The following is a 111,057-nucleotide window of genomic DNA, read 5'->3' on the forward strand; positions in this document are numbered from 1 at the left end:
GCGTTTGTATTCGTTGCTCGCAAGATACTGATCAGATGCCTTGATGGCATTGAGGACTTTGTCATCGCTGACAGTGACACCTCTGCGTCGTTCAGCATTCTCGTCTGGAACGTAAAGTTTGATTGCCTTGGGTGCACCGGGGAAGGCTGACATGTCAGTCCGAGCGGCATCCCCCCACAAACGCAACGCATCGCCCGCGATCAGGATGCTGCTTCCGCCCGCGTAGGCCATTGCGGGATAGACATCGGTCTGACGCATATTCGGACGACCTTGGCCCGGGTCTTGGGCTTGGTAAGGCCATCCGCCGCTGGGGTCTTGGACACGGATCAGCCATTTGGCACAGGCGGCTACTCGTTTGTAGTCCAGTGGTATTCCCGCATGGTCCAGTGTCCAAATGGCGAGAACTCCATACTGCGTCTGCGAAATGTCACCAGTCTTGTGGCCGATGTAGCTGAAAGCTCCGTTGGGGTATTGCAGCTCGTAAAGAAAGCTTTGGAGCGTTTTGAGTTCCGATTTGTATTTCTCTTTGTCGACCTCCGCCAGCAGCATGACTGCGACGGCTGTGGAATACACTTCAAAGCTAATGCCCGGGGCATTGCGTTTTCCACTTCGAATCACGCCCACCATTGTTCTGGCAGCCGCAATTCCTTGCTGAACCACTGGAGCCGTGGGGTCGTGCTTGACTTTAAAATGGGTGTACGCGACCAGGGCACGCTCTCCCAATCCCCCAGCAAACCCGGCTGTTCCGTAGTGGTACTCTTGGGCGTCAGCGTTTTCGAGGTAGACCAAACCCCTGTCCACCATGCTGACGACCTTCGGGTCAAAGGGCGTGTACGCAGATGCCGATCGAGTTGGCAGGCTGTTAATGGCTGCGAAACTGACGAGTGCCCCAAAAAGGGTTCTGGCTATCATCGGGAGCCTTCGAGCGTATGGTGGTTGGCAGATGATCGGGCGAATTCGTTCTCGCTCATCGTTTGTTCGATCGAGGTTGCTGGAAGATTGCATAGCAGTCCCCCTCGGTGGGGTTGCGACTTCGGTGGGAACAAATCTGGTCGAAACGAAGGGCAATTTGTTTCGCGGCAACGAGACGCCGCGAAACAATTTCTTCAAACCGGTTGGATGAATTGGCAGATGAGGTTGGTGAAGAGACCGAGTGAGTTTCATCGGGTTACCAAGTATAACGTACACACACTGTTTTTCGCAACGAAAAGCGGCTGCTTCTCGTGGTGGACGGGCTCGATCAACCCTTCTGATCGACGTAATTGAAGTGGCTGGACGATTGGCGTCGTCGTTCCCAGTGAGCTCGGGCAATCGTCGCTCCGATCCAATTCGTCGTATTCGACAAGAAAGGAACTCGTGTTGTGCGAGATGAAGAAAGTGACGGTTCGAACCCTTCTTTTCCTTGGATTTCTGCTTCCGTTGCCGGGCTAGCGATTTTTTCTGGCTTGTTATCCTTCGTTCCGGACGAGTGGGCGACGAAGGTGATTGCTATTGGTGACGGGCAGACGGCAAGCTTGTTGGCGGCCAAACTGCAGCCACTGCTCATCCCAATTTGCTTGTTGGGAGGCGGCGTCGCCGTAGTTCTGTGGTCGCTGCGATCGAGTGCTGAGCGGTTCTATTGGCGGCGATTGCATGATTGGCTGAGCCAGACAATCGAGGTTCCGACTTCGGCGAGCCTGTCATCTGCTCGATGGACGTGGTCGGAGCATTTGAATTGGGCGTCGTCGGCTGTTGTCGCGGTGTTGCTTTACGACTGGAGGACTTTGTTCTGGGGATTCTTTGAGAGCGACGACTACACGATGGTTGAAGTGGCCCGGGATGGAGAGTTTCCAATTTCGTTGTTGTCAACTCACAATGACCACGTGCTCCCATTGCTGCGTTTGGAGTACTCCGTTTTCTACGAATCGTTCGCGGGGGAACCGTTCGCATACAACTTGGGGGTCCTCCTTTCGTTTGTGATGATGCTCTACTCAGGTTGCATTCTGCTTCGTGTTTGCGGACTCAATCGAATCTGCACATTCTCGTTCCTGTTCTTGTGCATCAATTGGTCTCTGTGGGGTGAATTCACGGCAGGGTCTTACATCCTGCAAAAATACATGCAGATCACGACCTGTGGCCTACTAGCGTGTTGGGCTTGGGTTCGTTGGGGAATGACAAGGCGGAAACGGTACTTCCTAGGTAGCGTCGGTGCGGTAGCGGTGGCTTGTTTCATGAATCCGAGTGGGTATTGGGTGCCATGCGCTGCGATTGTCTTTGGATTGTCTCGATTGCTTTCTCAGCAAGGTACAGAAGCAGTGAAGGAGGTGGTAAATGAAGGTGCTCCGTACGTATTGTCTGTCGTTGCTGTAGTGACGATTTCGGTGCTCCTCTACACGTACGCCTATTCGCTTCCTGGTAACCAAGAGTTCATGACTTTGACGGATGACCCGCTCACAGCTTCAGGGTTTGTTCTGCAGTTCTGGTTGTTCGTGTCAACTTTGATTGCAACCGTGTTTTTCCCCTTGCCGCATCACTTTGACAAAGTCGGATTGTTGGTGCCCTTCCTCGTTTCGGTTGCAGTTGTCGCTGGCATTACGTTGAACTGTTGTGTTCGTGGATTGTCAAGAGAACTGAAGGCGACAGCTCTGGCCATGGGCATGATTGTCTTAGGAATCTCAGCCATGGTTTGTTTGGGGCGACCCATGCCGGGTATCCACTACATCGTTGCGGCGAAGTATCTCGGCCCCGCCTATGTTTGGTTTTGTTTGGTCGTTGCACTTGGTTTGCAAGGGTTCTGGAACAGAACTGCTGCTCGCGAGCGATCTTATTGGCTAACAACGCAAATGATCGTTTGCATTCTTGCGGTTGCACTGCTTGGACACGGGGTTGTGGAGTTGGGGGCGCGAGCCGATCTGCCGTTTTTGGATCGTGACGTCTGCCGAAACAGCAAGCTCCGTGAGCAGATTCGAGAACGGCTTGCGATCGCAAGATTGCGTACTGACGTTGTTTCTGAGTTGGAAAGGTCGACGGAAGGACATCTTTATCTACCCGATCTAACGGGTGACGCGATCGCTGATGTGCTTCCAGAATTGGCATTTCCTTGGGGAGAGAAGCCATCACTGGGAATGTTGATGCCAATGTTAGAATCCAGTCCAAGAAGCGTCACTTGCCTACCGCTGGAGGCGGAATCTGGCGATGAGGACGCAATTCATTCGGTTGCACTCGCGAGCGAGGTGTCGCCATCATTCTTTGAAAAGCTGGGAACAAACGAATTGTTGCGGCGGATTGCATTCGCACCGGTTGCGCTTCACGCAAACACATTTGATGAGCAGGGCGAACAAAAAATCGAGCGGAAGGTGGGCAACGACGGAAACCGGTTGTATCAACCACTCATGATCGACGACGCGAATGGGGTGACGAAACTCTCGCTGGCGAATGGCTCATGGCAGCCTTCTCGTTACGCACATCTTCGACTCAAGTTGAATCGACCGAGCAATGAAACGCCGATTATGAAGGTGCGGGGTGATTTCGACACAATGGTGTCGCACCCGATCGTGATCCAACAAGATTCTGAATCGGAGATTGCTTTGGATTTGGCTCAATTGTTCGAATATAGCTGCAGTGGCAAGGTTGAGTCTCTTGAATTGTCACTCGAGCAATCAAACGCCCCGTTTGTTGAAGAGGCTTCGCTGAGATGAACGATGACGTTCCTGCGGAGCAACGGTCTTGGCCGCGACGTATTCTGAATCGATTGGAGGTGGACCGCGCGACGTTCTATGCCGTCGCAACACGCTACTGGCAATTCCTTTCCGGGCCTGTGACGCTCTGGTTGGTGGTTCAGTTCTTCTCGCCGGAGATCCAAGGGTTCTATATGACATTTTGGTCTGTGATCGGGCTACAGATGTTCTTTGAACTAGCATTTCCGCAGACGATCGTGACGATGACCAGTCATTTATGGAGCGATTTGGACCTGGATGAACACCGGCGTTTGATTGGTGAGAAGGATGCTGTCTCCCGCTTGACTCATTTGATACGCATTTCGGTGTTGGTTCAGGTGGCTCTCGCCGCGTCATTTGCAATTCTGGCGAGTGCATTTGGGCTATGGTTTTTCTCTGATGATCCGGCTGCCGATGTGATCAATTGGAGGTTGCCTTGGTTAACATTGGTTGGTCTCTCGTCAATCGCGTTCGCACTGATTCCCTTCCTGGCAGTGCTAGAGGGGTGCGGTCAAGTTCGCGAGATTCACAAGCTGAATTTGCTGCGAGGGGTTGCGGGAAGTGCGTTTGTTTGGCTTGCAATTCCTCTTGGAGCTGAGCTCTGGGTCCCAGCGATTGCGACGGCGGTTCGTTTAGTTTGTGAGGTTGGTTGGCTGTTGGGTAAGTTTCCGCGTTTCTTCTATGCGTTTACAAAATCACCAATGCACGCGAAGGTTGCTTGGCGGCAGGAGATATGGCCGTTTCAGTCCAAAATGATGGTGAAAGGATTTTTTCACTATTTCAATGCAGATGTGATGCTTCCGATTCTCTTTCGGTATCAAGATTCGGTTGCTGCTGGGCAGTTCGGGATGACCTGGAACATTGTGCAGTCGATTCGCATGGCCTGTTCATCGTGGGTCCGAACGAGGGTTCCGCATTTTGGGGTTTTGATCGCTAGGAAAGAGTACGCTGAGCTTGACCGGATTTTTTTTCGAGTCGGCAAGATTGCTTTAGCGTTGATGTTCATTCTTGGAGCGATCTTTTTGCTCGGAGTGTTCGGTTTGGGTTACTTCGATTGTCGGTATGCCCATCGGTTTCTGTCTGCAGAACCAACTGCCCTGCTGATCATTGGGTTGTGGATGGCGCTGGTTTTTGAATTTCAGTGGCTCTATCTGCATGCGCACGGAAAATCACCGTATTTGATTCTGAATTTGATCGGCTGTTGTCTTAGCGGTCTTTTGTTTTGGTGGAGCGGGTTTCAATATGGCGTGATGGGCATGAGTGTTGCTTTCTTGTTCATGCAAGGAGTTGTTTACTTGCCCCTCTCAACCGTCGGATGGATCCATCTCCGGAAGCAATGGCACGAGCAGGCAGCCGAACATCCATGATCGACGTGTGCTTGGCAATCTGTACTCCGTTGTGATTCGTGCTGGTGCATTGTTGATGTTCGTGCGATGGTTGCGTCCCGAAAGCTCAGCTCATTTACATCTGGGTTGGCGAAGTTTGCTGTGGGGGCAGTTGCTCGCAATTGCAGTATTGATGACGCTTGGCCGGCAAACCCACGGGTTGTTCTTGGTGCCATTGGGAAACGAAGCGGTGATACACATCGCCGCTTGGCGAGTCATTCAAGCTTCTTCACCGCTGCTGCTCCTATATGTTCTTGGCATTTTGTCGCGAAGCAAGTTCTGGGTGGTGCCGTGTATGACTGCTTGGTGGTACCTGATCTTGTTGGATTTGGTGGTGTATCGGTGGGCGGCGATGCATGTGCTGTCGGGCGATTTCTTCAATTTGGTTCGAGAGCGTACGCTCGGGCTGTTGCCGTATCTGACTTTCGCGATGGTCTTGCGGTTCGTTGTTGCGATCTCTCTGATCGCGTTGGCGACTTGGTTGGGTTTGACGCTGGCGGATCGAACGGCGAAGTGGCTGTGTCGTCGGCAACACCGTTTCAGTTTGATGGGAGCTTCCGTTGCGTGGGCTATGGCGGTGCTGTTGTTGGCTGCGCCAGCGTGTTGGAATTGGCCCAGCACGTTGGCTGCGATGCACGCGGAACCTTCGCGACATCCGTTTTGCGTTTTCGGATGTTTTGATCCGCGGTCGTCCGTCGTTGCGGAGGAATTCGTCGAGGGAGAGTTGCCGTTGGTGCTTCGCGAATCTGCTGTGCAGCGGCGAGCCCAGGCGATGCGTTTCAACGTTGCGTCCGCTGTTGGGACATCGGGAGTGGAGACTTCGTCGGCGGATGTGTTGTTGGTTGTGGTGGAGTCTCTGCGGCCGGAGGTGGTCGATGCGGAAGTGATGCCGAACTTGCACACGGCGGCGGAGCGTGGAGTTTGGTTGAGGAATCACTTTTCTGGCGGGAACGCCAGTTCGCTGGGGCTGTTTTCGTTGGTGAACGGGCTGGATGCGATCTGGTTCTATCGAGCGGATGTCCGGTTCGCTCCTGCGATGAATCGGTTGTTCCATCAAGCCGGCTATGAGTGCGGATTCTTTGGTGCCGCGGAAGATTGGGCGGCCTTTCAAATGGATGCGTTCATTCGCGAGGAGGTTTATGACGCCTTCAACATCAGTCCCTTCGAAGGTTTGCGTTCGGATCAGGAAGCAATCCAGGCCTGTCGATCGTTCTTGGCAAAATCTGAAAATCGCGGGCCGCGGCTGGCTGTGCTCTATCTGTACGCGACTCACGCTCCTTTTGAGGTGGATTTGTCCGTCACACAAGATGAACCGGCCGCATCGCGTCACTACCCGCTCCCGTTTGGACCGAATCATCGACCAGCGGTTTGGAATCGCTATCGCAATGCGGCTCGAAGCGTGGATCGCATTCTGGCTCCGCTGTTGCAACGGCAAGACTGCATCGTTGCCGTCGTTGGGGATCACGGCGAATCGTTTTTGGACGACGGAACGATTGGCCATGGGACTCGATTGTCTGCGGTTCAAACGCAAACGCCAGCGATCATTGTTGGGCCGGATGTGGTACCCAAAACGGTCGCGGCAACGACGAGCCACGCCGATTTGTTACCGACGTTGTTATCGTTGTGCGACGTCTCGGTGAGTGATTCTGGTTGCTTTGATGGGCGCGACCTAACGGACGCGAAAATTCGCCCACGTGTGATCGCGGTTGCCGACTACCTTCGCGAGCAAGCTCTGCTCGTTCCGAGCGAAGAAGCCGCAGATCGGCGGTTCCTCGGTTTGCAAGTGGAGATTTCGTTGGTTGAGCCTCGGTTGCGGATCTTGGGGCCGCGAGGCGAAGTCGGAAACGTAGCCAATCCGGAAGTTACCTCTCCGCTGCGGCTTCCTGGCATGGCTCATGACTATCTGCAGCAATCGTTCCCAGAATAGTCGCGCTTTCAAGATGCCGTGGGGCCACCGATGAACGCGACGGATCACGTCGTCAATCGAACGCGATATCTTTCCTAGCTAGCGTAGGCCGCATATCTTCTCTGTGTGCCGTATTGTTTCGCTTGCTAGTTCGGTCCCCCATCAAAGCACCGAGAATGAAAATCCGTTCTTTCCGAAGGCGTCGAGAACTGAGAACGAGATCGTCTGCTGCCCGAGGATGGCGGCGATTGCTGCTGGAATCGTTGGAAAGTCGGCGGTTGTTGGCGGTCGCGTCGGACTTGGTGACAATTCGGGGCCAAGTGACCGACAGCTTCCTTGGAGGCGATTTCGAAGACGTTGCGTTGGATCTGTATCGAGACGACGGCGATGGAGTTTTCGAGCCCAACGCGGGTGACGTCGAAGTCAACATGGCGGTCACGGATGCCAGCGGCAATTATCAGTTCACGGGAGTGACCGAAGGTTCTTATTTCGTATTGCAGCCTGCACAAATGAATGCGGGACGTTCTCTGCAGCAACAGTTGTCGCCGCTGATCACGGTGACCGCGTCGCAGGTTGCTGGGCAAACGTTTCAAACCATCGATTCGTTTCAAACGACTCAAAGCGTGGAGGACACCGCGACTGATTCGACTCCAGTCACCTCGACTCAGGCGGCTGCGGAGGCGATTGGTGGTTCTCGTGATTTGATCGTCAACAAGACGCAAGGTGGCACCAACGACATCGGCACGATCGCGATTGGTGTCAATCAAGCGGTCTCGCCAAACTTGCTGAGCTTTGATGCCAACGGATTTGCGGACGGCAGTCGCCGTGTGATTTGGGACGGTGGCGGGGACGACGCGGGAACGATCAACGACGATGGATTGGGGGCGATCGATCTGACCAGTGCTGGTTCCGCATCGGGATTTCGATTTGTGATCGGTTCAGTCACGAGCGGTACCGCGGTCATCCGCTTGTACAGCGATGATGGTGATGCGGGAACGCAATCGCGGGTCAGCCAAGCCACATTGACCATTCCTGCGTTGCCGACCCAACCCACCTCCATCGAATACATCCCGTTCACCGATTTCCAGGTGGTCAGTGGCGGCGGTGCGGACCTGACTCAGATCGGTGCGATTGAGCTCGACGTCAGTGGTGGACCTGATTACGACGCGATCGCTGATTTGCTGGGGACCGTCGGTCCCAACATCATCGTTCAGAATTTTGACAACGCCGGTGATGCCGATTTGGAATTGACCAAGACGTTGGTCACGACCAATCCGAACGTGAATCAAAATGTTTCCTTCGATGTTGTGGTGACCAACAATGGTCCGGATCCAGCAACGGGAATTGAGGTCACCGACCGCATCCCTGATGGGATCACGGGTGTGACTGGGACCACATCCAATGGCACGTTCACTCCAGGAACTGGAATTTGGACCATTCCTAATTTGGCGGTTGGGGCATCAGCGACTTTGCGAGTGACCGGCCAATTGACCAGTTTGGATCCGCAAACCAACGTTGCTGAAATCACGGCGTCGGAGCAGCGCGACGATGACAGTCCTCGCAACAACGACGTGTTGGCCGACGATGATCAAGACTCGGCGGTGGTCACGGCGACGCGGGTTGATTTGCAACTCGACAAAGCGGTTTCCAATGTGGCACCCAATGTCGGGGATGAAGTCACGTTCACGTTGACCTTGCAAAACACCTCGTTGGATGCGTCGACCGATGCGACGTTGAGCACGGCGACGGGGATCCTGGTGGAGGATCGTTTGCCAACGGGCATGACGCTGGTCAGCCACAACGCCAGCTCGGGAACGACGTTCAATACCGCGACACGTCGTTGGTCGATCGCATCGTTGGACGTGGGCTCGCAAGCGACATTGCAAATTGTGGCTCGCGTGAATCAAGCGGGCGAGTTCACCAACGTGGCGGAAGTCTTGGCGGCGGCTCAGTTCGACCGCGACAGCACCCCGATGAACGACTTGATCGATGAAGACGATCAAGATCAGGTAACGATCGTCACACCCACGGCAGATTTGTCGTTGACCAAAACGTCGTCGACGGACACACCCACGGTGGGCGAGACAATCACATTCACCATCCGTGTCGACAACGACGGTCCGGACGACGCGACGGGCGTGCAAGTTCGCGACGTATTGCCAGCCGGATTCACTTACGTGACCAACTCGGCCACGTCGGGGAACTACGATCAAACCACGGGAGTCTGGACGGTGGGGGATGTCGATGCGCCGTCCGCGGTCAATCCGATTCCCGTGATGCCGACGTTGCAGATCGTGGCGACGGTTGACAGCTTGGGGGCGAAGACGAACACAGCGACCATCATCGCCTCGGATCAAGCGGATCCGGACAGCACACCCGATGGTGGATTGGCAGACGAGGACGACACGGCTTCGGTTGTGATCACACCCAACGCCATTGACTTGCAACTGACCAAAGCCGTTTCGATATCCAACCCCGCACCGGGCGACAGCATCGTTTACACGGTGACGCTGTCCAACGCGGATTCGACGACGTCCGTTCCGATCACGACCGCCACCAATGTGCAAGTAACCGATGTGTTGCCCGACGGACTAATCCTACAAGACTTCGAAACCAGTTCGGGAACCTACGTCAGCAGCACGGGCATTTGGTCGATCGATTCGTTGGCGGAAGGCGGCAGTGAGACGCTGACTTTGACGGCGGTCTTAGATCCGTCGCGAACCGACTTGTTGGCCACGATCACCAACACCGCGGAAGTCACTCAAGCCGCGCAGTTCGATCCTGATAGCTCCCCGGACAATCAGGATGCGTCGGAAGATGACCAAGCCTCCATCGCGATTCTTCCCGCTCGCGCGGATTTGTCGTTGACCAAAACAGTGGATCGGTTGAACGCGGATGTGGGCGAAAATGTGACCTTCACCATCACAGCGCGGCATGACGGCGGCGATGATTCGGGGCAGTTCGTCGTGTCGGATGTGCTGCCGGCCGGGCTACAATTTGTCGAGGCCACGGAGTCCATTGGAACCTACGACGAGACGACCGGGCGATGGACCATTCCCGGTTTGGATTCCTCGACGGGAACGGCAACACCTTCCTTGGCAACGCTAGAAATCGTTGCCACCACCCTGATTCGCGGAACGATCACCAACGCGGCTGAAATCATTCAAGCGACGTTACCCGATCCGGACAGCACACCCGGCAACGGTCAGCTCGCAGAAGACGACCACGCCGAGGTGAGCTTGCAAGCCGAGCAGATTGATTTGGCTCTGTTCAAAAACGTCGACAACGCGACGCCACGGTTGGGCGAAACGTTGCAGTACGAATTGGTGATCCGCAACGATGGTTTGGATGATGCCACCGGAGTGATTGTCCAGGAGAACCTCCCCGCTGGTTTGACGTTCGTCAACGCGACGGCAAGCGATGGAAGTTTCAGTGGCAGTAGCGGCTTGTGGACGATTGGCAATTTGGCTGCTTCCGAGTCCGCAACGCTCACGATCAATGTTCAGGTCAACAACAACGTTACCGCTGATCTGCCGAACATCATCAATCGAGCCGAAGTCATCGCGGCTGACCAGGTGGATTTGGACAGCACGCCAGACAACAACGAAGCAAGCGAAGACGATCAAGCGAGCGTGACGGCTCGAGTCGAGTTCATCGACTTGTCGTTGTCGAAATCCGTTGACAACCCGGCACCCAATGTGGGTGACCAAGTCGCCTTCACAGTCACCGTGACCAATGATGGCGACACGGCAACTTCTCGCGACACGGCGACCAACGTGGTGGTGCAGGATCTCTTGCCGACCGGATTCACGCTGGTCTCCAGCCTGCTGACCGATGGTCTGTACGATTCGACCTCGGGGGAATGGGCCATTGATGCGTTGGCCGACGACGCCTCCGCGACACTGACGTTGATCGCCACGGTGGATCAACGCGGCACCTTGGTCAATCGAGCTGAGGTGGTGAGCGTCGATCAAGACGACGTGGATTCAACGCCGAACAACAATGCCGCCGCGGAAGACGATCTGGCCACTGCGAGCATCACAACGCCAGTGATCGATCTTTCGTTGACACAGACGGTGGCTCCCGAACATCCGGCGATTGGTGGTGAGGTCACATTCACATTGTCGTTGCAAAACAGCGGCCCTGATGACGCGACGGGCGTCGTCGTTCGAGACACCTTGCCCGACGGATTCACATTCACATCGTCATCTCCCGCGGGTGATTTCAACTCGTCGACCGGTTTGTGGACGGTTGGTGATTTGGCTGCCGGACAGACGGTGACGCTCGATATCATCGGCACCATCGGTGACGTCGAGGAACTCATCAACCGTGCGGAAGTGATTGCGGCGGATCAAGCGGATTCGGACAGCACGCCTGACAGTGGGCTGGACGATGGCGAAGATGACACGGCGTCGGCCATTGCAACTTTGGCCAATGCCGACCTGTCGGTGACAAAAACCGTCGACGATGCGACGCCGAACTTTGGTGATTCGGTCACGTTCACGGTCACGATTGCCAACAGTGGCCCTGATCCGGCGACCGGAATCCAGCTTCGGGACTACCTTCCCGCTGGATTCACTTTGGCAGATCAAAGCGTCAGTGTCGGCACGTTCTCCGCCGCGACTGAGATCTGGATGATCGATGAGTTGGCGGTTGGGCAAAGCGAAACCTTGACGCTCACGGGAACGGTCAATTCCGAGGCGACGTTGTCCAACGTGGCCGAGATCATCGCCAGTGACCAACGTGACCCCGATAGCACGCCCGGCAATGGCGAGACCGATCCAGTCGAGGACGATCGTGCCGCGGTGGATGTGCAGGCTCAATTGATTGATCTGGCATTATCAAAAACCGTCGATGGCGACCGATTTGATCTTGGCGATTCGGTGGAGTTTGAACTGACGGTTTCCAATACGGGGCCATCCACCGCAACCAATGTTCAGGTCGCGGATGCATTGCCCGCGGGTTTGATCTTTGATTCGTCATCGACGGCCAACGGCGGCTACAACCCTCAATCCGGAACATGGACGATTCCAAGCATCCCCAGCAACGAATCCGTGACGTTGACGCTAAATGCCACGGTCAACCGCGATGCGATCACGGACGAAATCTTGCGGGATGGCATTTTGAATTTTGCGGAAGTGACCTCAGCCGATCAGCCGGATCGCAACAGCACCTTCGGCAATGGCGACGTCAACGAAGACGATGCCGATTCCGCACTGTTGATGATTGCCCGTGCCGATCTTTCATTGACGAAAAGCGTGGATACATCAAATCCCGATCGAGGTGACACGATTCAGTACTTGATCACTCTGACCAACGCCAACAATGACGCGGCAACCAACGTGGTCCTCAGAGATCTGTTGCCGAGTTCGGTGCAGTTTGTGGATGCGATCGCTTCGCAAGGAAACTTCGATCCTCAAACCGGACTTTGGACGGTGTCGCAGCTTGATAGCGGCCAGTCCGCAACACTACGAATCAATGCGACGGTTCAAGCATCGGGAACTGTCGACAACGTGGCGGAGATCATCGCGTCGGACCAGATTGATCCGGACAGCACTCCGAACAATGCAAACGCCGATGAAGATGATCTCGCCTCCGTGAGCATCACGCCTCGCGTGGTCGACATCAGCGTCAGTGCATCGGTCGACAACGAAGAACCCGAGTTGGATGAGACGATCACCATCACGTTGACCGCCGCCAATGCCAGTGGCGTTTCGGATGCGACCGGTGTGGTGATCGAATCCAGTTTGCCGGATGGATTGACGTTGATTCCGCCGGCCTCGCCTCAGCAAGGAACCTACGATCCGGCCACTGGTTTGTGGAATGTGGGGGCACTCGGTGCCGGCGAAAGTGTGCAGCTCACCCTGACCGCGCGCGTCGACACACGCGGGCTGAAGACGCTGAACGCGGAGGTGGTCCAAACCGATCAATTCGATTTGGATAGCGTTCCAGACAACGGTGATTTGACCGAGGATGACCAAACGCAGTTGGAAATCCGGGCCCCACGTGTCCTATCGAAGCGATTGTTTCTGTCTCGCTGAGGCAATGCCGCAACCTGAGCAACTGGAACAACCGCCGCCGCAGCCACTGGCCTCGGCGGTGCCGCATCCAGGGCCACAACCGGTTTGCATCAGGTCGCTCAGTTCGATGCTCTTGACTTCCGCTTCGTAGCGGCGAACGATCGCATCGGTCAGTTCGCGTCCCAGTGCATCGGGCTCGCCTAAAAAGTGCAGCACCAACGTTCCACCGTCAAAAAGCTGGTCCACATCCAACAAGACCGCGGTGGATTCGCTCTCGGACAAAATGGATTGGCATTCGCGAACGGCGCGAACCTTGTGCCGTTGCAGTCGCTCGATCAGAAGATCATCGTTGGGCGTGGTGGGCCGCAGGACCTCCAGCGACGTTGGTGGGGTGTCGTCGCAGGTCGAAAGGATCTCGGCGAGTTCCACCCCTCGCGGCGTCCGCACCAGAACACGACGTCCACGCTGAATCGCACGTGAAGACCGTGCCGCGAAGACATCGCCTGCGAAACCGATTCGGACATGGTGCGTTATCATGACGGCCAGTTTAGTCTTCGGGATTGTCAGCGTCCTCCCCAATCGTTCCTCCATCGCAAGGAAGCCCATTGAGTCACCGTCGCATTCTTCACGCCGCCGACATTCACTTGGACAGCCCGCTGCAAAAACTCGACGCTTACGAAGATGCCCCGGTCGACGAAATTCGCGAGGCGTCGCGTCGAGCTCTGCAGAACATGACGCGGGTCGCGATCGAAGAACAAGTCGATTTGGTGGTCATCGCGGGTGACCTCTACGACGGGGATTGGCCCGATCAAAACACCGGATTGTTCTTCGTCGCGCAAGCCACCCGGCTGATTCGCGAAGGGATTCATGTCGCCGTCATTCGTGGCAACCACGATGCCGCGAATAAGATGACGTCGAATTTGCCGTTGCCGAAGAATCCCGATGGCTCGGAAATTCTGCTGAGTGAAAAAAAGGTGGATCAGCGCATTTTGGAGGACCTTGGCATCGCCATTCACGGACGCTCCTACGCCAAGCGAGCCGAAACCGGTGACATGGCGGGAGAGTACCCCCAACCGATTGGCGGTCTGTTCAACTTGGCATTGCTGCATACCGGACTGTCAGGCTTGGAAGGCCACGATCCCTACGCTCCCTGCTCACCTCAGCAGTTGGCGGACAAGGGTTACGACTACTGGGCATTGGGACACATTCACCAGCGAGGCGAGCACCAAATCGATGGGGCGGCTCCCGTGGTCTTCAGCGGCAATGTCCAGGGAAGACACATTCGCGAATCGGGGCCGAAAGGCTGCATCCTGGTCGACATCGATGATCGCAATCAAACGACGCGGCGGTTTGTGCCATTGGATGTGGTTCGATTTGAATCGTTCGAGGCCAACGCGTCTGATTGGAGCCACACCGACGAATTAATGGATGCTTACGAAGACTGGCTCAGCGAGCAACTCACGCAGGTGGATGATCGCTTGTTGGTCACGCGAGTGGTGTTGTCCGGCGATAGCTCGCTGCATCATCAATGGATGCGTGAACAAGCCAACTTAGAAGCTGGTTTACGAGCCGCCTCGGTGACACATGGTCACGGTCAAGTTTGGTTGGAAAGGCTGAAGGTTCGAACCACCGCGGAGCGGTCGAAAGCCTCAGCCGAGCGGTCGCAAGCCTTCGCGGAGCAGCCCCAATCCACGGTGTCGTCGACGGAATCGCCGAGCGATGGGCCGCTTCAGAGCATTTTGGCTGTGGTGGAACAACTCAAAACCGAAGGCGGCGACCTGGAATGGATGAACGATGAGATTTCACCCCTGTTGAAAAAGTTACCGGTGGAATTCAGTGGCGATCAATCGCTGGTTCGGTTGGACGACCAAAATGAACGACACGAATGGATCGACGCGGCCACGGCGGAGTTGATGGCACGATTGCAAGGAGGTGAGCGATGATCATCGAACGTTTGGACTTGATTGCATTTGGGCATCTGACCAATCGCAGTCTGGATCTTTCCGCAGGGCCCCATCGATTTCATTTGGTGGTGGGCGCCAACGAATCGGGCAAGTCGACCAGTTTGCGGGCCATCGCTTCGTGGCTGTTTGGGATGAAGAATCATGCCAGCAGCCATGACTTCTTGCATCCAGGCACCAAGCTTCGTGTCGGAGGCCGATTGGTCAAGCATCCGGGCGAAGCAAACGAGATCGCCTTGGATTGCATTCGACGCAAAGGCGTGAAAGGCAGCTTGCGAGGACCGGATGACAAAGCGGTGATCGAGGAGACCGAACTGCAGAGCATGTTGGGCGGGATCGATGAAGCTGCGTTTCTGTCTCGGTTTGGATTGTCCTATGAAGAGCTTCTTCGCGGTGGCGAGCAAATTCTTCGAGGCGAGGGAGAGCTGGGCGAAATTCTGTTCTCGGCGGGTGCGGGAATTGGTCGGTTTCGTGACATCTTGAATCAGTTGGGAACGGAAGCCAGCGACCGCTTCAAAGCGTCGGGAAAGAACCCGATTATCAACTCGCATCTAAAACAAATCGAAGAGATGCGGCGTGAGCTTCGAGACGCCCAGGTGCCTCCGGCGGAGTTCGCCGATTTGCAACAACGCGTGACCGAGCAAGAAACCGAGATCGAAGCGTGGAGAAAAGCATCGCTTGAATTGGCCAAACGGATCGGACGTTGTGAAGCCGCAAAGCAGGCTCTGCCGTTGATTCCTCGGTGGCGGGCAGCATCTCAGGAAATGGAGCTGGTCGGCGATGCACCTCGGCTCAGCGATGACTTCGAACAGCGACGTCGCGAATGGGAGAACGATCACCAACTGACGGATCGCGATGTGCAACGGTTGCGAAAGACCCAGGAAGAACTGACGCAGCAACTCCAAGAGATTGGGCACGACGAATTGATCGAGTCTTTTGAAAAAGAGATTCTGGATCTGTATCGAGAGTTGCCCGCCCGCGAACAGGCTGAGGTGGAAAAGCAAACGCAGCAGCAAGCGTTGAAAGCGTTGCAACGCGACATGCGATCTCAGCTCAAGGATTTGGCGATTGGCAATGCGGATGTCGAAGCCGGGGAATCGGGACCCGCCAACGGCGAAAGCGAATTGGCGGATCGCGTCGATTCGCTTCAGATCAGCGACTCGCAACGGACCAAGATCCAACGATTGGCCGGTGAATATGAGAAATTGGTTCAGCAGCGTGACGACTCTCTGGATCAGCTCGATCGAGCAAAGCGAGAGTTGCAGTTGGCCGAGGAGGCATTGGAAGCCACAGACGTTTCGGACCAATTCCAATTATTGGATCGAACGTTGGATGAGATCGGGGCTCCCGAACATCTGATTGAACCGGCCAGCCGATTGCAATTGCAGGTTGAAAAGCTGCGACGCGAATGCCAGACGACCCACCGGCGTCTGCGTTTGTCCGGCTCCAACGAAGAAGCGGATTGGAGGGCTGCGGTTGAGTTGCCGCTGCCATCAGCTTCTCAGTTGTCGGATCTGGTGAAGGCTCTGGATCAAGCCGAAGACGAAGTTCGGCTGAACCGAAGTCGCTTGGACGAGTCGCAGCGAAACCTTGACTCGGCCGAAGAAAAACTCGCTTCGTTGAAAGCCGATGCGAAAGACCTGCCCACTCCCGAGGACCTGATCCGTGCCAGAGAGCACCGTGATCAGTTATTGGCTTCTATGAAAGACGGCGCCGAGTCGCTTAGTCCGGAGCAATGGTTGGGCATGATCGCCGAAGTGGAGTTGGCGGTTCACCAAGCGGACTCCATTGCGGACGTTTTCCAATCGGAACACGAAGCAATCTTTCGCAGACAATCCGCCCAGAACCAATGCGACCAAGCTCAGCAATTGCTGACCAAACGGCAAACCACTTTGGATGCGTCGCTGCAGCAACTCAGCGAGGCACAAGAAGCCTGGAGCAGTGTCTGGAAAGCGATTGGCATCGCGGCCGAGTCGCCGGAAACGATGAACGGTTGGTTGACGGATCATCAGAAGTTGATCGCCCAGCACGCGGATCTGCTGGATGCGTGTGACGAGGTCTCGCAAGCTCATTCTCTAATTCGCCAAACGGTCGGGCGGCTGGAACAAGCCCTCGGTGTGGAGCCGTCCGGCGAGGCGGCACTGGAAACACTTGAGCAAACAGCGACAGAGCTACGGCGGTTGCATGATTTGGCTTCGACGACTCGCGAAGATCAATCACAGAAAATTCGTTTGAAAGAGCAGCGTGAACGAAAACACGACGAATTCCGCACCGAGATTCCAGGGTTGGAGTCGGTTCTGAAGCGTCGCCAAAACGCCTTGGATGATTGGAATCAGCAGTGGGACGAACTGACCGCTTCGTTGAATTTGACATCCAAGCCAGGGCCACAGGATGCGCTGTCGCTGATGGACGCGATCGCGGAGCTTGTACGGAAGAAGAAGCGGTGTGATGAAATCCAAATTCGCATCACGGAGATCAGCAACCAAACCAAAACGTTTTCACGTCGTGTCATTCGGCTTCAGGAGGCTTTGCAACCGGACAAGACTTCCGTCGGAGTTTCGGTGGATGGCGTGGGCGATGAATCGGTCGACTGGACGACACTCGCCAACATTATCAACGGCGCCCAGGAACGTTTGTTAAAAGAACGATCGGCTCGAAGTGTTCGGGAAGAGGTTCAGTTGCAGTCGAAGCAACGGAAAGATGAACTGGCAGCAGCCTGTGCTCAGATGGAACGATTGGCGATCACCCAACAACAATTGTGCGACGAGGCTCAGTGTGAATCTCCAGAACAGTTGTTGGATGCGGAAAAGCGTTTTCGACGTCGAAAAGAAGCCGCCGGCAAGTTGGCGGATCTGCAGGCACAACTGGAACACTGGGCCGCCGGCGAAGACTGTCAAACGTTTGTTGACTCGTTGAAAGATCGAGATCCCGTGTTGGTCGATGAAGAGTTGCGATCGCTTTCCAGCGAGAAAGGCGAATTGGACCAGCGGATTGAAGATGCGAGGGAAACCCTGGGCGGTCTACGAACCCAGCTCAAATCCATCGACGGAAGCGGCAAAGCATCCGCGTTGTCGCAGAAACTTCAGTTTCAACTTGGGAAACTGCAACGCGAATCCGAGGAGTACGTGCGGATTCGATTGGCGGCGTCGATCTTGCAACGTGCGATGGATCACTATCGCAATCAGAACCAAGAACCGGTCCTGAAGGAGGCGGGGGATTTCTTTGCAACATTGACCTGCGGTGAGTATCAATCCTTGCAAGTGGACTATGGTGACGGCGGGAAACCATCGTTGTTTGGTGTGAGAGCAGGTGTCGATGTGCCGGCCCAACGAATGAGCACGGGAACCGCGGACGCGTTGTACTTGGCTCTTCGATTGGCTTCTTTGAAACATCAAATGGCCAATGCCAACGCGGTTCCGTTGATCATTGACGACTGTTTGATTCAACTCGACGACCGCCGGGCAACCGCCGCGCTGCAGGTCTTTTCGGAATTGTCCAAAACGACGCAGGTCATCATGTTCACCCACCACGATCACCTGATTGAACTAGCAGAAAGCGCACTCAGTTCCGATCAGTTCCATGTGCATCGTTTAGACGGCAAGCTTCGGGCACGGAAAAAGCCCAGCAAGTCAAAAGCGACTAAAAAGCGAGCGGCTGAAAAGCAAAAGATGGTGAAAGAGGAAGAAGGCGAGTCCAGGCTCACAGACGATCTCTCGTTATCGGGACGAGCTCAGGAAGACACGCTTTTTGATTTTTCGTCGCTGGGAGAAGATTGAGGGGACAGCGCATCGCCTGGTCCTTTAGGGCTATTTGAAAACAGCATTTAGGTGGGTTTAGGATTTTTGTCGTTCCGTGGGTTGTCTAACACTTATGGCAGATTCGTGTTTTGCAGCCCATTTGGTGTGGTTTCACTCGGTCGTCAAGTTTTTAGATAAGGTTCCGCGTCAGTTGACCTGGGGTTAAGATCGAATGAAGAGATGTGTCTATTGAGCATCTGTTTTCATTTCTCTTGACGGTACCGAATTGATGAACCTTTCGTTTATGCGACGGAGAACGCTGGTTGCATTCAGTGTTTGTGCCTTCGCCGTGTTTTCTGCGGTGGGCTGTGAGTCGTCCAACACCTCGGGACCTCCCGCCAACGAGATCGAGCAGTATCTGGAAAACAATCCAGAGCATCTTGCGGATCCAAACGACTCGATGGTGGATGAATCCGCCGAGTTTGAAGCTGGTCGCGTCGACTAGATCGGCTTTCAGTCGGTCGCAAAAGCCGTGAAATGCTTCACGATCGACCTTCTTTCCTACGTCATATTTTGAAAGTCTTATGTTTGCAAAAGAAAAGTTCGCAGAGCCTTCTGCGCTCTCGCGCCGGGATTTGCCATGCCGCTCCAACTCGATTAGCCGTGGTTTCACGCTGGTCGAATTGCTAGTTGTCATCGCCATCATTGGGGTCCTTGTCGGGCTTCTGTTGCCCGCGGTTCAGGCCGCTCGAGAAGCTGCGCGTCGAATGCAGTGCAGCAACAACGTCAAGCAAATTGGTTTGGGAATCCACAACTATCACTCGGCATACAACGAACTGCCGATGAACCGCGGTGGGACATCCCGGGTTTCGGGAAGCACCGGCGACTCGGTTGTGCCTCGTCCGCTCGGAGGTGCCCTGGGCGGGAACAACCGATTCAACCGCAGTGCTTTGGTTCCCATCCTGCCGTTCATTGAGCAGCAGGGGTTGTGGGAGCAGATTGCCAATCAGTTCAAGGTCGTCGAACCGGCAGGATCGGATCTGTACTACAGCGCGTTTGGTCCGAACCCCGAGATGTCACTCTCGCACCACACGACCGCTCGCTACGATCCTTGGATGACCAACGTGGCGACCTACCGGTGTCCCAGCGATCCTGGGAATGGTTTGCCAGGACAAGGTCGGACCAACTTTGGAATGAGCCTGGGAGACGCACTAGGACAACAGAACACCGGTGGAATGCGTGAAGATGCTAACCCGAATCCCACCGAATATCCGCGTGCGAATGCATCAAACCGAGGTATGTTTCGTTCGCGAGTGGCTCTGAAGTTTCGTGACGTGTTGGATGGTTTGTCCAATACGATCATGGTTGGCGAGATGAACACCGATCTCGGTGACCGTCACAAGACGACTCAAGCGGTCAACGATGCCAACTTCGGTGCGACAATTATCAACACCCCTGGGTTGTGCGACACGGTCGAGATTGATCCTGAGCGACCTCAGTTCTGGGCTGCTTCGGCTAACTTTGCAGGCGGTGCTCAGATTCAACGCGGTTTGAAATGGGCCTGTGGTTTCCCGGTTTTCACGGCGATCACCACCATCTCACCACCCAACTCTGCGATCTGCAGCACGGGTGGCAGCACTTGGCAACCTGGACTCTATCCCCCGAGCAGTCGTCACCAAGGCGGTGTGCATGTCTTGCTCGGTGATGGAGCGGTCAAGTTTGTGACGGACTCGATCGAAGCCGGCAATCAATCTGCCGGCAACATTTGGTGGGGAGGATCCGGAGCCCGATCGCCAGGGATGCAAAGTCCGTATGGTTTGTGGGGGGCACTGGGTACGCGAGCCACGAAGGAAACGATCTCAGTCGATTTCTAAGTGATCGATTTGCATCGTTTCAGTTGATACTACGCGATGAGGCAACAGAGTTTGTTTCATCGCGTTTTTTATGATGTCTACCGGCAGGTTGATCGTTGGCGATAAGCCGCCGGGGATTGGCCGACCATGCTGGTGAAACGGCGGTAGAAAGTGGAGATGTCCGCGAATCCTGACTCGAACGCGACCGACGCGATGGGCAGGTCGGTTTCTTGGAGCAAACGTTTGGCATGTTCAATGCCGAGTTCTCGTACTCGCCGTAGCCACGTGGTTCCTGTCTGTTCGCGGAACAGTTGGGTGAAGGTTCGACGGGACAAGTTCAGCTGGTTGGCGGCCGCATCAATAGTGGTCGCTTCCAAGAAAGACGTTTGTAGTTCGCGAATGTAACGTTCAACGATTTCTGCATCACTCAGTTGATCTTCCGCGGTCGTGGATTCAGTGACAACTGCTTGCGACGCGTCGGTGCTGTCATAAGCGGTCACCCCACGAATCAATCGCCAAGCATCGATCATCATGTCGACTCCTCGTGATGAGGCCGCGAGGTCTTGCGTGTAGATCATGCGGCGCAGCGTCGACGCGACGAAGTTGGATTGGCGTGTTCCACCAACCAGTTTACTGGAAGCGATGTTTTCGGCTGTCGTCGGTTCGGCGGACAGAATCGATTGGCAGATGCAGCCCACATAGAGACTGGAGGGAGTGCCATCACCATCGCAGATACGGTTGCGATCATTCGGAGCGACCACGAACACGTCGCCGCCTTGAAAGCTCAGTTCCTGCTTGTTGCAGCAAAACGTTCCGGCACCGCTGAGAAAGTAAACGACCTTCAGAAAGCGATGCGTCCGCCACTGCATTGAAAAATCAGGAGCATGGTGGCTTTCCAGAACCAGCACGCCCCACGGCGGCAGTGCTTCGTTCATCGCCTCGCGAACTTGGCGAGCTCGCGTGGGTGAGTTCGGCTTCGCGGACGGATGCTTTCCTGTCATGGATGAAACTTGACGGAAGGAGCAGCTGAACAGATTCAGTTCGGAAGAGCGGTGAGCTTGGCTCGAAGCGAAGGAATGATTGCACGCGGAACAAACTTCGCCAGGTGATCATCGTCTTCGCTGAGCGCCGCGATTTGCTTCAGCAACGACGAACTGACATGAGCAAAGCGTTCGTCGGCCATCAAGAACACGGTCTCGATGTCCGCGTCCAACTGTCGGTTGGCCATCATCATGGTGAACTCGCCAGCGATGTCCGTCAGCGGACGAATGCCTCGCACCATCACTCCGGCACCCAGTGAGCGAACGAAGTCGACAGCCAACCCATCGAAGGTTTGGACTTGGACGTTGGGAAGGTGAGTGCAGATCCGCTGCACCAATTCGATTCGTTCGTCGGGATTGAATAGTGATTTCTTATCCGCGTTGATTCCGATCCCGATGACGAGCGTGTCAAAGAGTTTCGACGCACGTTCGATGATGTGCAGATGGCCGAGCGTGACGGGGTCAAACGAACCGGTGTAAACCGCGATGTTGTGCGACAGCTCATCCTTGGTGGCGGAGGGTTGCGAAGACAAAGCTGATCAATTCTGGTCTGAAGGAGAAGAAGCGTTGATGTCGGAAGACGAGACAAGTTCAGCCAATCGGTTCAGATCGGCGTCGTCATTATAGACATGGACGCTGGCTCGAACGCCGCCGCCACGGCAGCTGACCACCACACCGGTTTCCAATGCGCGGGCCCGAAAGCGATCCGGTGTTTCGCCAGGAATTTCGAAGGTGGTGATGGCGCTGGCATGCACGGTGTCATCCCAAGGCCCATGGATCAGCCTCGCACCACGCTGCGTCAGCAATTCGCGAAGTTTGCGGGCGCGTTCCAGCACGCGATTGCCGATGGCGTCGTGACCATGGTGGCGAGCAATCTGGCAAAACATTTCCAGGCTGGAAGCGAAGGACATCATGCCGGATTGATTCAGTGAACCGCCTTCGAAACGAGAGGCATCGCCACGAAGTTTGAATTCCGAACCGGAAAACAGATGAGCGTTTTCAACGCTGGCCCATCCCACGGTCGAGCAATGCAGGCGATCCAAATGACGTTTGCGAATGATCGCCACGCCGGCACCCTCGGGGCCCAATAACCATTTGTGCCCGTCGGCGGCAACAAAGTCGACATCGCAGGTTTGCAAATCCAGTGGGTACATCCCCAGTCCCTGGATGGCGTCTAAGAAAACCAGCACGCCTTTCGCATGGGCTTGCTCGACCAGTTCATTCAGGTTGACGCGAAAGCCACTGGCGTAGCCGACCCAGCTGACGGAGATCAAACGGGTCCGGTCGTCCACCCGCTCCATCAAATCGCTGACCTCCACCCGACCGTCGCGTCGAGGGACGATCCGAACTTCGACGCCTTTGCTTTGTTGGTTCAACCATGGGTAGAGGTTGCTGGGGAACTCGCCCTCCGGAACAACCATGTTGTCACCGGCTTTCCAATCCAATCCTTCGGCGACCAAATTGATCCCGGTTGTGGTGTTGGGAACGAGCGTGACTTCCTCACGTTCGCACTGGACCAGTTCGGCGGTCAGGTCACGCAAACGATTGACCGCGTTGGACCAATCCATCCAGTGCACATCGCCATGGGAAGCGGCGACGTCAGCGAACGACTTCAGAGCATCGGCTGCGGGTTGGCTGATCGGTGCAACGGCGGCGTGATCAAAGTAGGCCCATTTCTTCGTCACGGGCATACGGTCCCGCCACCACGACCATGGATCGTTTTTAAGATCGGCGTCACTCATGGTTTGAATCCGGTCATCAAACCGAGGCCCATGCGACTGGCTGCGATGAAGGTGAACTGAATCGATTCCAAACCGGCTTCCTTCATGCGTTCTTCGGCGTCTTTCAATGGCGGGACCGCGCCGCCTTCTGTTTCGATTCCAATGCGAAGTGCTTCGATGGATTCCGCCAACGTGGGGCGATGGGGGCCTTCGAAAGAATCGATGACGATCACGCGACCACCGGATTTGGTGGCCGACACGGCCCGCTGCAACATCGTTTGGATTTGTTCTGGGGCGTAGCTATTCAGCCGCTGAGCCAACAACACATGGTCGAATTGTTTGTCCGGCAGTTCACGCGTCAGTGGGTCGCCTTCAATGGCTTCGAAGCGATTGCCCAATTCGATCGAGTTGGCTGTGGCCACTGCCGATTCGAGTGCACCCAAATGATCGATCAATGTGACGCTGAGTTGTGGATCGCGGTGAGCCATCGCACAGCTCCAGACCGCGGATCCGCATCCCAGATCCAGCATGGTTTGCGGTCCCGAGTCATTGGCGACGAGGACGGTGCCTTCGCCTTCCTCGCTCGGAGTCGGGCCGAAGTCCAAAATCTCAGCAGCTTGCATGGCGGCTGGAGTATGCACCCACTGCGTTGCTGCGATGGAATCAAAACGCGATTGTGGGACCGCAGTGTCGGCGCCCGTTTTTCGATCGTTCTTGAGCGCGGAAGCGGTGGTGTTCCATAACGCGTCGCCAAGGTCCGAGTCGTATTGGCAAAGCAAGCGAGCGACGGACGAGATCGCGAAATCGTCTTCGTACTTTTCGATGATTCCAACCGAAGTCAGCGGACGGAGCAGCAGGTTCAAGCGAGCTTCGGAAACGCCGGTTTTCTCCGACAACACCTCGATCGTTTTTTGTCCTTCGAGCAACGCATCGAACAGCCCGAGTTCTCGCCCGGCTCGCAGCACGTGCGAGGTCGCGTTGATGGTCATCAATTCCTGGTAGTGATCCAGCGTTCGGTCTTGGGCGGACATGCAATCAAATTCAAAGAGAGAGACATTGGGGCGGTGTGGTGCGAAGCCACGTTGCCTTCGGCGAGGAGAATTCCGCCTGTTCAACCAACGGATGAACAGGCGTTGCCAAGAGGCTTGGAGTACGAAAGGCGATGGTGAGTCGATCAAACGCCGGAGAGTCCGCGCGTGTTGATCGGTGTCACCATTCTTCGCCGCGTAGACGAGCGATTTCCATGGAGTCCTTGTCACCTCGACCGGACAAGCAAATCACCAAGTGTTCTTGGTCCGACATCTTGCCGGCCAATTCGATGGCTTTGGCGACGGCGTGTGACGTTTCCAAAGCGGCCAAGATGCCTTCGCTGGACGCCAGCTTTTCAAAAGCCTGCATCGCTTCGTCGTCACGGCAGTCGATGTAGTCCACTCGTTTGGTGTCTTTCCAGTAACTGTGTTCTGGACCCACACCGGGATAGTCCAAACCAGCGCTCATCGAATGAACATCGCAGGTTTGTCCGTCGTCGTCCTGCATCACGTAGCTGTAACTTCCGTGCAAGACACCCGGGTGACCATACGAAAGCGGTGAGGCGTGATCGCCGGCAGTCGCCGATCGTCCGCCGGCTTCCACTCCGACCATCCGAACGCCTTCGTCTTCCACAAACGGATAGAACATTCCCGCCGCGTTGCTACCACCTCCGACGCAAGCGACGACGCAATCAGGCAAACGCCCAAACGAGTCGCGACACTGTTCGCGGGTTTCGCGGCCGATCACCGATTGAAAATCCCGAACCATCATCGGGAACGGGTGGGGGCCAATCACGCTGCCGATGATGTAATGAGTGTCTTCCACCGAGGCCATCCAATCACGCATGGCTTCGTTGACGGCATCGCGGAGGGTGCGGGATCCCGACTCCACGGCTGAGATGTTTGCACCCAACAATTTCATGCTGAACACGTTAGGCTTTTGTCGACGAATGTCTTCAGCGCCCATGTAGACGGTGCAAGGCAGGCCAAAATGAGCACATGCCGTCGCGGTGGCCACACCGTGTTGTCCCGCACCGGTTTCCGCGATGACTCGCGTTTTTCCCATGCGAAGCGTCAGCAAGGCTTGGCCAATTGTATTGTTGATTTTGTGAGCGCCGGTGTGATTCAAATCCTCTCGCTTCAGCCAGATCTGAGCCCCCCCGACGGAGGCGGACAGTCGTTTGGCGTGATAGAGCGGACTGGGGCGACCGACAAACGTTTTCAGCAACCCATCCAATTCGCGTTGGAATTCCGGATCACGCTTGGCCTTTTCGTATTCTTCGGAAAGTTCGTCGAGCGCACGCGTGAGTGTTTCAGGAACAAATCGACCTCCGAAATCTCCGAAACGTCCTCGCGGATCGGGGACTTGGGCGGAGGCGGGTTGCTGCGACGGGGCGGTGCTCATGAGGGGATTTCAGCGGGAATGACGAAATGGGGTCGAAAGCTTCCTTAACCGAATTGTCACTGGAGAACAAAACTTGGTCAACGTGAAGCCGGACAACGAGAACGGGAATACGGAGTCATCTGCCGAGGAACGCTTGCGACCGCAGAGCGTGTTTGGCGTGGACTTCAGCGGCGCGGCTCAGTCCGGCAAGAATGCGTGGCTGGCCGAACTGGAGTTTTCCGACCGACCATCGCCCGCGAAACATGTTCCCGGGCAAGAGCCACTTCGTTGGGGGCGGAACCAACCGCAGCAACTTCCGCCGCTGACGCTGGTGAACTTGCAGTCGCTCGGCACGCTGGCTGAATCAGACGAACGTGAGCAGGTTTGCGCTTGGCTTTCAGGTCGGATCGTGGAAAGCGAGAAAGCTCTGTGGGGAATGGATTTTCCGTTCGGTTTGCCCGTCGAGCTGGGACTCGGCAATTGGAGAGATCAACTTCGACACGTGGCAGCTCACGAGGGCGACGCGAAATCTTATGGTCGGTCCTTGGTCGAATTGGCGGAGTCGCGATTGGCGGCGGGATCCAGCGGTACCGACGAATCGATTGGAAAGGTGTCGCCAACCAAACACATCCGACGGCAAACCGACCGAGAAACCCAAACGCCGTTTGATTGCTATCACTACCGAATCATCTATCAAACGTTTCATGGCATGCGTGACGTCTTGCAGCCCCTGGCGGCGAATCCGTCGACGGCAGTCATGCCGTTTCAATGTGCCAAAATGCGATTGGATACCAGACGACCGCTGGGCGAGACGGCTTGGGCGGATGGGCCCATTAGCCGGGTGGTGGTGGAAGCGTGTCCGTCATCGACGTTGAAACGGATGGGGTGGCCACATCAGCAGTACAAGCAGCCCGATGCCAAGGAGGTGGACTCCGCGAGGCTGAAGAACCGCCAGAACATCCTGCTCGGGTTGAAAGAGTGGGTTCGGATCTCGCTGCAACACCGCGCTGTCATGCTTCAAAATCCCGGCGGCGACGCTTTGGATGCGGTGCTCGCGGGGTTGGGGGCGTGGCTGGGATGGCAGCGAGCCGACCACAAAGCGATCTGCGGCCACAAACGATATCCCAGCGAGGGATTCGTTTACTGTTGAAGCGATTGCGTGAAGTTTAACGGCGGTGCCCGCCGATACTCCGAATAAGCGCCTGCGCGCACCTAGCTTCGGTTTCACCAATTCGCGAGACGATCATGGGGCTGTTCGGCACCATCCAACAATCCAAAGGGGCATTGGACGTCGCCCAAATCGGTTTGCAGGTGGTTGGCAACAACATCGCCAACGCCAATACCGATGGCTACATCCGCCAACGATTGGAACAGACTCCCGCGGTGGCTTACCGACGCGGCAGTTTGATCCAAGGCCACGGTGTTCGCGCGACCGGCGTGAAACAGGTCATCGATCAGCAGTTGGCCGAGCGGATGTTCAATGCGAAAACCGGTGCGGCCGGTGCCGATGCGCTCAGCGAAGCCTACACGCAATTGGAAACGTTGATTTCGGATTTGGATGGCGGTGGTTTGAACGAACAGTTCAGCTTGTTCAACAACGCCCTGCACGATTTGTCGACTCAACCGAACGATTCCGCGACGCGCGAATTTGTGATCATTCAGGGCCAAGCCCTGGCCAATCACATGCAGCAGATTCGAACGCGTGCCGGGCAGATGCAAGACAACTGGAACGCCGAGATGGATGACGCGGCGACCCAGATCAACCGACTGACGGAACGCATCGCTCAGTTGAACGTGGAAATCGCGACCATCGAAGGTGGCGGAACACTCGGAAGCGATGCCACCGGATTGCGAGACCAACGCTACCGTGACTTGGAAGAGCTAGCCAGCTACGTCGATATCAATTTCCAAGAGCAAGCGTCCGGCAACGTCAGCGTGTTTGTGGGCGGTGACTACTTGGTCGCAGATGGAAACCGACGCGAGGTCTACGCTGCGTTCGATGAAGACGCCGGCGGTCTGGAAGTGCGGATTCTGGAAACCGATGCACCGCTTCAGGTATCAGGTGGATCGCTCGGCGCCGCGATCGAAGCTCGCAACGGCATCTTTGGCGAGTACGTCAAAGACCTGGATCAGATGGCTTCCTCGTTGATTGAAGGTGTCAACCGAGTTCATTCGCAGGGACAGGGACGCACCGGTTTCTCGTCCGTCGTGTCCAGCAATCCCAGTGAAGCCGGTGTGCCTCTCGGCGATGCTGGGTTGCCCTTCGAACCCAACAATGGCAGCTTCGATTTCAACATTGTTGATGCGGACGGTGAGCTGATCAGCACGACCCGAATCGATGTCGGCAACCTGGGCACTGTGAACGATTCAACGATCTCATCCATCGTCGCGGACATCAACGCGGTCGATGGTGTGACGGCCTCGATTTCCGGTGACGGACGCATCCGAATCGATAGCGATTCACCAACCGCGAATTTTACCTTTGGTGAAGACACCAGCGGCTTCTTGGCAGCCGTCGGGTTGAACACGTTCTTCACCGGATCGTCCGCGGTCGATATCGAAGTCAATCCTGTGGTGCGAGAGAACATCGACTTGTTGGCAATTTCCAGCGGCGGAATCAACCAAGACACCAACACGCTTTACGAGATGTTGGATCTCGTCGACAAACCGTTGGAGTCGCTGGACAATCGGTCGATCCGTGGGCTACATGAGCAAACCCTGGCGGCGCTGGGACGTGAAATCAGCGTTCAAAAAAGTGCGACCGAAGGGCTGAATGATTTGTACGCCTCGCTGCAGAGTCAGCACCTCGCAATCACCGGGGTCAACATCGACGAAGAGTCGATTAAGATGATCTCGTACCAACGCGCGTTCCAAGCTTCCTCGCGTGTGATTTCGACCGCAGCGGAAATGCTGGACATCCTGTTGGCAATCTAAATTTGAGTGGCTACCTACAAGAACTGACGCTGCGATTGGCTGTCGGTGCCAGTCGTCTGGACGCCGATTTTCGAAATCGCCATGCAGCTTGGTTGAAGCGGTGCCAACAAGACGACGGCGGATTCGCCGGTCGCGAAGGCGAAAGCGATCCGTACTACACGTCGTTCGCGTTGCGAGCTTTGTGGGTGCTGGGGGAACTCGATTCGGAAATCGCGGAACCGGCCGGCGTGTTCCTGCGACGAAGGATGCGGCAACGCGATTCGATCGTGGATTTGATGTCGTTGATCTTTGCCGCGGCGATCTTGGAGATGGCTGCGGGAGTCGTGGTGATCTCGGATGAAGACGACCAGTGGCGGGCCAACGTGGCGGAGTTGCTCGGAACACTTCGGACCGCGGATGGTGGTTTCGCGAAAACGCCCGAAGGCCGCGCGGGCAGCACCTACCAAACGTTTCTGTCAACACTGTGCTACGAGCTGATGGAGACACCGGTCCCGCGGGAAGACGACGTCTTGCGATTTATCAGCGGCCAGCAGCAATCCGATGGTGGCTATCGAGAAATTCGCGTCGCCAAGCGAGCGGGCGTGAACCCGACGGCTGCGGCGATTGGAACGTTGAAAACACTGGGGAAGCTGGATCCCGCGAAGGAAGCCGACACCATTGAGTTCCTGCTCGAGATGCAGGGCGAAGAAGGAGGCTTGGCCGCCAACACCCGTATCCCCTTTGCGGACTTGCTGAGTTCTTGCACCGGTCTGATCACCTTGGTCGATCTCGGCGCGGGAAAGCGAGTGAACGCCGGACGGTTGCAAGCTTACGCTGAATCAATGCAACGCGAAGGCGGCTTCGTCGGGTTTGCCTTGGACCAAACCCCCGATGTCGAATACACCTTCTACGGCATCGCAACCATGTCCTTGTTGCAGACGTTGGATTTGTGAAGAAGCACTCGGTCCGCGTTGTGGTCACGTGTTCGGTACCTGCAAACGGCCGTGACTGGGGCCGAACGGAGCATATGGAGATGGGGATGCTCAAGTCTCGCCGGGACTAAAGCTTCTATCCGACACAATTCGATTTGCATCGTTTCATTCGACGAACTTGACGCGAATCCACAGGCTTGGTCGTCAAAGACGTCTCATAATCGTCTGACTGATCAACGAGCCTTCGAGGCGGAATCGCTCGTTCGATCACCGACGAAACCGATTCTTCTATGCCCCTAGAAAAGTTGAAAGATGACCGCCTCGGAATCTGCCGCCTCGGTGTTGTGTCCCGCGAGAGAGAAGACTTTGTTGACGAACGTTGCCGACGATTCTCAATCCAACAGCAACGAAAAATTGACGACATTGATTCAAGACCTCGCCCGTGCCGTTGGAGTTGCGATCGATGAAATTGACACGATCAATGCTCGTACAAAGTTGCTGTCGCTGAACGCCCGAATTGAAGCGTCACGCGCCGGGGCACACGGCGATGCGTTTGGCGTTGTTGCGCAGGAAATCCAAACACTGTCTCAAAAAACCGGAGCAGTGGCGGAGGAAATGGCCAGCATCACCAAGTCGCGAGTTGATCAGTTGATGCAGATCATTCAAACCAGCATTCGCGGCGTGCGTCTCTCTGATCTGGCTTTGACATGCGTCGACCTTATCGACCGCAACTTGTACGAGCGGACCTGCGATGTGCGTTGGTGGGCAACCGACAATAGCGTGGTTGATGCATTGTCTGAACCAAACAAGGAGAGCCTCGACTACGCCTCGCAACGGCTCGGCGTCATCTTGGATGCGTACACGGTCTACTACGATCTTGTGATCTGCAATCGTGAAGGAGTGGTCGTTTCCAATGGACGAAAAAAACAGTTCGATTCAATTGGCTGCAACGTTTCGAAGTCGGATTGGTTTTCGCAAGCGATCGGCCATTCCACCGGAAACGAATTCGGCTTTGAATCAGCGCATGCATCCAAGTTGGCGGCTCAGCAGCAATCATTGGTCTATTCCTGTTCGGTAAGAGAGCAGGGAGTTGCAACGAAGCCGACAGTGGGAGTGCTCGGTGCGGTGTTCAATTGGGATGGTCTGGCGAAGCCAGTGCTCGATGATTTGCCGATCGCCGACAATGAGCAAAGCAAGACGCTCGCGTACATCCTCGATACGGAAGGCAATGTTCTGGCGTCCCGATCCGGCATGGAACCGTTGTCAGGAGCACTGCCCCGCTGGGAAACCATCCGATCCGGGAGCAAAGGGTTCTTCATCGATCAGCATCGCGGGAGAAACTACTGCATCGGATACGCACGGGCACCTGGTTTCGAAACCTATTCAACCGACTGGATCGCAGTTGTCATGCAAGAAATGTGATCCGCTTTCATCGAAGTAGCGGTGCATGCTGACAAATAAAAAACGCCTTGCTCGTGAGCGTCACGCGCAAGGCGTTTTGAAAATTCGATTGATCTGGAAGGATCAGTTGACGGCGACGCGTTTGAAGGCGACCACTTCTGCTTCGGGGTGGAATTCTTTGATCGCGGCTTCCACGGTCTTGCTGTCGTCCAAAGCGTAGAACTGGCTCAATAAGCAACGCTCTTGATCGAGCAGGGTGTTGTCAGCGATGAAACGCTCGAGCTTCCCAGGAAGGATCTTGTCCCAGATCTTTTCAGGTTTGCCTTCGGCCTTCAGTTCTTCTTTGATGGCGTCTTCGGTTGCAGCCAAGACTTCTGGCGTCAGTTGGCGACGGCTCGCGTACTGAGGCACGTTCTTCATCGGCTTGCCGAGGTTTTCCTTTTCGTTCAGATCGTTTTCAGCTTTGATCTGAGCTTGCAGGGCTTCGGTCTCTTTCTGCACGAAGTCTTCGTCGAATTCGCTTGGATCAAGAATCTGTGGTTTCATGGCGGCGATGTGCATCGAGACGCCACGGAAGAATTGATCCGAGCCGTCTTTGCCACCGTCTTTGTACGAAACCAACACGCCGATCTTGGCACCGGCGTGGATGTACGACGCCAAGTTTTCGCCTTCGACCACTTCCAGGCTGGAAACTTCGATCTTCTCACCGACCTTGCCGGTTTCGTCGACCAAGCGTTCCTTGACCGGACGGCCTTCGATTTCCAGAGCGTTGACTTCGTCAATCGTGCTGCAGTTGTTCTCGAACGCCAGCTTGGCGATGGTGTTCGCCAAGTCGATGAAGTCTTGGTTCTTGGCCACGAAGTCAGTTTCGCAGCTCAGTCCCAACAACAAGCCTTTGTTGCCTTCGACCAACGAAACCACGACACCTTCGGATGCCTCGCGATCCGCACGTTTGGCGGCGACCTTTTGGCCCTTTTTGCGGAGGTAATCCAAAGCGCCTTCCAAGTCGCCACCGGATTCTTCCAGGGCTTTCTTGCAGTCCATCATGCCGGCGCCGGTGGACTTACGAAGTTCGCTCACCGCTTTCGCGGAAATCGTCGTCATTGTTCTGTTTCCTAATCGTTGATTGATTGAATCAGTGAATGTGGGGAGCTGGATCAGCCTTCGCTGGGTGCGGCGGCGGCTTCTTCAGCGGGTTGCTCAGCCGGTGCTGCGGGAGCAGCTTCCGCGGCGGGGGCCGCTTCGGTTTGGGCTTGGCCCTTGCCGGCGATCACGGCGTCCGCCAGTTCACGCATGATCATTTCGACACTGCGGATCCCGTCGTCGTTACCTGGGATCGGCAAGTCAATCTGGGTTGGGTCGCTATCGGTATCGATCAACGCAACGGTCGTGATGCCCAAGCGTTTGGCTTCGCGAACCGCGTTGCGTTCTTTGCCGGGGTCGACAATGAACATGACCTCAGGAAGGCGGTTCATGGTTCGCAGACCGTTCAGGTTGCGATACATCTTGCGGTACTCGCGGTTCAGCGACGACTGCATTTTCTTGCTGTAGTCGTTGATGCCTTCGCCCGAACGCAGTTCTTCCAGCTCTTCCAAACGGCCCAGTCGGCTGCGAATGGTGCGGAAGTTGGTCAGCGTTCCACCGAGCCAACGCTCGCTGACGAATGGCATGCCGCAGCGAAGCGATTGTTGTTCGACGGCTTCGCCCGCTTGACGCTTGGTACCCACGAAGAGAATCAGGCTACCGCCAGCGGCAACTTGCGAGAGGTACTTCTTGGCACGCAACAGGCCACGAAGGGTTTCGCGAATGTCGAGGATGTGGATTTGGTTTTTCTTGCCGAAGATGTAGGGAGCCATCTTCGGGTTCCAGAGACTGGTGCGGTGTCCGAAGTGAACACCCGCTTCAATCATCTCTTTGACAATTTCATTCGCCATCAGATTTTTGCTGCGCAGAACGGCAGCATCTCCTGGATTTCGTTCACCACGGGTTCGGAGAACAGACCTTCCGCGATCGGAAAGTGGACTGTCCCAGAGCGTTGAAAACCGCAAAAACAGCGTGTTTTCGGTGCCCTTCGCCCCAAAATGCAGCGAACTGGGTAAGTGAGTCGCCCGGCCAAAACACAGGCTGGGCGGGAAAGGAAGGCAAAAAGTACGGCTCAGGCCGAAAATTTGCAACCCCGACGGTCATCTTCCCATCGCGTCTTCCCACGGAATTCACGGGGTTCCGCGAATTTCGTGGGGGTGGAATCGATCCTGGAAGATGCCCCTCGAACCTTTTGCCTTCTTGTCTGCCCCCAAAGGGCGTGATCGAGCCAAGCGGAATTCGCCACCGCAAAGGCGGCGATCCAGTGCTCAACTCACCAGTCATCGGCCAGAGGCGGCCCAGAATCGACCTCGAAACGACAAAATCGCTTGGATCGAATCTGTAGGCGCATTCAGGTTGATACCGACGGCGATTCCCTTGGGTCTTGCTCGGTCGATTGGCGGGAGTGTGCTTGGCCAGCATGACAAAGCAGCCCGACTGCGATCAGCGGTGTCGTCACAAAACCACACAGACCCGCGTAAACACACTTGATTGCAATCAACGTGAGTTGGTCCACGGAGTCGACGCCGAGTGTGGGCAATGCGAGGAATGCCGGGATGGTGAGCAGCGGGAACATGGTCAGTGCAAACAACACGCAGCCAGCGAAGGAGGCGTTCTGTAAGAGCTGGCCAACCAAGACTCGGCCAACCCAGTCCACCAATCGTGATGCGATCCTGCTGCTGGCCGCCGTCTGGTGGATCGGCTGCACGATTCCGGAGCGAAGATGCCCCAGCAAGACTCGGGAGCTGATCATGGCGGTGATCAACGGCAACAGAAAGCCAGTGCCAGCAATCTCCATTGCAACACTCTGCGGCAAGCCCCAAACCGGAAGCGAATCCCGATCAAGAAATAGCAACCATCCGATCAGGGCATTGATTGCGACGTTGATACCCAACGGGATCGAGACGTATCCGACCAGCACGTAGCGGAACGTTGCCGCCGACCAGTTGCTCATTGCGACAGTTCTTCTACTGAAGTCGCTGCCGCACGATCGGGCTCGATGGACAGTCCGCACTTCTGCGAAACATGGTGTTGGAAAGCGTGGACCAGTTCTTCGCGGGTGCTGACGCAACCTTTGAACGGACTGTGTTCCATTCCTGTTTGGATTCCCGGATAGAGCGACGCGTCTTCCGCCAGGATCTTCTTGACGGCAGATGTCTTGATGCGACCCCAAAATCGGGTCAGCAATCGAGACCAGGGCGTTTCGTATTCCCGGCGAAGTGTGAAGACTGACACGGTGGCACGGCAACTGGTTGCAGAGGTCGGCATCAACGTCATTGCCTGCAGCATCGCATCGGTTCGCATCAAGAACAAATGCGGGAAGAGGTGGTGCATGCGGTACTGCGGCGAGCATCCAGGGTGAAGTTGTGATGTCACCCATCGAGCGAATTGCCGGGCTCGGGGCGTAGCATGAATCGTCGCACGCATGATGGTTCCGCCCTCGTGGATCTCGTGTTCGATTTCGTCTTCCGGTTCGAATCGAAAACTGTCGGTGTGCACGGATTCCAGGTGATACGACTCCACAGTGTTCTCCGCCACGACTTTCCAATTGGCCGGAAAGTCATAGTGCCAAGTCTCGGCGTGAGCCCAGCGGTCGCCTGGAAACTCGCTGCTCACCTCGTCAAACGGTTGGAACTGATCGGGCAGTGACGGGCAACTCGGTTCGAGCGACACAAAGATCAGCGGACCGTGAACCGCGACCGAGAACTTCTTCAGGCATTCCGGGCCGCCGCTCATCGGACGAAAGTGTTTCGCGTCCGGGATCCGACCGCTCGAACCGTCAACATCGAACTCCCAGCCGTGATATTGGCATTTCAGGGTGGGGCAGTTGCCGCTGCGTTCGCTCGAAAGGGTGCTGTGCCGGTGCGGGCATACATTCAGATAGCAGTGGTAAGCCCCTTGGTGGTTTCGCACCAGAATGGGGACGCCCAGTAGTTCGCGAGTGAAGAAGTCCCCGTCTTCGCGGGCGTCATGGAGTGAACCGACCCAGTGCCATTGCGGACGGAACAATCCTTCCAGCTCGAGTTCATGCTGCGTCGGACTGCTGTAATGCTCTGGCAGCAGAACATGTGGCAACTTGGTCTTGTTGACGAACATCAGCGACGCGGGTTGAGGGTGAATGCTGGCGATGGCCAGCCCCAAGATAGTCAGCGGCGGTGCTCGGCGGAAATCGCCGGGCATGGCGACATCGAAAAACCCCTCGCTGAAAGATCAGCGAGGGGTTGAATGCGTCTCAAGTGTTGAAGCAAGCGGATCGTTTCAATCCGCCGTGGATCAATACATGTCGTGGTCGCCGCCGTGTCCGGCTTTGCCCTTCTCTGGCTTCTCAGCAACCAACGCGTCGCTGGTCAGCAACAAGGTTGCGACGCTGGCCGCGTTGCCCAGTGCGGTGCGAGTCACCTTGGTTGGGTCGATGACGCCCGACTTGACCAAGTCTTCGTAGGTGTCGGTCAACGCGTTGTAGCCTTCGTTGCCCTTCATCGCCAAAACCTTTTCGCAAACGATGCCGCCGTCTTGGCCAGCGTTTTCGCTGATCATGGTCAACGGAGCACGGCAAGCACGCAGGACGATGTTGTAGCCGACCAGTTGGTCGTCGCTGAGCGAGTCGGCTGGTTTGACTTTGCCGCTGGCACGCAGCAAGGCAACGCCACCACCGGGAAGGATGCCTTCTTCGACGGCAGCACGGGTTGCGTGCAGGGCGTCTTCAACACGAGCCTTCTTCTCTTTCATTTCGCTTTCGGTGGCCGCACCCACGTTCACCTTGGCGACACCGCCGGCCAGCTTGGCCAAACGCTCTTCCAGCTTTTCGCGATCGTAGTCGCTGGTGCTGAGTTCGATTTCGCGACGGATTTGGTCGATGCGAGCCTTGATGTCGGCGCTCTTGCCGCCACCTTCGATGATCGTCGTGTTGTCTTTGTCGACGATGACCTTCTTAGCGCGACCCAGTTGTGGCAGGTCGACGCTTTCCAACTTGACGCCGAGAGCTTCGAAGATGGCTTGGCCACCGGTCAAGATCGCGATGTCTTCCATCATGGCTTTGCGGCGATCGCCGTAGCCAGGAGCCTTCACGGCACAGACGGTGAAGGTGCCACGCAGGCGGTTGATAACGAGGGTCGCGAGTGCTTCGCCGTCGACGTCTTCGGCGATGATCAACAAAGGCTTGCCTTGCTGAACCACTTTTTCCAGCAACGGCACCATGTCTTTGATGTTGCTGATCTTCTTTTCGAAGACCAAGACGTAGGCGTCTTCGAGAACGACTTCCATGCTGGTCGAGTCGGTCACGAAGTAAGGCGACAGGTAACCGCGATCGAACTGCATGCCTTCGACCCATTCTTGTTCGGTCTGCAGGCTCTTGCCTTCGTCGACGGTGATGACGCCGTCTTTGCCAACCTTGCTCATCGCGTCGGCGAGCAGCGTTCCGATTTCACGGTCGTTGTTGCTGGCGATGGTCGCGACGTTGGCCATGGCTTCTTGGTCTTTGACTTTGACCGCCATGCTGTGAAGTTGCTCGGTGATGTCCGAGACGGCGGTTTCGATGCCGCTCTTCATTTGGATTGGGTTGACGCCAGCGACGACGGCTTTCAGGCCTTCGTTGAAGATCGCTTCGGCCATCACGGTTGCGGTCGTGGTACCGTCGCCGGCCACGTCGCTGGTCTTGCTAGCGACTTCGCGAACCATCGATGCACCCATGTTTTCATAGGGATCTTCCAGTTCGACTTCCTTGGCAACGGTCACGCCGTCTTTGGTCACGGTGGGGCTGCCGAAGCTCTTTTGCAAAATCACGTTGCGACCCTTGGGGCCCAAGGTGACTTTGACGGTGCGAGCGAGCTTGGTCACGCCGCGGCGAATCGCTTCGCGTGCTTCTTGGTCAAAGGCAATGATTTTTGGCATGGTTGTCTATCAAAATTAGAGGTTTGCAGAGATGGGTTTCAGATCGACGTGTTCGCCGAGCCGTCGAGATCACTCGATGACGGCCAGGACGTCGTCTTCTCGCATGAGCAGGTATTCGGTGTCGTCGACTTCGACGGTCTCGCCGGCGTAGCTGCTGAACAGCACGCGGTCGCCGGTTGCCAATTGGAAGTCAGCACGGCTGCCGTCGTCGAGCAATTTGCCGGTGCCCAAGGCCACCACGGTGCCGCGAGCTGGCTTTTCCTTGGCCGAATCAGGCAACACGATGCCGCCGGCGGTCGTGGTTTCACTTTCCTCACGTTGAACAACGATGCGTTCGCCGAGGGGTTGCAAACGGATTTTGGTTGCACTCTTCGTGGCTGCTGCCATGTCCGTGACACCTTTCGTGGTATTGAGTCGAGATGTGGGGGAAATGTCTGGTTGGGGCTGCCCGGTCTGGATCCGTTCACAAATGGAATCAGTTCACAAACTGGAATGGTCGACAAGCGTTCCGCGAATCAGGCGATGCGGAACCCGGCAACCAAAATGGCAGCTTTGTTCGTTGGAGCCGCCCAATAAGCAATCGCTGTGCCGCGATGAGTAATTCGCGTCGCAAGCGTTTGTCGCGTAACGGTTTGCGGCAAATTGTGGGTCGTCTGCCGGGCTCGCTGAAAGCGTCTTTGACAGCCCGCCACGGTGGCATTCTGGTCGAGACTGCCATCGCGGATCGCGCAGGGGTGGCGAGTCTTTGCGCTGGTTTTCTCTTGGCACCGGTTGTCGCATTGCGAGCGTAGCGGGTGGGCCAAGCGGGGCGTAGCTTGAGTGAGACACGGCGGGGGACCGCCGTGCCACAGGTTTTTTCGCCGTGGGAGCGGCAACTACTTCGACATGGCTTCGACGATGGCTTCACCCATTTTGGCGGGTGAGGGAGCCACGACGATGCCAGCGTCTTCCAAAGCGGCGACTTTCTCTTCCGCGGTTCCTTTGCCGCCGCTAATGATGGCGCCGGCGTGGCCCATGCGTTTGCCGGGAGGTGCCGTGCGACCCGCGATGAAGGCTGCGACCGGTTTGGTCACATGCTCTTTGACGAATGCCGCGGCTTCTTCTTCCGCACTGCCGCCGATTTCACCGATCATCAGGATCGCTTCGGTTTGGTCGTCTTCCTGGTACATCTTGAACAGGTCGATGTAGTTGGTGCCGACGATCGGGTCACCGCCCAAACCGACGCAGGTGCTCTGGCCTAACTTCAGCGAGCTGGTTTGCCAAACGGCTTCGTAGGTCAATGTTCCGCTGCGGCTCATCACGCCGATCTTGCCGGGCGTGTGAATGTAACCGGGCATGATGCCGATCTTGCACTCGCCGGGAGTGATCAAACCGGGGCAGTTGGGTCCAATCAAGATCGAATCGCTCGCCTTGACCTTTTCGTAGACGCGGACCATGTCGATGACGGGGACGCCTTCGGTGATCGCGGCGATCGTTTTGATGCCCGCGTCGACGGCTTCCAGGATCGCGTCGGCGGTGAACGGGGGTGGCACGAAAATCATCGTGGCGTCGGCACCGGTTTTGGAAACCGCTTCTTCGACGGTGTCAAAAACGGGGATGCCTTCGACGTCTTGTCCGCCTTTGCCCGGCGTCACGCCGCCGACCATTTGGGTGCCATAGTCGCGGCAACCCAATGCGTGAAAGGTCCCGGCGTTCCCGGTGATCCCTTGGCAGATGACCTTGGTGTTTTTATCGACCAGAATACTCATGTGAATTGCTTTTATCGTTTGGCTGCAAGCGACCGGCCGGCAGCCGAAGGGTGATGTGTTGGAAGGTAGTGATCAGGCGTTGCCTGGATCTTGTTGACAACTCAAGCGATTCGCGAGGGCGAATTGCTCAAACCAAAAGCTCACTTTGTCGCGGCGACAATCTTTTCGGCCGCGTCGGTCAAATCCATTGCGTTGATGATGTCGACGTCGCTTTCAGCCAACATTTTGCGGCCTTCTTCGACCTCGGTGCCTTCCAATCGCACCACCAATGGCACGTTGAATCCGACTTCTTTGCTGGCGGTGATCAACGCGTCCGCAATCGTTGTGCAGCGAGCGATCCCGCCGAAGATGTTGACCAAGACGCCTTTGCAGTTCGGGTCGGACAACAGAATGCGGAACGCTTCGGTGACCTGAGCCGCATTGGCTCCACCACCCACGTCCAAGAAGTTGGCTGGTTCGCCGCCGTGGTACTTGATGATGTCCATCGTCGACATCGCCAAACCAGCACCGTTGACCAAGCAAGCGATGTTGCCGTCGAGTTTGACGTAACTCAGGCCAGCTTTCTTAGCTCGCAGTTCGGACTCTTCCTCTTCGCTGAGGTCACGAAGTTCTTCCAGATCCTTGTGACGGAACATGGCGTTCTCGTCGAAGGAGATCTTGGCGTCCAGAGCCACCATTTGGCCGTCGCCGGTGATCACAAGCGGGTTGATCTCGGCCATTTCGCAGTCGTAATCGACAAAGAAGCGGCACATCGAAGTCATGAACTTGAAGGCGCTTTTAGCGGCGGCTCCTTCGATTCCCAGTTTCTTGCAGAGCTTGCGAACTTGATAGCCATCCAGTCCCACGGCGGGATCGAAGTGCTCCTTGAAGATCAGTTCAGGAGTTTCTTCCGCGACAGTTTCGATCTCAACACCACCCTCGGTGCTGACCATCAAAACGGGCTTGCTGGCCCCGCGGTCAACAACGATCCCCAAATACAATTCGCGAGCGATGTCGCAGCCGGCTTCGACGAAGACTTTCGAAACCGTTTGGCCTTCGGGACCGGTTTGAATCGTGACCAGCTTGTTACCCAGCAAGCCTTCCGCGGCGGCTTTGGCTTCGTCGGCCGATTTGACCAGCACCACACCCTTTTGATCGGGGTTATCAATGATGTTGCCTTTGCCGCGACCGCCCGCGTGGATTTGGGCTTTGACGACGGCGATTTTGCCACCCAACTTTTCGTAGGCGGCGGCCGCTTCGTCAGGCGTCGTCACCATGTGCCCTTCCAAAACCGGAACACCGGCGGAGCGGAAAAGCTGTTTGCCTTGATACTCGTGAATTTTCATCGGGGGTTCAGCCCAGTTGGCAAGCGGAAGGAATGCAAAGGTCATCTCCTCGCCATGATGGCGAGCGAGCCCGGGGTCTGTCAGACTGCCCGGAAGTGAAAATGGTAGCAGCTCGGAAAATTCCAACCACCACCGCTCTATTGATGACTGGCCCCGAAGGCAAAGCGAATCCAAATCCTGCTGTTGATTCGATCGTGGACAATGCCGGTGTGGCAAAATCCCACGTGGTTCGGCTGCATGAGCTGGACAATGTTTGGATGACCGCCGGTCCCCTGCAGCCGCATCAAAACGTCGGCGAGTTCACCGTCGGTGAAGCATCCATCCCAGCCGGTCACAAAGTCGCTTGCCGTCCCATCGCCGCCGGTGAAATGGTGACGAAATTTGGCCAGCCAATCGGCAAGGCGTCCCGAAAGATCGACGTCGGCGAACACGTCCACTCGGCGAACCTTGTCGATGCTCACGAGGTCGACTCGGATTGGCGAACCTTGGTCGGCACCGCGTTTCCCGGTGGTGTCCCCGAACTGCCGCCAGTGCCGAAACCGAACAAGACGTGGATAGGCTTCGTTCGCCCAGATGGTCAGGTCGGCACGCGAAACTTTGTGCAGATCCTGGCTCGCGTGAATTGCAGTGCGACGGTTTGCCATCATGTCGCTGCCCGGTTTCCTCCGGAACGATTGGCTGAGTTTCCTAATGTCGATGGCATCGCGATCGGGACGCACACCACCGGCTGTGCCCTGCGATACGCGGGATTGAAGCAGCGGATGCTGGGCCGAGTTTTGAAAGGCTACGCCGGCCACGCGAATGTGGGCGCCTGTTTGACCATTGGATTGGGCTGCGAACAAACGACGCCGGAGTACCTGAGAGAACATCATCAACTGGTTGAAATCACGGACCCGCGAAAATTGCCGGTGGCGGCAAGCGATTCCGGCTTCACCTCGACCACGATGTTGACCATGCAGGCCGAAGGCGGAACGCGAGCCACGATCGACCGAGCGGAAAAGCATCTGGAAACGATGCTCGACATCGCCAACCAAAATTCACGAACGGAAGTCCCCGCTCACCATCTTCGTTTGGCACTCGAATGCGGCGGCAGCGATGGGCATTCCGGATGGACGGCCAATCCTTTGGTCGGGGCACTGGCCGATCGGATGGTCGCTCATGGTGGTGCCGCGGTGCTCAGCGAAACCACTGAGCTGATCGGTGCCGAACATTTATTGGTGGCCCGTTCTCGCGATGAATCCGTCGCGGGACGTTTAATGGACAAGGTCGATTGGTGGAAGCAACACGTCGCGATGTATGGCGGTGAGATCGACAACAATCCGTCAATCGGCAACAAGGCCGGGGGGCTGACGACCATCACTGAAAAATCATTGGGAGCGGTCAGTAAGTCTGGTTCGGGCGTGTTGGACGGGGTGCTCGACTACGCGGCACCCGTTCCCGCACGCGGTTTGTATGTGATGGATTCGCCCGGGTTCGATCCATCGAGCGTGACCGGAAAAGTCGCTGGAGGATGCAACTTGGTCTTGTTCACGACGGGCCGCGGCAGCTGCTTTGGTCACAAACCGGTCCCCGTGGTCAAAATCGCCAGCAACTCGATGCTCTTCCACGCACTGCGTGACGACATGGACTGGAACGCCGGGCAGTTGCTCGAGGGTGTCTCGATGGACGAACTCGCGGATCAATTGTTCGACGAGTTGTTGCGGGTTGCCAGCGGCAAACAAACCGCCAGCGAACGACTCGGTCTTGGTGATCACGAGTTTGTTCCTTGGACCGTTGGGCCAGTCCTCTAAACCGACTGGTCATCAATCACATGAAGATCGATTTGATCATCACCGAGATGAACTTTGGCGGGGCCGAACGAGCGCTGACCCAGCTCGCCATTGGTTTGCGCGATCGCGGGGATGAGGTTCGGCTTTTCAGTTTTGGGACCCTGCCGACACCCGACAGCAAACCCGAAGGCAACGATCGGTTGGTCCAGCGACTTCGCGAAGAACGAATCGAGGTCGCCAGCGGTGGTGCGCCAACCTCGCGAGGTTTCCCGTACGCAGCGATGAACCTGCGTCGATGGTTGGCCAAGCGTCCCGATGCACTGGTGCAAACGTTTCTTTGGCACGCGAATGTGCTGGGGATGATGAACGTTTCGAATCGTCGCCCTCGCGTCGCTGGCATTCGCGTGGCCGAGCCCAACATGCTGCGTTTGATGGTCGAACGCAGAACGCTTCGCAGTGTCGATCATGTGGTTTGTGTCAGCCAAGCGGTCCAGGACTTTGCTCGAGAGCAGCTTCGGCTTCCGCCCGAACGAACTTCCGTCATTCCCAATGCCGTTGATGTGGACGCGTTCGCATCCGCTTTGCCGGTGGATTGGCAAACCTTGGGTTGGCCCAGCGATAGCAACGTCGTGTTGTTCGTGGGACGTTTGCACACGCAGAAAGGGCTCGAGCATTTGCAACGCACGGTGGAGCAATTCGCGCCCGAGAACAGCAATCGCAAATTGGTCTTGATCGGCAACGGTCCGCTGCAGGATGAGCTGACTCGGTGGGCCGAGAGTGTACGCGGTGATCGAGTACGCGTGCTGACATGGCAAAGCAACATCGCAAGCTGGATCGCCGCCAGCCGCGTGGTGGTTTTGCCAAGCCGTTACGAAGGCATGCCTAATGTGATTTTGGAAGCCATGGCAGCAGGCAAACCCGTCGTCTGCAGCCGCGTGGAGGGCAGCCAGGAGTTGATCGGCGACGATCCCAGTCAAGGCTTTGAATTCAACGACGATACTATGTTGGTGAAATCGCTTGATCGGTTTCTGTCGAGCGAACAACTGGCGAAAGAAACCGGATTGGCCAACCAAGCCCGCATGCGATCGCTGTTCACCATCGACGCCATGGTCGACGCCTACCGCGAGGTGTACATGCGAGTGATCGAACAAGAACGCTCCAGCTAGAACGCCGCAGCAGGTCCTCGCCCGTAGCCGGATTCACCGCGGTTCAAACATACCCGCAGCCCGATTCGCCTTCTCGCCCGTAGCCGGATTCGCCAGAATTCGGAGCAAGATTGGCCTGGTGTTTAATAGGCTCTGTATCTGACCATCGCAGTCGCGCCCTTTCAAACTCCTGCGATTGCAATCTCAAAACTGCTGACGATCGGCCAGCCTCTTTTGCAAGCGTTGCTCCAATCGCTGGACCAGCTCGGGATTGGTTTCCGCAATGTTCGTCGTCTCATCGGGATCGGAAACGTGGTCGTACAGTTCGCGATGTCCCTTCGGGTGCACAATCAATCGATGCCTGTCCGTTCGGATCGTGGTGCCTTTGGCGTAAGACACCGCTTCACCATCTGAAGTTTCAGGGCTCTGTAAAACCGGCAGTAGCGATTCGCCATCGATGTCACTCGGTTGAGGAATGTCCGCCAATTCGCACAGCGTCGGGAACAAGTCGACCGTTTCCACGATCGCATCGGTTTGCAAGTTGGCAATCGTTGAAGAATCACAAAGGATCAGCGGTGAATGCAGGGACTCCTCGAACAAAGCATGTTTTCCCCAAATGGCATGTTCGCCCAAGTGCCAACCGTGGTCACCCCACACCACAATGATCGTGGATTCGCGAAGCTTCAGTTCGTTCAAACGCTGGATGACTTTGCCGACGTTTGCATCGGCGTAGGACACACAAGCCGCGTAGTGTCGGCGAACGGCATCCGCGAAGGCGTCGTCTTGATTCGGGTTCTTGCCCCAGCGGTTGTATCGCATGAATTCGCCCGAACCATGCCAAGTGGTTTGGCCGGAGGGTTTTGCTGGGTGCGGGATGCCGGGGAGGACCGTGTTTTCATACGGTTCCATGTGCTCGGCGGGAGCCCCAAAGGGCAGGTGCGGGCGGATGAACCCAACGGCCAAGAAGAATGGTTTTTCGGCTGCGTCCTCAGCCAGCGTGGCAAGCTCATCCAGCGACGTTTTTAGAATTAAATCATCGGGGTACTTCGCTTCGCCGCCTGCGGATTGGAACACATCCATTTGGCTGGCGTCTTTGCGAATCTCACCATCGGCCAATCCGTGCATGGCTCCGCGAGGATGTTGCCACGACCCGGTTGGCATGAGGTGCCGGTCCCAAGCACCTGGCATTTCGATCTCGTCCTCTTTGTTCCAGTCCGCTCCGCCACGACCGCCGGGATGATGCGAGACTTTGCCGACGGAAACGCTGGTGTACCCATGATCGCGGAACCAACGTGGCATCGACGGCGTGATGGAACTTGGGTCCTTCTCCATTCGCTTGGCACGTTGAAACAACGCGTGGTTTCCTGATGGCCCATAGCATCCCGTCAGCAACGCAAAGCGGGACGCTCCGCAGGTGGGCGCCTGAACAAAGTGGCGATTGAACTGCATGCCATGGCTGGCAAGCGAATCAATGTTGGGGGACGAAACGTAGTCCGCACCATAGCAACCCAGTTCCGGTCGCAAGTCATCCACACAGATCAGCAGCACGTTCTTGGCTGGCTTTTGCGTCCAACCAACGGACGCGGAAACCAAGCACATCAAGCTGGCGACAAAACACAGCGTCGCTCGCAACCGAAAGAAACCACTTGCAATGGAAAGCATGGACGACAAAACCTGGGGAAGGGGTGATGGGGCGGGGCCCCTACCATACTTCACCCACGCATCACTTGGTGACGCGATCGCGTTTTCGATGATGAAGGAATCGCCGGTGCAGTGCTTCTCTTTGTGTCGCATTTTTTTCGGCGAGGTCAACGCTCTCCGCCGGATCGGACTGGAGGTTGTACAGCTCCCACTCCTCGGCGGACTTCGGGGCACCTTGGCCGTACTTGACGATTTTCCAGTCGCCATGACGCAGTGCCCAGCGATTGATGCGAGGTTTCCAATTCCAGTAGAGATCTCTCGTTTGGAACGTTTCCGTCACCTGCAACCCGTCGTTCCAAAACGAAGCACCATCCAGCTTCAAATCGTTCATGTTCGCCTCCGCACCTGCGATCGATGCGAGTGTCGGCAACCAATCCACGATGTGTGTCGGCGAATCAAATGATCCGGCATCGAGGCGAGCCGGCCAATTCGCGAATCCGGGGACGCGAATGCCGCCTTCCCACACGTCGACCTTTTTGCCGCGAAACGGGATGGGTTGGTTAAAGTCCGTGAGCTTCAAATCATCCGGGTAGGCGTTGCCATTCCAGCTTCCTTGCGGGCCGTTGTCGGAGGAGAACAAGATCAGCGTGTTGTCACGTTTGCCGGTTGCTTCCAGTGTCTCGACAATCTGCCCAATCGCGTGATCCAGGTGATGCACCGCCGCGAGCAACAAGCGTTTTTCCGGATCGGATTCTCGTTGGATGTTTCCCTGCGGATCGTTGAACCAGGGAATCTCGTCTTCATCCAGCCATCGGGTCGGATCGTCCGGATCCAATTGCGTTGGGCGATCGATGAAACGTCCTCGCTCGTCCAAGGGTGTGTGCACCGCGTGAAAGGGCAGGTACAGAAAGAACGGATTGGCATCGTTCAACTCGATCACTCGAATGGCTTCGGCCGCGACCAAGTCCGTTGCGTGAGTTCCGTTTTCCGCACCAGGAATTAACTCGTGATCGCGATGCCAGGTGTGCTCGAATTCGCCCGTTCGATAACGGTGGTCGTACATGCCAACCGCGCCGGCGAAGGAGCCATAGCTGCTATCAAAACCGAAGTGATTGGGACCATGATCAGGATCCGAACCAAGATGCCATTTTCCAGCTAGGTATGTTCGATAACCGGCTGACCGAAGCAGGCTGGCGATCGTCGGTGTTTCCAGAGGGAAGGCGGGATCGTTGCTGGCTTGCAATGCCGCACCACCAAACCGACTCGGGTACCGGCCGGTCATCAATGCTACTCGCGTTGGTGTGCACTGAGGCATCACGTAATGCTGCTGGAACACGACTCCGGTGGACGCCAGCTCATCGAGATGCGGGCTGTAGACGTTGGGGTTGTTGAATCCGATGTCGCCCCAACCCATGTCATCGGCAAGGATCAACACGATGTTCGGTGGAGCGGAGGTCGTGTCCGTTGCGTTGGCAGCGTTGATGTTCAGCAGACAACACAACAGTAGAGCGATGCATCGCCTACATGCGGTGGCAATCTGGGGTGCTGATTGGCCACGAGTTGAGAGCTTGCGGTCGGTACAAAGAGGTTTCAGCGGCATTTCAGGTCTCCTTGGTCGTCAGCATACACCGACTAGAAACCGGAGACGCACCTTGGTGGCTCTGCTGTCAAAGCAACAAACGCGAGACTCCGTCCAAACGAAGGCTCGCGTTTTGCGTTGCGACAGTTGAGGTAGCGGGATGCTGGTTGAAACGAGTTCAACGTCGGTTCAAGAAGCTTTGCAACAACGTCAGCCCGATCGCTGCTCCTTCAGGCATTGATGGATGCGAAGGAATTGCGGCTCGGTAGTTTCCGGGCGTGGGCAGATCGCGACGAAAGTCGTTTCGTGGACTTCCGCGATAGAAGTCACGAGGGTCGGGGGCACGGGAGGTGCGGTTCAGCGAACCGCGGTACGGGTACGCAACTGGTTTGCTGCTGCGATAAGGCGAGATGCCGTACGCCGCACCGTGGTCCAAGCCGCACGTTCCGGGCCGCCCGACCACATAGGGTTGCACGTAAGCCATTTGCTGCTGGACGAACGCGAATGCGGACAGAACATCATTCCAACATGGTGACAATCGTTCGGCGATGATCGGGCAGCGGCTTCCGAAAACGGCTCGTTCGGTTTGCGATTGCAGGAATTGAGCTTGGTTGTACTCCTGGGCCAATCGATAGGTGCGATCGGGATGACGTGCCGCTGAGCGAAGATCGCTGGTTTGATCTTCGAAGTCGTCGATCAGGCGGAGGACATCACGGTCAATCGTGCGGACACGACGGGCTTCGTCTTCGAAATGGCTGACCGCGTCGCGGTAGCGATCCGTTGCGTCGTACAAAGGCGAGTTGTGCCCGGCTTGTGCGGTCTGCGAACCAGCAACCACGGAAAAGATGGCGGCGAAGAGGGGGGCGACGACGAAAATCCCAATCGAGCGTGTCATTTGAAAATCCAATCTGGTTTAAGGAGAAGCCTTCCGTGATCCATTCCCCGACATCCTCATCGAGTGTCAGCAGGAAAATGCGATCGAGATGCCAATCTGCCCGGTGAAATCCAGCGTTGGTTGGTAAGTCGTTTTATACGAATGGTTTGCGTGAATTCGTTTCGTTCGAAAACCGCTTGAGTGCCCCAGCAGGAGTGTTGTCGCTTTGATGTCAGTGTCATCTTGTTGATAAGCCAGTTTGAGACAGTTGGGCGAAGTCTATGTATTTTGGGGTCGCTGTTTGCATGGTTTCTTTCTGCGGGACTACATTGATGGGCCGCATTTGTATTGCCGCATGAAATTCCCTCTACGAAGAGTTCTCCGCATGTCGTTTCTCTCGAGCGAGCCCAGCTCGTCCCGGTCCATCTCGCTGTCGCGGACGGAGGCTGCTTCTCTTTCCTCGTTGGACTTCGGCTCGCTGCGGGCCTGTTTTGTCTTGATGTTGGCGGTCATCGGATGGATGCTGTTGGCATCGATCGCGTCCGGCGAAGAGTCACGACCCAACGTGGTGTTGATTTTGGTTGATGACTTGGGGCTGCATGACATCGGCATCGAGGGCAGCAAGTTTCATCAAACGCCACACATCGATGCGTTGGCCGAACGCGGCATGCGATTCACCGCTGGCTATGCCAACTGCCGCGTGTGCAGTCCTTCGCGAGCCAGCATTCAACTCGGTCAGTACACGGCTCGTCACGGAATCACCGATTGGATTGGTGCCGCATCGGGAAAGAACTTCAATCGTGGTGATGAACTGTTGCCCGCCGAGTACGTGCGTGAACTCCCTGCCGAGGACGTGACCTTGCCCGAAGCACTTCGCGAGGCGGGCTACACGACGTTCTTCGCTGGTAAATGGCACTTGGGCGGTGATGGATCGTTGCCAACCGATCATGGTTTTGACATCAATATCGGCGGCCATCACCGAGGCAGCCCTCCCGGTGGTTTCTTTGCTCCCTTCAAAAACCCATTGATGGAAGATGGTCCCGATGGCGAATCGCTGACGCGACGTTTGGGCAAAGACACGGCGTCGTTCATCGAGCAGCAAGGCGACAAACCTTACTTTGCCATGCTGTCGTTTTATGCCGTTCACGGACCGATCCAAACCTCGCAAGAGTTGTGGCAGAAGTACCGCGAGTCGGCACCGCCCGCTCCCGCCGATGGTAACCGTTTTCTCGTCGATCGGACGTTGCCGGTTCGTCAGATCCAAGACAATCCGGTCTATGCGGGAATGATGGAAACGTTGGACAACGCGGTCGGCGACGTGATGAAAGCCGTGGAGGCATCCGGAAAAGCCGACAATACGTTGGTCATTTTCACCGGTGACAACGGAGGCGTTTCCTCCGGCGATGCGTACTCGACCAGCAACTTGCCTCACCGTGGTGGCAAAGGCCGGCAATGGGAAGGCGGGCTGCGTGAGCCGTACTACGTCTCGATGCCCGCACGCATTGCCGCCGGTTCCACTTCGGACGTTCCCGTCATGGGATCGGATTTTTACCCAACGATCTTGGACGTTTGTGGTTTGCCGCTTCGTCCGGAACAACACAAGGACGGTGATTCATTGGAAACCGTTTTGGTCAAGGGTGAGGATCCTTCGCTCCATGACCGAGCGTTGGTTTGGCATTACCCACACTACGGCAATCAAGGTGGCGAGCCATCGTCGATCATTCGTGTTGGTGAGTACAAGCTGATTCACTACCACCTGGGTTCCAAAGACGAGCTGTATCATTTGCCCAGTGACATCGGCGAGCAAAACGATTTGGCATCGCAACAGCCCGAACGTGTTGCCAAAATGCGTGAGCAATTGATGGCCTATCTCAAATCGGTTGACGCAAAGTTCCCCGAGCCGGATCCGCGGTTTGATCCAGAGAAGGCCAAGCAGCGATGGGCCAAGATTCAAGGTCCGCAAAAAGAGCGTTTGGAAAAACGCGAAGCCGCCATGTTGCAACCGAACTGGCAGCCCAATCCGACTTGGTGGGGAAGCACCGTCGACTGAGCTGGGGGCCCAACGCGACTCCGTTCAGTGACTGCACTCGCTGAATCAACTTCCGTTTTCAATCGATATCGCGAATGACGACCTGCGACACCGCAACCCGTTCGCGATCGAGGTGGGATCAACTGCCGTGGTTGTTTTCACCGGCGGTGGATCTGGCGACGTTCGGTGGCAGTGCCGCGGTCGCGCTCGCAATGTTGCCGGTCGGAGCGGCGCTGGGATTGTTGCACGGTGACACTCCCGGTTGGACTTGGGTGGCGACGATCCTGCTGATTGATGTCGCTCACGTTTACGCCACCGGTTTTCGCGTTTACTTCGATGGTCAAGAGCTACGCAAACGCCCGTGGCTCTACGGGCTGACTCCGTTGCTCGCGTTTGTGGTGGGCGCCGCGATTTACAGCGAGAGTGTGACGCTGTTCTGGTCCGTGTTGGCGTATCTGGCTGTCTTTCATTTCATTCGCCAGCAATATGGCTGGGTCGCGCTGTATCGATCCAGGGCGAACGATCGCGAACGAGCCGGATGGTGGATCGACGCGTCTGCGATTTATCTGGCGACGCTTTATCCACTGATTCATTGGCACGCGAATCTGCCGAAGCATTTCTGGTGGTTCGCGGAGGGCGATTTCATCCGGTTGCCATCCGCGATGGCGACCATCGCGATGCCGGTCTACTGGATCAGTATGTTGGCGTACGCCGCACGTAGCCTGGTTCGAGGGTTTCGCGACGGTGATTGGAACCCCGGAAAGGATTTGGTGGTGCTGACTACGGCGGTGTGCTGGTACGTGGGGATCATCACGTTCAATTCCGACTACGCCTTCACCGTCACCAACGTGATCATCCACGGCGTGCCGTACATGGTGCTGATTTATTGGTACCGTTGGTGCCGCGAGGTTGCAGAGAACGAAAAATCTCATTCCTTAGCTGGGCGGGGCTCTCGATGGGGAACGACTGCGGGGCGGGTGGCTTTGTTTTTGGGGGTGGTCTGGATCTTGGCGTACGCTGAAGAACTCTTTTGGGACTTCGGTGTCTGGCACGAACGCGGTTGGCTGTTTGGATGGCTGCCCGGCCAGCGGGGACGGTCCGAATGGGGCGAGGAAGCTGGCGTTTGGCTGGCCCCCGCCTTGGCGGTGCCCCAGATCACGCATTACGTTCTGGATGGATTTTTGTGGCGGCGACGACAAAGGGATGCTTGATGAACACGGCCGAACACCAGCGATTGGACGAAGACGAGCGACGCGAGCGGAACTGGAAACGTTGGGGGCCTTATCTGTCCGAACGCCAATGGGGCACCGTTCGGGAGGATTACTCCGAAGGCGGGAATTCTTGGAGTGATTTCCCGCACGATCATGCTCGCAGTCGTGCGTATCGTTGGGGCGAGGACGGTTTGCTGGGGTTCAGCGATCGTCAGTGCCGGATGTGTTTTTCGGTCGCGTTGTGGAACGATAACGACACGATCTTGAAAGAACGACTGTTTGGATTGACCGGTCCCGAAGGCAACCATGGCGAAGACGTCAAGGAACTGTATTACTACTTGGATTCAACGCCGACGCATTCCTATGCCAAGGCGATGTATCGCTATCCACAGCAGCGATATCCCTATCGCGAATTGGTTGCCGAAAATCAAAAGCGAGGTTTGCACGATCGCGAGTACGAATTGCTTGATAGCGGTGTGCTCGATGACAACAGGTTCTTTGACGTCACCGCGACTTACGCGAAGGAATCTGAGAACGACGTACTGATTGAAATTGTGGTCACCAACCATGGGCCGGAAGAACACGAGATCGCGGTTCTGCCAACATTGTGGTTCCGTAACACTTGGGTTTGGGGCTGTGCCCACGAAGGATGCACGGCCAAACCCACCATCCAGGCGATCGATTCACACGTGGTGCAAACTCGCCACGACACGCTCGAGCCTTTTGTTTGTTCGTTTGAGAACCAGCCGGGCAGCGAACTGCTGTTCACCGAGAACGAAACCAACATGGAAGAGTTGTTCGACGGAGAGAACTTTTCGCCGTACACCAAGGACGCCTTTCACCGCTATGTGATCCATGGCGAAAAAGAGTCGGTCAATCCCAAACGCCACGGAACCAAAGTGGCGGGATTGTATCGATGGAAGCTCAAGCCGGGCGAGACCCAGCGGGTTCGTGTTCGGTTGACGATCAAAGACATGGCGGGGGAATTTCATCCGGATGTGGCGGACGAGTTTGACCAAATCTTGCAAACGCGGCGCGAGGAGGCGGATGCGTTCTACCAAACGGTGCTGCCGTCAAAAGCCACCGACGAACAGCGTTTGGTCTCACGCCAAGCTTACGCGGGACTGATGTGGACCAAGCAGTTCTATCACTACATCGTCGCGGATTGGTTGGATGGTGACCGGGATGTGATGACGCCTCCGGAGGCTCGGCATCAAGGGCGAAACAAGGATTGGCGACACCTCTATGCACGGGATGTGCTGTCGATGCCGGACAAATGGGAATACCCTTGGTTCGCCGCGTGGGATTTGGCGTTCCACATGATTCCCGCCGCGCGCATTGACCCCGCGTTTGCGAAGAAGCAACTAATGGTGCTGCTGCGCGAGTGGTACATGCATCCCAACGGTCAGCTTCCGGCGTACGAGTTTTACTTCGATGATGTGAATCCGCCTGTGCATGCTTGGGCGTGTTTGCGAGTCTTCCAAATGGAAGCCGAAACGGGCAAACGTGACTACAAGTTTCTCTCGCAAGCGTTCCAGCGTTTGCTGCTGAACTTCACTTGGTGGGTCAACCGAGTCGATAGCAACGGTGACAATGTTTTCGCGGGCGGATTCCTTGGTCTGGATAACATCGGCGTGTTCGACCGCAGCAAAGGATTGCCCGAAGGTGCGGAGTTGGAACAGGCTGACGGCACCGCGTGGATGGCGTTCTACAGCGGCACGATGATGTCGATGGCACTCGAGCTGGCTCGTCACGATCGCTCGTACTCCGACATGGCCTCGAAGTTCTTGGACCACTTCATTCGCATTGTTGACGCGATGAACGGAGGCGAAAGCGGTGGGTTGTGGGATGAGGAAGACGGTTTCTATTACGACCAACTGAAAATCGATGGTGAGACCTATCCGATGCGAGTCAAATCGCTGGTTGGGTTGCTGCCGTTGATCGCGGTGGAAATTCTGGACGAGGACTTGCTCGACGATTTGCCGGGGTTCCGCAATCGACTCGAATGGTTCTTGAACAACCGCCATGACTTGGTGCAGCACATCACGTTTTGCCAAACGACCAAACGTCATCGCCGGATGTTGATCTCGATCCCGACGAAGGAACGTCTGGAGCGGGTATTGAAAGTGTTGCTGGATGAGTCCGAATTCCTGTCGAACTATGGCATTCGTTCGCTATCGAAAAAGCACGAAACGGAACCGTTCAAGGTCACCGTCCGCGGGCAAGAGCACACGGTGGCGTATGTTCCGGGTGAGTCGGACAGTTGGATGTTCGGTGGCAACAGCAATTGGCGAGGTCCGATTTGGTTTCCAACCAATTACCTGTTGATCGAAGCGATCGAGCGATATCACGAGTTCTACGGTGACGATATCGAGATCGAGTGCCCGGTGGGTTCGGGGCAGAAAATGAATTTGTTGCAGGTTGCCGACGAATTGAACCGTCGTCTGTCGAATATCTTTTTGTCGCCCGAAGAAGGTGGTTCGCGACCCTGTTTGACGGGAAGCGGTATGAAGAGTGACGAATCGCTCTGGCAAGATCAGGTGCTGTTCTACGAGTACTTTCACGGTGACACGGGCGAAGGTTTAGGGGCCAGCCATCAAACGGGGTGGACCGCGCTAATTGCGACATGCATTGAACACTTGCACGGCCGCATTATCGAAGGCGTTGAGTAGCCGAGGCATCGAAACGAGCGATGATGGGGAGTCGAAACCGGTTCCAAACCAGCAATTGATTTTGTGCATGGTCCGGTGCACCTTCCATTGCTGAACGGCCATTGGGAAACGTGTAGATTAGCGAGTCAGCATTGACTCCCCACGCAATGGATGCCCCAATGACCGAAGCTGCCACTCGCTCAAAGCCTGCCGAAAACATTCGTTCCGTTCGCAAACTTTTGGCGGCCAACCGAAGCGAAATCGCAACGCGAGTGTTTCGTTCGGCGCACGAATTGGGTATTCGGACCGTCGCGATTTACTCGCACGAGGACCGCTATGCGCTGCACCGCTTCAAAGCGGACGAGGCCTATCAGATCGGTTCGCCCGGCGAGCCCATTCGGTCTTACCTGAACATCGATGCGATTGTCGCGTTGTGTTTGCAGCACGACATCGATGCGGTTCATCCGGGGTATGGATTTCTATCCGAGAACCCTGAATTTGCGAAAGCGTTGACCGATGCGGGGATTTTGTTTGTTGGCCCCAGCGAGCAAAGCCTGCGTGATTTGGGTGACAAAACGAGTGCCAGGCGGCTGGCGGAGATCGCGGGCGTTCCCGTTTTGGGCGGCACGGCTCAATCGGTCACGTCGGTGGAGGAGGCATCCGAAGCGGCCGACAAACTCGGCTATCCAATCATGTTGAAAGCTGCGAAGGGTGGCGGTGGGCGCGGGATGCGGGTGGTGATGACACCGGATGAGTTGGCGTCGTCATTAGAAGCGGCTCAGCGGGAAGCCAAAACCGCCTTTGGTAGCGACGAGGTGTTCTTGGAGCGATTTGTCCAGCGAGCCCGTCACCTGGAAGTGCAATTGCTTGGCGACCGGCACGGCAACTTGGTGCATCTCTACGAACGTGATTGCAGCGTTCAGCGGCGGCACCAAAAGGTGGTGGAACTGGCGCCCGCACCGAACTTGTCGCCTGAAATGCGCGAGGCAATTTGCCAAGCTGCTTTGAACATCGGCCGAGCGGTCGGTCAAGACAGCGGCGGTTATGAGAACGCGGGGACGGTGGAGTTTCTGCTGGATGTCGACAAGGACGAGTTTTATTTCATCGAGGTCAACCCTCGCATCCAAGTCGAACACACGGTCACCGAAGAAGTGACGGGCATCGACATCGTTCGCAATCAAATTTTGGTTGCTCAAGGCCACCAACTGCACGACGACGAAGTTGGTTTGCCGCCGCAGGAAGACATCCGCACGATGGGATTCGCGATGCAGTGTCGCATCACGACGGAAGATCCCGCGGCGGAGTTTCGGCCGGATTATGGACGCATCAGTCATTACCGCAGTGCGGCTGGCTTGGGCGTCCGGTTGGATGCGGGCACGGCGTTCAGTGGTGCCGTGGTCAATCCCTTCTATGATTCCATGTTGGTGAAAGTCACGGCGCGGGCACCTTCGCTGGCGGCTGCCGCTCGGCGGATGGATCGATGCTTGCACGAGTTTCGAATTCGCGGGGTGAAGACCAACATCCCGTTTTTGACTCGGTTGGTGAATCATCCCACTTTTCTGGCAGGCGAAGCGACCACGCGATTGATCGACACGACGCCCGAATTGTTCCGCTTGCCGAAACGACGCGATCGTGCGACGAAGTTGCTGACTTTTTTGGGGGAAACGATCGTCAATGGAAACTCGTTGGTCACGGGACGTCCCCCAGCGGTTCGTCGTGAACCCGCACCGGTTCCGGAAATTCCAACGTCAACCAAGCCGCCTCGCGGGACGGCTGATATTTTTCGCGAAGAAGGCGTCGATGGGTTGGTTCAATGGATCAAACAGCAAAAGGGATTGTTGCTGACCGACACGACGATGCGAGACGCTCATCAATCGTTGTTGGCCACTCGAGTTCGCACGGATGACATGCTGCGGATCGCTCCCGCTTATGCACACTTGGCGTCTCAATTGTTCTCGTTGGAAATGTGGGGCGGTGCGACGTTTGACACGTCGATGCGGTTTCTAAAGGAGTCGCCTTGGCAACGATTGGCGGATCTGCGAGCCGCGGTGCCCAATGTGCTGACGCAAATGTTGCTGCGTGCAAGCAATGCGGTCGGGTACACCAACTATCCTGACAACGTGGTGCGATTGTTCGTTCGCGAAGCAGTTCAGGCGGGAATGGATGTCTTCCGTGTGTTTGACGCGCTCAACTGGGAAGAGAACATGCGTGTCGCAATGGAAGCCGTGATCGAAGAAGGCGGCATCTGCGAAGCGTCGATCTGCTACACCGGCGATCTGCAAGATCCCGGCCGGACGAAGTATGGCTTGAATTACTACGTCGACTTGGCAAAGAAGTTGCAAGCCGGCGGAGCCCATCTGATTGCGATCAAAGACATGGCGGGTTTGCTGAAGCCCGCCGCTGCGGTCAAGTTGCTGCGTGCCTTGCGAGACGAAGTCGATTTGCCGATTCACTTGCACACCCACGACACGGCCGGCATTCAAGCATCGACGTTGATGGCCGCCGCGGGGGAAGGGTTGCAGATTGCGGATGCGGCACTTGCACCGATGTCAGGCGGTACCAGCCAAGTGAACTTGAACACGTTGGTGGAAGCATTGCGTTTTACCGACCGCGAATCTTCTTTGGAAAGCGAGTCATTGACGAAGCTTGCGACCTACTGGCAGGCCGCTCGTGAATTTTACAAGCCATTCGAAAGCGACGTGCTGCCCGCAACGGGTGACTTGTACGACCACGAGATGCCTGGCGGACAGTACACGAATTTGTTTCAGCAAGCCCGGGCGTTGGGATTGGCGGATCAGTGGGCGGGGGTGTGTCGAGCTTACGCCGACGTGAATCGTTTGTTTGGTGACATCGTGAAGGTGACACCGACCAGCAAAGCGGTTGGCGATATGGCTCTCTTCCTGGTCGCGAACGAAATGTCGGCAGAAGAGGTTTTGACCACGGACAAAGCGTTGGCATTTCCGGCGAGCGTGCTGGACTTGATCGGTGGTCGCATGGGGCAACCGCCGGGAGGTTTCCCCGAACCCGTGATGAACAAGATCCTTGGCGATCAAGCTCCGGTCCTGGAACGTCCCGGTGCATCAATGCCTCCGGCGGATTTGGAGGCGGCGAAAGCTCAGGCGGCGGAGCTGACTCAGGAAGCACCGAGCGATCGCGATGCCGTCACGTACTTGCTGTATCCAAAGGTCTTTGAAGAGTACGCCGAACATCGCAACAAGTACGGCGACGTTGCTGCCTTGCCCACACCCAACTTCTTTTATGGGCAGGAACCCGGCGACGAGATCGCGGTCGACATCGAACCGGGCAAGCGTCTGATCGTGAAGTACTTGGCCACAGGGCAGCCCTATCCCGACGGGACGCGAACGGTGTTCTTTGAATTGAATGGCCAACCGCGCGAAGTCGCGGTGGTCGATCGTTCGTTGGACGTTGATGTGAAGGCGGCGGTGAAAGCCGATCCGTCGGACTCAACTCACGTGGCCGCGTCGATGCCCGGCATGGTGATCACCGTCGCCGCTTCCGAAGGCGAAAAGGTGAAGGCTGGCCAAAAGTTGTTGGTCCTGGAAGCAATGAAAATGGAAACGACGATCAACGCGCCAGCCGACGGGGTTCTCGCGAAAGTCCATACGCCTCCGGGAACCCAGGTTGAAGCGGGCGACTTATTGGCGGTCGTTGAGTGACGACACCGAGTGACGCGGTTGAGTCCGCCGATTGCACTCCAATGCGTCCTCCGGTGCCGTTGTTCTGGTCACGGGGCGACGAAAACGGGAACATCCGATACGCTTTTGGGAAATTCCCGCCTCCTGGAACCCTGAGCAATCGGAACCTTCTACCATGTCGATCCAACGTGTCGGAATTCTTACCGCTGGTGGCTTGGCCCCTTGTTTGTCGTCGGCCATTGGCGCCTTGATCGAAGCCTACACCGAACAGGCTCCAGACGTTGAAATCATCTGCTATCGCTCGGGTTACAAGGGATTGCTGTTGGGCGACAGCTTTGTTGTCGATGACAACTCCCGCCGAAATGCGGGCATCTTGCACGAGCATGGTGGCAGTCCGATCGGCAACAGCCGGGTCAAGCTGACCAACGTGGCCGACTGCGTGAAGCGTGGTTTGGTTAGCGAAGGTCAGGATCCGTTGAAGGTGGCTGCTGAACGGTTGCAGTCGGACGGCGTGGATGTGCTACACACCATTGGTGGCGACGATACAAACACCACGGCGGCCGACCTTGCGGCATACCTCGCCAAGCACGATTACCAACTCACCGTGGTTGGGTTGCCCAAGACGATCGACAACGATGTGATTCCAATCAAGCAAAGCTTGGGCGCTTGGACGGCAGCCGAAGAAGGTGCCAAGTTCTTCGAAAATGTGGTGGGCGAGCACAACGCAAATCCTCGCATGTTGATCGTGCATGAAGTGATGGGACGCAATTGTGGTTGGTTGACCGCCGCCACCGCCGCCAAGTACCGCGAACGTTTGCAGAACCTGAACTTCCTACCCGAAATGGGACTGAGCCAAGAACGACGTGATGTTCATGGTGTCTATGTTCCGGAGATGGGGTTCGACCTGGAAGAAGAGGCCAAACGATTGCGAGCGATCATGGACGAGATCGATTGTGTCAACATCTTCATTTCCGAAGGTGCCGGCGTCGAAACCATTGTGAAAGAGATGGAATCTCGCGGAGAAAGCGTGCCAAAGGATGCCTTCGGACACTACAAGTTGGATGCGGTGAATCCCGGCAAATGGTTTGGCAAGCAATTCGCCGACATGTTGGGTGCCGAGAAAACGTTGGTCCAAAAGAGCGGCTACTTCAGCCGTGCGGCGGCGGCCAATCCAGAGGACATCGCTCTGATCGGTCGTTGTGCCCAGAAAGCGGTTGAATGTGCGATGCAGGGCATCGGCGGCGTCGTCGGTGAAGACGAAGACCAGAACAACGAATTGCGTGCGATTGAGTTTGAACGCATTGCGGGTGGCAAGCCATTCAATATCAATGCGTCGTGGTTCGGAGAGCTGCTTTCACAAATGGGGCAACCCAAAGGTGAGTTGCTCGAAACGTCTCACTGACTGACCAGTTGAGCCGCGACGACATCCGAATCCGAGCCGAGCGTGTTGTCCATGTTCGGCTCTTTTCGATTGCGTTTCCCGTTGAGCATCCAACCGACGGGCGTGTGACGCACAAACACTTGGTAGCTGATCAGCAACGAAACGCAGGCAACCAAACTGACCACTGCGAATTTAGTTAGGAGCGAAACGTTCCAGTCTCGTACCCAGTACTGCAGATACATCACCCAGGGCAGGTGAGCCAAATACAGCCAGTACGACGAGTCCGAGAGGTATCGCATCGTTGGGCTGGGACGGGCAAAGAGCGATCGAAACAATCCCATCATGCCGAAGGAGACGGTCCAGGCATAAGTCGCTTGAATCATCAGCGAACCCAGCAATCCCAACCCGCTCATTTCATTTCGGATGGTCCACCCCAGTCCCAACAGCAGCGTGAGCGAAATCGGCAGTGTCCACTTCCAGCTTCGACCCAGTTCGCCAGCTTGGTCGTTCGCGTCGTAATAGATCGCGCCAAATCCAAAGAACAACGTGTAGTAGATCAACACGGATGGATGCGGGATCAGTCCAACCGAGGTGGCAGGCCCGAATCCCTGGTGCTCCATGAAATAGCTGGGCAGCATGGTTAGCGGAACCAACCACAACAAACAGGATGGCCAGCGAGTCCAGGTCACCGCGTTCCAGCGGACTCGGACGAATGTGGGAATCGCGATGGTGGCAATTGCGAAGCCTGTGACCAGGAAACAAAGAAACCACAAGAACCAAAGGTGGCCGGTCAAAGGGAAATCGAACAACAGGAACATCAGCCCTTTCCAGTCCGCTTCCGACATTTCGCCCGCCGCTCCGTTGGTTGGAAGCGTGAGTGATTTGCCCATCATCGAAGCGATCTCTTGCCGGCCCGTTTCGACTTCTTCCTGAACCAATTCTATTTGCAGCATTCCCGCAACGAACTGCGTGGTGTCCCACGGAGCACGCATCACATCGATGGGACGTTCCCCTTTGTGGTTCGCTTGCTCAGGGTCCGCACCATGATCCAGCAGCGTTTGTGCGATGTCGTCTCGGCCGAGGAACGCCGCAACTAGGAACGGTGTGTCGCCTTGGTCGGACCTTTGATTGACATCGGCATCCGCACCCAAGGCGGCTTCCACCGCGGCCAAATCGTCTTGCAAAATCGGCGTGAACAAATCCTTCTCATCGACGGCTTTGGCCACCGTGGACGGGTGAGCTTGGATGTATCCTGAAACGATCCACATCGCCGGAATGATGGTGCACATGCCAAGGACCAGCGGCAATCCAATGCGAAGCATTCGATGCTCGATCAGCTTGGAAAGGCCACGTCGGCGAAACAACATCATCGTGAAGAAGCCGCTCAGCAAAAAGAAAAGCGGCATTCGGAACCCGTGAATCATCGCGATGAAAACGGAGACCGCTGAACTGCTTTGGGTGTCCTGGACAGGCCAGCCGCGCCCGGCGTCGGGGGCGTAGGCAATTGACGCATGCAAGAAGATTCCCAGCAACATGGCAATGCCGCGAAGGGCGTCCAAATCATGTCGTCGCGACGGAATGGATGGGATGGATTCGGACACGGTTCTCGCTTTGGACGACCATCATGCATGTTATTGAGGCCTCACGCGCGGAGACCTCGTTTTCAAAGGCGCTTTCAAAGATGCAGACGCTTTCGAGGACAACATCTCTCAAGAACAACATTCTGCACGTCAATCCGACGCATCTCATCCTCGGATCAGTATCGCACTGTAACGCTTTGCAGGGGCCTCATGTGACCAAAGTCAAATGAGCCGAGCCCAGGTGAGCAAACGCGGCAAATCAGACCGCGAGCACCTGACCGTCGGCGATGACCCAGATGCGATCGGTGTTTTTGGGCGAGATCTTCATGGTTCCGGTGAATCGCCCACAGGCCGGCAAAACCAAACAACCGTTGGACCACCAAAAACATGGCAATTTGCCCGTGGTCTCGCCGCCGGTGTTCAGCACGTGGGCCGGATGCAGGTGGCCGCTGACCAACAAGTCCGCATCGCACGGCAGGTTGCTTGGTTCATGGGTCATGGCGATCGAATCCAAGTGGAACGTGCCTTCGACCGTATCGATGGGCCAATCTTTGGGCAGCTGACCGACCGCGCGATCGTGGTTGCCTTCGATCAATGTCACGGCAACATTGGAGTGACTTCGCAGAAAGGCTTCGAACACGGTGGTCGCGTCCAACGACAGCGAACTGCGGGCATGGAACAAATCACCAATGATGAACAGTTCCGTCGCACCACTGGCGTCCAACATTTCCGACACGGCTCGCAGCGTGGCACGGCTGGCTCCTGTCGGCACGCCGATCCCGTGACGCCGGAACGTGGCGTCTTTTCCCAGGTGCAGGTCCGAAACCATCAATGCTTGATGCTCGGGCCAATGCAGTCCGCCACCGGCGAAAAGCTCCAGATTATGGCCCGATAGTTCAATGCCCAGCGGCACCGAAACGGGCATCAGTTTGGATTCCAATCCAATCCCATCTGTAATTGGTTCAAGTTGACAGGTCCGTCCGAAGTCACGACCAACATGTCTTCGACTCGGACTCCTCCATCTTGACGCCCATACAGCCCAGGCTCGACCGTGAAAACTTCACCCGCGAGCATTTCACCTCCGCCGTGGTCAAGCAAGATCGGTTCGTGCACCTCCAAACCGATGCCGTGTCCCGTGCCGTGTTGAATGGAGGGAGCGTCGGTCAGCTCCCCACGCGAAATCGGATAGCCTCGATTGACCAGCACCGCTTCCACGGCCAATTGGACTTCTTCACCCGTTCTTCCTGGGAACAACACGGACTCAGCGGCTTCTTTGGAGGCGACGACCGCTGCGTGCATGGCCCGCACGTTTTCCGATGGCGTGCCGTGGACCACGGTTCGTGTGCAGTCGCCGTTGTAGCGGGTCGCTTCGTCTCGCGGAAACAGATCCACGATGATTGGGTGACCGGTGTACAAATCCCCGCTGCCCCGATGATGACAGTCGGCGGAATGAGGCAGCGTCGCGGCGATCGCACCGTGGCTCATCGAAAATTCCAGCTTCATGAACGCTTCCGCGGCCATGGTTCGTACCCGTTCGCTGGTCAACGGTTGACCGTCGAGCATCAAGCGTCCTTCGGAGCCAACGTCCGCCGTCGCGATGGTTTCGCACATCTGCCGCATGACGACTTCGGTGACCGCTTGTGCCTTGCGGAGCGAATCAATTTCTTGATCGGTTTTGACTCGCCGGTCCAGGACGCCCAATTCGTCATCGTACGAAATGGCAATCCCGGCTTCACCGAGATACCACGCGTAGATCAGCGGGAACGCTCGGTCGACCACCACGTGATCAATCGATTGCAATTGCAGGAATCGTGCGACCGATTGAGCGGATGCCGTCTCGCGATCGCCGCTGGCCGTTCCCGTGGCCGGCGGGAAGTCAGCCGGGCAATGAACTTTGTCCAGCCGTCCCGCGGCTCGTGTGCGATCCATTTCCAGATCACGAACGATGCCAATGTTCTGCCCATCCGGCAGACGGATCCAAGCGGCCGGATCTCCCAATGGCAAACCCAAACGACGAAACAAATTCGCGTTTCGATCGGCCAAGCCCGCCATGGCTTGAGGCAGGGAAGCATTGGAAGAAGTGGTTGCGGAACCGCTGGTCGAGTCGCTCGCGGCGACAATCAATTTGGAGTGAATCATGCCTCCACATTACCCGACCAAAGATGGTCTGCCGAGTGACCGGTGGGGCATGCTAGCCGAACGAATTTGGATGCGTGGTCTGGCTCCCAAAATGCGGGACAGCGGGTGTGAAGGGCTCGTTGTGACTTCAATTCACTAGCGTTTTGGAGGGACGCGATGCTGGCGCACGAGGCAAGGCACGAGCCGTCACAGTTTCGCTAACTGGTTCGACCCCATTGAGCGGGAGGAAAAACGCCTGCATGCGTTCTGGGGGATGGAGCGGTCGCGTCGCTCGTGCCGATCGCTAGGACCGATGTTGTTGTGATGCGACTGCGAGACATTCCTCGGGATGTGCACGCAGCCAATGAGCGTTCCAACCCGTTGCCATCATCCGTTCCAAATTCGCGAACCAACTTGCTGGATAGGCTCACGATTGGTTTCCCACCAACGTGATCGTGTCGTGACTCGATTTCAGGAGCCCATCGCGTGACCGCTTCCACCGCCCTCAACGCAAACGGACATGCCGCATCCGCCACTCAAGTGGCTGTCGCGGGACAACGTTTGCGACGACGCCGGTGGATCCTTGCTGTCACGCTCGGGCTGACGATCAGTTCAAGCGTCACGGGCTGGATTCGCGAATCGAACGCGGGGTTTCCCGAGATGGTGGAACGGGTGGGACGCTATTGCGGGTGCAGTTGGGGCGATGGCTATCACACCTGTCACGGCAGCGGGATGCGTCCGTTGGCCAATTTGCCACCGAAGTCTTATCCGGCTCGTACCGGTCATCTTGGCGAAAAAGTGTTCGGTTGCCAGGCCTGCCAATCGAGCCAGTGCAATGGGAGTTGCGACGCGTCGATTGCATCGCGACGGGGGGCCTTTGGCGGATATTCCATGTTGAGGCCGGCCCAGTTGCCGGCGACTCGCCAGTCAACTTTCTACGATCGATTCGACGAATATTCACGCCGTGTGAGTTTCCAGTCCGCCGCACAAGAAGCGGGCGTTTCCGCCGTGGATCCGATCTTGGATCACGAAACCATCGAAGGCCGCTACCGCACCACGCACTCGCCACGGTTTGAATTGAATGCTCAGCATGTGGTCGAACTGCAACGTGACGGCTACTCGGTGTTGGCTGACGAACCGTCGGCAGACGAAGGTGAAATGAGGGTCACACCACCGGTGTCTTCCAGTGTCAACGCCGCGCCCATGCCCACGACCGTCGACCCGGTCGAAGCGGAGGCACATGCCGACGCTGATGCAGTCTTGCCATCGCATCAACTGACGCAGGAAGAGATTCAACGTTTTCGTGACTACCACGAACATCGCCGATTGGAGAAGAAGTATCAGAAGTATTTGATCGATCCCGAACAAATCGATCCTTACCAAACCTTTGGCGGTCCGCCCGTCGGCAGCGAACAACGTCGGCAATTGGACGAACAAAAAGTCGACGCTTTACTGAAAGAGCGAAACGAGTCTTCTTCGTCGGACAAAGAGTCCGGCGGGTCAGAAGACATCCTGCCCAGTCCGAGTGACTTGTTGAAAGACATGTCCAAGTCTCCAACTCAAGGCGCGGTATCCGATTGGAGATCTTCACTGGATCGTTCTTCCCAAGCGACTTCGAATTGGGGAGGGAATTCGGACACGCAGTTTGAGATGGACGACGTTCCGCTGGACGAACTGTTGCCCGCGTATCCCGAAGAAGACGATCCGGATTTGCATTTGTTGCCGGCGGAGCCTGTTCGGGCCATGCGATCGGCCACGGACGCACTCTCGCAGCCTTCGCCGGATGATTTTGGCGTTGCGTCACCACGGCAGTTCATTCGCCAGCCGGCCGATGGATACTCAATCAGTCCCGACTCCGTCAACGACGAACCCGCCTTGGATGGCTCAGTCATCGTTAGGCAACCGGTGAACGGTCCCGCCGAACAGGTCGCGGAAGTTCCCGCTTTCCATTTCATTCGCCAGCCCCGCTAGCGGACGTTCGTCCTGGCGGGTGTCGCAATATCCGTCGCACCCGATGGTTTTCCCGTCGGATGGTTGCTTGCATCTCGAATCGGTTCATAACCGAAGCACGCGGAGTGAAACCTCCTCCGCATTTCGACGCATGCAGTGATCGCCTTGGGAACGGACAAGTGACATCAACCGACTCTTCGAAGCCTCTCCACGTCCAGCAAGTCATCAAGACGTATCAGCAAGGCACCTCCAAGGTGCATGCTCTCGATCGAGTCAGCTTGACTGTTGAGCCGGGTGAGTTCGTGGCCATCATGGGTGCCAGCGGTTCGGGCAAGAGCACGCTGCTTCACGCGATGGCTGGGTTGATCGATGTCGATGGCGGAACGGTGACGATTGCTGGTCAGGATTTGTCTCAGTTGGCCGACGGACCGCTCACCCGATTCCGCCGGGACAACTTGGGGATCGTCTTTCAGGCTTACAACTTGATTCCCAGTTTGACCGCCGAAGCCAACATTCGCTTGCCAGCACCGAGAAAAATGGGCGGCGGGCTTGATGCCAAGGTTGATCGGTTGTTGCAGCGGTTGGGCATGATTGAACGTCGGCATCACAAACCGGGAGCCTTGTCCGGTGGTGAACAGCAACGCATTGCAATCGCACGGGCGCTCATTTGCAATCCTGCGATTTTGCTGGCGGATGAACCGACCGGCAGTTTGGATTCCGTCACGGGAACACAGATTTGTGAATTGTTGCGGACATTGGTGGACGATGAACGACGTTCGATCGTGATGGTGACGCACGAACCACACGTCGCTATGTGGGCCGATCGGATTTGTGTGTTGAAAGACGGCGCAAACTTGGCGGAGATCCAAACCGATGGGAATCGTGATCCGCAAACCGTTGCCCGCCAGTATCAAGAGGCTCTCGGTGGTGAGGTGCTCGTATGAGCAAAAGTCTTTCACTGGCAGTTGCTTTTCTTCGTGAACGCAAGTCGCGGACAATGCTGACCACGATCGCCACCGCGGCGGCGGTGAGCATGGTCATTTGGGTGACGTGCAGCTATGAAGCTCTGCATAAAACCTATGATGAGTACGCCAATCTGGCGCTCGGTCGATACGAACTCGCGATCGCTCCGATCAGCGGCGAGCCAGCGGACTTCGTTTCTGCCGAAGCGATCCAGCCGTTGCGTGAAGATCCCGCGGTCAAAGCCATCGATCCGATGTGGGCGGGCCGCATCGCAGTCTTTGAGCTGCAAGATCAACTGCTGCCCGGCGAGATGCCAAACGGTGGCGGTGGATCGGGTTCCGGTTCCAACAGCCCGCTGTCGTCGCTGATGTTCTTCGGCACCGACGCGCCAGAACCCCCCTTTGAAATGGCTGGTGGTGAGTGGCTGGATCCTTCCGATGAGGCGATCGAAAACGGAACAGCGAAGATTGTCCTGCGAGCCGATGTTGCCGAACGTCGGGGGCTCAAAATCGGCGATACGTTGACGTTGGAATTGCCTCGGGCGAACCAAGCGGGTGAGAATTCGTTGGTGGTCAAGATTGGTGGACTGATGAACGCACCGACTTTGTTTGGTGGCGGTTCGGCGGGCATCCCTGTTCTGACTCCCAGTGTTGGCCAAGCGTTTGTGCCGGCCTCGCTGGTTGAACGAATCACTGGTCAGCCATTTCAAATCAGTTTGTTGGGCGTTTCGGTGGAACCGGAAGCCGATATCAACCGGTTCCGTTTTGCTTGGGCACCTCGATTGAGCGACTACGCGGTGCCGTTGCAGTTTCAACAAGCGTTCGAGATCGAAGAGGCACTCGATCAAGCCTCCGCCGCGCAGAACGTTCGGCTTCAATCGTACGCCGCCACCGGGGTGGCGATGCTGGTCGCCATGTCGGTCATTTTCTGTTCGCTCAGCATGGGTGTGACCGAACGCATTCGCCAGTACGCAATTTTGCGGGCGGTTGTGATGACGCGGGGTGAAGTCGCCTTGTTGATTGTTTTCGAAGGGCTGGTACTCGGGATTGTTGGATGGGTCGCCGGAATCGGGTTGGGCTGGGGGTTGCTGAAGCTGGTTGAAAACCTGTTCAGCGAATTGCTGTACCACGGTGTGGCTTTCGGCCCAAGCAGTCTGACCTTGTCGACCATCGCTGCACTCGGTGGCGCGTTGTTGGCGTCGATCGTTCCGGCGTACCAGGCGACTCGCGTGAAGCCGGTTGATGCGATGGCACCGCGTCAATCCATGACCGAGGCAAACCAGATCGCTGGTCCGAGTCTTGTCATTGGGTTGGCGTTGCTCGCGATTGGGCCTTTGCTGACCTTCGTCTTTCCACCGAGCGAACGTGGCATCTATGTGGCCATGGTGGCGAGTTTCGCTTCCACCGCGATTGGATTTGTGGTCTTGGCACCGTCAATCGTGGTTTTGGTCGACCGCCTGTTTGGCCCCGTGCTGGCTCGGTTGTTTGGCATCGATCGGGAGTTGTTGGCCAGCCAAGTGACCAACAACATTTGGCGGACCGTTGGTGCAGCGGTTTCGATGGCGTTTGGTTTGGGGTTGTTCGTGGGTATCCAGGTTTGGGGATTCACCATGTTGGAAGCCTTCGTGCCGGGCCCTTGGACGCCCGATGCGATCGCAATGATCCAACCCGGTTTGTCGCCCGAGAAAGTGGACGTGATCGCGGAGTTGCCGGAGGTGGACGAAACGCGATGCTTGCCGCTGGTGGTGGAACAGCCCCGTTTGGTGGATGACATCACCGGCAGTGCCGATCGGCCATCGGTCATTCGCCAAGACAACGTGATCATGGTCGGTTTGGATCCGGTGGGGGCTTTTGTGGGCAAGAAGTCATCTGGAAAAAAGCCTCTGCTCGAAATGGAGTGGGTGGCCGGAGACGCCGAGTCGGCCGTGGCAATGATGACGAAAGGACACGCCTGCGTGGTTCCGGATCACTTTTTGGAAGAGACGGGGTTGCGAGTGGGTGACACGTTGTCGGTGGATCCACCCCGGGACGCTGGCAACACGGCGACGTACACCATCGTCGGTGCGGTGAAGCTCAAAGGTTGGCACTGGCAAACGAAGTTGGCGGGGCTGCGACCGAGAACCCACCGCTCGGCCGCGTTGGTTTTCGCGGACTACCAATCCGTGGCATCGGATTTCGATCTGCCGCTGGCATCGCATGTTTGGTTCGCTTATTCGAACAACCATGCCGATGTGGAATCGATCCAGACAGCAGCCACGGAGTTGGTGGAATCGATTCACGGTCCCAGTACGGAGGCCAGCGAGGTCAGTGCCAAAGTGGTCTCGATCCAAAGCATTCGTGACCGGCTGCTCAACGGAGCCCGGCGTTGGTTGTGGATGATCAGCGTGTTGCCATTGGTAACGCTGTTAATCGCGTGCATCGGTGTGTTGAACGTGATTGTGGCTTCGGTGCGCGCACGGCGGTGGGAGTTTGGTGTGCTACGTTCGATCGGCTTCACGAGCGGCGAACTGGCCCGCGCGATTTTGGCCGAAGGTTTGATGATCGCACTGGTTGCTGGCGTGTTGAGTGTGGGCTTTGGGATCTTGAGCGGTTGGTGTGGTGCGGGGTTGGCGCAATACGTGAGCTTCTTTGGTGGACTGCATCCGCCGATGGTGATTCCGTGGATGCCGATTCTTGGCGGTGTGATTTTGGTGGGCGTGCTGGGGATCGTGACCGCCGCGTGGCCCGCGATTTCCGTTCGCCGATCCCGGCCAATGGTGCTGCTGCAATCAGGTCGAGACTTCACCTAATCAACTGGATTTCGTTGGCTTGGCTCGCGGTCGTGCTTGATGCCACGCCCGGCCCTGCAAACGCTGACCATCTCGGTTGGCATGATCTTCGCTGCGTCTGATTCTGGCGGCATGCCGGAACGAGGGGCCTGACGGAGTGGTTGGCCTTTTGTTCATTCCATGGCATCGACAAATGAATGACCAATGAACACTGCTAACCAACAGCGAATGAAGGGGAGTCCGATGGGATTCGATATAAAAGACAAAGTGGTTCTGGTGACCGGTGCGAACCGAGGCATTGGAAAAGCAATTTTGGAGGAGGCTTTGACTCGCGGTGCGAGCAAGGTTTATGCGGCGGTTCGACGGTTGGAATCAGCCGAGGATCTCGTCGCGGAACACGGCGACAAAGTCGTCGCCGTGCACTTGGATTTGGATGATCCGCAGTCCATCGTTGACGCCGCGAAAACCGCAACGGACGTCGATGTCGTGGTGAACAACGCAGGCGTTTTGCGTTTGCAAAAGGCGTTGGAATCTGACGCGATTGAGACGTTGCAGTTCGAGTTGAATGCGAACGTCTATGGTTTGATGCGTGTGGCTCAGGCCTTTGCACCATCGCTGAAAAGCAACGGTGGCGGAGCGTTGGTGCAACTCAATAGCGTGGCATCGGTGAAGGCATTCCCTGATTTTTCGACGTATAGCGCCTCGAAAGCGGCAAGCTACTCAATCACGCAGAGTCTTCGCGAATCGCTCAAAGAACAGAACACGCAAGTGGTCAGTGTGCATCCCGGACCGATCGACACCGACATGGGTTCGGACGCTGGGTTTGACGAGGCTGCTTCGCCGCAATTGGTCGCCACTTCGATCTTCGATGCGATCGCGGAAGAACGCTTTCACGTCTGGCCCGATCCAATGGCCGAACAGATCAACTCGGCCTATCAAAGTTTCGCGGAGCAAGTCGTCGAAACTTCGATGGAAGAGTCGCCAGCCTAGTGCATGTGATGCCGAGTGTGCTTGCTAGTCTGGAGTTCACCATGACGAGGTTGTTGATTGCGATCGCGGTGGTCGTTGGTGCATTGAGTAGTACATCGCTCGCGATTGCTCAGACTCCCGACGCTGCATCCGATCAGCTCACCACATCGGAGGATGCCATGGAGACACCAAAACTACTGATCTTTGACGTCAACGAAACACTGTTGGATCTTGCTCCGTTGAAGACTTCGGTGGGCAAGGCGTTGGGCGGACGTGACGATCTGTTGCCGTTGTGGTTCTCGACCATGCTTCATTATTCGTTGGTTGAAACGCTGAGTGATCAGTACCACGACTTTGGCGAAATCGGAACCGCGGCATTGCTGATGGTTGCCGAATCGCAAGGTGTTGAGCTGACTGAAGAGGAAGCCAAGCAGGCGATCATCCCCGTCATTCGCTCGTTGCCTCCGCATCCTGACGTGGTGGCAGGCATCCAGCGTTTGAAGGAAGCGGGGTACCGGATCGTCAGTTTGACCAATTCATCGTCGGCCGGCGTGGAAGCTCAGTTTCAAAACGCAGGGCTGACCGACTTGTTCGAGAAACGCTACAGCGTGGATGCGGTTGGCAAGTTCAAACCGCACCCAGACACGTACGCTCATGTCCTCGCCGATCTTGGCGTGAAGCCCGGCGACGCAATGATGGTGGCTGCCCACGCATGGGACCTCGCCGGTGCGGAAAACGCCGGCTTGCAAACCGCGTTCGTCAAACGACCGGGTAAGACGCTGTACCCCAACGTCAGCAAACCGGACGTGATCGTCGCTGACTTGAATGAGTTGGCGGGCAGGCTCACATCAAAAGCGAATTAGCAACGGATCAACGGTGTTCCCACTGGTCAGTTAAAATCCAATTGCGGTAGCAACGCGTGCATTCGAGTTTCGGCAATCGTCAGTTCACGGACTGATTCGGCGGGCAGTTTCTTGGAAAGTACTGGCAGCTCGCCCGTCTCGAGTGCTGCGATCAATCCTGGGTGAATGTAGCTCGAACGGCAGACCGCTTTGGTGTTGCCCAGTGATTTCGCGACGCGGCAGATCACTTCGCTAACCGTCTTCTTCAGCGAACGTTTCGCGTCCTCGCCGAGCAGACGCTCACCTTCTTCCAATGCGATCACGCTGCCCCACCAAGTGCGGAAGTCTTTCGCCGTGACGGTTTCCCCGGTCGCCTCGTACAGGTATTCGTTGACGTCGCCGGATGTGATTCCATGAGCGACATCGAGATCGTCGAGATATTGGAACAAGAACTGTCCCTCGATCTCTTCGCATTGCTCGATCACGTGGGCGACTTTGGCGTCGGAAAATTCAACGTGCCGCGTTTGATGGCTTTTGCCGGGGAAGTCCAAGACGATCCGGGTGCGGTCGATCTCAACATGATCGGCTAGCAACGTCGTTGCCCCATGGGCTCCGTTCGTTTTCGCGTAGGCACGATTGCCCACTCGCAATTGCCCTTTGTCCAACAGTCGCACCACCGCGGCCAACACGCGATCACGCGAAAGTAATGGTTCGTTGAGATCACGCCTCAACCTGCGCCGCAATCGCGGCAACCGTTCACCAAAAAGGGACATGCGATCGAACTTGGTCATCGCACTGACCATGAGCCAACGTTCGTGATAGATGTATTGCCGACGCCCCGCATCGTCGACGCCGGAGGCTTGGATGTGACCTCGAGGATCCCGACTGATGAAGACATCATTCCACGCGGGCGGGATCACCAGCGATTCAATCCGTTCGCGAGTTTTTTCGTTGGTGACTGTTTGCCCACTGGCGTCCAGGTAGGTAAATCCTCGTCCGCAACGTCGACGTGTGTAGCCCTGGTCCGCCGCGTTGACATAGACCAATCCCGCTTTCGCGGCCCTGCGACGGCCCGGCCTTTTCGCGGGCTGCAGCGTGCCTGCGGGTTGCAAAACGGTAGTGCTCATTGGCGATGAAAGCGACGATGAGTGAAGACGAACGAGAATGAGACGAAGGAAATTGAACCGACCGGGCAAACGCAAATACCGGGCCGGAAATTCCTCGCCGACGTCTCGGCACGTACGAAAACGGATGTATTCAAATGAATCGCAAAGAAATTTCAGATTCGTTGTCACCTTCGCTCGTACGTGACTATCTCAAGGTGTATGGCAGACTCTCCAGCAATAATCGAAGACGACGAGATGGTGGCGTTGATCGCGAAGCACCAACCGATGCTGCGTGCGGTCATCCGAAGCATGGTTCCGGGATACGTTCCCGGGCACAGCGACGGCGATGACGTTTTGCAAGAAACCAACATGGTTCTGTGGCAAAAACGTGACACGTTCGCACCGGGGTCTAGCTTCCCTGCCTGGGCCGCCACGGTCGCTCGCCTGCAGGTCATGGCGTGGCGGAAACGTAGCGCGACGCATCGAGCGATGACATTGGACGACGACGCTTTGATCGACGAAATCGCGTCCCGAGCCGCGGATTTGGCCGACGACATGGACCAGCGTCGTGAGGCGTTGCAGCATTGCTTGGCGGGTTTGACCGATGAACAACGTGAGTTGGTTCAGCAACGTTATTTCAGCAAGGACTCGCTGGTGGATTTCGCCGCCCAGCGAGGGCTGACTTATCCGACACTCAAGAAAACGCTCGAGCGGGTACGAACACGGTTGCGAAAGTGTGTTCGCTTGCGTCTGACCGCGGAGGCTTCCTCATGACAACACCGAATTGGGAATCGCTGCTCAGCCGTGTTCAAGACGGCGAGTTGTCGTTGGAAGAGAAACGTGAACTCGAACGACTGCTCCGCGAAGACGAGGTTTCGCTGGATCAGTATCTCGACGCGATGACGCTCGATGTGTTGTTACAAGAACACCATGATGAGGAGTCCATCGCGAAACCATTGGCGCATCTGGCTGACCAAGCGACCGAGACAGGCGCCTGGCGGACTGCGGTGTTGGCAATCGCCGCTTCATTGATCTTTGTCGCAGGTTGGTGGACGGTGCAAACCAGCGATTCTCCGTCATCGAGTCGAGCGGGACGCGTTGTGACGGGGCCACGGGTTGTATTGGCAAAGGGACAAAACGCCGAGTTCGAGATGCCCAGCGGTGTGCAGGTTCGGCTGCGTGGACCGGCCGCGTATCAAACGCTAGGGGACAACCAACTTTCGTTGACATCCGGATTGTTAACCGCGAACGTTCCGCCGCAGGCGACCGGGTTTCGAGTCGTCACGCCCAACGGTGACGTCGTCGATCATGGAACCGAGATCGGTGTGATGGTCGATGAACTGCAAACTGAGTTGCACGTGTTCGAAGGACAGGCGGAAGTCGTGCTGCCGCTCGATGGTGTTTCCTCGATGGTCGGTGCCAGCGAAGCGGTTCGCGTGAATCATCCGAATAATGCCGGCTATGAGCCAATCTCGATTCGACCAACCTTGTTTGGCAAACCGATCAAGACCGCTTCCTCGAGAATTCGATTTGATTTCGATTCGCAGGACGACGCTTGGACGCAAACGCAAACCGGTGTTTTTGCAGATCGTGGTGACGATCCCGCGAACGAATTGACTGCTGGACAGAGCCGGTACGAGATGCTGGTCGGTTTTATGAAATTGCCCGCCGCTGAAGACAAGGTCGGATCGTTCCACGACAGCCCGTTGCAGTTTGCTCCGCAATCGGGCGAAGGGCGCGTGTTGCCACTGCCGTTTCACTTTCGCGATTCGATGTCGAGCCTGCGTTTGACGTCGCCTCCGTTTCGGCTGAACTCAACTGACGGACCGATCACCGCGTTCATCACCGGTGGTCGTGGGCAAGCTGAAACGCCGCCCGACTTTGTGCATGAGTTGCCCGAACAAGCGGACGGAAAAGGCTTCCTCGGATTGGCACTCCGCCGCGTTCGCGATGGCCGCTACCTGTGCAGCGTTCGCCGTCGACCAGGAAACTTCTACGAGTGGGCACCGGTCGAGATTTCTGAGTCAACACTCGCCAAGGCAACCGAAGGTGACGCCGCCGATGAAGTCTACGTGTTGGATTTGATCGACACGTATCAAGACCCAAGATGGAGTTGGATCGGTTTGGACACGGTGTCCATTCCTGGTCGTTTATTGCCTAGCCGCACAACCGACGAACAGTAACTCGACGCTCGAGGAACGATGCGAATTCAGGATTTGAAAACGATACCGATGTGCTATGCCCGTATGACCCGGCGGATGGTTTGCTTCCTCGCCGTGGTTGTCTGCTGGCATGGGACTTCCGATGTGGTGGCCGAGACACAAATTGATTTTGGCGTGGATGTTCTGCCAATTCTCTCGGACGCGTGTTTTCATTGTCATGGGCCAGACGAGAACACTCGCGAAGCGGGCCTTCGTTTGGACACGCAGGACGACTTGCTGTCGATGGTGTCGGCTGGTGATCCGGACGATAGCTACTTGATCCAGCGGATCGTTGCGGAGGATCCCGAGGAGCAGATGCCTCCCGCCGATAGCCATCGGCAATTGAAGCCGGCCGAGAAACAAGTGCTGGTTGAATGGGTGAAGCAAGGTGCGAGCTGGTCAGGCCATTGGGCGTTTGAACCAATCGAGAAGCCTAAACTTCCGGGCGTCGATGGCGATTGGGGACGTAACGAGATCGATTCATTCGTCCAGGCAAAGTTGATTGAGAAGTCATTGACGCCTTCGCCCGACGCGGACGGACGAACGTTGCTTCGCCGGGTTGCTTTGGATGTGACCGGATTACCACCGCGCGCCGACGTCGCGGAAGAGTTTTTGAAAGCCGCCGAACACGACCTCGACGCGGCCTACGAAACGTTGGTGGACACACTGCTTGCATCGCCCGACTATGGCGAACGCATGGCATCGGTGTGGATGGAGGTGGCTCGGTTCTCCGAAAGCGACGGGTATCAACTCGATCAAGTCCGTACGCAGTACCCGTGGAGAGATTGGGTGATTCGGGCGTTCAACGACAACATGCCCTACGACCAATTTGTGTTGGAACAAACTGCCGGAGATCTACTGCCCGGCGCGACCGAAGAGCAAATCATCGCGACGGGATTCAACAGGAATCACGTGCTCAATGGCGAAGGCGGCGTGGACCCCAATGAAACTCGGATCGAAGTCGTCGCTGACCGAACCGAAACAACCGCGACGGCGTTTTTGGGACTGACAATCGGTTGTTGTCGCTGTCACGATCACAAGTTTGATCCGTTGAGCCAAGAAGACTACTTCCGGTTTTTCGCGTACTTCAACAACGTCGATGAATCGGGCAAGGCCGGACACAACGCCAACCCGTTCTTGGAACTCGAGGTGTCGCCGGAGGATCGTAAACAAGCCGAACGATACCAAGCCAACACGAAACATCACCACATTCGTTTCCCAGAAGGCAACAAGATCCGAGTCGCGGTTTTGAAGGATCGTTCGGGCGAGCCACGCAAGACATTCATCTTGAATCGAGGTGCCTGGGATCAGCCGACGCGTGAGGTGACGCCCGCACCGCCGGCTTCGTTGCCCTCGCCGGATGGCCTGCCGCCCAATCGACTGGGACTGGCCCGTTGGATGATCGACGACAGCAATCCGTTGACCGCACGCGTGGCCGTGAATCGGTACTGGGAACTGTTCTTCGGCCGCGGCATCGTCACGACCCAAGAGGACTTCGGCGTGCAGAGTGCTCGACCGAGCCATCCGCGATTGTTGGATTGGTTGGCCGCCGACTTTCGTGAAAACGGATGGAATGTCAAACGCCTGATCAAACAGATCGTCACATCCTCCACCTATCGGCAGTCTTCCGTTTGCAACGAGAAAACTCGCACGATCGATCCCGACAATGTTTGGTTGGCTCGCGGTGCTCGGTTTCGTCAACCATCGTGGATGCTGCGGGATCAAGCCCTGGCGGTCTCGGGCTTGCTGAGTCCTGACATGTTTGGACCCTCGGTGCGGCCCTACCAGCCTGAGAACATTTGGTTCACGCCGACGGCGGGCAAAATTCGCTACGAAGCCGATTCGGGTGACGAGCTTTATCGAAAGAGCCTGTACACGTTTTGGCGACGCACGACTGGCCCCGCCAACATGTTTGACGCAAGTCCACGACGGGTTTGTGAAGTCAACGTGAGGCGAACAAACACGCCGCTGCACGCCTTGGTGACGCTCAACGACGTGACGTTTGTCGAAGCCGCCCGGGTGTTGGCTGACTGTATTTTGGACTCACTGGATTGGAACGGCGAAGACCGATCGCATAGTCGGGCGTGGATCGATGCGGCATTGAACGAGGTTTCAGAACGTGTGTTGTTGCGAGACCTCGACGGGGCCGAACGCGAAATGCTGAGTTCGTTTGTCGCGGAAACGATCGAGCACTATCAAACACATCCTGAGCAAGCCGAGGTGTTGCTGAGTTTTGGCGAAGCTCCACGCGGGGGCCACGACGCCGCGATCCACGCTGCTCTGACGAACGCCGTGTTGCTGATCATGAACACCGACGAGTCGCTCAGCCATTTTTGACGACGTCCCCGCGTGTATCTGAAAACGAACTCGATTTTCAATAAAACCATGTCGAATCCATCTCTCACAAATTCCTTCTACCTTTCGCGGCGACACTTTCTCGGTGCCACACAGCTTGGCATCGGCGCAGCGGCGTTGGCTCGGATAGGGCTGGGCGGATCCGTATTCGCCGAGGGCTCGTCCGGCGGCAGCCATTTCCCTGCCAAAGCCAAACGTATCATTCACTTGACGATGTCTGGTGCGCCGTCGCAGATCGAAACGTTTGACCACAAACCGCAACTCGAACGTTTCAACGGCACGGAACTGCCGGATTCGATCCGAATGGGCCAACGCGTCACCGGGATGACCGCGAATCAAAAGCAGATCGTTCACGGCAGTCTGCACAAGTTCCAACCGTACGGGCAATCTGGCGTGATGTTGAGCGAGCATCTGCCGCACACGGGATCGATTATCGATGATCTTTGTTTGGTCAAGTCGATGTCGACCGACCAAATCAATCATGCACCGGCGATGACGTTCATGCTGACCGGTCATCAAATTCCCGGCCGACCGAGCATGGGAGCTTGGTTGACTTATGGACTTGGCAGCATGAATGAGGATCTGCCCGGTTTTGTGGTGCTCGCGTCCAAAGTCGACAATGCGGCGGGCCAACCGCTCTACGATTACTACTGGGGTCCAGGCTTCTTGCCGAGCAAACACCAGGGCGTGATGTTGCGGTCTGAAAAAGACGCCGTGTTGTACTTGAACAATCCGCCAGGGATCCCGCGCGAGGTGCGGCGGGGCATGTTGGATCGGCTAAAGGAGATGAATGCGATCCAGTACGACGCGTTTGGTGATCCGGAGATCCAGACGCGGATCGCTCAGTACGAATTGGCCTATCGGATGCAGCAATCGGTTCCTGAGCTAACGGATTTGTCAGAAGAAACCGACGAAACGTTTGAGCTGTACGGTCCCGATTCGCGAAAGCCGGGCAGCTTTGCGGCGAACTGTCTGCTCGCCCGTCGTTTGGCCGAACGTGGCGTGCGACACATTCAATTGTTCCATCCGGGTTGGGATCACCACAGTTCGATTGATTCCAAGCTGAAGGAATACTGCCGGGCCACCGATCAAGCCAGCGCGGCACTGGTCAAGGATCTGAAACGCCGAGGCATGTTGGACGACACGTTGGTGATTTGGGGTGGTGAGTTCGGACGCAGTCCCGTCATTCAAGGCGAGATCGGGAAGCCGAACGCAGGCCGCGACCATCATCCGCGATGTTTCAGCATGTGGATGGCCGGCGGTGGAGTGAAGCCGGGAGTGTATGGTGAAACGGATGACTTCTCATTCAATGTGGTCTCTGACCGCATTCACATCCATGACTTGCAGGCCACCGTGTTGCACTTGATGGGAATCGATCACGAGCGGCTGACGTTCCGGCATCAGGGCCGCGCGTTCCGGCTGACGGATGTCCACGGTGAAGTGGCGCACAAGATTCTCGCTTGATCGAAACTCAGTTGTTCAAAAACTTTTGGTGCGGCACTCGTTACGAAAGCGACTGGGGGTGGTGCCGGTGACCTCTTTGAAAGCTCGGTTGAAACGGCTGAGCGATTCAAAGCCCGATTCCCAGGCGATATGCACGATTTGTTCGTTGCTGGTGATGAGCAATCGTTGGGCTTCGGCCACGCGGTGACGTGTGATCAGGCTGTTGAGGGTGGTGCCGAAAGTTTTGCGAAACAGGGTGGCCGCATAGTCGGGATGCAGGTCCACACTGTCGGCGATGTCCTTGATTAGCAAACGTGATTTGTAGTGGCGAGCAATGTAGCAAGCCATCAATTCCGCTTTCTTTAGATTCGGAGAATGCTGAACCGCATTTTTCGGTTCGTCACAGGTCGGTTGGTCGCCGTACACACTTGGGTTGCGTCGATGCGAATGAGCCAGACGCATCAAACGAGCCTTCAGTTCCAATCGCACGATGTCTTGCGAGTCCGTGCTTCCATCTTTCAGGTCGCGATGCCACTGAGCGAAAAGCGATTGATCCAGGTCAGCGTCGAACTGTTCGCAGTGATGTGAAATCACGTTGCCTGTGATCAGTTGGGATTGGAAGTTCTCCGGCAATCCCCATTGCAGAAACATGCCGAAAGGAATTGTCACCACGTAGTAGTGCGAGACTTCGTTGAACTGGACGATTTGATGGGGGACCGCTGCCCAAAATACGGACACGTTTTGGGCATCCACGGTCACACGTCGCCCGCCGATCAGATAGGTCAGCGTGCCTCGGTCAACAAAGTTGACTTCGATTTCATCGTGGCGATCGGGACGGGACATTCGCATCGGTTCCCAGATCTCGCAAGTGAAACCGTAGGGAGCGAAGTCCGGTCGATGACTGTCAAAATGCCTCATGGCCTCAGGATAGTGTCAGCGGCAGCCGTAATCGAGGTAGAATGGGCTTTTATCTGCTGTAAACTTGCCTCCCTCGTCCACCAGCCTCGTTCGCGGAGTTGGGCTTATCGCACCGTTTGGAGCCAATCAATGTCTCAAGTACTGGATTCTCAAAACGCCCAACAGCAAGCGGGCGCCCCGCCTCAAACGGTTCGTGCTGTCGCGATGACGGCTCCCGGCCAGACAGAGATGCGGACGTATCCGTATCCGACGATGGACCACGATTCGGCAATTCTGAAGGTGGACATGTCGGGGATCTGCGGTACGGATCGGCACATCTTCAAAGGCGAGGCAACGGAGCTTCGTGGCAAGTCGATCTACCCGTATGTCGGCGGTCATGAAGTCATCGGAACGATTGTCGAAATCGGTGGTAACGCCGCGAAGACGATGGACTATGACAAGCAGGTGCTGAAGGTCGGCGATCGAGTCGCGATCGCGGTGGAGGTGAATTGTGGGCACTGTGTTTATTGCCGGAAGCACTACAACAACACGACATGTTTGAATCAGATTCAAGCTTACGGATTGCACCCCAACGCCGACACGCTTCCCTATCTGCGAGGTGGTTTCGCCGAATACATGTACATCCGGCCTGGGACCCACTTGTTCAAAGTTCCTGAAGAAATGCCAACCGACATCGCCGTGTTCGTCGAGGAGATGGCGGTCGCCTATCACTCGCTGGCTCGTGCGGCGGGGCCTTTTGCACCGGTCAATGAAGGCTTCGGTCCGGGAATGTCCGTGGCGGTGTTGGGCAATGGTCCACTTGGGATTCTTCACGGAATCATGGCCAGCATTCATGGTGCCGGTCTTCGCATCGCAACGGATCTATCTGAGTTGCGGTTGGGCAAAGCCAAGCACCTGTACGCCGACGTCACGCTCAATGCTGCGAAGATTTCAGAAGAAGAGCGGATCGCTCAGGTCAAAGACATGACGGACGGCGTTGGCCCAGATCTAGTCATCGAATCCGCGGGTGAGCCGGAAGCCTTCATCGAGGCGTTGAAAATGGTTCGCAAGGGTGGCACGGTGATCGAAGTGGGGAATTGGGTTGATCTTGGCAAGCCTGTTGACTTGGATGTGATGCAGCACATCAGTTCCAAGAACCTGCACATTCATTCGGTATTTCATTGCGGCACCGATTGGCGTCCGGTTCTGAACATCCTGAACCAACAATCCGATCGCTACGACTTTCCGTCTTTGATCACACACCGTTTTGGCTTGGACGAGTTGGTGGAAAAGTTCGGCACGGTCACCGACTTCGACGAGTGTTGCAAGATTGAAGTGTTGCCCCACAAGAGCTGACTCGACGGATCAGCGAGACCGCGTCGAGTGTGCGGGGCAGGCACTCGATGCGGTTTCTTCGCGTTTGCTCAGCCTACCTGTCATCGATGCAATATCTCGTTTTCTCAATCATTTATGAAACGCAGTCGCCTGCTCAACAGTGAACTTAGCTATGCGATCAGTCGCATTGGCCACACATCGTCGATCACGCTGTGTGATGCGGGGCTGCCCATTCCCAACGGTGTTCCTAGGATCGACTTGGCAATCGAAAATGGATACCCATCGTTCATCCGAACATTGGATGCGATGCTCAGTGAGATGATGGTGGAAGAAATTGCCATTGCCGTTGAGATTCATCGTCACAACCCGAATGTCCACCAGCAGATGATGGAGTGTTTTTCCAAACACAAAATGCAAATTCGCGTCGTCGAGGTTGTTCACGAAGAGTTCAAGCGAATGACACGCGAGAGTGAAACGATTGTGCGAACCGGTGAATGCACACCTTACGCGAACGTTATCTTGAGGTCCGGTGTTGTCTTCTGAACGCCGCGATTGACTTTCGCGACTGACTGCCAAACTCCTGCCCCACCAGGAATCCCCATGAAACTGAAAACCACTTTCCAAGTCGCTCCTCTTTTGTGCGTATGGTTCGGCGTCCTCATCAGCGGTTGCAACCCGTCCAGCACCGACGGTTTGAATGCCGGCAACCCGGAGGTGCAATCGGACAAGATTGCGGTTGTCGTCTCGACGCTGAACAATCCGTGGTTCGTGGTGCTGGCCGAATCGGCAAGAGAGAACGCGGCAAAGTTGGGTTACGAAGCCGTTGTGTTTGATTCGCAAAATGATCCGGCGAAAGAAACGGCCCACTTCGACAATGTGATCGCGTCGGGCTACGCAGCAGTCTTGTTCAATCCCACCGATGCGGATGGTTCGGTGGCGAATGTTCGACGAGCCAAAGAGGCGGGGGTGCCGGTGTTTTGTATGGATCGCGAAATCAATGCGACCGATGCTGCGGTCTCGCAAATTTTGTCGGACAACTATTCCGGGTGTGTCGACATCGGCCAACACTTCGTTCGCGAAGTCGGAGAGTCAGGAAAGTATGTCGAATTGTTGGGGCTGGTTGGCGACAACAACACTCGTAACCGATCCGATGGATTTCACAGTGTGGTCGACCGGTATCCCGAGCTGAAAATGGTGGCTCAGCAGAGTGCCGACTTTGATCGTGCGAAGTCATTGGAGGTCATGGAAACGATCTTGCAAGCGAACCCTGACATCGACGCCGTGTTCTGTGGCAATGATGCGATGGCGATGGGGGCCTACCAAGCGTTGCTGGCCGCGGGCAAAAACGAAAGCGTCAAAGTATTTGGATTCGATGGAGCCGACGACGTGGTGCGGATGATTTCCGAAGGAAAGATCACCGCGACGGGGATGCAGTTTCCAAAGTTGATGGCTCAGACCGCGGCGGAGTATGCGGACCAGTACCTCAAGGGCGTTGCCGAGTTGCAACAGAAAATTCCTGTTGCGGTGGAACTGGTGCACCAAAACAACGCGGACAAGTACTTGTCGCAAGACAATGAGGACGCGAAGTGAATGCGACTCAGCATCGTTGGCTGGTTCGCTTGGCGATGGCGGTTGTGTTTTTGATCGTGATCACGATTTGGCCGTTGTTTCGAATCATTCCGCTGGAGCAAGCTGATCGTGTGTCCGCCGAGCAAACCACTCGGTTTGATGCGAGCGAATTCGTGCAACAATTTTGGACGGATTCACTCCTGCCATCCAAGAAGCATGCGACGGATGCGGAGGAATTGATCCGAGCGATTGAAACGGACCCGGCGACGGCGAAAGCGAAGTATGGGCGAAGTGTGGGGCTGAGCACGGCCTATCATTACTTCGTCTCCGGAGCCGGACGCGTGGTGCGGATTGAACGCAACTCGATTGGAATCGCGATCGATGCGGAGAGTGATGCGGCGCAAATCGTTTTGGAAACCGGGCCAGTGTTCGGCAACGTGATTCGCGACGGAACTGGTTTGCTCGACGTCAACGATTTTGCCAACTCGCGAGATTTCAACGCGGTATCGGGTGTGATCAACCGTCGGGTGGAATCCGAAGTGCTGCCGGAGTTGAAGTCGTACGCGGCGCCGGGAGCGTGGATCCTGTTTGTTGGTTGCGCCCGGATCTCCGACGAGGAAACGGACTTGGCACCCATGCGTGTCATTCCGTTCGACGTGGAGACACGGAAATGACGCCAAACGATTCTGTGTTGGAAGCCTGTTCGATTTCTAAATCGTTTCCCGGTGTCAAAGCCTTGGACGCGGTCGATTTGACTCTGCGGTCGGGGCGTTTGACGGCTTTGTTGGGGGAAAACGGAGCCGGAAAATCAACGCTGATGAAGATCTTGGCCGGGGTTCAGCCACCCGATGACGGTGCCTTGAAGTTGCATGGCGAATCGATCTCGCTGGCGAACCCCAAAGATGCTCTGGATCATGGCATTGCGATGATCCACCAAGAGCTGTGTTTGGTGCCGCATTTAAGTGTGGCGGAAAATCTGTTTCTCGGTCGCGAACCGGTTCGATTCGACACCCTGATCCACTACCGGGACATGAATCAGCGGGCGGCGATTTTACTGGAACGATTGGAACTGAACATCTCTCCGACCACGCCTGTCGGCAAACTGCGTGTGGGTCAACAACAACTAGTCGAAATTGCGCGTGCTTTCGCCGGTGACGTTCGCGTCCTGATCATGGACGAACCCACATCGGCGATCACGGAACACGAAACGCAGGTGCTGTTTCGTTGTATCGCGGATTTGAAAAAGCAGAACGTCGCGATTGTTTACATCACTCATCGTTTGGAAGAGCTGTCGTACATCGCGGACGACGTCGCGGTGATGCGAGATGGTCGAATGATCGGCACAGCGGATCACGGCGTTCACTCGCAAGACGAGTTGGTTCGAATGATGGCGGGACGCGACGTCCAGACTTCCGTTCGGTCAGCATCCGTGATGGATCAGGAAGCATTGCGAGTGGAAAACATCCGTTTGCCGCACCCAACTCGACCGGCCGACAAAGTGGTCGACCAAGTCAGCTTTCACGTCCGTCGCGGTGAGGTTTTCGGCATTTTTGGATTGATGGGGGCGGGCCGAACGGAGTTGCTCGAGTGCATCTTTGGGCTGCATCACGGCAGCAGCGAAGGAAGAGTGGTGGTCGGCGGAAACGAGGTGACGATGAGGTCACCTCAACACGCGATTCGTAGCGGGTTGGCGTTGGTTCCGGAGGATCGCAAGCAAGATGGTTTAGTACTTTCCATGACGGTCCAGGAAAACGCAAGTTTGGCCAGTTTGGATCGGGTCTCGCGTTGGGGATGGCTGAACGCATCCGGGGAAGAAAACCATGTTCGTCGTTTCATCGATCGTTTTCGCGTCAAGACGCCGTCGTTGCGAGAGAAGATCCTGAACCTAAGTGGTGGCAACCAACAGAAGGTGATTTTAGCGAAGTGGTTGGCAACCGATCCGACCGTTTTGATGCTGGACGAGCCGACGCGGGGAATCGACGTGCAGGCCAAGAATGAAATTTACGAATTGATCAACGAACTGACGGCCGAAGGATTGGCGGTGGTGATGGTGTCATCGGAGTTACCCGAGGTGATGGCGGTCTCGGACCGAGTGTTGGTGCTCTCGGAAGGCCGCGCGACCGCAGAATTTGAACGTCAAAGTGTCACCGACGAGGACGTCCTGCACGCTGCACTTCCTCGGAGGGCAGCCTCATGACGTGGAATCGCGAACAACTAGCGAAGTTTCAATCGATCGCTGCGTTGGTGGTGATGCTGATCGCGATGAGCGTACTGTCCGACAGCTTCCTGACTCCTGAAAACGGGTTGAATATCCTGCGGCAAATCTCAGTCAATCTGTGCCTCTCGATTGGTATGACGTTGATCATTCTGACGGCCGGAATTGATCTGTCCGTCGGTGCCATCCTGGCGTTCTCCGGTGCGATCGCGGCCGGGGTTTTGAAAAATGGACTGCGGCTGGACGGCCTGGGCGTTCAATTGGAGTTCACGGTCTTTGGGGCCATCGTTGCCGGTCTGTTGGTGGGATCGGCTTGTGGCATGTTCAACGGTGTGGCGATAACTTGGTTCAAGTTGCCGCCGTTTGTCGCCACTCTGGGTATGTTCAGCATTGCTCGAGGGTTGACCATGTTGTGGACCGGAGGGTTCCCCGTGACTGGTTTGGGGGAAACGTTCGGAGCCATCGGCACAGGAATGGTGCTGGGTGTGCCGGTGCCCGTATGGATCACCGCGGCTCTGGTGTTGGTGTTTGTCGTGCTGACCAAACGCATGCGTTTCGGCCGACATTTGTACGCCGTTGGTGGGAACGAACGAGCCGCGTTGCTGACCGGTTTGCCAGTCGATCGAATCAAGATTGCGGTCTACACCTTGGGTGGTTTGTTGTCGGGCGTGGCGGGTTTGATCGTCACGGCTCGTTTGGACTCGGCCCAGCCCAATGCGGGTTTGGGGTACGAGCTGGACTCGATTGCTGCGGTGGTCATCGGCGGCACATCGTTGTCGGGCGGACGCGGTAGCGTGATGGGAACGGTGGTCGGTTGTTTGATCATCGGCGTTCTCAACAACGGACTATTCTTGTTGAATGTCTCGCCGTTTTGGCAACAAGTTGTCAAAGGGTTTGTCATCCTCGCTGCGGTGGCGATCGATCGCATGAGTCAGCGGGGTCAGTCGGTATGAAAACAGCTCAGCAAACAAATCCTCAATCAAAATTGCCAATCAAAGGACACTTCGCTTGAATCGTAGCCGCATCACCGTCGTGGGATCCGCGAATGTGGATTTGACATTTCGGACGTCACGTTTGCCGTTGCCGGGCGAAACGTTGGCGGGCCAATCGCTGCATCAGGGCATGGGTGGCAAAGGAGCTAACCAAGCCGTCGTGGCGGCAAGGCTTGGTGCGGACGTGTCGTTCATTGCCAAGGTCGGCGACGACGGGTTTGGCCAGCAAGCCTTGGACGCTTACACCGCCGACGGGATCGATGTGTCGTTCGTCCAACGCGAACCCGACTGCCCGACGGGCACGGCGGCAATCATGGTCGATGATGACGCGGAAAATTGCATCATCGTTGTGGCGGGGGCCAATGCGAAATTGACCGCGGACGACGTTCAGTCGGCACGCGCGGCGATCGAGCAATCCGACGCGGTGCTTTGCCAATTGGAAACACCCGTCGAGGCGGCCATCAAAGCGTTTCGGATCGCTCGCGCGGCCGGGGTGCGAACCGTTTTGACGCCGGCACCCGCGAAATTGGTGACGGATGAGCTGTTGTCGCTATGCGATGTGTGTGTGCCCAACCGAACCGAGATCGCGGAGATGGTCGGTCAACCGGTGCGGTCCGATGCAGACGCGTCGTCCGCGGCGGAGTCACTTCGCAAACGCGGCGTCAAACAAGTCGCGTTGACCTTGGGCGGCGACGGAGTGTTGGTATTGGATGACTCGGGGATCCAACACGTTGCTTCCCACAAAGTCGACGCGGTGGACACGACCGGTGCGGGAGACTCGTTCACGGGAGCCTTGGCCGTGTCGCTGAGCGAGGGTTTGAGCTTGGTCGAAGCCGCTCGCAAAGCATCGATCGTGGCCGCGATCTCAGTCACTCGCATGGGAACACAAACCTCTTTTCCGACTCAAAAAGAGATTCAGCAATGGTTCGTCAATTGAATCAGCGAAACTTGTTCACAGCTTTGGTTGCAATCTGGAGCATTAGCAGTGTCGCGATCGTTGCGACCGCTGCGGAGCCGACCGTGCCGGCTTTTCCGGGGGCCGAAGGCTACGGCGCACAAACTCGAGGCGGCCGCGGTGGCAAAGTCATCGCCGTTACCAACTTAAACGAGTCTGGCCCGGGCAGTTTTCGCGAAGCCATTGAGGCGAAGGGGCCACGCACCGTCGTCTTTCGCGTTTCGGGAACCATCGAAGGCAAGTACAAGATCAAGAATGACTTCATCACCATCGCGGGACAGACCGCACCCGGCGATGGCATCTGCATTCGTGGCAGTCTGTCGATCGGTGCCAGTGAAGTGATCATTCGCTACGTACGTGTCCGTCCCGATCCTTCCATTGGCGAAGTCGATGCGATCACCAGTCGTTACAACAAGAACATCATTTTGGATCACGTCTCGGCGAGTTGGAGCAGTGACGAAGTCCTGACGGTTTATTGGAACGAGAACGTCACGATCCAGTGGTGCATGATCACCGAAGCTTGTGCCAAATTTGTCAACGGTAAGAACACGGGACATCGGTTCGGCGGTATCTGGGGGAACGATTTAGGAACATATCACCACAATTTGTTCGCCCACAACGACAGTCGAAACCCGCGGTGGGGATCGGGCGTCAAACGCAACGATTATCGCAACAACGTTGTTTACAACTGGGGATACAACAGTTGCTACGGCGGTGAATACGCTCAACCGGGAGAGCCCGACCGTTCGACAGCGACGTTCAACATGGTCGCGAATGTTTACAAACCTGGGCCAGCGACAAAGCCCAAAGTCCAGCGTCGCATCGCAGAGCCTTCGACACGAGGAAATGGGGTGGCGGATTGGTACGTCGCGGACAATTGGGTGGTCGGTTTTCCTGAGGTCACCAATGACAACTGGCTTGGCGTGGACGGCGATGACTACCGCAAACTGAACACACCGTGGAATGCGATGTCGATCCAACAGCAAACGCCGCAGGAGGCGCTCGATTCGGTCATTGCGGAAGCGGGTTGCTCCTTTCCCGTTCGTGATTCCATTGACCAACGCATCATGAAAGAGTTGCAAAGCGGCACGGCCACGTTTGGTGAGAACGGCATCATCACGCATCCCAAGGATGTGGGTGGGTGGCCCGAGTTGAAGAGCCAACCGGCACCCTCTGATCGTGACAACGACGGCATGCCAGATTCTTGGGAAACCGAACATGGTTTGGATCCTGATGATTCGGCAGATGGTGCAGAAGATGGCAACGGAGACGGATACACCCACCTGGAAGACTACTTGAACTCACTGGTGACAGGTTGATCGCACTGGTCGATCGTACCGGTTGATCGCAACCTGAATCAAATTCCGAAAGTGAACCCACCATGAATCGAATCGCTCGTCTGTTTTTGCTGTTTGGGATCTGCGTGTCCGTTTGCCTGCATGCGTCGGCCGACAATCCGCGACTGTTTGTGTTGACCGACATCGAGAACGAACCGGACGACGCGATGTCGATGGTGCGATTGTTGGTGTACGCCAACCAGATCGACATCGAGGGTTTGGCCGCGACGACTTCGGTGCACCAGCAACGCCGAGTGGCTCCGGATCGCATTCGCAAGATCGTGAAAGCCTATGGTGAGGTTCGCGACAATTTGGAAAAGCACGAAGCCGGGTACCCGACCGCTCAGGCTTTGTTGGATTGCGTGTCCGAAGGGTTGCCGGTCTACGGGATGCAGGGTGTCGGTGAGGGCCAGGATTCAGCCGCCTCGGAAGCCTTGATCCGGGCCGTCGATCGTGAAGACCCGCGACCGATTTGGGTAACCGCTTGGGGCGGGCCGAGCGTGCTGGCTCAGTCGCTTTGGAAGGTTCGCGAAACTCGGTCGAAGGATGACCTCGCCAAGTTCGTTTCCAAAATTCGTGTTTATACGATCTCGGACCAAGACGACTCGGGGCCGTGGATGCGTGAGAACTTTCCAGACTTGTTTTACGTCGCCAGTCCCGGCTTTCATCCCGGCGGGGCTTATCATCAAGCGACTTGGAGCGGGATCAGTGGCGACCACTTCCACGCGAGATGTGATGGTGCCGACTTCTCTTTGGTGACCAATGAATGGCTGGAGAAAAACATTCGTCGCAAGGGACCGTTGGGCGAACAGTACCCGCATTGGGAATACCTGATGGAAGGCGACACCCCATCGTTTTTGAATCTGATCAACAATGGGCTGAGCAATCCCGAGCGTCCGGATTGGGGCGGATGGGGCGGTCGCTACGAACTTTACACACCACGCTATCGCAGGTGGTTTTTTCAAGAGGAAACGCGGCCGTTTTGGACCGATTCGGAAGACGAAGTCATGGGTGTGGACGGACGTTGGCACGACACCAACCACGCGACCATTTGGCGATGGCGGGAGGCGTATCAAAACGACTTTGCTGCGAGAATGGATTGGACGATTCGTTCGGTGGAGGACGCCAATCATCCACCAATCGTGAAGCTAAATCATGCCGATCGCATCACCGCCAAGAAGGGTGAGCTGATCGAGTTGGATGCATCGGCATCAACGGATCCTGATGGCGACGCGTTGTCATTTGAGTGGTTTAATTACGCAGAAGCCGGAACGTTTTTGTGTTCTAGCGGCACCACGGGACAGCCATTGTCAATCAATGCGTTTGATCAAGCCAAAGCTAGCTTTCGTGTGCCGACGCGAACCGTGATGCCGCCCGGCACCGGAACGATGCATGTGATCGTTGCGGTGACGGATCATGGATCACCAAGACTGACGCGTTATCACCGAGTCATCGTGGACGTGGTGAAGTGATGCGTTTGGTTGTTGATCGTTTTTTGGTTCTCTTGGTTTGTGTCTCGTTTGGCTGTGTGGCGATTCAGGCAGAGGAACCGTCGTCCCAGCAGGACCCAAACAGTAATGGTTTGCGTCCGCGTGTGATTGTTTCGACCGACATCGGTGGAACGGACCCAGACGACTTTCAGTCGATGGTGCACTTGTTGGTTTACGCGGATCGGTTGGATCTCGAAGGCTTGATTTCTTCACCGTTTGGTGAGGGGCGAGTGGAAGACCTGTTGGACGTGGTCGACTGCTACGAGAAAGACTTCACGAATTTGCGAAGCCACTCGGATCAGTACCCGACCGCGAATGTTTTGCGAGCGATTTGCAAACAAGGTGAAACGGAAGTTGCACCGCACGCCGGTGTGCGGCGTTCCACCGAAGGTTCGGATTGGATCATCCGGTGCGCCAAACGAGAAGATTCTCGACCGCTGCACGTGTTGGTTTGGGGAGGTTTGGAAGATTTGGCACAGGCCCTTCACGATGATCCTTCGATCTTGCCGCGTTTGCGGGTGTATTGGATCGGCGGTCCCAATAAGAAGTGGTCACCGGATGCTTATCAGTACTTGGTCGATCACCATCCGACGCTTTGGATGATCGAGTCCAATTCGGCGTACCGTGGCTGGTTTACCGGCGGGAATCAAAAGGGCGAGTGGGAAAACGAATCGTTTGTGCGAACTCACGTCAAAGATTTTGGTGAGCTTGGCAGGCTATTCGCCGCTCACAAAATGGATTTGAAAATGGGTGACACACCATCACTTGCCCGGTTGCTGAACGGTGTCGCGGAAGATCCCACCGCACCGAGTTGGGGCGGCCGATACGTGCGAGCTTGGCGGCGACCAAGGTTGGTCCTAGAACGCATGCCGACAGCATCCGATCGAATGGAAGTGTTTGGAATTCTCGAGCTGAATTTGTCGGTGGAGCAAACTCCCGCGAATCCCGAGGCGAAGTTGTTGGTCGAGAACCAAGCCTTGAATGGTCACTTCGCAGGCGATGGAACGGTTCGATTTCGGTTCTGTCCCAAAGCCGCCAAGCAATATGACTTTCGAATCAAAAGCAATGTGAAGTCGCTGGACGGATTGCAAGGCGAGGTGCGTGCGGTTTCGCCGGAACGTGCCGTCACGTCACAGCCGGATGATCGGCTTCCTCAGTGGTGGACGGACGATCCATCGAGCGACGTTGCCGAAGGACCGCACGCGGGAGCCAAAACCGTCAGCCAATGGCGAGAAGCTTACCTGGAAGACTTTGCCGAGCGAATGAAGCGTTGTGTTAAGGAAACACCGTGATGAATGAGTTTTATGAAAAAATGCATTTTTGCGAAAAGGGCTGGGAATGAGTTTGATGTGTCGAAAACATGATCGAATGATCGCGTCTTGGTTTGTCACGCTGGGCGGAATGCTGGTGCTAACCTTTCTGGCAGAAAGCCAATGCGTGATGGCGGACTCGCCGGTCTCTCACAAGCCGCGAATCATCACCACGACCGATTTGGGAGCTGATCCCGATGACGAGCAAAGCTTGGTGCGTCTGTTTGTCTCCGCGAATGAATTCGATCAAGAAGGCTTGATTGTCTCGACCGGTTGTTGGAAGAAATCGCAAAGCAACACGGCGATGTTGGACAAAATTGTTGACGCCTACGCAGAGTGCGAAGCCAATCTGAAGGTGCATGCCGAAGGCTTTCCTACGGCGGATGATTTGCGTTCCATCTCGATCATGGGGCAAACCGGTTACGGCATGGGCGATGTCGGTGACGGCAAAGACAGTCCCGGTTCAGAGTTGATCATCGCATCGGTAGACAAAGACGATCCTCGCCCGGTGTGGGTTGGATGCTGGGGTGGAGCCAACAACGTGGCGCAAGCGATTTGGAAAGTCCGTGCCACACGTTCGCCGGAAGAACTCAAAGCTTTTCTTAGCAAGTTGCGGGTGTTCGACATTCTGGGCCAAGACGACGCGGGAGCTTGGATCGCGAAAAACTTTCCCGACGTGTTCTACATTCGGGCGACGGCGGTATATGGGTGGCAGCCGTCGGATGACTACCTGGATCAACACATTCAAAACCATGGCCCTTTGGGAGCGGTTTATCCAGATCGCAAATGGGCGACCGAAGGTGACACGCCCGCGTTCATGCACGTCTATCCCAATGGGCTGAATGATCCCGAGCAGATTGATCAGGGTGGTTGGGGAGGACGGTTCAGCTTTGAAAAGAAAGCCGGGATCCGTAGCATGAAACCCGTCACCAACGAACATGAATTCGATCCGTACGAGATGTACGGAAACACGTCGGATGGCGCGAAAGCGATCAAACGTTGGAGCGAAGCGTACGACAACGATTTCGCCGCGCGGATGGATTGGAGCGTGACAAACAACTACGAAGATGCCAACCACCATCCAATCGCGGTGCTCAATGGCGATAAAACGCGAAGTGTGCTCACGCTGTCGGTTCGCCCCGGAACGTCGTTGACGCTCAAGGCGGATGGATCTTCTGATCCTGATAGGGATGAACTGGACTACGCTTGGGACATCTATCGCGAACCCAGTTCATTCGCTGGTGAGGTGGTCATTTCGGATGAGACATCCTCGACGGCTACCTTGTCGATCCCAAATGATGCATCGGGCACGAGCATTCACGTGGTGCTGACGTTGCAGGATCACGGCACACCGCGATTGACCGCTTACCGACGGGTTGTGCTGAACGTCGAGTGAATGCCGCTGAGACCAGACGGACTGAATCGAATCCCCACCTTTGAGATTGCTGAATTGATGAACGTTTTGAATCTTGGCTTTCGATCGACTTGCATCGGTGCAATGACAATATTGATACTTGGAGCTGGAGCCGTTGCGGTTCAGGCACAAGAATCCGAAGCACGGTCCCTAAAGAACGCCGTTGCTTCGCGATTCAAAATCGGAGTTGGGGTCAGCCATCAAGTGGTTCAGAATGCTGACGACGTGGCGTTGATTCGGCAGCATTTCCAAATTTTGACGCCAGAGAACTGCATGAAGCCGCAGGGCATCCATCCGGAGGAAGAACGATGGAATTTTGGTCCCACGGATGCTTTTGCGGACTTCGTTCGCGAAAACGATTTGGAGATGGTGGGGCATTGCTTGGTCTGGGCCAAAGACGATCGCACGGATCCGTGGATGATGAAAGAAGATGGCCAACCCGTCTCTCGCGAAAAGTTGCTCCAGAGGATTCAAAACCATGTTGACGTGGTGGTGGAGCGGTACGCTGATGTGTCCACGCATTGGGATGTGGTCAACGAGGCGATTGGTGACAGCGGCGATGGTTTACTTCGAGATTCGGTTTATTCGCGAACCACTGGCATCGATTTTATCGTCACGGCGTTCCAAGCCGCTCGGGCGAAGGATCCGGACGCGTTATTGATCTACAACGACTACAACGGACACAAGCCGGGCAAGCGTGAGAAGCTGATTGAATTTCTCAAGCAAGCCAAAGCCAAAGGGGCTCCCATCGATGCGTATGGCATGCAGGGGCATTTTGAGTTGGGAGACAATTCGTTGGACGAGCTGCGTACGACGTTCGATCAGCTTCGCGAATTGGGTGTCCAAGTGGTGGTGTCCGAACTGGACATCGACATCGTTCGTCGCGGACGTTGGTGGGCCGATGGAAATGCTCATCGCGAGGAACTGAAGAGCTTCGATCCGTACAAAGACGGGATGCCGGCGGAGATCGAGGCCGAGATGGTTCAGCAGTATGTGGCGCTCTTTCAATTGTTCGACGAGTATCAAGACATCATCGCTCGGGTGTCCTTTTGGAACCTGCACGATGGGCAGAGTTGGTTGAACTACTTCCCTTGGAATCGAGTCAACCATCCGCTGCTATTCGATCGCCAACGCCAACCCAAACCCGCGTTTGACGCGGTGATTGAGTTGCTGAATCAATCTGAATGACAGACGCGGCTCCCGCGATCAGTCGGTCGGTAGAAACGGCAATTTGCTGAGCATCAGTTTGTCGAGCAGGGCACCGTCTTCGCGGTAGGCGATGGTCAATGTGTGCGCGCCGGATGAGAGCGTTTGTTTGCCGAGCTTGACCCACTGCCAGCCTCGCGTGGTCAGTCCATTGGCGGCGGTGAACGACGCGTTGTCGAATCGAATCCAGAAGGAATCATCGTCAGCGGTCGGGCAATTCACGCGAGCGTAGAGATACTGGGTGCTTTCTTCGTCGAGTGTGAAGCTTGTTTGCAGGTGATCTTGCGTGTCTTGCGGAGCGGCGTCAGGGCTGTTGAGTTTCGGGGCCGCCGTGACGTATCTGCCTCCCGATGCGTCGGGGGCTGACCGAGTTTGCCAGGAGGTGCCCAACTCGCAGGCTTCCGCTTCCACGACGTGCGTTTGAGCTTCTTTGCCAAGCACCGCGGGAAAGGTTGATTCGCCTCGGCTCCATCCGTCGTACCAAAATTCGTGAGGCGTATCGTCAAAGGGATGTTTGGTGACGTCGGTGTTCACTTCGGTTTTGCCTCGCAGAAACTTATCGACGAAGGCTTCTACTTCGGGGCGTTGGTTGTCGGGGAGTTGGCAGTGTTGGTGGCCAGCGACGATTGAAAATCCAAATCGATCCGCGATGCCGAAGGTCTTCCAGACTTCGTGAGCCGCTCGACATGAAACATAGCCGGATTCGTCCGCCAGCCATTCGTAATCAGGATTGCCGAGGACCAGCAAAGCTCGCGGCGCGACCATCGCCATCAATTCGTGGTGGTCATAGGGTAGTTTCTCAACTGCCCGCGAAAACTGAAACATGTCTTCCAAAAACCACGCTCGGCTGGTCTTGCCGAGTGTTTCCACGTTGCCGAGCGTTTCGGAAACTCGCCACGCGGCCGCGCCGCCTCCGCCGGATTCTTGAGCGATCGTCAACGCGATTCGTTCGTCGAAGGCTCCCGCAAACAACGCCATCTTGCCGGCGAACGAGCATCCGGTCACGGCTAAATGTTCACGGTCGATGGGAAGTGTATCCGCGGTCAACTCCAAACCGTCAATGATGCGGCTGATGCCCCACGACCATGCACTGTAGGCACCGATTTGCGTCAGGTCAGGATAGAGACGATTGATAGGTTCCTCGCCGCGAATTTGTGTGTGCGACATGACTTGCGTGAAGTTGAACGCGATTTGAGCGACGTCTCGATCTGCGAAGATGTCGCTGGGAAGACTCCCGCTACCGCGACCAACTCCAATCACCGCAGGGAAAGGGCCCGAGCTTTCCGGGAGGCGAACCCCAGCGGTCAAGGTCAGCGTTTCTTCGCCAACGGTGACGTTCACGGTCAACGTTTCATCTGCAAAGCTCGCTCGGATGTCTTTTGGGCGAGGTGGTTTTTTTCCGATTCCGTAGTGCTCGATTTCAGCTTTGATTTCAGCGCGACGGCGACCCCAATCATCGAACTCGGTGGATCGGCCGCTGCCATCCGACCAAGCGAATGGATCCGGTAAAGGCTGGATCGATGTCAGGTCATCCAAGGTGGGCAGGGGAGGCAACGGAAACTCAGATCCCGTGTTTTCGTCGTCGTAAACAAGCGGAATGGATTGACCCGAAACCGGAAACGCGGTCGACGCGCAGCAGAACAGCAACAACAGACGGACAATCATCAAACGGTCTCCGCGAACGATGTGGGGTGGACCCATCAGTCTAACTTTGGCGAAGTGCGTCGTGTGAAAAGAGTATGCTGTTTGTAAGATCGAACCTTCCACGCAACGACAAACCAACAAACGGGCAAAAGAATGAATGAAGCGAAGGCTGACTGTGGAAAGACTTCGGCGGCGTTTGTCTTGTTGGGCTTGGGGATGCTTCCGCTCGTTGCTACCTCGGCAGATGAAGTGAGTGATTCATCTTGGTATGGCGATTGGTCCATTGATCTGCAATCCGAGACTCCCGCGTGGTTGCGGATCGAACGCACGCCAAATGGACCCGAGGTTCGTTTTCGACTGAATGTTGGAAGCGATGGTCCTCATTCCAACGTCCAGGTCAAAGACGGTCAGCTGCAGTTCACGTTGAAACAGAACCGCAAGGCGAGGGATCAAAAGATCGTTCGCCTTCGGGTGGATGGTGAGCAGTTGACGGGCGAGCTTCTGACCCAGGGACCTTACAACAAGACGACGGATCCGTTTGTTGGGCATCGGATACCGGCGATGCCGGATTCGGCACCGGATCTCAACCGTGTTCGATTTGAGATGCCACGGGCCATTTTCAACGGAAAGGACTTGAATGGTTGGCGACCGCATGAACCTGAAAAGATCAATGGTTGGAGTGTTCAAGACGGGATGCTGGTCAACACAACACCCAAGACGGACTTCAGTGCCACCGGCGCGTATGCGAACTTGCGAACAGAGGAAGAGTTCGAAGACTTCTGGTTGCACCTGGAGTTTCTGGTGGAAGAGAACCGAAACAGCGGCGTGTATCTGCGCGGAATGTATGAAGCTCAGGTCGTTGACCGAGACAGTCGAATGCAGGGCATCCAGGGAGTGGGGGCGATCTTCGGAGCGATTGAACCAAGAATCAATGCGGGGTTGCCCGGCGGTCAGTGGCAGACCTATGACCTGACTTTGGTGGATCGGCACGTCACCGTGGTGTTGAATGGCGAAAAAGTGATCGACAACCAACCGATTTCGGCACCGACGGCCGGGGCTGTGTGCACGGATCCGTCCAAGCCCGGTCCGCTGCTTTTGCAGGGCGACCATACGAACGTGAAGTACCGCAATTTGTACATCGCACCGGTGGTTTCGAGTAACGAGTGAGTCGGTTGCCCGGAAGATGGAGGCCACTGGCGGTTGCCACGTGCTGGTATGGCGTTGACTACTTGTCGATGCCCAGGGTTTTCATGCGTGAGGCGAGGGTGGTTGGCTTCATGCCCAGCAATTTCGCGGCTCCGGATTCGCCGTAGACCTTTCCGTTGCAAGCCGCCAACGCACGCTGCAGATTGGCTGTCTCAAAGGCTTTCATCTGGGCAAGCGTGAGGACTTCTTCCTCGGAACCATGATCGGACATCGGTGCTGGTCGTGACGATGCGTTGGATGTCAGTTCCAATCGCAGCTTGCCAGGAGGCGATGTGATCAACGCCCGTTCCAGCACGTGTTGCAGCTCACGGATGTTGCCCGGCCAGTCGTATCGCTGCATCTGCTGCACGTTGGACTGAGTGAGTCTTGGAATGGGTTTGCCGAGTCGGCGTGATAGGATCGACAGCAGGTGATGGGCCAGCAGTGGCAGATCATCTTTGCGATGGCGAAGTGGCGGAAGTTCGATCGGAAAAACGCTCAATCGATAGTACAGATCCGAACGGAAGTTGCCCGCCTCCGCTTCGGCTTTAAGATCACGATTGGTAGCGGCGATCACGCGAACGTTGACGTTGCGGGTGCGTTCTTCGCCAACACGTTCCAGTTCGCCTTCTTGCAACACGCGAAGCAGCTTGCTTTGCAGGTCCAGCGGGATCTCACCAATTTCATCCAGGAACAAGGTTCCTCCATCGGCCAATTCAAATCGACCGATGCGATCTCGCAACGCGCCGGTGAAGCTGCCTTTGGTGTGACCGAAGAACTCACTTTCGTACAGTTCACGAGGAATCGCCGCACAGTTGACTTTGATCAGCGGACGTTCGTGACGATCGGAACGGGCGTGGATCTCTCGGGCGACCAGTTCTTTGCCGGTACCACTTTCGCCCATGACCAAGACGGTGGAATCCGTTGGTGCGACCAAACGAATTTGTTGAGCAACTGTTTGCAACGCATCGCTCTGACCCACCATCTCACCAAACGCTTCGCCACGCAGCTCTTCTTGCAGATAGTCATTTTCCTGTTCCAAACGACTGCGAAGCGTTTCAATCTCTTCCCAAGCTTCCGCGTTGGCGATGGCGGAAGCGACGTGGTCCGCGATCATCCGCATCCAGTCCAAGCACGCATCACCAATGGCGGTTCGAGCAAAGACACCCAACACGCCCAACGAACGGCCGCGGTGAATCAAAGGTTGTCCGCCGAAGCCACGAATGTTTTCGGACTTTGCCCAATCCAGTTTGACCAGCCAATCCGGGTCTCCGTCGATGTCTTGAATTTCCATCGGAGTGCCCGTCGCCGCGATGCGACCGACTTTGCGAATGCCCAAAGGAAAGCGGCGAAATTCGCCATCAACTCGCGTCAGATCGGCCTCCGGGTTCACAATGGAATGCCCGGCACTGGCCACCAGATGCAAGCACTGAGTTTGGTCGGGACATTCGTTTCGCATGGGACAGGTCAGGCAACCTTCGCCCGGACGAATGAGCCAGATGCGCGCGAGCGCCACCGCTTCCGACGTTGAAAGGTGGTCAACGACCAGCCGCAGAACATCCGCGACGCTGCGTTGCTGGGCCATCGAGAGCAACAGCGATTTTGGATCACGGATGACGGGGATGTTCGGCGATTTCATGTCCGAAGTGTGCACGGAATTTCGTGGTTTCGCAACGAAAAATCGTGAAAGCACGATATTTCGTTGACTTGGTTTTTTGGTATTGGGTTTTGTAAGTGCATGCGCAGTAGTGTCTTAGGTGCTTTGTCGTTCGTTTGGCACAGATCATGCCTAAGGAGGGAGGCAACGCCGGCGAGCGTCGGCGACCCAAACTTTCTCTCTTCCAATTTTATGGAGCCCTACGATGACCCGTCTGAATGTTGTGAACCCAAACGAAGCAACTGGCAAAGCCCAAGAACTGCTCGCTGGTGTCCAAAGCAAGCTCGGCATGACCCCGAACATGATGCGATTGATGGCCAATTCCCCGGCGGTCTTGGATGCCTATTTGAAGTTCAGTGGTGCCGTCGCTGGTGGAAGCCTGGCAGCCAAGACTCGCGAAAAGATCGCTTTGGCGGTTGGGCAAAACAACTCGTGTGACTACTGCGTCAGCGCTCATTCCGCGATCGGAAAGATGGTTGGTTTGACCGCTGATGAAATCGAATCCGCTCGCCGAGGCCAATCAAGTGATGCCAAAGAGGCCGCTGGGTTGAAGCTTGCCGGTCAGTTGGTCGACAAGCGAGGTTTCGCGACCGATGACGATCTCGCCGCCGCTCGAGACGCCGGGATCGACGACGCCGAGATCGCTGAGATCGTGGCCAACGTCGCACTGAATCTCTTCACCAACTACTTCAACCATGTCGCTCAAACGGAGATCGATTTTCCTGTTGCGGAACCATTGGCGTGTGACTCGGAAGGCAAGTCGTGCAACAACCACGAAGAAGCCTGCAGCGTTTCCTGATTCGATTGCGTTAACCCGTGCGTGCGCCGGATAGCGGCGCCCGGACCAATGTGAGAAACGACATGACATCACCCACCGATATTCGCCCACCTTTCACGCGAGAGACCGCGATTCGAAAGGTGCGTGCTGCGGAAGACGCTTGGAACAGTCGGGATCCGCAACGAGTTGCCTTGGCCTATTCGGTCGACAGCGAATGGCGGAACCGCGATGTGTTCCTACAGGGCCGCTCGCAGATCGAGATGTTCCTTTCCGACAAATGGGAGCGGGAACTCGACTACCGTTTGGCCAAGCAATTGTGGGCGTTCAGCGAGAACCGAATCGCCGTTCGATTTCAGTATGAGTATCGAAACGCCGACGGACGATGGTTCCGCGCTTATGGAAATGAAAATTGGGAGTTCGACGCCGATGGGTTGATGCGTCGACGCGAAGCCAGCATCAACGACGATTCGATTGATGAAGCCGAACGCAAATTTCATTGGCCATTGGGCAAACGCCCCGAAGACGATGCGGGTTTGAAGGAACTCGTGAAGTGAGAAGCGGCAGATAACCGCTGAATTTGCTACTTACTAACCATTGCGTTGGGCCAAGATCCGTCCCGCAGGTTTGCCGCCTGTGGGACGGTCCGGTCCGCGTACACTATCCAACCTTGATCATGAAAAACATTGCAACCATCTCAATCGCGATCGGACTGGCGATCGCGACACTGGCATCTTCTTCCACCGTCGTCGCGGAAACGCCCTTGTCGGTCAATGAAGTGATAAACACTCCAGCCGCTCAAGTGGTCCACCGAACAGTCGAGATTGACGGGCTGTCGTTGTTCTATCGAGAGGCGGGGAACCCCGATCATCCGACTCTTCTACTGCTGCACGGGTTTCCGACATCGTCACATATGTTTCGCGATTTGATTCCGAAACTGTCCGATCGATATCACGTGATCGCTCCGGATTATCCCGGCTTTGGATTCAGTTCGGCTCCTTCGGTCGAGGACTACGACTACACGTTCGACAATCTCGCCAAATTGATCGAACGGTTCACCGAGCGTTTGGATTTGCAAAGCTACTCGCTTTACGTGATGGACTACGGAGCCCCCGTTGGATTCCGCTTGGCGGTGTCACATCCGGAGCGAGTGCAGGCGTTGATCATTCAAAACGGCAACGCGTATGTCGAAGGGATCGACAACGATTTTTGGGTGCCAGTCAAAGCTTATTGGAAGGATCGCTCGGTCGAGAATGGCGACAAGCTTCGCTCTTTTTTGACGCTTGATGCGACCAAGTGGCAATTCACCGACGGAGTTCGCAATGTGGAGGCGATCAGTCCGGACAATTGGGGACATGTGCAGCCGCTGTTGGATCGTCCTGGCAATCAGGAAATACAATTGGCATTGTTTCACAGCTATGGAAGCAACCCGCCACAGTATCCGGTGTGGCAGCGGTATCTGCGGGAGCATCAGCCACCGACTCTGATTGTGTGGGGAAAGAACGACAAGATCTTTCCCGCCGAAGGAGCGTTTCCCTATCAACGCGACCTACCCAAAGCGGAGCTTCATCTGCTGGACACGGGCCACTTCGCGTTGGAAGAGGATGGCGACGTGATCGCCAAGCACATGCGGCGTTTTCTTGATCAGCACGTGCCGCGATCGTTGGCTGAACCGCGTGCGAAGTAGAATTTGCAAGCGGATTGCATCACTCGAATCAGTCTTTGTTTGGAGACTGGTTCGTTGCGTTGTTGTCCAGCGATTGCCAAATTCGAAGCGTTGGTCCCGGCAAGGTTTCGTGGCGTGAGCTGGCGAAGGCATGGACCAATCCGCCGCCCAACGTCTCTTGCGTGTCGCGAACGATCAGCAATTCGATGATTCCGTTTTGGGAACGACGCAGCAATTCAACCAGTTGAGGTGATTCGATCACATGAGCACCCGATTGGACGCCTTTGGGAATGACGAACCGATGCACCAGCGACCAATCGCTGTTGTCAATCGGCGGAGCGATCCAAGGCGTCGCGGTGAGCGGAGCGAGATCGGTGTCTGGATCGAGAGTGCGACCATAGACCGAAAATGTGGAATCGGGGGTACGTGATGCGAACCCGAGTCCGGATGGTGTCGCGGTCAATTGCAATGAGCCGAGTTGGATCGGCTGGTTTTCAAGACCGCGAAGATCAAACCGAAGTCGAATCTGTCGATCAAACTCGTGGAGTTCATCGGACTTTTTGACCAGCAGCAGATCCTCCGGGCCTTTCCGTTCGTTCGGGTCACGCTGGATCCATTGGTCCGCGCCCAGGCCTTGCGCCGTGATGATCTGCGTCATTTGACGGAAGTCCGTGTCGTTGGGAACGTTGTAATCGCTGGGCGGAAGGATCTGTTGCGGCAGGAGCCAAGCCGAGGATCGTTCGGTGAGACGTTGTGTTTGGCCGGTTTCGCGAACTTCGAGATCAACTTTTCCGTCAAAGACTTCGACCATCGCTTCGCCCGCGGGTTTGACCGACACACCGAAGCTGGTTCCTTGGTCCGTTAGGCGACCGTTGGGCGTGTCGACCACAAAGCCGCGCATCCCGTCACGAACGGTGACGACCACTGTGCCACTGGCGAGCCGGCAATGCATCGCGTCGATGATGTGCAGCTCGGCCGGTCCCTCCAAATTGACTTGCGTTTGATTATCAAACCGCAGCGAGGCGAAGCCGCTTGCCAGTTGCAACCTTGCCTCGCCGAGACGTTGGCCTTCGATCAACGGAATGGTAGACGTTTGCCACAAACATTCGACGGTCGTTTCCAAGACTGCGAAGGTATTGTCAGCTGAAGTTCGGACAGGCGAGGTTTTCCAAAGGCCCAATGCCACAAGCAGTGTTGCTGTCAAGCCGACTGCAAGAGCAACCTTCTGTCCAGTGGAAGACGCGTTCGTTGTTTGGTTCTCGGGTTCATTGGACGCGAGGCTGTCACGCCCTTCGATCCCAAGCAAGCAGAGTTCTCCGTGAAGGCCGGCAACCTCCGAAAATTCGCGAACTCGTTTCTCGGAAGCCATGGTGAGCGATTCCAATTCGCTCGCTTCGTCTTCTTTCAATCGCCCATCCAGAAATGCATCGCGAAGATCGCGGAAGCGGGCGTCATCGTCTTGAGGTTTCATACGTCGATCCCCGCTTCCAATTTTCGTGTCACGCAGTCCCGCAAGGTGTCACGAACACGGCTGAGCATGCGATAAATGGCATCGAGTGACCGGCCGGTTCTCGAGGCGATCGATTCGATTTTGTCCCCGTCGGTGTAGCGTTGACGAATCAGGCTCTTGTGCCGGTCCGGTAGCGAGTTCACGCAGGCTTGTAGCAATTCGAGACGCTGGTTGTAGCGTTCGGTTCGCGTGTCCAACTCCGACGCGACGGTCGATAGAAATTCGTCCGAGAAGTGAAGGCGGCTGCGGGCTTGTTTCTGCCGCCAGGCTCGCATCTGGTTGAACGCAACTCGACAGGACCAAGCCGTGAAGTTGGTGCCGAGTTCAAAGTCGTCGAACTTTCGCCACAGGACCAAATCGGTTTCTTGCAAGACCTCTTCCACGTTGTCTCGATGATTCATCAGGCTCATCAGATAAGCAAAACGATACCGACGAGTTTGTCCGAGCAGCCGAACAAATTCTTCGGTGCGGTGCGCGGATCCGGTGAGATGGAGGTCGTGATCGGGCATTCAGTCTTGATTGGAGATTCAGTCTTGATCAGGTATTCAGCGGAATCCGAACGATCGGAGGTGGTTGCCAGCAGCGGTCGCCTGTCATGGCATCTTGAAATAGCTCGAAACGGGCGAATTGGACACGGATCAGGACTTTTTATGGAAAATGGTTTCGTTTCTGTCCAAACCGTATCTCCCAAGTTATCTCATGACAGGACATCGCCTCTTTTTCATCGATCGCCACGAAAACATGCACGCTCATTCACATTGGACGCTCGCTCTCTTGTTTCTCGCCTGCTTGCCAGCAAGCAAAGCGGCCATGTCATCAGACGAGGCCAAAGTCTCCTCGCCATCCAATTTGATTGAGACGGAAAGCGAGCACGGGGCTGGTGAAAGCGGTGTGAATTTCAGTCCCGTCATCCGAACGGATTTGTTCATCAGCGGAGTCTATCCTCACCTGACCACCTATGGCGTTTACAGCCAAGACGGGGCTCATCGAAAGAGTGGGCACAACGAATGCGGCATTGGTGCGATTGTTCCCTGGGCGGGGAAGTTGTGGATGGTCAATTACGCGCCGCACATGCCTCGCGGAAGTGAGCACAAACTATTTTCCGTCGATGCTGACCTGACGCAGCCTTTGACGGTCCATCCGGAGAGCGTTGGCGGAACTCCGGCGGGACGGATGATTCACGAAGAGTCCAAGCAACTGCTGATCGGTCATCACATGATTGATACCGAGGGCAACGTCCGAACAATCTCGCCGGAGGACATGCCGATTCGTGTGACCGCCATCGCTCGGCATCTGAAGGATCCGAACAACATGGTTTATTACATCGACATGGAGGGTGCGATCTGGGAAGCCAATGTGCACACGCTAGCGGTCAAGCGTTTGTTCAAAAAGCCGGTGCCGGGATGGCATGGAAAGGGCGGCTACACATCGCAAGGGCGATTGGTGGTGACCAACAACGGCGAGTTGCACGTGGGTGACTACAAAGATGTGTTGGTCGGAGGCGAAGCCAAGAACGAAGAAGAGCGTGGTGTGTTGGCCGAGTGGGATGGCGATACGTGGACGATCGTTGAACGCCGGCAGTTCACCGAAGTCACCGGTCCCAAAGGAATCACCGGTGGCAGTGACGGGAACGATCCCATTTGGACGATGGGATGGGATCGGCGCAGCGTTCGATTGAAGGTGTTGGAGGACGGCAATTGGCACACGTTCCTGCTTCCAAAGGCGGCGTACTGCAATGACGCCAGCCACGGTTGGTACACCGAATGGCCACGAATTCGCCAGATCACAGATGAGCGGTGGATGTTGGACATGCACGGCATGTTCTTTGAATTCCCCCAAACGTTTTCCGTTGGCAACAGTCGAGGATTGCGGCCGATCGGAAGTCACTTGCGATACATCCCGGACTTCTGCGAGTGGAATGGTCGACTGGTGTTGGCCTCCGACGAGACCAGCATTCAAGGCAACCCGTTGGCGGGACAGCCTCAAAGCAATTTGTGGTTTGGTGACTACGCGGATCTGAAGACTTGGGGACCCGCGTCGGCGTACGGTGGGCCATGGGTGGATGATGAGGTCGACGCGGAGCAGTGGTCCGATCCGTTCCTTGTGGATGGGTTTGAAAATCGAACGTTGTACTTGGCGATCGGCAGGTTGAAGGAAGAGGCCGAAGTTCAGTTCCGAGCGGCGGATCAACAAGCGATCACGTCGATGCCTGCGTTGCTTCGCTCACTTGCGAACGTGACCGTGAAACGAGGTGACTGGACTCAGCCCGCTATGGGATACTCACTGGATGCCAATCAAGACGTCACCGTGTATTTAGCGGTCGATCATCGCGGCGATCCCAAGCTGCCCTCAGCTTGGAAGGAAACCGACATGACGATGCGTTGGGGCAAGGGGCATCACGATCGGATCTATCGCCGCGATTTTCCGGCTGGAACGATTGAGATTCCTGGCAACGACACCGAACACCAAACGGGATCCTTTGGGATGCCTCACATGGCGTTTGTTCAAGGTGATCCAAAATTGGAGGTGGTGCCGAATGCAACTGCCGTCGTTCGTTATCCGGTCCAAGCTGAAACGGCGGAATCCGGTTCGGCTGGTGGCAAGCAAGCCGTCGAAGTCACGATGCAGGTGGACGCCAGCGGAACGAACGAATGGCGAAACGCGCGGCAATGGAACTTGGAAGAAAACGAATCGTTGGTGGAGCTGTTGCCGGCTGACTTGAATGCGGTGTGGGTACGATTCAAAGTCCACCAAGCTTGCGTCGCTACCGCGTTCATGCACCAGACATCCGGCTACCCAAACCAAGCCTCTGACGACGAATTGTTCGCTGGCTTGGCGGATGCGAACGATTCGGAGGCGGTGTCCGCGCTTTTGTATCCCGCCAAACGAAGTCGTGATCTGCGGGTTTTGGGAGCGGAACAGAAAGCCTTCGAATTCACCAAGGGTCGCTTCGAGTTTGAAGAGGATGAGTGGGACGTGGAGCTGGCGAAGAAGCTGCATGTGGAACCCGAGTTCACGGTCGATGCGGCTTCTGCGATCGTTCAATATCAAGGAGTCCGTTATCGGCTGCCCAAGACGGACGCGGTCTATGATCAGCCTTTCTCGGATGGTTGGCCGCGAGCTCTACGCGAGGTGGAGTCGGAACGTACGATCGCGAATATTCACGGGACGTTTTATGAGGTTCCGCTGGTCACCAACGGGGCGCCGCCAGCTTGGAATTTGATGCGTCCCGTTGCCACGCACCGCAAACGCATCACGGACTATTGTTCGTGGAACGGATTGTTGGTGTTAGCCGGTGTTCGCGGCGATGCCACATCAGGCCAACACATTTTTCGCGACCCAACTTCCGACATGGGACTTTGGATGGGCGGTGTGGATGACCTGTGGAAGTTCGGCAAGCCGACAGGCCGAGGAGGACCTTGGAAAGAGACGGCGGTCCGAGCGGGCGAAGTGTCAGATCCTTATTTGATGCGTGGTTTTGACCAGAAGAGCGTTCGACTTTCCCACTCCCATGACGGTCCGGTTGAGTTCACTTTGGAAGTGGATTTAGACGGAGAAGGCCGTTGGGTGTCTTTGGAAACGTTTCGCGTCCCTGCATCAGCGACGTTGGAGCATCCGTTCCCAGCCGGTTTTTCAGCGTGTTGGATTCGGGCGAAATGCAATACCGACACACAGGCAACGGTCCAGTTCGAATATCGCTGAGTCGCGACCCCTCGAAGTTGATTCTTCGAAGTTGAGGAACTTTTTGTGTTGACTGGTCGAAGTGTGACCGATATCGTTAATCGTGAATTGACGATTGGATAGCGAGGCGACTGCGGCGAGTGAGTCTCGGTCGTGTGGACTCTGCCATCAAAACACAAATTTTTTTTACACCAAGCCATCGCTTATCGGCGATTGGCGAAAAAAGGAGCGAGTCGATGAGTCACGTGCAGATTTACGATCGAGCGATGTGTTGCAGCACGGGCGTGTGTGGACCTCAGGTGGACCAGACGTTGCCAACCTTTGCAGCCGATTTGGATTGGTTGAAGCAGCAAGGGCACCAAGTCCAGCGTTTCAATTTGGCGCAGGACCCAGCGGAGTTCGCGGCGAATGCGACGGTTCAGCGGATGTTGAGTGAGGCCGGGGTGGAGTGTTTGCCGCTGGTATTGGTCGATGGCCAGATCGTCAGCCGCAGTGACTATCCCACTCGCGAAAATTTGGCGTTGTGGACCGCGACGAAGCTTTCGGTGAAGACGATGTTGCCGACCGCGGATGGCGGATGTTGTGGCGATTCAGGTTGCTGCTGAATCATCGTTTTTTTGTGGTTCTGTTCTTCTATCACTTGGCCTGTCATGCATTATCTCGATAACCCCACACGCAATTTGTTTTTCACTGGCAAGGGAGGCGTCGGCAAAACCTCGATGGCCTGTGCCACCGCCGTCCGTTTGGCAGATCAAGGCCGACGGGTGTTGCTGGTGTCGACCGATCCAGCGTCCAACTTGGATGAAGTGTTGGGAGTGACGCTGGGGAACCAACCAACCGCGGTTCCGGCGGTGAGCCAGTTGTGGGCGATGAACATCGATCCGGAAAAGGCCGCCGCGGAATATCGTGAACGCATGGTGGGGCCATACCGAGGCGTCTTGCCGGATGCCGCCGTGCAAAGCATGGAAGAGCAATTCTCCGGTTCGTGCACCGTTGAGATAGCCGCTTTCGACGAGTTTGCTCGGTTGCTCGGCGATGCGTCGGCCACCGAAGACTTCGACCACATCGTGTTCGACACTGCTCCGACGGGACACACCTTGCGTTTGCTGACGTTGCCTTCGGCTTGGTCGGGATACATGGAAACCAACACGTCGGGAACATCCTGTCTGGGGCCTCTGGCGGGTTTGCAAAAGCAACAAGCGATCTATCGATCGACTGTCGAATCGCTCAGTGATGCTGAACGGACGACGTTGGTCTTGGTCACTCGTCCGGAGGCATCCACGCTTCGTGAGGCGGACCGAACCAGCCACGAACTTCGCGAGCTGGGAGTGCAGAATCAAGCGTTGGTGATCAATGGGATGTTCCGCGCAACGACTCCAACGGACGAAGTCGCGGTCGCGATGCAATCGCGATGTGAGTCCGCACTGGAAACGATGCCGAGCGGGTTGTCTGGTTTGCAACGCACGGAGGTTCCTTTGGCACCGCAGGGTTTAATTGGGGTGGAAACGCTGCGTCGTGTTGGTCAAACGCACGGCGATTCGTCGGTGTCACCCAAGCCGACTGAAGGAGAGGTAACGATGCTCCATTCTTTGCCAACCTCAGAGCTGATTGACCAATTGGCGGCGCAGGAACGTGGCGTGATCATGACGATGGGCAAAGGAGGCGTCGGCAAGACCACCGTGGCAGCCGCCGTTGCGGTCGCATTGGCCGAGCGAGGATTGAAGGTGCATTTGTCGACCACGGACCCGGCGGCTCATGTCAGCGCGGCGATGGCAGCGGACGAAATCAGCGGTCTAACAATCAGCCGCATTGATCCGGCGGAAGTGACGGAAGCCTATCGACAAGAGGTGTTGAGCACCGCCGGAGCGGATTTAGATGACCAAGGTAAGGAGTTGCTCGAAGAAGATTTGCGATCGCCGTGCACCGAAGAAATCGCGGTGTTCCGAGCCTTCGCTGACGCGGTGGCGGAGGGGGAAGATGGCTTCGTCGTTCTCGACACCGCACCCACAGGACACACCATCTTGCTGCTTGATTCAGCGTTGGCCTATCATCGCGAAGTATCACGTCAAGCCAACGAGGTGCCCGAAAGTGTCCAAAAACTGTTGCCGCGATTGCGTGATCCCGGCTTCACTCGCGTCTTGGTCGTGACCTTGCCAGAGTCGACTCCGGTTCACGAAGCCGAACGCTTGCAACAGGACCTCCGCCGAGCGGAGATTGAACCGTTCGCGTGGGTGATCAACCAATCGCTCGCCAGCCTGAGCGTTCACGATCCTGTCCTGCTGGGGCGGCAACAAAGCGAACGTCCGTATCTGCAAGAGGTCATGAACCAACATGCCAAGCAGGCGGTGATCATCCCTTGGCAGTCAACTCCGCCGATCGGATTGGATGGTTTGCGCGAGTTGATGAAGAGCGAAGCGATTTGCTAAGAAGGTTGCTGGTCGGGCGAGGTTCCTTTCGGCAGTTGGATTGGTGACATAGATGAATCGCGGCACGTTGGAGCGAGTTGGTTTTCAAATTCTGCGTGCCGCGGTGACTTCAGAAGTTGTGAGTGAATTGCTGCAAGTCTGCAGCGATTCGTTGGCGGACGAGTCCGCGTCGGTTCGGGCTCGTTCCAGCCGCGGTCATGTCTACGCGGCAAGGAACTTGATTGGCAACTTGCCACCGGTGGAAACCGTTTGGCAGACCGGTCGCTTGCTTGCGTTTCTGCATCAACATCTGGGGCAGCAGTTCGGCTTGGTTCGAGCGTTGTTCTTCGACAAACCGCCGGATCGGACATGGGCTTTGCCATGGCACAAAGACACCTCGGTTGCCGTGAAAGACAACTCGCTGCCGTCGGACCATTTTTCTCGCCCCACGTTGAAAGCGGGCGTCCCTCATTTGATCGCGTGCGATGAGGTGTTGAAACGGATGTTGACGCTGCGGATTCACTTGGACGAAGTCACCGATGAGAATGGTCCACTTCAGGTCATTCCCAGTTCGCACGTTTCAAGTGACACCGAGAGTGAAGATCTATCGTCCACCGTCGCGATTCATGCTGCGGCGGGAGACGTGTTGGCGATGCGACCGTTGCTCAGTCACAGCAGTGCTTCCTCCGTCAGTGGAACTCGCCGTCATCGACGGATCCTGCACTTGGAGTTCGCCGAATCGGAACGTTTGCCCGACGGAGTGGAGTGGCACGACTTTGTGAAGCCGATTGCAATTTCAAATCGCTCGCCCGCGTCTTCACCCGAAAGCTAATTCCGGGTTGCTTCGATTGGTGCGGACTCATCGAAGTAGAAGTCGTACCAACCTTGCTCACGCATTTTCTCGCCCCGCGGGAGCCCCGGTGGTTGGAGCTCCGTGGTCCAGGACCGCAAAGATTCGTGCAGTTTGTCAGTGAGTTCGGGATATGACCCCACCAAATTGACGTGCTCGTGTTGGTCGCTTTCCAAGTCGAAGAGATAGCGACGACCGTCGCCAACATAGATGTATTTCCATTTGCCTTGGCGAATCGCGGCTTGGTCCCAGAACCGAAAGTACAGCGTTCGCGTGGACGGGTTTTGAATGTCGTTCATTCGCGGGATGAGATTGATTCCGTCGAGCGGTTCGCCAATGTCGTTGGGGTCAATTCCTGCGAGAGGCAGGACGCTGGAAGCGATGTCCAAGGTGCTAACCGGCCAGTGATAGTCTTTGCCGCTTGGCAACTGACTGGGAAGACTCCAGATCATCGGGACGCGAATGCCGCCTTCGGACAGCATGCCTTTTTCACCGACCCAAGGATCATTGAGCGACCCGTCCCAACCACCGGCACCACGATCGATGGGCAAGTCTTCTTTCGTTATCTTCAGCGGCGCGCCATTGTCGCTGGTCATCACGATCAACGTATTTTCAAGAAGACCATGTTTCTCTAGCTGGGAGACCATTTGCCCGACACCGTCATCAATGGCGGAGATCATTGCCAAGGCGTAACGTCGTCGAGTGGGCATGGGGCCTGGAAACCGATTCAGGTAGGTTTCCGTTGCTTGCAGCGGTGTGTGTGGACCGTAGTAGTTGACCTGCAGATAGAACGGTTGGTCACGGTTGCGCTGGATGAAGCTCACTGCGGCCTCGGTTTGCACATCGATCCGAAAGCGATCGTCGCGAATTTGTTTCATCTTGGGAAGCGTTTGTCCCGACGCCAGATCGAAGTTGGTGCGATAGTTGGTCATCGCACCCCAGTAGTACTCATCAAAGCCTTGTTGTGCTGGTGAGTACGGTTGAATCTTTGGCCATGGGATTCTGACTTGGCGTCGCGGTTTGTTGGCCATCGCTGGAAGTTCTCGTTTCATCCAATCGACGCATGTGACGTTGGGTTCGAGGTGCCATTTGCCGACCATCCCGGTGCGGTAGCCAGCGGGTTGGAGGTGTTCTGCAATCGTTATGGCTTCCGACGGCAGCGGCATGTCAGGGATGGTGTCGATGCCCATTCGCTGTTGATAACGTCCGGTGATCAAACCAGCCCGTGAAGGACTGCACTGCGGTGCGGTGACATACGCATTGGTGCAACGAACGCCACGCTTTGCCAACGCGTCGATGTGAGGCGTTTGAATGTCGTCGAATTGGCCCTGGCAGCTCAAATCCGCCCAACCTTGATCGTCGGTCAGGACGACAATCACGTTGGGCTGGGTTGCGGGGATGACTGCTTGCGCGGTGCGGTCTCCAACTCGGAAAAAGCCCAACTCATTCTGCGTATCAATTTCGCGGACCAGCCAGATGGCACCTGGGCGAGTCGATTGAGGTTTGGTTTTGCCTGATCCAATGACGCCGTAGGACTTCGCGGCACCATCACGATCCATCCAGCACAGTTCCACGTTGGATCGCTGTTGGTTGAGGAAGTGAACGGGAAAGGCGTTGCCCACTGGTTTCGAGGGAGGGACGCCACTTTTCGGGATGCTTTGGAAAGTCAGTTTGGCGAGGGATTTCACCGACGGTTCGATACGCTTCGCAAATTCCGTGGGAGCCGAGGAGCGAAACTCCGCGAGTGTCGCGGTTGACCCCGGCGAGTCAGCGAGGTTTTCCCATTCGTGAGGATCGGAAGTGATGTCGTATAGCTCTTCGCTGCCGTCGGCGTAGTGGATGTAGCGATGGGTTCGACCGCTGATGGCGTAGCTGCCCGGTGTGGAAAGGTAGGTGACCGAGTTGTGTGGCCAGTCGGATCCGATTGGCGCCGTGAGTAGTGGTAGCAGACTGGGACCGTCGTTCTGCTCACGCGATGGAAGCCCACAAAGATCGAGCAGCGTGGGGAAGAGGCTCAGAAGATTGACCGGGGCTTCGCACGTTGCTCCAACGGGGGTCCCCTGAGGCAGAGCGGCACTGGTGGATGGAGGAACCCGGATCATCAACGGAACACGAGTGACGTCTCGCCAAGGCGTGTACTTTTGCCAGTGTTCTTTTTCACCCAGTTGCCAACCATGATCGGACCAGAGCACCACGATGGTGTTGTTTGCATTGGGGCCCGCTTCCAATGCATTCAGGACTCGGCCCAACATGGCATCGGCGAAGTGGATGGAAGCGAGGTAGGCTTGGATGCCTTTCTTCCATTGGCCTTGGTCTTGGATGTGAGCAAAGTACCGATTCCGTGCCGCCCGTTGTCCAGCTTCGGGGACGTCGTTCAAATCGTCCTCAAGAAAACCCGGTGGTAATTGGATGCTTTCCAGCGGAAAGGGTTCGAAGTACTTCTTGGGAACAAACCAAGGTTCGTGTGGACGATAGATGCCGCAGCCGAGGAAGAAAGGCTTGTCGTGTGATTGACGCAGTTGTTGTCCGATCCATTCGGTGACCGACCAGTCGCCACCAAATTCTTCGTCGGTGACATCCAACGCAGCCCAGTCCGTTTCGACGTACTGCCACGGCCCGCCACGCTTGAGATTGACCGGACGTTGACTTGGGTAAAAGGTTTGCGGAAATGGGTTCTCGGTTTGGGCCGGCGGAAAGTATTCGTCCCAAGAGTTCGCATCAATGAAATAGTGAAGCAGCTTTCCTGAACCCGAAGCACGATAGCCATGTTCGCGAAAGTACTGGGGCAGAATGACATCCTTCGGCATGATCTCACGCATCTGTTGCCGGTTGTCATAGAGTCCGGAACGATTGGGGGATCGCCCAGTGAAGACGGCGGAGCGGCAAGGGTTGCAAGCGGGAGCGGGACAGTGAGCGTTGGTGAACAGGATGCCGCTTTCTGCCAGCCGATCCAGGTTGGGCGTGACCGTCTGCGGATGGCCTTTCAGGCAACCGATCCAATCGTTCAGGTCGTCCATGGCGATGAACAACACATTGGGTGGGGCGGCGGAGTTTTCCGCTTCCGCCTTCGCGGTGGCGGACAACGTGAGCAGGGCGAGAGAAACCAAGATCAGGTAGGTGAACGGGCGGGACCGGATTTGCCATGCTTTCGATGTGGCGGCACCGTTCTCGCGGATTGGTTCACAGCTTCGCGTGCGCAGGAAGGACGTCATCAAAGCAGCCATGTTCAAGGGAAGCAGAGCGGAGGTTGCTGAAAACAAATCGTAGATTCTGCGGTCGCTTGAGCTGACTTAGGTGAGGCACAAGCGGACAGGATCGGATTCAGCAGTCTGGTTTGGATGATAGCCGAGCCGCAAACATGCGTTTGGGATGATTCTGTATCAGCCGGAATTATCACCCGAATCCATCGATTATGCTGTCGTGCGTTGACGCTCAATCGCAGATGTCTATCAGCGAGTCGCAATTCAGATGGCAGAATCGCTTCTGGTCGTCTGTGGAGAAATAACAGAAAGGCAAACGATGAAACGTGGAATCCTATTGGCAGCAGCCTTCTTCAGCGGGTGCATGGTTTCAGCCGGCCCGAGTTGCTTGATCGCTCAGGCCGAACAATCCAATGAAACGACACAAGCCCAGTCCGAGGTTGCAGTGAACGTTTCTGCCGGTGAACAAACGGAGAACTTTTTTGCGATTCCAAATCCGGCGGAAGGTCGCCCAGAGAAGTTGCCGTATCTGCTGTACACGCCCAAGGACTATGTCGCCGGGCAAGAGGTGCCCGTGTTGTTGTTCTTACACGGGCTTGGCGAGAGTGGTGATGGTGACTTTGGAAAGTTGTCGATCCATGGCCCGCCCAAACGCATCGCGAAGGAAGGGCAATCGTTCCCGTTTGTGGTCGTCGCACCACAAAGTCCCAAGCCGGGCAACAGCCGCGAGGAAATTGTGGAGTCATGGCGTGCTAGCGAGTTGATGAGCTTGCTGGATCACATCGAGCAGCATCTGACGATCGATCAAAGTCGGGTCTATCTGTCCGGTTTGAGCATGGGCGGTTTCGGTTCATGGCGATTGGCTGCCAAACATCCGGAGCGGTTTGCCGCGGTGGTGCCCGTGTGTGGCGGAGGCAAGGTTGAGTGGGCGGAAAGTCTGGCCACCGTTCCCATTTGGGCGTTTCATGGCCTGAAAGACAACGTGGTGAAGGTCGAGGAAAGCGAAGAAATGGTGCGGGCCATTCAACGAGCCGGCGGTGATGTGAAGCTAACGATCTATCCCGATGCGGGACATGACAGCTGGACCGAAACCTTTGCGAACCCGGAGGTCTACGCTTGGTTGCTGCGGCATCAGCGTCCGGCCCAATGATTGGTCGGTCGACTGACCGACTGATTCGTTGATCTTGAAGTTGTTCCATTCGGTTCTTTGCTGGGTTTGTACCGTGTTGCGTCTGATTCTTGTTGTTTGTTGCTCGTTGTGGTTGGTTGAGTCCGCTCATTCGGAACGCCCCAATGTCTTGTTGTTCTACATCGATGATCTGCGGCCGCAGACGAGCGACTACGGACATGAGTTCATGAACACGCCCAACTTCGACCGGTTGGCCGCGGAGGGCGTTCGCTTTGAGAACGCTTAGAGCCTATCCGGAAACTGGTATTTGCTGAAAGCCTGATAAACGCGATACTTTGAGCTCCTCGAAGCAACGGAGTGTGCGATGACCGATGGCAACCGAA

Annotated in this window: 78 protein-coding genes (1 of these 78 cut by a window edge); 50 read left to right on the forward strand and 28 right to left on the reverse strand. The window is 56.2% G+C overall.

Going from position 1 to position 111,057, the window contains the following annotated elements; translation table 11 throughout:
* Positions 1 to 912 carry the 5' portion of a hypothetical protein gene (locus tag LOC70_RS00210; protein WP_230251241.1) on the reverse strand. It extends 765 nt beyond the left edge of the window, so only the first 912 of its 1,677 coding nucleotides appear in the window; the start codon lies at positions 910 to 912; the stop codon falls past the left edge of the window.
* Positions 913 to 1,445: 533 nt separating this feature from the next.
* Between LOC70_RS00210 and LOC70_RS00215 the strand changes: the two genes are divergently transcribed.
* From LOC70_RS00215 to LOC70_RS00230, 4 genes are all read left to right on the forward strand, one after another.
* On the forward strand, positions 1,446 to 3,677 hold the full coding sequence (locus tag LOC70_RS00215; RefSeq protein WP_230251242.1) for a hypothetical protein: 2,232 nt from the start codon (positions 1,446 to 1,448) through the stop codon (positions 3,675 to 3,677).
* A gap of 134 nt (positions 3,678 to 3,811) precedes the next feature.
* On the forward strand, positions 3,812 to 5,062 hold the full coding sequence (locus tag LOC70_RS00220; RefSeq protein ID WP_315857177.1) for a lipopolysaccharide biosynthesis protein: 1,251 nt from the start codon (positions 3,812 to 3,814) through the stop codon (positions 5,060 to 5,062).
* A 7-nt stretch (positions 5,063 to 5,069) separates the two neighbouring features.
* Positions 5,070 to 7,007: a sulfatase-like hydrolase/transferase gene (locus LOC70_RS00225; protein WP_230251246.1), complete on the forward strand. Its 1,938-nt coding sequence runs from the start codon at positions 5,070 to 5,072 to the stop codon at positions 7,005 to 7,007.
* A 155-nt stretch (positions 7,008 to 7,162) separates the two neighbouring features.
* Positions 7,163 to 13,027, forward strand: coding sequence for a DUF11 domain-containing protein (locus LOC70_RS00230; RefSeq protein ID WP_230251247.1), 5,865 nt, complete (start codon positions 7,163 to 7,165; stop codon positions 13,025 to 13,027).
* On the opposite strand, the gene LOC70_RS00235 is transcribed toward LOC70_RS00230, so the two are convergent.
* Positions 12,998 to 13,543 carry a hypothetical protein gene (locus tag LOC70_RS00235; RefSeq protein WP_230251249.1) on the reverse strand — a complete coding sequence of 182 codons (546 nt, stop codon included), beginning with the start codon at positions 13,541 to 13,543 and terminating at the stop codon, positions 12,998 to 13,000. The genes LOC70_RS00230 and LOC70_RS00235 overlap by 30 nt on opposite strands.
* A 68-nt stretch (positions 13,544 to 13,611) precedes the next feature.
* Between LOC70_RS00235 and LOC70_RS00240 the strand changes: the two genes are divergently transcribed.
* The 4 genes from LOC70_RS00240 to LOC70_RS00255 all read left to right on the forward strand — a co-directional run bounded on the left by LOC70_RS00240 (position 13,612) and on the right by LOC70_RS00255 (position 20,578).
* On the forward strand, positions 13,612 to 14,949 hold the full coding sequence (locus tag LOC70_RS00240) for a metallophosphoesterase family protein (protein WP_230251251.1): 1,338 nt from the start codon (positions 13,612 to 13,614) through the stop codon (positions 14,947 to 14,949).
* A complete protein-coding gene (locus tag LOC70_RS00245) occupies positions 14,946 to 18,743 on the forward strand; it encodes a YhaN family protein (protein ID WP_230251253.1) in 3,798 nt (1,265 codons plus the stop codon). The genes LOC70_RS00240 and LOC70_RS00245 overlap by 4 nt, the downstream gene beginning before the upstream one ends.
* A gap of 250 nt (positions 18,744 to 18,993) precedes the next feature.
* Positions 18,994 to 19,209, forward strand: a complete 216-nt coding sequence (locus LOC70_RS00250) for a hypothetical protein (RefSeq protein WP_230251254.1) — start codon at positions 18,994 to 18,996, stop codon at positions 19,207 to 19,209.
* Positions 19,210 to 19,288: 79 nt separating this feature from the next.
* Positions 19,289 to 20,578: a DUF1559 family PulG-like putative transporter gene (locus tag LOC70_RS00255; RefSeq protein ID WP_390888972.1), complete on the forward strand. Its 1,290-nt coding sequence runs from the start codon at positions 19,289 to 19,291 to the stop codon at positions 20,576 to 20,578.
* A 77-nt stretch (positions 20,579 to 20,655) separates the two neighbouring features.
* Here the strand turns inward: LOC70_RS00255 and LOC70_RS00260 are convergent, their stop codons facing one another.
* The 5 genes from LOC70_RS00260 to trpB all read right to left on the reverse strand — a co-directional run bounded on the left by LOC70_RS00260 (position 20,656) and on the right by trpB (position 25,751).
* A complete protein-coding gene (locus LOC70_RS00260) occupies positions 20,656 to 21,558 on the reverse strand; it encodes an AraC family transcriptional regulator (RefSeq protein WP_230251255.1) in 903 nt (300 codons plus the stop codon).
* A gap of 35 nt (positions 21,559 to 21,593) precedes the next feature.
* Complete coding sequence (gene coaD, locus LOC70_RS00265) at positions 21,594 to 22,130, reverse strand: pantetheine-phosphate adenylyltransferase (protein ID WP_230251256.1); 537 nt, start codon at positions 22,128 to 22,130, stop codon at positions 21,594 to 21,596.
* Positions 22,131 to 22,136: 6 nt separating this feature from the next.
* Entirely contained in the window at positions 22,137 to 23,339 is a 1,203-nt protein-coding gene (locus LOC70_RS00270; protein WP_230251257.1) for an aminotransferase class V-fold PLP-dependent enzyme, read from the reverse strand.
* The gene (locus tag LOC70_RS00275; protein ID WP_230251258.1) at positions 23,336 to 24,349 is read right to left on the reverse strand and encodes a class I SAM-dependent methyltransferase; all 1,014 of its coding nucleotides are present in this window, start codon (positions 24,347 to 24,349) and stop codon (positions 23,336 to 23,338) included. The genes LOC70_RS00270 and LOC70_RS00275 overlap by 4 nt, the downstream gene beginning before the upstream one ends.
* A 178-nt stretch (positions 24,350 to 24,527) precedes the next feature.
* Positions 24,528 to 25,751, reverse strand: coding sequence for a tryptophan synthase subunit beta (trpB, locus tag LOC70_RS00280; RefSeq protein WP_230251259.1), 1,224 nt, complete (start codon positions 25,749 to 25,751; stop codon positions 24,528 to 24,530).
* Between the two features lie 82 nt (positions 25,752 to 25,833).
* On the opposite strand from trpB, the gene LOC70_RS00285 reads away from it, so the two are divergent.
* From LOC70_RS00285 to LOC70_RS00300, 4 genes are all read left to right on the forward strand, one after another.
* The gene (locus LOC70_RS00285) at positions 25,834 to 26,880 is read left to right on the forward strand and encodes a DUF429 domain-containing protein (protein WP_230251260.1); all 1,047 of its coding nucleotides are present in this window, start codon (positions 25,834 to 25,836) and stop codon (positions 26,878 to 26,880) included.
* Positions 26,881 to 26,975: 95 nt separating this feature from the next.
* Complete coding sequence (gene flgK, locus LOC70_RS00290; RefSeq protein ID WP_230251261.1) at positions 26,976 to 28,664, forward strand: flagellar hook-associated protein FlgK; 1,689 nt, start codon at positions 26,976 to 26,978, stop codon at positions 28,662 to 28,664.
* Positions 28,665 to 28,666: 2 nt separating this feature from the next.
* On the forward strand, positions 28,667 to 29,596 hold the full coding sequence (locus tag LOC70_RS00295) for a prenyltransferase/squalene oxidase repeat-containing protein (RefSeq protein WP_230251262.1): 930 nt from the start codon (positions 28,667 to 28,669) through the stop codon (positions 29,594 to 29,596).
* Positions 29,597 to 29,887: 291 nt separating this feature from the next.
* Entirely contained in the window at positions 29,888 to 30,997 is a 1,110-nt protein-coding gene (locus LOC70_RS00300; protein ID WP_230251263.1) for a methyl-accepting chemotaxis protein, read from the forward strand.
* A 102-nt stretch (positions 30,998 to 31,099) separates the two neighbouring features.
* Here LOC70_RS00300 and tsf read toward each other — a convergent pair whose 3' ends face one another.
* The 8 genes from tsf to sucC all read right to left on the reverse strand — a co-directional run bounded on the left by tsf (position 31,100) and on the right by sucC (position 40,022).
* Entirely contained in the window at positions 31,100 to 32,080 is a 981-nt protein-coding gene (tsf, locus tag LOC70_RS00305; RefSeq protein ID WP_230251264.1) for a translation elongation factor Ts, read from the reverse strand.
* Positions 32,081 to 32,133: 53 nt separating this feature from the next.
* A complete protein-coding gene (rpsB, locus tag LOC70_RS00310; RefSeq protein ID WP_230251265.1) occupies positions 32,134 to 32,910 on the reverse strand; it encodes a 30S ribosomal protein S2 in 777 nt (258 codons plus the stop codon).
* 500 nt (positions 32,911 to 33,410) lie between these two features.
* Positions 33,411 to 34,013: a hypothetical protein gene (locus LOC70_RS00315; RefSeq protein ID WP_230251266.1), complete on the reverse strand. Its 603-nt coding sequence runs from the start codon at positions 34,011 to 34,013 to the stop codon at positions 33,411 to 33,413.
* Positions 34,010 to 35,239 carry an aromatic ring-hydroxylating oxygenase subunit alpha gene (locus LOC70_RS00320; RefSeq protein ID WP_230251267.1) on the reverse strand — a complete coding sequence of 410 codons (1,230 nt, stop codon included), beginning with the start codon at positions 35,237 to 35,239 and terminating at the stop codon, positions 34,010 to 34,012. The genes LOC70_RS00315 and LOC70_RS00320 overlap by 4 nt, the downstream gene beginning before the upstream one ends.
* A gap of 93 nt (positions 35,240 to 35,332) precedes the next feature.
* Complete coding sequence (gene groL / locus LOC70_RS00325) at positions 35,333 to 36,949, reverse strand: chaperonin GroEL (protein WP_230251268.1); 1,617 nt, start codon at positions 36,947 to 36,949, stop codon at positions 35,333 to 35,335.
* A 69-nt stretch (positions 36,950 to 37,018) separates the two neighbouring features.
* Positions 37,019 to 37,336 (reverse strand): co-chaperone GroES, encoded by a 318-nt coding sequence (locus LOC70_RS00330; protein ID WP_008671259.1) that lies wholly within the window; start codon positions 37,334 to 37,336, stop codon positions 37,019 to 37,021.
* Positions 37,337 to 37,824: 488 nt separating this feature from the next.
* A complete protein-coding gene (sucD, locus tag LOC70_RS00335; protein ID WP_230251269.1) occupies positions 37,825 to 38,697 on the reverse strand; it encodes a succinate--CoA ligase subunit alpha in 873 nt (290 codons plus the stop codon).
* A gap of 140 nt (positions 38,698 to 38,837) precedes the next feature.
* Positions 38,838 to 40,022 carry an ADP-forming succinate--CoA ligase subunit beta gene (sucC, locus tag LOC70_RS00340; protein ID WP_230251270.1) on the reverse strand — a complete coding sequence of 395 codons (1,185 nt, stop codon included), beginning with the start codon at positions 40,020 to 40,022 and terminating at the stop codon, positions 38,838 to 38,840.
* 101 nt (positions 40,023 to 40,123) lie between these two features.
* Between sucC and LOC70_RS00345 the strand changes: the two genes are divergently transcribed.
* Together LOC70_RS00345 and LOC70_RS00350 are read left to right on the forward strand one after the other, a co-directional pair.
* Positions 40,124 to 41,812, forward strand: coding sequence for a UxaA family hydrolase (locus LOC70_RS00345; RefSeq protein ID WP_230251271.1), 1,689 nt, complete (start codon positions 40,124 to 40,126; stop codon positions 41,810 to 41,812).
* Positions 41,813 to 41,832: 20 nt separating this feature from the next.
* Positions 41,833 to 42,957 (forward strand): glycosyltransferase, encoded by a 1,125-nt coding sequence (locus LOC70_RS00350; protein WP_230251272.1) that lies wholly within the window; start codon positions 41,833 to 41,835, stop codon positions 42,955 to 42,957.
* Positions 42,958 to 43,140: 183 nt separating this feature from the next.
* On the opposite strand, the gene LOC70_RS00355 is transcribed toward LOC70_RS00350, so the two are convergent.
* The 3 genes from LOC70_RS00355 to LOC70_RS00365 form a co-directional block, all read right to left on the reverse strand.
* On the reverse strand, positions 43,141 to 44,535 hold the full coding sequence (locus LOC70_RS00355) for a sulfatase (protein ID WP_230251321.1): 1,395 nt from the start codon (positions 44,533 to 44,535) through the stop codon (positions 43,141 to 43,143).
* 124 nt (positions 44,536 to 44,659) lie between these two features.
* Positions 44,660 to 46,078 carry an arylsulfatase B gene (locus LOC70_RS00360; protein WP_230251273.1) on the reverse strand — a complete coding sequence of 473 codons (1,419 nt, stop codon included), beginning with the start codon at positions 46,076 to 46,078 and terminating at the stop codon, positions 44,660 to 44,662.
* Between the two features lie 256 nt (positions 46,079 to 46,334).
* On the reverse strand, positions 46,335 to 47,051 hold the full coding sequence (locus LOC70_RS00365; protein WP_230251274.1) for a hypothetical protein: 717 nt from the start codon (positions 47,049 to 47,051) through the stop codon (positions 46,335 to 46,337).
* A 478-nt stretch (positions 47,052 to 47,529) separates the two neighbouring features.
* Here LOC70_RS00365 and LOC70_RS00370 point away from each other — a divergent pair, with 478 nt between their 5' ends.
* From LOC70_RS00370 to LOC70_RS00390, 5 genes are all read left to right on the forward strand, one after another.
* Positions 47,530 to 49,080, forward strand: a complete 1,551-nt coding sequence (locus tag LOC70_RS00370; protein ID WP_230251322.1) for a sulfatase — start codon at positions 47,530 to 47,532, stop codon at positions 49,078 to 49,080.
* Positions 49,081 to 49,154: 74 nt separating this feature from the next.
* Positions 49,155 to 50,270 carry a hypothetical protein gene (locus LOC70_RS00375; protein ID WP_230251275.1) on the forward strand — a complete coding sequence of 372 codons (1,116 nt, stop codon included), beginning with the start codon at positions 49,155 to 49,157 and terminating at the stop codon, positions 50,268 to 50,270.
* Complete coding sequence (locus LOC70_RS00380; RefSeq protein ID WP_230251276.1) at positions 50,270 to 52,942, forward strand: MGH1-like glycoside hydrolase domain-containing protein; 2,673 nt, start codon at positions 50,270 to 50,272, stop codon at positions 52,940 to 52,942. The genes LOC70_RS00375 and LOC70_RS00380 overlap by 1 nt, the downstream gene beginning before the upstream one ends.
* Positions 52,943 to 53,088: 146 nt before the next feature.
* On the forward strand, positions 53,089 to 56,598 hold the full coding sequence (locus LOC70_RS00385) for a pyruvate carboxylase (protein WP_230251277.1): 3,510 nt from the start codon (positions 53,089 to 53,091) through the stop codon (positions 56,596 to 56,598).
* Between the two features lie 154 nt (positions 56,599 to 56,752).
* Complete coding sequence (locus LOC70_RS00390) at positions 56,753 to 57,979, forward strand: pyrophosphate--fructose-6-phosphate 1-phosphotransferase (RefSeq protein WP_230251278.1); 1,227 nt, start codon at positions 56,753 to 56,755, stop codon at positions 57,977 to 57,979.
* On the opposite strand, the gene LOC70_RS00395 is transcribed toward LOC70_RS00390, so the two are convergent.
* The 3 genes from LOC70_RS00395 to LOC70_RS00405 all read right to left on the reverse strand — a co-directional run bounded on the left by LOC70_RS00395 (position 57,973) and on the right by LOC70_RS00405 (position 61,677).
* On the reverse strand, positions 57,973 to 59,559 hold the full coding sequence (locus tag LOC70_RS00395; RefSeq protein ID WP_230251279.1) for an acyltransferase family protein: 1,587 nt from the start codon (positions 59,557 to 59,559) through the stop codon (positions 57,973 to 57,975). The genes LOC70_RS00390 and LOC70_RS00395 overlap by 7 nt on opposite strands.
* Before the next feature lie 238 nt (positions 59,560 to 59,797).
* Entirely contained in the window at positions 59,798 to 60,463 is a 666-nt protein-coding gene (gene pdeM / locus LOC70_RS00400; RefSeq protein WP_230251280.1) for a ligase-associated DNA damage response endonuclease PdeM, read from the reverse strand.
* Positions 60,463 to 61,677, reverse strand: a complete 1,215-nt coding sequence (locus LOC70_RS00405; RefSeq protein WP_230251281.1) for a M24 family metallopeptidase — start codon at positions 61,675 to 61,677, stop codon at positions 60,463 to 60,465. Before LOC70_RS00405 ends, pdeM begins: the two co-directional genes overlap by 1 nt.
* Before the next feature lie 465 nt (positions 61,678 to 62,142).
* On the opposite strand from LOC70_RS00405, the gene LOC70_RS00410 reads away from it, so the two are divergent.
* The 5 genes from LOC70_RS00410 (at position 62,143) to LOC70_RS00430 (ending at position 69,168) form a co-directional block, all read left to right on the forward strand.
* Entirely contained in the window at positions 62,143 to 63,627 is a 1,485-nt protein-coding gene (locus LOC70_RS00410; RefSeq protein ID WP_230251282.1) for a hypothetical protein, read from the forward strand.
* 158 nt (positions 63,628 to 63,785) lie between these two features.
* Positions 63,786 to 64,550, forward strand: coding sequence for an ABC transporter ATP-binding protein (locus tag LOC70_RS00415; RefSeq protein ID WP_230251283.1), 765 nt, complete (start codon positions 63,786 to 63,788; stop codon positions 64,548 to 64,550).
* Positions 64,547 to 67,357, forward strand: coding sequence for an ABC transporter permease (locus tag LOC70_RS00420; RefSeq protein ID WP_230251284.1), 2,811 nt, complete (start codon positions 64,547 to 64,549; stop codon positions 67,355 to 67,357). The genes LOC70_RS00415 and LOC70_RS00420 overlap by 4 nt, the downstream gene beginning before the upstream one ends.
* A 222-nt stretch (positions 67,358 to 67,579) precedes the next feature.
* Positions 67,580 to 68,326, forward strand: coding sequence for an SDR family oxidoreductase (locus LOC70_RS00425; RefSeq protein ID WP_230251323.1), 747 nt, complete (start codon positions 67,580 to 67,582; stop codon positions 68,324 to 68,326).
* Between the two features lie 41 nt (positions 68,327 to 68,367).
* Positions 68,368 to 69,168 carry a haloacid dehalogenase type II gene (locus LOC70_RS00430; RefSeq protein WP_230251285.1) on the forward strand — a complete coding sequence of 267 codons (801 nt, stop codon included), beginning with the start codon at positions 68,368 to 68,370 and terminating at the stop codon, positions 69,166 to 69,168.
* A gap of 26 nt (positions 69,169 to 69,194) precedes the next feature.
* On the opposite strand, the gene LOC70_RS00435 is transcribed toward LOC70_RS00430, so the two are convergent.
* On the reverse strand, positions 69,195 to 70,274 hold the full coding sequence (locus LOC70_RS00435) for a DNA topoisomerase IB (RefSeq protein WP_230251286.1): 1,080 nt from the start codon (positions 70,272 to 70,274) through the stop codon (positions 69,195 to 69,197).
* Between the two features lie 198 nt (positions 70,275 to 70,472).
* Between LOC70_RS00435 and LOC70_RS00440 the strand changes: the two genes are divergently transcribed.
* From LOC70_RS00440 to LOC70_RS00455, 4 genes are read left to right on the forward strand one after another with little or no spacing between them, the layout of a single operon-like run.
* The gene (locus LOC70_RS00440) at positions 70,473 to 71,027 is read left to right on the forward strand and encodes a sigma-70 family RNA polymerase sigma factor (RefSeq protein ID WP_230251287.1); all 555 of its coding nucleotides are present in this window, start codon (positions 70,473 to 70,475) and stop codon (positions 71,025 to 71,027) included.
* Positions 71,024 to 72,436, forward strand: coding sequence for a FecR domain-containing protein (locus LOC70_RS00445; protein WP_230251288.1), 1,413 nt, complete (start codon positions 71,024 to 71,026; stop codon positions 72,434 to 72,436). Before LOC70_RS00440 ends, LOC70_RS00445 begins: the two co-directional genes overlap by 4 nt.
* 48 nt (positions 72,437 to 72,484) lie before the next feature.
* Positions 72,485 to 74,791 carry a PSD1 and planctomycete cytochrome C domain-containing protein gene (locus LOC70_RS00450; protein WP_230251289.1) on the forward strand — a complete coding sequence of 769 codons (2,307 nt, stop codon included), beginning with the start codon at positions 72,485 to 72,487 and terminating at the stop codon, positions 74,789 to 74,791.
* Between the two features lie 48 nt (positions 74,792 to 74,839).
* Positions 74,840 to 76,273: a DUF1501 domain-containing protein gene (locus LOC70_RS00455; protein WP_230251290.1), complete on the forward strand. Its 1,434-nt coding sequence runs from the start codon at positions 74,840 to 74,842 to the stop codon at positions 76,271 to 76,273.
* Between the two features lie 15 nt (positions 76,274 to 76,288).
* Here LOC70_RS00455 and LOC70_RS00460 read toward each other — a convergent pair whose 3' ends face one another.
* On the reverse strand, positions 76,289 to 77,170 hold the full coding sequence (locus tag LOC70_RS00460; RefSeq protein WP_390888973.1) for a helix-turn-helix domain-containing protein: 882 nt from the start codon (positions 77,168 to 77,170) through the stop codon (positions 76,289 to 76,291).
* A 129-nt stretch (positions 77,171 to 77,299) separates the two neighbouring features.
* Between LOC70_RS00460 and LOC70_RS00465 the strand changes: the two genes are divergently transcribed.
* The 12 genes from LOC70_RS00465 to LOC70_RS00520 all read left to right on the forward strand — a co-directional run bounded on the left by LOC70_RS00465 (position 77,300) and on the right by LOC70_RS00520 (position 90,954).
* Positions 77,300 to 78,505: a zinc-dependent alcohol dehydrogenase gene (locus LOC70_RS00465; RefSeq protein ID WP_230251292.1), complete on the forward strand. Its 1,206-nt coding sequence runs from the start codon at positions 77,300 to 77,302 to the stop codon at positions 78,503 to 78,505.
* 114 nt (positions 78,506 to 78,619) lie between these two features.
* Positions 78,620 to 79,027: a D-ribose pyranase gene (gene rbsD / locus LOC70_RS00470; protein WP_230251293.1), complete on the forward strand. Its 408-nt coding sequence runs from the start codon at positions 78,620 to 78,622 to the stop codon at positions 79,025 to 79,027.
* A gap of 57 nt (positions 79,028 to 79,084) precedes the next feature.
* A complete protein-coding gene (locus tag LOC70_RS00475; RefSeq protein ID WP_230251294.1) occupies positions 79,085 to 80,074 on the forward strand; it encodes a D-ribose ABC transporter substrate-binding protein in 990 nt (329 codons plus the stop codon).
* Entirely contained in the window at positions 80,071 to 80,727 is a 657-nt protein-coding gene (locus LOC70_RS00480) for a DUF2291 family protein (RefSeq protein ID WP_230251295.1), read from the forward strand. The genes LOC70_RS00475 and LOC70_RS00480 overlap by 4 nt, the downstream gene beginning before the upstream one ends.
* Positions 80,724 to 82,250, forward strand: coding sequence for a sugar ABC transporter ATP-binding protein (locus tag LOC70_RS00485; RefSeq protein WP_230251296.1), 1,527 nt, complete (start codon positions 80,724 to 80,726; stop codon positions 82,248 to 82,250). The genes LOC70_RS00480 and LOC70_RS00485 overlap by 4 nt, the downstream gene beginning before the upstream one ends.
* Complete coding sequence (locus LOC70_RS00490; RefSeq protein ID WP_230251297.1) at positions 82,247 to 83,221, forward strand: ABC transporter permease; 975 nt, start codon at positions 82,247 to 82,249, stop codon at positions 83,219 to 83,221. The genes LOC70_RS00485 and LOC70_RS00490 overlap by 4 nt, the downstream gene beginning before the upstream one ends.
* A gap of 55 nt (positions 83,222 to 83,276) precedes the next feature.
* Positions 83,277 to 84,197, forward strand: a complete 921-nt coding sequence (gene rbsK / locus LOC70_RS00495) for a ribokinase (RefSeq protein WP_230251298.1) — start codon at positions 83,277 to 83,279, stop codon at positions 84,195 to 84,197.
* Positions 84,182 to 85,534, forward strand: a complete 1,353-nt coding sequence (locus LOC70_RS00500) for a pectate lyase family protein (protein WP_230251299.1) — start codon at positions 84,182 to 84,184, stop codon at positions 85,532 to 85,534. Before rbsK ends, LOC70_RS00500 begins: the two co-directional genes overlap by 16 nt.
* Before the next feature lie 62 nt (positions 85,535 to 85,596).
* Positions 85,597 to 87,024 (forward strand): nucleoside hydrolase-like domain-containing protein, encoded by a 1,428-nt coding sequence (locus LOC70_RS00505; RefSeq protein WP_230251300.1) that lies wholly within the window; start codon positions 85,597 to 85,599, stop codon positions 87,022 to 87,024.
* Positions 87,024 to 88,334, forward strand: coding sequence for a nucleoside hydrolase-like domain-containing protein (locus tag LOC70_RS00510; protein ID WP_230251301.1), 1,311 nt, complete (start codon positions 87,024 to 87,026; stop codon positions 88,332 to 88,334). Before LOC70_RS00505 ends, LOC70_RS00510 begins: the two co-directional genes overlap by 1 nt.
* A gap of 55 nt (positions 88,335 to 88,389) precedes the next feature.
* Complete coding sequence (locus LOC70_RS00515) at positions 88,390 to 89,748, forward strand: DUF1593 domain-containing protein (protein WP_230251302.1); 1,359 nt, start codon at positions 88,390 to 88,392, stop codon at positions 89,746 to 89,748.
* A complete protein-coding gene (locus LOC70_RS00520; protein WP_230251303.1) occupies positions 89,749 to 90,954 on the forward strand; it encodes an endo-1,4-beta-xylanase in 1,206 nt (401 codons plus the stop codon).
* Between the two features lie 18 nt (positions 90,955 to 90,972).
* Here LOC70_RS00520 and LOC70_RS00525 read toward each other — a convergent pair whose 3' ends face one another.
* Positions 90,973 to 92,673 carry a glucuronyl esterase domain-containing protein gene (locus LOC70_RS00525; RefSeq protein WP_230251304.1) on the reverse strand — a complete coding sequence of 567 codons (1,701 nt, stop codon included), beginning with the start codon at positions 92,671 to 92,673 and terminating at the stop codon, positions 90,973 to 90,975.
* 96 nt (positions 92,674 to 92,769) lie between these two features.
* Here LOC70_RS00525 and LOC70_RS00530 point away from each other — a divergent pair, with 96 nt between their 5' ends.
* Positions 92,770 to 93,783 carry a 3-keto-disaccharide hydrolase gene (locus tag LOC70_RS00530; protein ID WP_230251305.1) on the forward strand — a complete coding sequence of 338 codons (1,014 nt, stop codon included), beginning with the start codon at positions 92,770 to 92,772 and terminating at the stop codon, positions 93,781 to 93,783.
* 58 nt (positions 93,784 to 93,841) lie between these two features.
* Here the strand turns inward: LOC70_RS00530 and LOC70_RS00535 are convergent, their stop codons facing one another.
* Positions 93,842 to 95,440: a sigma-54-dependent Fis family transcriptional regulator gene (locus LOC70_RS00535; protein ID WP_230251306.1), complete on the reverse strand. Its 1,599-nt coding sequence runs from the start codon at positions 95,438 to 95,440 to the stop codon at positions 93,842 to 93,844.
* A gap of 223 nt (positions 95,441 to 95,663) precedes the next feature.
* Between LOC70_RS00535 and LOC70_RS00540 the strand changes: the two genes are divergently transcribed.
* The 3 genes from LOC70_RS00540 to LOC70_RS00550 all read left to right on the forward strand — a co-directional run bounded on the left by LOC70_RS00540 (position 95,664) and on the right by LOC70_RS00550 (position 97,920).
* Positions 95,664 to 96,257 (forward strand): carboxymuconolactone decarboxylase family protein, encoded by a 594-nt coding sequence (locus LOC70_RS00540; protein WP_230251307.1) that lies wholly within the window; start codon positions 95,664 to 95,666, stop codon positions 96,255 to 96,257.
* A gap of 62 nt (positions 96,258 to 96,319) precedes the next feature.
* Positions 96,320 to 96,790, forward strand: a complete 471-nt coding sequence (locus tag LOC70_RS00545; protein ID WP_230251308.1) for a nuclear transport factor 2 family protein — start codon at positions 96,320 to 96,322, stop codon at positions 96,788 to 96,790.
* A 119-nt stretch (positions 96,791 to 96,909) separates the two neighbouring features.
* Entirely contained in the window at positions 96,910 to 97,920 is a 1,011-nt protein-coding gene (locus tag LOC70_RS00550) for an alpha/beta fold hydrolase (RefSeq protein ID WP_230251309.1), read from the forward strand.
* A 28-nt stretch (positions 97,921 to 97,948) separates the two neighbouring features.
* Here the strand turns inward: LOC70_RS00550 and LOC70_RS00555 are convergent, their stop codons facing one another.
* On the reverse strand, positions 97,949 to 99,370 hold the full coding sequence (locus tag LOC70_RS00555) for a FecR domain-containing protein (protein ID WP_230251310.1): 1,422 nt from the start codon (positions 99,368 to 99,370) through the stop codon (positions 97,949 to 97,951).
* Positions 99,367 to 99,918, reverse strand: a complete 552-nt coding sequence (locus LOC70_RS00560; protein WP_230251311.1) for a sigma-70 family RNA polymerase sigma factor — start codon at positions 99,916 to 99,918, stop codon at positions 99,367 to 99,369. The genes LOC70_RS00555 and LOC70_RS00560 overlap by 4 nt, the downstream gene beginning before the upstream one ends.
* A 190-nt stretch (positions 99,919 to 100,108) precedes the next feature.
* Here LOC70_RS00560 and LOC70_RS00565 point away from each other — a divergent pair, with 190 nt between their 5' ends.
* The 4 genes from LOC70_RS00565 to LOC70_RS00580 all read left to right on the forward strand — a co-directional run bounded on the left by LOC70_RS00565 (position 100,109) and on the right by LOC70_RS00580 (position 106,327).
* Positions 100,109 to 103,111 carry a hypothetical protein gene (locus LOC70_RS00565; RefSeq protein ID WP_230251312.1) on the forward strand — a complete coding sequence of 1,001 codons (3,003 nt, stop codon included), beginning with the start codon at positions 100,109 to 100,111 and terminating at the stop codon, positions 103,109 to 103,111.
* A gap of 215 nt (positions 103,112 to 103,326) precedes the next feature.
* On the forward strand, positions 103,327 to 103,695 hold the full coding sequence (gene arsD / locus LOC70_RS00570) for an arsenite efflux transporter metallochaperone ArsD (protein WP_230251313.1): 369 nt from the start codon (positions 103,327 to 103,329) through the stop codon (positions 103,693 to 103,695).
* Positions 103,696 to 103,740: 45 nt separating this feature from the next.
* Positions 103,741 to 105,516 carry an arsenical pump-driving ATPase gene (gene arsA, locus LOC70_RS00575; RefSeq protein WP_230251314.1) on the forward strand — a complete coding sequence of 592 codons (1,776 nt, stop codon included), beginning with the start codon at positions 103,741 to 103,743 and terminating at the stop codon, positions 105,514 to 105,516.
* Positions 105,517 to 105,568: 52 nt separating this feature from the next.
* Complete coding sequence (locus tag LOC70_RS00580; protein WP_230251315.1) at positions 105,569 to 106,327, forward strand: phytanoyl-CoA dioxygenase family protein; 759 nt, start codon at positions 105,569 to 105,571, stop codon at positions 106,325 to 106,327.
* Here LOC70_RS00580 and LOC70_RS00585 read toward each other — a convergent pair.
* Positions 106,324 to 109,557: a sulfatase-like hydrolase/transferase gene (locus LOC70_RS00585; RefSeq protein ID WP_255715056.1), complete on the reverse strand. Its 3,234-nt coding sequence runs from the start codon at positions 109,555 to 109,557 to the stop codon at positions 106,324 to 106,326. The two genes, LOC70_RS00580 and LOC70_RS00585, sit on opposite strands and share 4 nt — an antisense overlap.
* A gap of 307 nt (positions 109,558 to 109,864) precedes the next feature.
* On the opposite strand from LOC70_RS00585, the gene LOC70_RS00590 reads away from it, so the two are divergent.
* On the forward strand, positions 109,865 to 110,695 hold the full coding sequence (locus LOC70_RS00590) for a carboxylesterase family protein (protein WP_230251316.1): 831 nt from the start codon (positions 109,865 to 109,867) through the stop codon (positions 110,693 to 110,695).
* Between the two features lie 73 nt (positions 110,696 to 110,768).
* Positions 110,769 to 110,960 carry a hypothetical protein gene (locus LOC70_RS00595; protein WP_230251317.1) on the forward strand — a complete coding sequence of 64 codons (192 nt, stop codon included), beginning with the start codon at positions 110,769 to 110,771 and terminating at the stop codon, positions 110,958 to 110,960.
* The last annotated feature ends 97 nt before the right edge of the window (positions 110,961 to 111,057 follow it).

The organism is Rhodopirellula halodulae (assembly GCF_020966775.1).
In the GTDB taxonomy this organism is placed as follows: Bacteria; Planctomycetota; Planctomycetia; order Pirellulales; family Pirellulaceae; genus Rhodopirellula; species Rhodopirellula halodulae.

Excerpts from the sequence above, each read along its gene's own strand:
- LOC70_RS00565 (WP_230251312.1), top strand. The coding sequence starts at position 100,109 with ATGACAGGACATCGCCTCTTTTTCATCGATCGCCACGAAAACATGCAC.
- LOC70_RS00520 (WP_230251303.1), top strand. The coding sequence starts at position 89,749 with ATGCCGCTGAGACCAGACGGACTGAATCGAATCCCCACCTTTGAGATT.
- LOC70_RS00275 (WP_230251258.1), bottom strand. The coding sequence starts at position 24,349 with ATGTCCGCCCAAGACCGAACGCTGGATCACTACCAGGAATTGATGACC.
- LOC70_RS00230 (WP_230251247.1), top strand. The coding sequence starts at position 7,163 with ATGAAAATCCGTTCTTTCCGAAGGCGTCGAGAACTGAGAACGAGATCG.
- LOC70_RS00485 (WP_230251296.1), top strand. The coding sequence starts at position 80,724 with ATGACGCCAAACGATTCTGTGTTGGAAGCCTGTTCGATTTCTAAATCG.
- LOC70_RS00425 (WP_230251323.1), top strand. The coding sequence starts at position 67,580 with ATGGGATTCGATATAAAAGACAAAGTGGTTCTGGTGACCGGTGCGAAC.
- tsf (WP_230251264.1), bottom strand. The coding sequence starts at position 32,080 with ATGACGACGATTTCCGCGAAAGCGGTGAGCGAACTTCGTAAGTCCACC.
- LOC70_RS00390 (WP_230251278.1), top strand. The coding sequence starts at position 56,753 with ATGTCGATCCAACGTGTCGGAATTCTTACCGCTGGTGGCTTGGCCCCT.
- LOC70_RS00430 (WP_230251285.1), top strand. The coding sequence starts at position 68,368 with ATGACGAGGTTGTTGATTGCGATCGCGGTGGTCGTTGGTGCATTGAGT.
- LOC70_RS00475 (WP_230251294.1), top strand. The coding sequence starts at position 79,085 with ATGAAACTGAAAACCACTTTCCAAGTCGCTCCTCTTTTGTGCGTATGG.
- LOC70_RS00490 (WP_230251297.1), top strand. The coding sequence starts at position 82,247 with ATGACGTGGAATCGCGAACAACTAGCGAAGTTTCAATCGATCGCTGCG.
- LOC70_RS00590 (WP_230251316.1), top strand. The coding sequence starts at position 109,865 with ATGAAACGTGGAATCCTATTGGCAGCAGCCTTCTTCAGCGGGTGCATG.
- LOC70_RS00560 (WP_230251311.1), bottom strand. The coding sequence starts at position 99,918 with ATGCCCGATCACGACCTCCATCTCACCGGATCCGCGCACCGCACCGAA.
- LOC70_RS00455 (WP_230251290.1), top strand. The coding sequence starts at position 74,840 with ATGTCGAATCCATCTCTCACAAATTCCTTCTACCTTTCGCGGCGACAC.
- LOC70_RS00255 (WP_390888972.1), top strand. The coding sequence starts at position 19,289 with ATGTTTGCAAAAGAAAAGTTCGCAGAGCCTTCTGCGCTCTCGCGCCGG.
- LOC70_RS00585 (WP_255715056.1), bottom strand. The coding sequence starts at position 109,557 with ATGACGTCCTTCCTGCGCACGCGAAGCTGTGAACCAATCCGCGAGAAC.
- LOC70_RS00450 (WP_230251289.1), top strand. The coding sequence starts at position 72,485 with ATGTGCTATGCCCGTATGACCCGGCGGATGGTTTGCTTCCTCGCCGTG.
- LOC70_RS00315 (WP_230251266.1), bottom strand. The coding sequence starts at position 34,013 with ATGAGCAACTGGTCGGCGGCAACGTTCCGCTACGTGCTGGTCGGATAC.
- LOC70_RS00405 (WP_230251281.1), bottom strand. The coding sequence starts at position 61,677 with ATGATTCACTCCAAATTGATTGTCGCCGCGAGCGACTCGACCAGCGGT.
- rpsB (WP_230251265.1), bottom strand. The coding sequence starts at position 32,910 with ATGGCGAATGAAATTGTCAAAGAGATGATTGAAGCGGGTGTTCACTTC.
- LOC70_RS00245 (WP_230251253.1), top strand. The coding sequence starts at position 14,946 with ATGATCATCGAACGTTTGGACTTGATTGCATTTGGGCATCTGACCAAT.
- LOC70_RS00535 (WP_230251306.1), bottom strand. The coding sequence starts at position 95,440 with ATGAAATCGCCGAACATCCCCGTCATCCGTGATCCAAAATCGCTGTTG.
- LOC70_RS00510 (WP_230251301.1), top strand. The coding sequence starts at position 87,024 with ATGCGTTTGGTTGTTGATCGTTTTTTGGTTCTCTTGGTTTGTGTCTCG.
- LOC70_RS00445 (WP_230251288.1), top strand. The coding sequence starts at position 71,024 with ATGACAACACCGAATTGGGAATCGCTGCTCAGCCGTGTTCAAGACGGC.
- LOC70_RS00365 (WP_230251274.1), bottom strand. The coding sequence starts at position 47,051 with ATGACACGCTCGATTGGGATTTTCGTCGTCGCCCCCCTCTTCGCCGCC.
- groL (WP_230251268.1), bottom strand. The coding sequence starts at position 36,949 with ATGCCAAAAATCATTGCCTTTGACCAAGAAGCACGCGAAGCGATTCGC.
- arsD (WP_230251313.1), top strand. The coding sequence starts at position 103,327 with ATGAGTCACGTGCAGATTTACGATCGAGCGATGTGTTGCAGCACGGGC.
- LOC70_RS00555 (WP_230251310.1), bottom strand. The coding sequence starts at position 99,370 with ATGAAACCTCAAGACGATGACGCCCGCTTCCGCGATCTTCGCGATGCA.
- LOC70_RS00380 (WP_230251276.1), top strand. The coding sequence starts at position 50,270 with ATGAACACGGCCGAACACCAGCGATTGGACGAAGACGAGCGACGCGAG.
- LOC70_RS00370 (WP_230251322.1), top strand. The coding sequence starts at position 47,530 with ATGTTGGCGGTCATCGGATGGATGCTGTTGGCATCGATCGCGTCCGGC.
- LOC70_RS00250 (WP_230251254.1), top strand. The coding sequence starts at position 18,994 with ATGAACCTTTCGTTTATGCGACGGAGAACGCTGGTTGCATTCAGTGTT.
- LOC70_RS00545 (WP_230251308.1), top strand. The coding sequence starts at position 96,320 with ATGACATCACCCACCGATATTCGCCCACCTTTCACGCGAGAGACCGCG.
- LOC70_RS00385 (WP_230251277.1), top strand. The coding sequence starts at position 53,089 with ATGGATGCCCCAATGACCGAAGCTGCCACTCGCTCAAAGCCTGCCGAA.
- LOC70_RS00515 (WP_230251302.1), top strand. The coding sequence starts at position 88,390 with ATGTGTCGAAAACATGATCGAATGATCGCGTCTTGGTTTGTCACGCTG.
- LOC70_RS00525 (WP_230251304.1), bottom strand. The coding sequence starts at position 92,673 with ATGGGTCCACCCCACATCGTTCGCGGAGACCGTTTGATGATTGTCCGT.
- LOC70_RS00320 (WP_230251267.1), bottom strand. The coding sequence starts at position 35,239 with ATGCCCGGCGATTTCCGCCGAGCACCGCCGCTGACTATCTTGGGGCTG.
- LOC70_RS00440 (WP_230251287.1), top strand. The coding sequence starts at position 70,473 with ATGGCAGACTCTCCAGCAATAATCGAAGACGACGAGATGGTGGCGTTG.
- LOC70_RS00460 (WP_390888973.1), bottom strand. The coding sequence starts at position 77,170 with ATGAGGCATTTTGACAGTCATCGACCGGACTTCGCTCCCTACGGTTTC.
- arsA (WP_230251314.1), top strand. The coding sequence starts at position 103,741 with ATGCATTATCTCGATAACCCCACACGCAATTTGTTTTTCACTGGCAAG.
- sucC (WP_230251270.1), bottom strand. The coding sequence starts at position 40,022 with ATGAAAATTCACGAGTATCAAGGCAAACAGCTTTTCCGCTCCGCCGGT.
- LOC70_RS00465 (WP_230251292.1), top strand. The coding sequence starts at position 77,300 with ATGTCTCAAGTACTGGATTCTCAAAACGCCCAACAGCAAGCGGGCGCC.
- LOC70_RS00330 (WP_008671259.1), bottom strand. The coding sequence starts at position 37,336 with ATGGCAGCAGCCACGAAGAGTGCAACCAAAATCCGTTTGCAACCCCTC.
- rbsD (WP_230251293.1), top strand. The coding sequence starts at position 78,620 with ATGAAACGCAGTCGCCTGCTCAACAGTGAACTTAGCTATGCGATCAGT.
- pdeM (WP_230251280.1), bottom strand. The coding sequence starts at position 60,463 with ATGCCCGTTTCGGTGCCGCTGGGCATTGAACTATCGGGCCATAATCTG.
- LOC70_RS00235 (WP_230251249.1), bottom strand. The coding sequence starts at position 13,543 with ATGATAACGCACCATGTCCGAATCGGTTTCGCAGGCGATGTCTTCGCG.
- LOC70_RS00375 (WP_230251275.1), top strand. The coding sequence starts at position 49,155 with ATGACGACCTGCGACACCGCAACCCGTTCGCGATCGAGGTGGGATCAA.
- LOC70_RS00530 (WP_230251305.1), top strand. The coding sequence starts at position 92,770 with ATGAATGAAGCGAAGGCTGACTGTGGAAAGACTTCGGCGGCGTTTGTC.
- LOC70_RS00435 (WP_230251286.1), bottom strand. The coding sequence starts at position 70,274 with ATGAGCACTACCGTTTTGCAACCCGCAGGCACGCTGCAGCCCGCGAAA.
- LOC70_RS00505 (WP_230251300.1), top strand. The coding sequence starts at position 85,597 with ATGAATCGAATCGCTCGTCTGTTTTTGCTGTTTGGGATCTGCGTGTCC.
- trpB (WP_230251259.1), bottom strand. The coding sequence starts at position 25,751 with ATGAGCACCGCCCCGTCGCAGCAACCCGCCTCCGCCCAAGTCCCCGAT.
- LOC70_RS00350 (WP_230251272.1), top strand. The coding sequence starts at position 41,833 with ATGAAGATCGATTTGATCATCACCGAGATGAACTTTGGCGGGGCCGAA.
- LOC70_RS00345 (WP_230251271.1), top strand. The coding sequence starts at position 40,124 with ATGGTAGCAGCTCGGAAAATTCCAACCACCACCGCTCTATTGATGACT.
- LOC70_RS00540 (WP_230251307.1), top strand. The coding sequence starts at position 95,664 with ATGACCCGTCTGAATGTTGTGAACCCAAACGAAGCAACTGGCAAAGCC.
- LOC70_RS00580 (WP_230251315.1), top strand. The coding sequence starts at position 105,569 with ATGAATCGCGGCACGTTGGAGCGAGTTGGTTTTCAAATTCTGCGTGCC.
- sucD (WP_230251269.1), bottom strand. The coding sequence starts at position 38,697 with ATGAGTATTCTGGTCGATAAAAACACCAAGGTCATCTGCCAAGGGATC.
- LOC70_RS00420 (WP_230251284.1), top strand. The coding sequence starts at position 64,547 with ATGAGCAAAAGTCTTTCACTGGCAGTTGCTTTTCTTCGTGAACGCAAG.
- LOC70_RS00550 (WP_230251309.1), top strand. The coding sequence starts at position 96,910 with ATGAAAAACATTGCAACCATCTCAATCGCGATCGGACTGGCGATCGCG.
- LOC70_RS00300 (WP_230251263.1), top strand. The coding sequence starts at position 29,888 with ATGACCGCCTCGGAATCTGCCGCCTCGGTGTTGTGTCCCGCGAGAGAG.
- LOC70_RS00500 (WP_230251299.1), top strand. The coding sequence starts at position 84,182 with ATGGTTCGTCAATTGAATCAGCGAAACTTGTTCACAGCTTTGGTTGCA.
- LOC70_RS00260 (WP_230251255.1), bottom strand. The coding sequence starts at position 21,558 with ATGACAGGAAAGCATCCGTCCGCGAAGCCGAACTCACCCACGCGAGCT.
- LOC70_RS00270 (WP_230251257.1), bottom strand. The coding sequence starts at position 23,339 with ATGAGTGACGCCGATCTTAAAAACGATCCATGGTCGTGGTGGCGGGAC.
- flgK (WP_230251261.1), top strand. The coding sequence starts at position 26,976 with ATGGGGCTGTTCGGCACCATCCAACAATCCAAAGGGGCATTGGACGTC.
- LOC70_RS00355 (WP_230251321.1), bottom strand. The coding sequence starts at position 44,535 with ATGTGCTTGGTTTCCGCGTCCGTTGGTTGGACGCAAAAGCCAGCCAAG.